Consider the following 114937-nt stretch of genomic DNA (forward strand, 5'->3'; position numbering starts at 1 on the left):
GGTGCGCTTCCAGGTGGGCGAGCCCTGGTGGTGGTGCTTCGCGGACGGCCGCATCTGTCTCTACGATGCCGAGGCTCTCGCCACCTTTGGCGGCACGCCCGCCGTCATTCCCGACATGCGCGCGCCGCTGGACGCTGCCCAGCAGGCCCTGCTCGACACGGCCGGCGCGGTGCTGGCCAGGTCCACCGCCGATCTGGTCTCCGCCGTGCGCGCCGCCGCGGCGCCCGCAGCGGCCGAAGCGCTGGCGCTGGTCTTCACGCCCACCGTGCTCGACGCCGCGATGCCCGAGATGCGGCGCGCCAACCTGCCGGTGGGCTGGGCCGCGCCCGCCTTCGACCGGCTGCAGGTGGAGGACTACGACTGGCTCACCGCCGGTGCCGACGTCTTGCGCCGCCGCGCCTATGCCACGGTGAACGAGCGCCTCGGCTACCCGCCCGAGGACCAGGACTATCTCGCCGGCTTCGTGCTGACCGCCGCGCAGAGCGACCATTGGCGGCGGATCGACGCGGGCATCGACGAGGCCCTGGCCCGGTCCCCGCACGAGGTGGTCGTCTGGGCTCTGCCGCAAGTCGCCCGCGACGGCTTTGTCCGCCTCCCCCCACCGTTCCAGCCTTCAGGAGCCGAACCCATGCAGGCCTTCGACGACGTGCCCTACCCCCTCGCGCTTGGCCGGGATGCTGCCGTCATTCCCGAATTCTCCACCGCGATTTCCGTGACCGCCTCCGGCTTCGAGCGGCGCAACAGTCTGTGGTCGAACGCCCGCCTGCGCTTCGACGTGGGGCCGGGCGTCCGATCCGAGGCCGAGTTGGGCACGCTGATCGCCTTCTTCCGCGCCCGCCGCGGCCCCGCACGCGGTTTCCGCCTGCGCGATCCCAGCGACTTCAGCTCGAACGACATGGTCGCCGCGCCGACGCCGCACGACCAGTACCTGGGCACCGGCGACGGCGCCCGCGCCGGCTTCCCGCTGGTCAAGCGCTACGGAGACGTGGAAGGACAGGAGGATCTTGGCCAGGTCCGCCGCATCACCCGGCCGCAGCCTGGCACCCTGCGCGTCTCGGTCGGCGGCACGGAGCAGGAGGGGAACTGGTCGCTGGAGCCGATGGGTATCGTGCTGTTCGACGATGCCCCACCTGCAGGCGCCGTCGTCCGCGCGGGATATCTGTTCGACGTCCCGGTGCGCTTCGCCGAGGATCGGCTCGAAATCACCGGCTCTGCTTTCGCCGCCGGTGAAGCACCCAGCGTGCCTGTCGTCGAGATCCGGGAGGCGTCATGAGCCGCATCTGGTTTTCAGGCGACCTCGAAACCGCCGCCGCCTTCTGGCGCATCGACCGCCGAGACGGCGTGACGCTGGGCTTCACCACACATGACGCCGACCTCTGGTTCGACGGGCTGCTCCACCGGGCCGCGCCCGGCATGGTGCCCTCGTCGATCCGCAAGTCCGCCGGGTTCGAGGCAGATAGCGCCGAAGTGCGCGGCACGCTCACTCACGAGGCGATCTCGGCCGAGGACCTGGCCGGGGGCCGCTTCGATGGTGCCTTCGTCCGCATCGGCATGGTCGATTGGGAAACGAGGGAGCGCACCACGCTCTACACCGGCACGATCGGCGCCGTGTCGCAGGAGGACGGCACGTTCTCGGCCGAACTGGCATCGCGCAAGGAAGAGCTTGCGCGGGATCCCGTGCCGCGCACCAGCCCCTCGTGCCGCGCATCCTTCTGCGGACCGGGCTGCAATCTCGATCCCCAGCGCTTCACCCGCGAGGTCAGCATCGCGGCCGTGGACGCGGAGGACACCTCGCTTCTGCTCGGCACCACCGTCGATCCCGCCCTGTTCGCAGGCGGCAGCCTGCGCTGGCTGGAGGGTCCTTATGCCGGCATGACGATGAAGATCGCCGGGTGGACGGGTGACCGCCTGACGCTCGGCGATCCGCTCGACCGGCAACCACCCCCCGGCACACGGGCGTTCCTGCGCGAAGGCTGCGATCATACCCTCGGCACGTGCGGAGCCCGGTTCGGCAATGCCGCAAACTTCCGCGGCGAGCCCTTCCTGCCCGGCAACGACCTGCTCACCCGCTACCCCGCGCCCGCCGCATGACCGGGGACGAGATCGCTGCCGCGGCAAAGGGCCTCGTCGGCGTGCCGTTCCGGCTCCATGGCCGCGACCGACGCATCGGGCTCGATTGCCTCGGCGTCGTCGCACTCGCCCACGGAGGCGCGATGGAGGTGCCTGCCACGTATCGGCTGCGCGCACTGGAAGGCGGGGAGCGGGACTCGCTCGTCGCCGCCGCCGCAAGGTCCATGGGACTTGCGCCTGCCAATGGGCCTGCAGTGCCGGGAGACGTGCTCATGCTGCGGCCCGGGGCATGTCAGCTCCATTTCGCCGTGGCCGTGGACCGGCGCCGGATCGTCCACGCCCATGCGGGACTGGGCCGCGTCGTGCTCGGCCCGATTTCCGAAGACTGGCCGCTTGCCGGGCTCTGGCGCCAGGCTTGCGATCCCATCACCTAGAAGGACATGACATGGCAACGCTCGTTCTCAATGCCGTCGGCACCGCGATCGGCGGGCCGGTGGGCGGCGCGATCGGCTCGATGGTCGGCAGCCAGTTCGACGCCGCGATCTTCGGGTCCCCGCACCGGCAAGGCCCTCGCCTGAAGGAACTGGAAGTCACCAGTTCCAGCTACGGCCAGCCCCTGCCTCGCCATTTCGGCCGCATGCGCGTGGCCGGGCAGGTGATCTGGGCCACCGACCTCGTGGAAAGCAGCGAAACGCTGGGCGGCGGCAAGGGCGCCGCCTCGATCACGACCTACAGCTACACCGCCAGCTTCGCCGTGGCGCTTTCCAGCCGGCCCATCGCGGCCCTCGGCCGGATCTGGGCCGACGGCCGCCTGCTGCGCGGCACAGAAGGGGACCTCAAGGCCGCCGGCACCTTGCGCCTCCATCTGGGGCACGGGGACCAGCCCTGCGACCCGCTGATCCTTTCTGCCGAGGGCGAGGCGCGCTGCCCTGCCCACCGCGACCTCGCCTATGTCGTCTTCGAGGATCTCGACCTTTCCGAATTCTACAACCGCATCCCCGCCCTGACGTTCGAAGTCCTGGCCGACGAGGACTTCGATCTGGCCGATGTCCTGGGCGATCTGGTCGCGGATGCGGACGCGGCGGTCCCTCTGGAAGGCTTTCGCGGTCTGACCTGCGACGGCCCGCTGGACGGCGTGCTCCAGACCATCGACCAGGTCCTGCCGCTCGATGTCGACGCCGGACCGGACACGCTTGTCGTGTCCCGCAGACGCAGCCAGGACCGCCCGATCGCTCTGCCCGAAGCAGCGGTTTCGGCCGGCGACGACGACTTCGGCGGTGCGGCCGGTTTCAGCCGGCGCCGCCTTGCCGCCGAAGCTCAGCCCATCTCCCTGCTGCGCTACTTCGACAGCGAGCGTGATTATCTTCCCGGCGTGCAGCATGCCCAGGGTCCTGCGGGCAACAGCAGCATCGGGGCGCCGCGCGCGATCGAACTGCCCGCCACGCTTTCCGCGGACACGGCCCGGACCATGATCGAGCAGGTACGGCAGCGGATCGACTGGTCCCGCGAGCGTATTTCCTGGCGAACGAGCGAACTCGATCCCGAAGTGGCGCCCGGCGCCCTGGTCACGTTCCCGGGCATCGCGGGGCAATGGCGCGTGCTCGAATGGGAATGGCGCGACACGGGTGTCGAACTCTCGGCCGAGCGGCTGGCGCCGGTCCGGGCCAACGATCCGGAGCAGTCGGCCGCCGATCCGGGGCGGCTCAATGCTCCGCAGGACCTGCCGGCCATGCCCACTGTCCTGGCCGCCTTCGAACTGCCCTGCGATCCGGCAACGGCAGGTACGGGCGAGGCGCGTCTCTTCGCCGCGCTTTCCTCGGCCGGCAGCAACTGGAGCGGCGCAGCCCTGTTCGCCGACCGCGGCGACGGCGCGCTTCACCCGCTGGGACCGAGCGGGCGCAAGCGGGCGACGATGGGCAGGGCGACAGACGCGCTGCCGCTGATGAGTCCGCTCCTGTTCGATCGCCGCTCGCGCCTGGAGGTCACTCTGGTGGATACCGCGATGCAGCTTGTTGCCGCCACGACCCGCCAGCTCGCAGAAGGGGCCAACCTCGCATTCCTCGGCGAGGAAATGATCCAGTTCGCCCGGGCCACGTCGCTCGGCAATGGCCGGTGGCGCCTGGAGGGCCTGCTGCGCGGGCGCGGCGGCACCGAGGGGGCGGTGTCAGGCCATGTCGCCGGCGAGAATTTCGTCCTGCTGGACGGCAGCGCCGTCGCACTCGATCCCGCGCTGGTCGGCACGGCGATGAACCGGAAGGTCGTCGCGCTGGGCCGCGGCGATGCGGGACCTGTCACGGCTCCGCTACAGGCAAGCGGCCTGACCCTGCGCCCCCTGGCGCCCGTCCATCCCCGCGCGGCCATGCTGCAGGACGGCACACTGCGCCTGGAATGGACCCGCCGCGCACGAGGGAACTGGGTGTGGCAGGACGGCATCGACGTGCCTCTCATGGAACACGCGGAAAGCTACCTGGTCACTGCCGGGCTCCTCGCAGCGCCGTTGGCGAGCTGGACCGTATCCTCGTCCCGCCTCGACATTCCGCCCGGCACGCTTGCCCATCTCGCGGCGCTTGCCCCCGGTGAGATCCTGAGGGTGCGCCAGCAGGGGACTTACGCCCTGTCCGATCCGCTCCCTCTCTTCCGCCTGCCCTGAACACCGCCCCACCAGAGTACGAGGACTCATTAGATGAGCGATTCCATTACCTTCGAAAGCACCACCCCGCGATTCGCCCTTCCGCTTCTCCAGGTGGGTCAGGCCCAGAAGGAAGCGTTCGTCAACGAAGCGCTGTCGCGCTGCGACATGATGCTGCACGGCACCGTGTCGGGCGAGCGTGCCGATCCGCCCGGCGATCCCGCCGCGGGCGAGACCTGGCTGGTTGCGGAGGGCGCAACGGGCGAGTGGTCCGGCAAGCAGGGCTGTCTGGCCGGCTTTCACGGCGGCAACTGGCTCTTCGCGCAACCCCGAGAGGGGCTCAGGATTTACGACTTATCCACCCGCCAGGAACGCCTCTTCGACATTTTTTGGAGAAAAGCTTCCCTTCCCGTGGAACCACTTGGCGGAATGACAGTTGATGTTCAGGCTCGGGCGGCGATCGCTGAAGTGATTGTCGTTCTGCAAGCCTTGGGTATCGTTCCTTCAGCATAATGAGTGGCATTGAACAGGGGTAATACGGTGCAGTCGATTTCCAATAAAGGGGTCACACGCTTCACCAACCCCCCGAAAACGCGACATTTCTGCAACAGTCGCGTTCAATGTGCGCTTGCACACGTAAAGCTGAGGGGGTAGACACTCGAGGCACTCGGTGGCTCCAAATCTCTTAGTAGGGGAAACATATGAGGAAACTCGTCCTTGGCCTGGCGCTGGCTTCTACAGCTATCGCCACGCCCGCGCTTGCGCGCGACAACTCGTGGTATCTTGAACTCGACGCCGGCGCGATGATCGTCGAAGACGCCGATCTCGACGTGAACGGCGTGAACAACGTCGCGACCGCCGAATTCGGCACCGGCTTCGACGGTGGCGTTGCTCTCGGTTACGACTTCGGTCCCTTCCGTCTGGAAACCGAAGCCAGCTACCGCCAGGCTTCGTTCATGGGCAGCAATGGCCCGGATGCCAGCAACCTGACCTTCATGGTCAACGGTCTGCTCGACTTCGGTCCCGATGATGGCCTTCAGGGCTACGTCGGTGGTGGCGCCGGCGTTGGCCGCGTTCACTACGACATCTTCGACGATTCGGACACGGGCTTCGCCTGGCAGGCAATCGCGGGTATCCGCGCGCCGATCAGCAGCCACGTGGACGTCGGCCTGAAGTACCGCTTCAGCAACGTCAACAACCTCGACTTCGTCGATGTTGCCGGCAACGAGATCAGCACCCGCTGGCGCTCGCACTCGCTGATGGCGACCCTGGGCTACAACTTCGGCGAACCGGCAGCTCCGCCGCCGCCGCCGCCGCCGCCGCCCCCGCCGCCCCCGCCGCCCCCGCCGCCCCCGCCGCCGCCGGTTGTGGAATGCAACAAGGGTCCGTACATCGTGTTCTTCGACTGGGATAAGTCGGACATCACGCCGGAAGCCGCCACCATCCTCGACAGCGCCGTCAGTGCCTATGGCAACTGCAACAGCGTTCCGATCATGCTGGCCGGTTACACCGACCGTTCGGGTAGCCCGAAGTACAACATGGGTCTGTCGTCGCGTCGTAACGACTCGGTTCGTGCATACCTGACCAGCCACGGCATTCCGGACGGCTCGATCTCGAGCCAGGCCTTCGGTGAAGCCAACCCGCGCGTTCCGACTGCTGACGGCGTGCGCGAGCTGCAGAACCGTCGCGTCGAAATCACTTACGGTCCGGGTTCGGGCATGTAAGCGAACCGGCAACGGTTACAGATTGGGGGGTCGGAGCAATCCGGCCCCCTTTTCTTTTGCCTGCTTCAGACGGCTGGTCCGGATGAGGCCCTCTGTTGAGGGCACAAAAAAACGCCCCGCTCGCGCGGGGCGTTCGTGTGTTCCGGGAAGAGAGGGATCAGACCGCGTAAGGCGTCGGATCGATGAGCCCGGCATCGGCGAAACCGGCCTTGCGCAGGCGGCAGCTGTCACACGCACCGCAGGCCAGGTCACCCGGCTGCGGATCGTAGCAGGACCAGCTCATTCCGGCATCCATGCCCAGCCGCGCCGCCTCGCGCGCGATGTCCGCCTTGCCCATGTACTGCAGCGGCGCGTGAATGCGGAAGTTCGTGCCCTGATCGCCTTCCTTGGTCGCCAGCTTCGCGATGTCCTCGAACGCAGCGATGAACTCGGGCCGGCAATCGGGATAACCCGAGTAATCCAGCGCGTTCACCCCGATGAAGATATCCGAGGCCCCGATCGCTTCCGCCCAAGCCAGGGTCAGTGAAAGGAACACCAGGTTGCGCGCCGGAACGTAAGTCACCGGCACGTCGGTGCCCACGCCGTCCTTGGGCACATCGATATCGTCCGTCAGCGCGGAGCCGCCGAACTGCCGCAAGTCGAGCGGAAGGATGACATGGCGCTCTGCCCCGACGAACGCGGCAATCGTCCGCGCGGAGTCGATCTCGCAGCGGTGGCGCTGGTTGTAGTCGATGGTCAGCGCGTTCACGGCGAAACCCGTTTCGCGGGCTATGCCGGCCGCCACCATGGAGTCGAGACCGCCGGAAAGAAGTACGACCGCCCTCCGGCCTTCGGTATTTTGAGAAAGCTGCATGGCCCTGCGCTAGGCTTTCGCCGGAGCGATGACAACCGTGTGCTTACCCTAGTTGCGGCAGGCACCCAGCCGGCGACCTTCACCCGCATAAGCGAAGGGCAGGCCATTGACGATGCCCTGGGTGTCGATCTGCACCAGGGCATCGGTCTCGCGGCGAATGCGCGTGCGGCCGTAACCCTGGCCCGCGCAGGTATATTGCACCACGACTTCGGCGGGCGAATCTTCGACGACCACGGAATTGCAGGCCAGCCCGGCATGGCGGAGCTGGATCAACTGACGCCCGCTGCGAACGCAGACATCGTTGACGGAGCCGCCCTGCCCCCGCTCGCGCAGCTCCCAGGAGCCCGACTCCAGCTGGTCCAGCATGTCCAGAGAACGCTTCTGTCCCATCACCCCCGACCCGGCGCCAAGCGCCGCGCCGACAGTCAGGACGATAAGGGCCGTCCGCATCCTCAGTTGTAAAACAGGGGAGCCCTTGCGGGCCGAACGGGAGGTATTTCGTGCCTGAGGCTTGGTCATGGGCCCCATATCGTCATTCCCCGCCGACAAGACAAGCCGGTCGGCGGGATGAAAATTACTACACGGGGACGTGCAAGATCTTGGAACAGAAAGCACAATCCACGGGAACCATACCCGTTTCGTCTCGCATGTCGGCCTTTTCGCTTTCGGGGAAGCGTTCGAGGATGTTCCGATAGTATTCCACCGAACAGCGGCAGCCGCGCTCCAGCGGCTCCAGCGGCTCGACCCGGACTTCGTCTTCCTCGTGGAAAAGCCGCCAGACGAGCTGCTCCAGATTCAGCACCGGATCCACCAGTTCGGCCGGCTGGACGCTCTGGGTCATGATCGAGACATGCTCCCAATCCGGATGCGTCTCCTTGGCATGGAGCCGCTCCTTGCCTTCCTCGCCGTCCGGCAGGTGCTGCACCAGCAGTCCGCCGGCCACGCAGCGCAGTTCATTGGAGCGAACCGAAACGCGGATGACGGTAGGCAACTGCTCGGACTGCGCGAAATAGTTCTCGCAGGCTTCCGCCAGCGAGGCGCCTTCCAGCGGCACCACGCCCTGATAGCGCTGGTTCGAGGCTTCCAGATCGAAAGTGATCGCCAGGTAACCGGCGCCGAAGATCGCCTCCAGCGAGCAATCTTCCTCAAGCCGCTCGACCAGGTCCGGATCGTGGCGCAAGTAGCCACGCAGTTCCCCGTTACGATAATCGCAGACGAGCAAATCCACCGCGCCGCCCTCGGCCTGGGCCTGGAAAGTCAGCTGCGCGCCGTCCTCCTTGAGCAGAGAGCCCATCAACGCGGTCAATACCAGCGCCTCGGCCAGGACGTGCTTTACGACCTTGGGATAGCTATGCGCGGAAAGCACCGTTTCCAGCACGGGCCCCAGCCGCACGACACGCCCGCGCGCGTGGCGCGCGGGAACCGTGAAGGCCAGGACGCGATCGAACCCGGTGTCGTCGCTGCGCAGCGTATCGTCGATCACAGCTTGCCCAGCGCCCAGAGCAAGACGGATTTCTGTGCGTGGATGCGGTTCTCGGCCTCGTCCCAGGCGCCGGACTGCGGTCCGTCGATCACATCGTCCGTCACTTCCTCTCCGCGATGCGCGGGCAGGCAGTGCAGGAACATGGCATTGTCGGCCGCAGCGCCCATGAGCGCCGGGTTGACCTGGTAGGGCTGCATCGCCGCGACATGCACCTCGCCGCCGGCCTGGCCCATCGAGACCCAGGTATCGGTGACGACCACTTGCGCGCCGCGAACGGCCTCGACCGGATCCTGCGTGAAAATCACTTCGCCGCCCGCTGCGCGGGCGCGCTCGACGAAGCCGGCATCGGGCTCATAGCCTGCCGGACCGCCGATACGGATGGTGAACTTCATCAGCCCTGCCGCCTCGATCAGCGAATTGGCCACGTTGTTGCCATCGCCCAGCCAGGCGAGCTGAAGCCCGGGCAGCGAGAAGCCGCGCTCGACGATGGTCAGCAGATCGGCCACGATCTGGCAGGGGTGCGAAAGGTCGGTAAGTCCGTTGATGACCGGCACGTCGGCATGGCGCGCCAGTTCCTCGATCTTGGCGTGATCGTCGGTGCGGATCATGATCGCGTCGACCATGCGGCTGAGCACGCGGGCGGTATCCGCCACCGTTTCGCCGCGGCCGAGCTGCGTCGAACCCGATTCGAGGATCAGTGCACTGCCGCCGAGCTGGCGCATGGCCATGTCGAAAGAGACGCGCGTGCGAGTCGAGTTCTTCTCGAAGATCATCGCCAGCACATGACCGTCCAGCGGAGCGTCGGCATCGGGCTTGCCCTTGGGCCACCCCTTGCGTGCCGCCTTGCGGTCTATGGCATCGTTGATCATCGCGGCCAGGACGGGGCCGCCGGCGTCACTCAGGTCTACGAAATCCCGGCTCATCAGGCCACCCCTTCAGGCTGGTAGCTTGCCGCAGCCGCGGAAAGCCGGTCCATGAACTCGTCGATGTGGCTGTCGTCGATCACCAGCGGCGGCAGCACGCGCACGACGTTGTCGCCCGCCGAAACGGTCAGCACCTGATGATTGTCGCGCATGTGGGCCACGAAGGCGCGCGGTTCGCTCTTCAGCTTGATGCCGATGAACAGGCCGCGCCCGTGGACCGATTCGAACAGCTCGGGGTAATTGCCGATGAACTGTTCCAGCCGGGCGCGCAGGCGTTCGCCCTTGGCGCGAACATCGGCGAGGAAGGCCTCGTCCGAAACCACGTCGAGCACCGCGCCGATCGCGGCCATCGCGAAGGGATTGCCGCCATAAGTCGAGCCATGCGCGCCGATCACCATGCCGCGCGCGGCCTTCTCGGTGGCGAGGCAGGCGCCGACGGGGAAGCCGCCGCCGATGCCCTTGGCGGTGGACATGATATCCGGCACCACGCCGAACTGCTCGTAAGCATAGAGCGTGCCGGCGCGGCCGACGCCGCTCTGCACTTCGTCGAGGACGAGCATGAGGTCATGCTCGTCGCAAAGCTGGCGCAGGCCCTGGAGGAATTCGTCGGAGGCGATGCGTACGCCGCCTTCGCCCTGGATCGGCTCGACCAGGAAACCGGCCGTGTTGGGGCCGATCGCAGCCTTGGCCGCTTCCAGGTCATTGAAGTCCAGATACTTGAAGCCAGGCAGCAGCGGCAAGAAGCCCTTGTGCATCTTTTCCTGGTTGGAGGCGCTGATCGTCGCCATGGTCCGGCCGTGGAAGGCGTTGTTGAACGTGATCAGCTCGTACTTATGGTCGTTGCCGACGTGCTGGTGATAAGCGCGCGCAGTCTTGATCGCGCACTCCACCGCTTCCGCGCCGGAATTGGTGAAGAACACGGTATCGGCAAAAGTCAGGTCGATGATGCGCTGGGCAATCGCCTCGCCCTGCGGGCTGCCGTAAAGATTGGAGACGTGCATCAGCGTCTCGGCCTGCTTCTGGATCGCGCCGATCAGGCCGGGATGCGAATGACCCAGCAGGTTGACGGCGATGCCGCTGGCGAAATCGAGGAATCGGCGACCGTCTTCACTGATGAGGTGGCAGTGTTCGCCGCGAACGGGCCGAACGCCGCACCGGGGGTACACGGGCATCAGCGGAGTGATCGACATGACGGAATTCCTCGATAACGAAACAGTGAAGTGAAAACGGGAATCGCAAACGACAAATGGCGGCCCTATCCGGACCGCCATTTGCGCGCTTTTAGGTGTTTGCAGGCTCCCGGTCAAACACCGGAAGCGTTGCAGGCTGATCAGCCCTGGAGCGGCGCCAGGTTGACCGCCGAGTACTTGCCTCGTCGATCGACCTCGATGTCGAACTCCACGCGATCGCCTTCGTTCAGAGCGCCAAGGCCCGAACGCTCGACAGCGCTGATGTGAACGAATGCGTCCGGCTGGCCGTCATCACGGGTGATGAAGCCGAAGCCCTTCATGGAATTGAAGAACTTCACGGTGCCGGTGGCCTTTTCGCCGGTCAGCTGACGCTGCGGCGCAGGCTCGCGCTTTTCGACGGGGATCACGTCGCCGACGACGACGAGTTCGCTGGCCGAAATCTTGCCGCCGCGATCGACGAGCTGGAATTCGAGCTGCTGGCCTTCAGCCAGGCCTTCGAGGCCGGCACGTTCCACTGCGCTGATGTGCACGAAGACGTCTTCGCCGCCTTCATCGCGCTGAATGAAACCGAAGCCCTTGGCGCCGTTGAAGAACTTTACGACGCCCTTGCCCTGGCCGACGACCTGGGCAGGCATTCCGCCGCCACCGCCGCCACCGCGGGGTCCGCCGAAGCCGCCACCGCCGCCGCCGCGCGGGCCGCCGAAGCCGCCGCGATCACCGCCGCCGCCGCCGAAGCGGTCACCGCCGCCGAAACCACCGCGGTCACCACCGCCACCGCCGAAGCGATCGCCGCCGCCACCGAAACGGTCACCGCCACCGAAACGATCCTGGCCGGCGAAGAACGGATCGAACTCGTTCTCACCAAAACCACCATCGCGCTTGTCGCGTCCCCTTCCGCGACGACCTCTGTCAAAACCCATGTCTACGAACGTACCTTCGCTGCGCCCCAAAAAGCATAAACCCGGTCACGTGGACGAACCGCGCCGGGCGGCAAGCAAGACAGCCGGGACAAGCCGGATCCTACCTGCGATCTCCAGTCATACACGAGGTTCTGCCACATGGCGAACACAATTACGGTCCAGAATCCCGTCCAATCGACGAAATAACGCATTTTCACGACGTTCCGGCTTGCTTTTAGCGGGAACAGGGCGCTTGACGTGGACGAATTTCAGGCCGAACCGGGGCGCAAACAGCCCGTTTCATACCGGAGACTCGCTTTCATGTTCCGCCAGATCACCGACTCCGTCTTCGCCAGCCCGCAAATCGGCACCGAAGCCATCGCCGAAGCGAAGGAAATGGGAATCGTGCGGATCGTCAACAACCGCCCCGAGGGCGAGAGCGACGATCAGACCCCGGGCGATGCGATCGAGGCGGAAGCGCGCGCCGCGGGGATCGACTATGTGGCCATTCCCGTAGGCCATGGCGGTTTCAGCCAGGCCCAGGTCGATGCCATGGCCAAGGCCCTGGATACTGCCGATGGTCCGGTTCTGGCCTATTGCCGTTCGGGTACGCGATCGACCCTGCTCTGGGCGCTGGCCCGTGCCAAGGCGGGGGACAACCCTTCCGTGATCGCATCGAAGGCCGCCGCAGCGGGCTACGACGTCTCGCCGATCCGCCAGCTTATCGATATGTTCGCCGCCGGCAATTGAGCCTGCCGGCTGCCCGGCGCTTCGGGGCTTTCGCGCGCTAGAGCGCGATTTCGCCCTGTTCGCCGGTGCGGACGCGCAGCACATCGGCCAGGTCGAAGACGAAGATCTTCCCGTCGCCGATTTCCTCGGTGCTGGCCGTGTTGCGGATGATTTCTATCACCGTGCCGGCAAAAGCATCCGAAACGGCGATTTCCAGCTTCAGCTTGGGCACCATGCTCGAGGCGTATTCCGCGCCGCGATAGATCTCGCTCTGCCCCTTCTGCCGGCCGAAGCCGCTGACTTCCGAGACTGTCAGGCCCGAAATTCCGGCGGCGGACAGCGCCTCCCTGACTTCGGCGAACTTGAACGGCTTGATGATCGCGATGATGTACTTCACGCCCGTTCTCCTGGCCGGTTCAAGCCCCGAAAGGCCGGTTCAAGTACCCGAGGGCTCCTGCGCGGAAGCTGCAGGGCGAGCATCCCACATCCGGGCGCGACCACAAAGCGATTTGGCACGAAAAATGGGCCGGAGCGGCTGGCTCCGGCCCTTGAGTTTGTGTTCGCAGGAGGAACATCTGTAGGCGGCGACGGGTGAGAGGAGAGGAGGAAGTACCCGCCGCTGCCAAACTTGAAGCTTAGTTGTAGGCGCGCTCGCCGTGCTCGCCGATGTCGAGACCTTCCAGTTCGACTTCGGGAGCGACGCGCAGGCCGGTGACTGCCTTGGCGACATAGATCGCGACGACGGTGCCGATCGTGGAGATCACGATCGTGGCGAGAACCGCTTCGAACTGGATCACGAGCTGCGAGCCGATCGAGAAGTCCGCCTTGCCCGGGCCGCCGAGCGCCGGCGAACAGACGATGCCGGTGCCGATGGCGCCGACGATGCCGCCGATGCCGTGGACGCCGAAGGCATCCAGCGCGTCGTCATAGCCGAGCATGGGCTTGAGCTTGCTGACGGCGAAGAAGCAGATGATCGAAGCGACCGCGCCGAGAACGATGGCGCCGAAGGGACCCGAATTGCCAGCAGCAGGGGTGACGGCGACGAGGCCGGCGACGACGCCCGAGCAGAAGCCCAGGGCCGAACCCTTGTGACCGGCCAGACGCTCGGCGAGCATCCAGAACAGGCCGGCAGAGGCGGTGGCGACGAAAGTGTTGATCATGGCAAGGCTGGCGGCGCCGTTGGCCGAGAGAGCCGAGCCGGCGTTGAAGCCGAACCAGCCCACCCACAGCAGGCCGGTGCCGACGAAAGTCAGCGTCAGCGAGTGCGGCGGCATCGGTTCGTTGGGGTAGCCCTTGCGCTTGCCCAGGATCAGCGCGGCCACCAGTGCCGAAACGCCGGCATTGATGTGGACCACGGTGCCGCCGGCATAGTCGAGCGCGCCGAGACCGAAGAAGTAGCCGGTCGGTGCCCAGACCATGTGCGCGATCGGGAAGTAGACGATCGTCAGCCAGATGGCCGCGAAGACCATGACTGCCGAGAACTTGATGCGTTCGACCGTCGAGCCCAGGACCAGCGCGATGGTGATCGCCGCGAAAGTCATCTGGAAGCAGACGAAGACGTATTCGGGAATGGTGCCCGAAACCGAATCGGGGGTGATGCCCTTGAGGAAGGCCTTGCCGAAGCCGGCGACGAAGGCGTTGCCGCCATCACCGAAGGCCATGGTGTAGCCGTACATGACCCAGATCAGCATGGCGAAGCTGGCTGCAGCGCCGATCTGCGTCATGGTGGAGAGCATGTTCTTCGAGCGGGTCAGGCCGCCGTAGAACAGGGCGAGGCCAGGCAGGATCATCAGGAAGACGAGCAACGTCGACGTCAGCATCCAGGCGGTATCGCCCTTGTCGATGGTCGGCGTGGCGGCGGCGTCCTGCGCCCAGGCAGGCATGGCGGCGAACAACGACGCACCCAGTGCGCCGGCGCCGCAAAGAATTTTGCGGTTCATCGTGGTTTCCCTCCTGTCGAAAGCGCCGGTCAAAGCGCGGTATCCCCGGACTCGCCGGTGCGGATGCGCACGGCTGCAGCCAGATCGAGGACGAAGATCTTGCCGTCGCCGATGGCTTCGGTGCTGGCGACCTGCTGGATCGTTTCCACGATCTTCGGCGCCAGATCGTCCGGCGCGGCCACTTCGATCTTCACTTTCGGGAGCATGTTGGTCGAATACTCGGCCCCACGATAGATTTCGGTCTGACCCTTCTGGCGCCCGAAGCCCTTCACTTCGGACACGGTCATTCCGGCGACACCGATTGCGCCCAACGCTTCCCGAACTTCGTCGAGCTTGAAGGGTTTGATGATGGCTATGATGAACTTCATGCCTATCCCCTGTTTGTTACCGGCCCCGCGCCGGCTGAAAACAGGATATGCAAAGGGCGTGCCAATTCTTCGATTGGCTCAATTCGGCCTGAATTTAATCAGCCGAACGCAAGTGCAGCATGATGCGTCGCTCGATTCGTGAGCACTTGCCTATTTTTTAGGCAACTCAAGCGAGGCGAACACGGGCAGATGATCGGATCCTATCGCCGAGAGCGCGCTGTGGTGCACATTTGTTCCCAGGACAGACCACTGCTCGGACACAATGATGCGGTCCAGCCTGGCCATCGGCCTGCGGGAGGGGAAGCTGCGGCCCGGCACCAGAACATGCCAGGGCGCGTGAAACTCCCGGAAACAGCCGCCATTGGCCGACCATTCGTTGAGATCGCCCATCATCACGGTGGGCACGGCGCTATCGCAGCGGGCGCAATGGTCGAGGACGCTTCGCACCTGCAACCGGCGGCGCAGTCCGGAAAGGTCGAGATGCATGCCCACGACCCGGAAACGATGCCCCTCCAGCGAGAGATCGGCCCGGATCGCCCCGCGCGGCTCCAGCACCGGGAGCGGGACGGGCTCCGCCGCGAGCAGTTCGATGCCCTTGCGGACCAGGATGGCGTTCCCGTGCCAGCCCAGGCTGTCCGGCTTCATCGACAGCGGCACCGGCACATAATCGGTGGTGGTATGGATCGCATCGAGGGGAAGCGCACTCATCCGGCGGCCGAAACGGCGGTCCACTTCCTGCAGGGCCACAACGTCCGCATCGATCTCGCGCAGGACGGTCAGGATGCGCTCAGGGTCTCGCCGCCGGTCGAGACCGACGGCCTTGTGAATGTTGTAGCTGGCGAACTTGATCTGCAACGAACGACTTTCCGGCCAAGGGGATAGCGTAGCAATCCGCCGGAATAGCATGAGGTTCCCGGTTCGTCGTCCCGGACCTGATCCGGGACGACGAGATCCTCAACGCTCCTTGGTGGCGCTGAAGGTCAGGTCCGGGTTGCGTTCCTGCTGATAGCTGACGTCCCAGGCCGAGCGCGCCATGAACACGGGGTCGCCGTCGCGGTCCTTGGCGAGGTTCATCTTGTTGAATTCGGCGAAGTCGCGCAGCGTCTTGTCATCGCCCTTGATCCAGCGGGCGGTGTCGAACGGCGAGCCTTCCAGCACGGCCTCGACCTTGTACTCGGCTTCGAGGCGGCTGATCAGCACGTCGAGCTGGAGCTGGCCGACCACGCCGACGATCCATTGCGAACCGATCTCCGGGTAGAACACCTGGATCACGCCCTCTTCCGACAGGTCGTCCAGCGCCTTCCTCAGCTGCTTGGTCTTGGTCGGATCCTTCAGGGCGACGCGGCGCAGGATTTCCGGCGCGAAGTTCGGCAGGCCGGTGAAGCGCACCTGGTTCTTCTCGGACAGGGTGTCGCCCACGCGCAAGGTGCCGTGGTTGGGAATGCCGATGATGTCGCCCGGCTCGGCATTGTCGGCGATCTCGCGGTCCTGCGCGAAGAACAGGATCGGGGAGTGCACCGCGATCGGCTTGCCCAGGCCCGAGGGCGTCAGCTTCATCCCGCGCTTGAAGGTGCCCGAGACCAGCCGCATGAAGGCGATACGGTCGCGGTGCATGGGGTCCATATTGGCCTGGACCTTGAAGATGAAGCCGGTGACTTCCTTGTTCTCCGGCTCGATCGTGCCTTCGTTCGAAGGCTGCGGGCGCGGCGGCGGAGCGAACTTCTCGATCGCGTCGATCAGTTCGGTGACGCCGAAGTTCTTAAGCGCCGAGCCGAAGTAGACCGGGGTGAGGTCGCCGCCGCGATAGGCGTCGACGTCGAATTCGGGATAGCCGGCCTGGGCCAGTTCCAGTTCCTCGGCCACGGCTTCGGGCAGGGTCACGTTCTCGTCGACTTTGCCGAGGAACTCCTTGCTCGGCCCTTCCGGACGGCTGACCTTGCCCGTGGCGATGTCGAGAATGCCTTCGAACAGGCCCCCCATGCCGACCGGCCAGGACATCGGGCAGACGTCCAGCGCCAGCATGTCGGCCACTTCGTCCATCAGGTCGAAGCAGGCGCGGCCTTCGCGGTCGACTTTGTTGATGAAAGTGATGATCGGGACCGAGCGCAGGCGGCAGACCTCGAAGAGCTTGCGGGTCTGCGGCTCGATGCCCTTGGCCGCGTCGATCACCATGATCGCCGAATCGACGGCGGTGAGCGTGCGGTAGGTGTCTTCCGAGAAGTCTTCGTGGCCCGGCGTGTCGAGCAGGTTGAAGGTGATTCCGTCCCGCTCGAAGGTCATGACCGAGCTGGTCACGGAAATGCCGCGCTGCTGCTCGATCTTCATCCAGTCCGACCGCGCGCGCCGCGCGGCGCCGCGTGCCTTGACCTGCCCCGCCAGATGGATCGCGCCGCCTTGCAGCAGCAGCTTCTCGGTCAGGGTGGTCTTACCGGCGTCAGGGTGCGAGATGATCGCGAAGGTGCGCCGGGACTGGTGGGGGACATTGCTCATCGGCGCGCTATTAGTGGGCGCGGGGCAAGATGGAAAGGGCGGAAAGGGGACACGGCCCACCGCCGCTACCCAGCCCACCTTCGTCATTGCGAGCGGAGCGAAGCAATCCAGGGGCCGTCTTGCGCCGCTCTGGATTGCTTCATCGACTCCGCCTCCTCGTGGATGACGAAGGTTGGGGCGTGGGAGAGAAGCCGCGCTCAGCCCTCCCGCGCGACCTGGAAGCCCGCGAAAGACTGGCTCACCGGCATCAGTTCCAGCGTGTTGATGTTAAGGTGCGCCGGCAAGGTCGCCACCCAGAGCACGGTTCCGGCGATATCCTCGGCCGTCATCGGATTGGCGCCGCCATAAAGGTTGTCCGAAGCCTGCTGGTTGCCGCCCGTGCGCACGAGGGTGAACTCGGTCTCCACCATGCCCGGCTCGATCGAGGTGACGCGCACGCCCGTACCCGCAAGGTCCGAGCGCAACCCGAGCGAGAACTGGTGCACGAAGGCCTTGGTGCCGCCGTAGACGTTGCCGCCGGTGTAGGGATAAGTCGCCGCCACCGAGGACAAGTTGACGATCGCGCCCTTGCGCTCCACCAGCGCGGGCAGCAGCTTGTGCGTAAGCGAGACCAGCGCCGTGACGTTGGTGTCGATCATGGTCTTCCAGCTTTCCAGCGAGGCGCTCTGGGCCGGCTCGGTGCCGAGGGCGAGACCGGCATTGTTCACCAGACAATCGATGCCTGCGAATTCGGCCGGGAGCGCGGCGAAGGCGGCATCGCGCGCGGCTTCGTCGCGCACGTCGAAGACGGCGGCGTGGAACGTGTCCTCGCCCAGTTCGGCCTTCAGCGCGTCCAGGCGCTCGGCCCGGCGGCCGGTGCCGATCACGCGCCAGCCGGCGTCGATGAACGCGCGGGCGCAGGCCTCGCCGATACCGGAAGTGGCGCCGGTTACGAGTGCGGTCTTCATCGGGAAAGGTCTCCTAGTCGGCGGTCAGGACGGTAACGTCCATGCGAAAGCTGCGGTTTGCACCGGGGTCGAGCGAAAGCACGCCGGGCTTGGCGCGGAATTCGCCGGTATAGCCCAGGGGATCGGCGATGCCCTGCCACGGTTCGATGCAGAGATAGTTCGCCCCCGGCTTCTGCCAGATCCCGAGCATCGGCGTGTCCGGGAAAGCAACGGCAAGCTGCCCGCCGCCGGGTGCGCCGAACGTGAGCGCCCGGCTGGCGAGCCGGTCCCAGATCAGCGCGTCGGTCTCGAACTGCGCGGGCTCGGGCGTCAGCAGATGTCCCTCGACCGGCGTCGCCACCGGTTCGGGCAGAACGAGGCCGGTCGGCATGTCGATGCGGCGAATCGGCTGGGGTTCCGGCTGCTCGAAGGCGATCGTGTGATCGGCCTTGGCCGCGCCGCCCGGCAGCGGCCAGGCGAAGGCGGGATGATAGCCGAAGCTGAACGGCATGACCTCGCCGCCCGCATTGGTCACCGTGGCCTGGGTGTGGAGGCTCATGCCTTCCAGGCGGAAGTCCAGGTCCAGCGTGAACGCGAAGGGATAGACCTTGCGCGTCTCGTCGCTGTCGCGAAGGCGGAGGCGGACGTGATCGCCCGCAATCTCCACGAGTTCGAACAGCGAATGGCGCGCGAAACCATGCTTGGGCAGTTCGTATTCGCGGTCACCCAGCCGATAGCGATTGCCGTTCAGCGCGCCGACGATGGGGAACAGGATCGGAGCATGGCCGGTCCAGAACGCCGGATCGGCATCGGTCATGTATTCGAGGCCCGCGTGGTCGGTGAGCGACCAGAGTTCGGCCCCGAACAACGCGATTCGCGCCGTGAGGTCGCCGGAAGAAATCGTCACGAAGTCCATGTCGGTCACCGGCTATCTCCGAAAGGGTTCGTCGCCCCGGACCAAGTCCGGGACGACGTATTGCATCAACCCCGCAGAACCGCGCCCAGCTTGGCGGCGGCGGCGGTCACCTTGTCGCTGATCGCCTTGAGGTCTTCTTCCTTGTAGCTCTTGTCCAGAGGCTGAAGCGTGACTTCGAGCGCCAGCGACTTCTGGCCCTCGGGCACGCCCTGCCCCCGGAAGTCGTCGAACAGGCGGACCGAGACGATGTTCGCCTTGTCCGCGCCCGCCACCATGCGGACGAGATCGCCTGCGGCCTGCTCGACCGGCACGAGGAACGCGAAGTCGCGCGTCACCGCCTGAAGCGCCGGGGGCGCATAGCGGGTGCGGGCGAAAGTGGCGGCGCCCTTCTTGCCGGGGATCGCGTCGAGATAGATCTCGGCCACGGCCACCGGGCCTTCGATGTCGAACTGCTTGGCCACGGTGGGGTGCAGCATGCCGAAGCGGGCCAGCACGTTCTTGGGGCCGAGGCGCAGCGTGGCCGACTGGCCGGGGTGGAACTGCGGGCCATGCCCGGAGTCGTCAACGCCCATCACTTGCAGCTTCTCGACGGGCGCACCGGCTTCGGCCAGCAGCGCGGTGACTTCGGCCTTGGCGTCGTAGGCGTCGAACGCGGTCGCCTTGCCCGTTGCCCAGCCGCGCGAGACCTTCTCGCCCGCGAGCACGAAGCCGAGCGCCAGACGCTCGTCGCTCGCACCGCCCGCGCCGCGCAGATAGCGACGGCCGAGTTCGAACAGGCGCAGCGACGACGCACCGCGATCGAGGTTGCGCTTGGCCGCCATCAGCAGGCCCGGCAGCAGCGAAGGCCGCATGACCTTCATGTCCTCGCTGATCGGGTTGGCCAGCGACCACAAGGCATGGCCGTCCGCAAAGGCATCGGCCTCGGCGGTGGGCAGGAACGACCAGGTAACCGCCTCGTGCAGCCCCCGCGCGGCAGCGGCGCGGCGAACGCGGCGCTCCAGCGCCTGCGTCGGCGTGGCGGTCGGGCGGGCGACGCCGTCGGCGCGCGGCAGGGCGACGCTGGTCACCTTGTCGAGCCCGTTGATGCGGACCACTTCCTCGACGATGTCGGGCGCGCCGTCCACGTCCGGACGCCAGCCGGGAACGGTGATGGCCCACGACTTGTCGAAGTTCGCCTGCTCGGCGACGACCGAGAAGCCCAGGCTCTCCAGGATGCGCTGCTGTTCGCCGGGCTCGATCGCCACGCCGCCCAGCTTCTCGGTCAGCGCCGGATCGAAGTGGACGATCTTCGGCGTCGCCGGGGCCGCGCCGCTGCGCACCGCCTGCGAGGCTTCACCGCCGCAGAGCGTCTGGATCAGCTGGGTGAGGTGGTCGAGGCCGGTGTCGAGGAAGTTGGGATCGATCCCACGCTCGAAACGGCTGCGCGCGTCCGAGGTGAGGTTGAGCTTGCGGCCCGTCTTGGCGATGCGCTCGGGATCGAAGTAGGCGATTTCGAGCAGGACGTCGGTGGTTTCGTCACCGCAGCCCGAATGCTCGCCGCCCATGATGCCGGCAATGTCGTGCACGCCCGAATCGTCGGCGATCACGGTCATCTCGGCATCGAGCGTGTAAGTCTTCTCGTTCAGCGCGACGACCGTCTCACCGTCCGTCGCACGGCGCGCCACGACCGCGCCGTTCAGCTTGGCCAGGTCATAGGCATGCGCCGGGCGGCCATAGGCCAGCATCAGGTAGTTGGTGGCATCCACCAGCGCCGAGATCGGGCGCTGGCCCGCCGCCTTCAGGCGATCCTGCAGCCACTGCGGCGAAGGACCGTTCTTCACGCCCTTGATCACGCGGCCATAGAACGCCGGGCAACCCTCTGCATCGTCGGTGCGCACTTCCACCGGGCAGGGGAAGCTGCCGGGAATGTCCAGCACTTCGATCGGCTTCAGCGTGCCGATGCCGACGGCGGCGAGGTCGCGCGCGATGCCGTAGACGCCCATACAGTCCGGACGGTTCGGGGTGATGGCCACCTCGATCACCGGATCGGCGCCGTGGTAGTCCGCGAAAGGCGTGCCGACCGGCGCGTCCTCGGGCAGTTCGATGATGCCGTCGTGGTCTTCGCCCAGCTCCAGCTCCCGCGTGGAGCACATCATGCCGTTCGATTCGACGCCGCGCACGGCCGCAACCTTCAGCACCATGCCGTTGGCGGGCACCGTGGCACCGGCAAGGCCGAGCACGCCGACAAGCCCCGCACGCGCATTGGGCGCACCGCAGACGACCTGGAGCACGCCCTCACCCGTATCGACGGTCAGGACCTGCAGCTTGTCCGCCTGCGGATGCTTGTCCGCCGTCAGCACCTTGGCCACGCGGAAGCCGGCCAGCTTGGCGGCGGGGTCTTCGATGCCTTCGACCTCAAGGCCGATGGCGTTGAGCTTCAGCGCGATATCCTCAAGCGAGGCGTCGGTCTCAAGGTACTGCTTGAGCCAGGAAAGCGAGAACTTCATTTTCTAGATCCTTCCCGCGCTCAGGCCGGAGTGCCAACGCCGCCCGAAAGGGTCGGCACGTCGAGGGCGGAGAAACCGTAGTGGGAGAGCCAGCGCACATCGCCGTCGAAGAAGGCGCGCAGATCGTCCATGCCGTACTTCAGCATGGCAAGGCGATCGATGCCGATGCCGAAGGCGAAGCCCTGCCATTCGTTCGGATCGAGCCCGGCGAATTCGATGACGCGGCGGTTGACCATGCCCGAGCCGAGCACTTCCATCCAGCCGCCCTCACCCTTCGACGGATCGCCGCCGATCACGCGCTTGCCGTCGATCAGGGTGAAGCCGATATCCGCTTCCACCGAAGGTTCGGTGAAGGGGAAGTAGCTGGGGCGCAGGCGCAGGACGATGTCCTCACGCTCGAAGAATGCCTTCAGGAAGGTTTCCAGCGTCCACTTCAGGTGGCCCAGGTGCACGTCCTTGTCGATCACCAGGCCTTCGACCTGGTGGAACATCGGCGTGTGGGTGGCGTCGCTGTCAGAGCGATAGACGCGGCCCGGCGCGATGATGCGCAGCGGCGCGCCCTGCGCCAGCATCGTGCGCATCTGCACCGGCGAAGTGTGCGTGCGCAGCAGCATCTCACGGTTCTGGGCGTCGCGGTCCGGGAAGTAGAACGTGTCGTGCATCGCGCGCGCCGGGTGGCTTTCCGGCATATTGAGCGCGGTGAAGTTGTGCCAGTCGTCCTCGATCTCCGGCCCGGTGGCGACCGAGAAGCCAAGGTCGGCGAAGATCTCGGCAATCTCGTCCATCACTTGCGAGATGGGGTGCACGGTGCCGCGCGGCGCTTCGGGTGCGGGCAGCGAGAGGTCAATGGTCTCGGCGGCGAGGCGGGCGTTCAGCGCCGCCGTCTCCAGCGCGTCCTTGCGGGCGGCGAGCGCGTCGCTCACGCTTTCACGCAAGCTGTGGATCTTGGGCCCTTCGACCTTGCGCTCTTCGGGATCGAGCTTGCCTAGCGTCTTCAGCAGGCCGGAGATCGAACCCTGCTTGCCCAGAAACTCGACACGCAGCGCCTCCAGCGTATCGAGATCGGATGCTTCCGCAATCCGCGAGAGCGCCTCCTGGCCGGTTGCTGCGTAGTCCACTGGTGGTCTGCCTGACTGTTGCTGATATCTGGAAGCGCGGTCCTTAAGGGGACGGCCGGCAAATCGCAACGGCGGCAATCGCGATGACACTCATCCGGACGGCATGTCGCCGGCCCCGACTAGCGCAAGGCGAGACGGGCGTGGCGCGCCCTTTCGCGCATGAGCGGCCCGGTCACCGGCTTGTCCAGCTTGGCATATTGCCGCGGGGTCATGCCCATGAAGGCCCGGAAATCGCGGACGAACTGGGCCTGGTCGTGATAGGCGGAATCGATCGCGCCGATCCACTTGCGCTTGGGCTCCAGCGTGAACTGCTCGATGCTGCGCAGGAACCGCTGGCGGCGCAGCAGGAGCTTGGGCGGGAAACCGAAAGCGGCGCGGCAGACGCGCTCCACCATGCGCGGATGCGCGCGGACGCGGGCGGCCAGGTCGGTGGCGGAGCGCACTTCCGGATTGGCGAGCGCTTCGCAGATGGCCAGGATAAGGTCTTCGTGGACCACGGGGCGGCGCGGCATGGCAGCGACGAAAGCGGTCAACCGGTCGAGCTGATCGCCCGGGCTATCCTCAGCCGCCAGGGCATCGTGAAGCGGCTTGAAATGGGCGAAGACCGGATCCGCGTCGCCATCGACCAGCACATTGGCATAGCGGTCGGCCGGCACGCCCAGGAACGTCGCCCAACCGAGCGGGGTCAGGCCGAAGCCCCACTCCCGCGCCGTGGCCATGGAGAAGCGCACTTCCTGCGAGCGCGGGCCGGTGACCGAGAACCGGCAGCTTTCCAGTCGAGATCCGGCGCGAATCTCGCCATCGCCTGTCGACCCGAAATGGAAGCGCAGACTGGCCCAGTCGGGAAACAGGACGTCATGGAGACGCTCGTTCTCGCCCAGTTCGATTTCACAGTAAAACAGCACCGACAGGTAGCGATCGAGGCCCGCTGGTACGGGACAATACTGTATGACGACCCGCCTAGCTGTCATTCCCTGTCTATTCTTCGTGTCACGCCTTACCCCTGTCCTTTTGGTACGAGGACTTGCAGGGGAGTGCAAACTTTTCGAAGGCGTGGATAATTTACCGCACAAACAATTCGGGGCGCGGATGCCTTAAGCACCCGCGCCCCGAATGTGTTTCGCGTGATCCGCGAAGACCGGCGCCTAGGCCCCGGCTTCGACGGTTCAGGCTGCCGGAATGGCAGCCTTCGCCTGAGCGACCACGGCCGAGAACACCGAACCTTCGTTCATGGCGAGGTCGGCCATCGACTTGCGATCGAGTTCGATGCCGGCGAGCTTAACGCCGTGCATGAACTGCGAGTAGGTCAGGCCTTCGGCGCGGACGGCAGCGTTGATGCGCTGGATCCAGAGAGCGCGGAAGGTGCGCTTCTTGATCTTGCGGTCGCGGTACGCGTACTGGCCGGCCTTTTCGACGGCCTGGCGGGCAACGCGGATCGTGTTCTTACGACGGCCGCGGTAACCCTTGGCCTGTTCCAGAAGACGCTTGTGCTTGGCGCGGGTGGTAACACCCCTCTTGATACGGCTCATAGGTCAGTACTCCTCAGTTGAGCCCGTAGGGCGCCCACTTCTTGATCGTCTTGGCATCGGCGTCGGAAATGACTTCGGTGCCGCGATTCTGGCGGATGTACTTGCCGTTATGGCTCATCAGGCGGTGGCGCTTGCCGGCTACGCCGTGCTTCACCTTGCCGGTGGCGGTGAGCTTGAAGCGCTTCTTCACACCGCTCTTGGTCTTCAGCTTGGGCATTTTCGTCTCCTTTCACAGGGACACGTCCGGTCAGCCATGGCAGCCCTTTTCGCCAGGCGGACGCGCGAATCTCTTTGGTTAAAGACTCAACCGTGTCGATTGAAGGGGGCGCCTTTAGTGAGAGAATCGGCGGAAGGCAAGGGGTGAGCGCGTTGCCAGACGCGGTGGTCTGCAAAAACGGCCGCCGGGCGTTCCGGGCGGCGCCAGCGCCAGCCCGACCCGGGCACACACGCGCCCGACCCGGCCTAGTCCCCCGCGTAGAGCATCTTGCGGGTCATGCCCCCGTCCACGACGATCTGCTGGCCGGTCACGAAACCGGCGCCTTCTCCCGCCAGCCACTCGACGGTGGCGGCGATGTCCTCCACCACCCCCACGCGTCCCACCGGGTGCTGCGCGCGGTCTTCGGCCGAGTGCCGCGGCTCTTCCCGCCTTGCCGCTTTCTGCCAGGGACCCGTCTCGATCCAGCCGGGCAGGACCGCATTCACCCGGATCTCCGGCCCCAGTCCCACGGCCATGGCGTGGGTCAGCGCGCAGAGCCCGCCCTTCGAAGCGGCATAGGCATATGTATGAGGCTCCGACTGCAAGGCCCGGGTGGAGGCGATATGCACCACGCTTGCCGGGGCGCCGCTGCGAAGCAGGCCCAGCGCCTCGCGGGTGCAGAGGAAAGCGGAAGTGAGGCTTGCATCGATCCAGCCCTGCCACGCCTCCAGCGTAAGGTCCTCCAGCGGGCCGGCATAGGGATCGGCGATTCCGGCATTGTTCACCAGCAGGTGGGCGGCCTCGGTCCACTTGCCGATCCGGGCGAAGGCGGCGCGGACCGGCTTCTCCTGTCCGACGTCGCACGTCAGCGGCAGGAAACGGTCTTCCGGCAGCAGCGCCGCCAGTTCGCCAAGCGCCTCTTCATCGCGGTCCAGCGCCGCGACCCGCCAGCCGAGGCCCGCGAAGTGCAGGACCAGCCCTCGGCCGATGCCCGCCCCGCCGCCCGTCACGATTGCCGTCCTGTCCGTCATGTCCATCTCCTCGGGCGCCCTCTCAGGCGCCATTGCGCGGAGTGGTAAAGGCCTGACGCCCCGTCAGTTCCAGCCAGGCGAGATAGTCGCCGGTCAGGATCGGCGGAGAGCCCTTGGGCAAGGCAATGCGCCAGAGATAGATTTCCGCCTGGCGCCGCCGGCCGTTGGCGCCGCGCACCGGCATGGTCCGGCGCCGGTACTCGCGGCCCTCGTAGCGGTCGAGCTTGGCAAGGTCGCCCGGATGGAGCGCCAGTTCGCAAAGCGTTCCCTGCACCCGCGCTCCGGACTTGGCCGGCACGAGCGCGGGAAACCAGCCGTCCCCGCCGCGAATCGCCCGGATCCTCCCCGGAACGCTGGCCGGCTCGGCCGAAACCATCCGCGCCGCGACCCAATGCCCCATGCGTGTTCCGGCGTGGGGCTGGAGCGTTCCATAGACGAACAGCCGGACCTTGCGCATTGCGGGCCTCTGCGCCGGGGTCAGTGGTGGCAGTCCAGCGCTTCCACGACGTCTTCCAGCCGTGCCGGGTCGCCAATGGCCAGAACATGCCCATCCGACTGCGCATGGAGCGGTTCGCCGTTCCAGTCGCACATCGTCCCGCCCGCGCCTTCGACCACGGGGACCAGGGCGGCCCAGTCGTGCAGCTTCAGCCCGGCCTCGCAAACGACGTCGAGGTGGCCGCTCGCCAGCAATCCGTAGTTGTAGCAGTCGCCCCCCATGACCATCCGCTTGTGGTCGGTCTTGGCCGCCAGGGTCATGAAGTGCTCGCCCTGGTGGTCGTCGAAATAGTGGGGGCCGGTGGTTGCCAGCATGGCGTCGGAGAGTTCGCGGCAGGGGCGGGTGCGCACTTCCTTGCCATTGAACGTGGTGGGGAAGCCGCTCGCGCCGACCCAGCGTTCGCCCAGGATCGGCTGGTCGATCACGCCCAGCACCGGCCAGCCATCGACCAGCAGCGCGATCAGCGTGCCGAAGATCGGGCGGCCGGCGATGAAGGAGACGGTGCCGTCGATCGGATCGAGCACCCAGGTCCGGCCCGAAGTGCCTTCCTCGCTGCCGAACTCCTCGCCGATGATACCGTCGCGCGGGACTTCGGCCTTGAGGATCCGGCGCATCGCTTCCTCGGCGGCGCGGTCCGCGACAGTGACCGGCGAGGCGTCGCCCTTGCGCTCCACCCCGACGCCGGAGCGGAAGTGCGGGCGAATCGCGTCCCCGGCGGCGTCGGCAAGGCGCAGGGCGAGGGCGATGTCGTTGTCGAGTTTCATGCCCCCTGCTCTGCCCGCCACGGCGATGGCAGGTCAAGGGACCATCGGAAAAACCGCCAGATTGGCCGCAATCCGGGCCTGTGGAGAAACTCTATGGGTTTTTCCCACATTGCAGCGCTCCGGACACGCACTTATTCCATGGCTGGGGCCGCAGCGAATGCAGAAGAACGGAAGCAGGGTACATGTACCATAAAGTGCGGCCGGCCATCGACAGTGCGATCGTGCCGGAACAGGGAACGACCAAGGGCGGACAACCGCTCAGCTACAACAGAGCACCTGCCCCGGACCTCGCGCCCTGGATCGGGCGGCTCTATGTCACCAAGGTGGCGGCACCGGCGGACTACACGCTGCAGTGCGGCTTGTTCAACGACACCGCCTTCCTGCGCATCCAGCTGGCCGGTCTCTGGGAGGCCGAGACCGCCGGCGGCCGGATAGAGGCAGGCAATGCCGCGATGTTCTGCGGCCCGCAATCGCATCGCATGCCGATCCGCGTCACCGGCAGCTTCATCAGCGTGGGCCTGGCCTTTCGGCCCGGCGCCTGCACCGCGCTGCGCGGGCCGCGCGTGGGCGAGCATCTCGACCGTCTGGCCTCCACCGATCTCGTCGGGATCCCCTCCGACCGGATCCTGGCCATGCTCGAACCGGACGCCGAGCCGGAGGAATGGCTCCACGCCCTGGAAGCGATGATGCGCAAGCGGATCGAACATATGGGCGCGCCCCTGCCCGACCCGATCAGCGCCCGGTTCGAGGACATCAGCTACCGCGATCCCGCCATGTCGATCGCCGATGCCGCGGCGGCCTGCGGGGTGGAGCGGCGCAAGCTGGAGCGGGTGGTCAATCGCGACTTCGGCATGGCCCCCAAGCAGGTGCTGCGCCGCGCCCGCGCTCTGGACATGGCCAGCTTCCTGCGCGGCGTGGCCGACAAGGACGAAGCCGACGAGATGGCCCTGCGCTATTATGACGAGAGCCACCTGATCCACGAGTTCACCGAACTGTTCGGCATCTCGCCCCGCCAGTTCGCACAGACTCCGCAGCCGATCCTCACCCTGTCGCTGGAATCGCGCCAGGCCCGGCGGCTGGAAGCGCTGCACCGGCTGGAGCCCGGCCAGACGCGGCCCTGGGAATAACGGTCCCGGCCCGGAAAGAACGCGGGCCGTAAAACGTTCCACATGAAACAAAAAGGCGCGCCCTCCCAGGAGGACGCGCCTTTTTGCTGGCTAGCGGCCCGGCGCTGGTCCGGGCGGCCGATCAATCGAACAGGCTGGAAACCGAGCTTTCGTCGGCAATGCGGCGGATGGCCTCGCCGATCAGCGGCGCGATCGTCAGGATGCGGATCTTGTCCGACTGCTGGGCCGCTTCGGTGGCCTGGATCGAATCGGTGATGACCAGTTCCTTCAGCGCCGAGTTGGTCACGCGCGAAACCGCCGCGCCCGACAGCACCCCGTGCGTGATGTAGGCGGTGACGCTGGTGGCGCCCTCGTCCATCAGGGCCTGCGCGGCGTTGCAGAGCGTGCCGCCCGAATCGATGATGTCGTCGATCAGGATGCAGGCGCGGCCCTTGACGTCGCCGATGATGTTCATGACTTCCGACTGACCGGGGCGGTCACGACGCTTGTCGACAATCGCCAGCGGGGCGTTGTCGAGGCGCTTGGCCAGCGCGCGGGCGCGGACCACGCCGCCGACGTCGGGCGAAACCACCATCAGCGACTGGTCGCCGTAGCGGGCCTGGATATCGGCCGCCATCACCGGCGCGGCGAAGAGGTTGTCGGTCGGGATGTCGAAGAAGCCCTGGATCTGCCCTGCGTGCAGGTCGACGCAGAGGACGCGGTCGGCGCCGGCTTCGGTGATCAGGTTGGCCACGAGCTTGGCCGAGATCGGCGTGCGCGGGCCGGGCTTGCGGTCCTGGCGGGCATAACCGAAGTAGGGCACCACGGCGGTGATGCGCTTGGCCGAGGCGCGGCGCAGGGCGTCGATGCCGATCAGCAGTTCCATCAGGTTGTCGTTCACCGGGTAGCTGGTGGGCTGCACGATGAAGACGTCCTCGCCGCGGACGTTCTCGTGGATTTCGACGAAGATTTCCTCGTCGGCAAAGCGACGCACAGCCGCATCGGTGAGCGGCAGTTCAAGATACCCCGCGATCGCGCGTGCGAGCGGAAGGTTGCTGTTGCCGGACATGATCTTCATTGCGAATCCCCGAGACGGCTTGAGGTGATGGGTGGCTGGACGCGGTCGCCTCTAGCCATGAGTCATCGGATTGCAACAGAAAGCGTCAGCCTGTCACCGTGACCCGGATGTGAAAACGCCGGCTCCGGAGGTTCCGGAACCGGCGGTTCGATGGACTAACCATCTGAGCACAAAGACGAGTCCCGCTGCGGGACGCGCGTGCGCCGCGGCACGTCACCGGTCCCGGTGCTCGCCCTTGATCCAGCGCACCGTCCCCGAACTGGCGCGCATGACGACGCTTTCGGTGGTCATCTTGCCGCCCTTGAGGCGCTTGACGCCGGAGAGCAGCGAGCCGTCGGTCACGCCGGTGGCGGCGAAGATGCAGTCACCCTTGGCCAGGTCGCTGAGGGTGTAGATCTTGTCGAGATCCTTGATGCCCCACTTGCGCGCCCGGCTGCGCTCGTCCTCGTTGCGGAACAGCAGGCGGCCCTGGATCTGGCCGCCCACGCAGCGCAGCGCCGCAGCGGCCAGCACGCCTTCCGGGGCGCCGCCCGAACCCATGTAGATATCGATCGTGGTGTTCTCGTCGGTCACCGCGATCACGCCGGCCACGTCGCCGTCGGGGATCAGGTGGATGCCGCAGCCGATCTCGCGCAGTTCCTCGATGAGATCGGCATGGCGCGGGCGATCGAGCACGCAGACGATGATCTCGTCCGGCTTCACGCCCTTGGCCGCTGCCACGGATGCGACGTTCTCGGTCGCGGTCCGGTTGAGGTCGATCACGCCCTCGGGATAGCCGGGGCCCACGGCCAGCTTCTGCATGTAGACATCGGGTGCGTTGAGCAGGCAGCCCTCTTCCGCGGCGGCCAGTACCGCCAGCGCGTTCGGCCCGGCCTTGGCGGTGATCGTGGTGCCTTCCAGCGGATCGAGTGCGATGTCGATCTTCGGCCCGCGACCGGGCGCCCCGCCCACCTTCTCGCCGATGAACAGCATCGGCGCTTCGTCGCGCTCGCCTTCACCGATAACCACGGTGCCATCCATGTAAAGTGTATCGAAGGCCTTGCGCATCGCTTCGACTGCGGCATGGTCTGCCGCCTTCTCGTCTCCGCGGCCGACTAAGCGCGATGCGGCGATGGCCGCGGCCTCGGTTACGCGAACCATTTCGAGGACGAGGACACGGTCGAGAACTTTACTTGCAGGCGTCTTGTTTTCAGGCATGTTCACTCCGGATTAATCCGAGGAGGAAAGGTTCTGGGAGCGGCTTAGACAGAGGATTTTCAATTGTCGAGAAGAGGGCGGATCCTATTCGCAATCGCATTACTAGCTCCCGCTCCGGCGATTGCCCAGCAATCGGCTGGCGCTTCTGCCGGTACGGCTGGCCAGACGAAATCCACTTCGGCAAGTAATGGAAACGGCTCGGTTTCCGCGGAAGACAGGGCCATTGCCCAGCGCATGATGTCCGGCGCCGGCAGGGTCACGCCGGAAACCGCACGGCAGAAATGCCTGAGCGACACCCGCAGCGCCCGCCCGGGCGAGATCGTCGTCTGTGCCCCGGATGAGGACAAGTTCCGCGTCCAGTCCACGTCTCAGGAAGACCCGATGTCCGACCAGGCCTTGAACGACGGCCGTCTGACGCCGCCCGACGTCGCGGGCAACGGCATCTTCAAGGGCAAGGCCACCGCCACCTTCGGCAAAGTGGAAAAGCCCTACCTGATCGACTTGTCGGCCATTCCCGAAGCGCCTGCCGGCTCGGACGCGGACAAGGTCGCCAGGGGCGAAATGCGCGCGCACTGATACGAAAAACGGGCGCATCGCTGCGCCCGTTTTCCATCTGGAACACGCCGCGCCGCCGACCAAAAGCCGCCGGCGCAGACCCCTGTCAGCCTTCGATGATCTGCATCACCAGCGGACGCGCCGCGAGGCTCTGCGATCCGTCGAGAATGCGCAGCGCCTCGGTCACCGCCGATTCCGGCCCTTCGTGCGTGACCATGGCCAGGATCACCTCGCCGGTCTGCGCATCCTCGCCCTTCTGGATCATGCTGGCGATCGAGACACCCGCATCGCGCATGGCGGCCGTGATCTCGGCCAGCACGCCCGGACGGTCCGGCACGGCGAAGCGGATATAGCTGCGGCCACGGCGATGGCCGGTTTCGGCCGGCTCCATGGCTTCCAGCTCGCCTTCCGGCATGGAGAAGGCAGCGCCTTTCTCCCCGCGTGCGATGTCGATGATGTCGGCGACCACCGCGCTGGCGGTCGGACCGTCACCGGCGCCCGCGCCCTGGAACAGCAGGCGGCCCATGAAATTGCCCTCGGCGACGACGGCATTGGTGGCACCGTCGACGTGAGCGAGCGGATGGTCGAAAGGCACGAGATGCGGATGGACCCGCTGGAACAGGCGGGCGCTGCCGCCGGTGCGGTCGATCTCGCCCATGCCCAGCAGGCGGATGACGTAACCGAGCGAGCGGGCCTGCTCGATGTCGGCCGCCTTTACCCGCGAAATGCCGGTGGTCTCCACCGCATCGAAGCGCAGGCGCGAACCGAAGGCGATGGCCGCCAGGATCGAGAGCTTGTGGCCGGCATCGATGCCTTCCACGTCGAACGTGGGGTCGGCCTCTGCGTAGCCCAGGCGCTGGGCTTCGGCCAGAACGTCGCCGAAATCGCGCCCGGTGTCCTCCATGGTGGAGAGGATATAGTTGCAGGTGCCGTTGAGGATCCCATAGACGCGGTCGATGGCATTGGCCGCCGCACCCTCGCTGAGCCCCTTGATGACCGGGATGCCGCCCGCGACGGCGGCCTCGAACTTGAGCGCCACGCCTGCCTTTTCAGCGGCCGAGGCCAGTTCCAGCCCATGGTGCGCGATCATCGCCTTGTTGGCGGTGACCAGCCCCTTGCCCTGGCCGATGGCATTGCGCGCCAGGGTCAGCGCCGGTCCGTCAGACCCGCCGACCATTTCCACCACCACGTCCACGTCGGGACGGGCCGCGAGCGCGGCGGGATCGTCTTCCCAGTCGTAATGAGACAGGTCGACACCGCGATCCTTGGTGCGATCGCGCGCGCTGACGGCGGCAATGCGGATCGGCCGGCGCGCCCGGCGGGCAATGAGTTCGGCATTGGTCTCGATAAGACGGACGACGCCCGTTCCGACAGTGCCGAGACCGGCCAGCGCAATATTCAGCGGTTCAACCATGGACAACCCTTTCGGGTCCGGGCCCTAGGGGAGCCCACGGTGAAATTCCAGTACCTTCGCCGGGGTCCGTCCCGAAACTTCGGGCGCGAGGACCCCGGCGCCGGGAATCAGCCGGAAACCTTGGTGCCCTGGTTGAGCGTCCGGCGGCATTCACCGAGCTGACCGATCACCGTGCGATAATCGGCCTCGGCCTGGCGGCGCTCGGCAATGCCCTCGGCCACATTCGTGCCCGGCGGCGGATTATTGGGCAGGAAGCAGGCCAGGCGGTACCATTCCACTGTCTCGGGCTGCGGCGGATTGCCGGTGTCGGCCACCAGCTCGGAGAACGAAACGCCCCAGGCGGGCGCCGCGCCCGGCTCGTGATGCACCGTGATCGAGGCCGCCGAATTGTCCTTGGTCTTAAGGAATATCTGCGTCTCGCCCTGCCCTGCCAGGTTGCCCGGAACATAGAGCAGTTCGCGTACGCCGGTGATCTTGACCGGGGCATTGCCGGAGAGCAGCGAGCGCAGGATGCCGCGCACGCGCGCCTCGGCCTGCTCGCTCCAGAGCTGCTGGGCCGTGGGCGTCACCAGCTGCAGCTCGCCGGGGCGGCCGGGAACGGCGCGGGCGAAGAGCAGCACGTCCTGCTTCTTCAGCTTCGGTGCCTTGCCGCGGGAATCGAGCGGAAGGTCCACCAGATAGACGAACGATTCGCCGATCGGCGCCTTGCCGGCGATCAGCGCCTGGGTCTGCGCGGTCATGTAGAAGCGCGCCATGCCCTGGGCGAGTCCGGGGGCCCGCGCATCCTCCACGCGCACCATCTTGCGAATCTGTGCCTTGACCACCAGCCCGGCCGATTCGGACAAGTCGGCGATATCGGCGAATGTCGGTCCGCCCGCGCTCGTCAAGTCACGCGCGCCGGCTTCGTTCGAATTGCCACCGGTTACCCCCTGGGCCAGGACCGGAACAGCCTGCACGGCCAGCGCAACCCCCGCCAGATTCGCGACAAGTCGGTGCAGATGGGATGACATGGGGGACACTCTCCGTGGAAAAAGGCCAGCCTATAGCGGCTTTGGGGCCCGGCCACAAAATCCCCCTTTTCCGATTGGAACTTATCCGCCCTGAATTGACCGTTAACCGTTGACGTGCCGATAAGGCGTTGCACACATGCAACTGTCGGGCTAAGGAAACTCGCAAATTGGGGCAAAAAAACGAATAAGCCCCGCGGTTCGCCTCCCGTTAAAAGTTTACGGATGGGCTGACTGTCAGCCGTCAGGGTGGGTAAGTTGGAGTTTCGTCATGGACCTTGCCTCAGGGTGAGGGCCATGGGCGCCCTTGGACACGTCCGGCACGGGCTTTCCCGGGGCTAGATAATGGAGTGATGCGTTTGAATGGCTTACGCTGACCAGCAAATGAGCGGTAACAAGATTACCGCGCTTGTCATTGTTGCGCTGATCCACGTCTTTGTAGGCTATGCGCTCGTCACGGGCCTGGCCTATCAGGCTGCGCAACAGGTCATCAAGAAGGTGACCACAGTCGACATCAAGGAAGAGAAACCGAAGGAGGAAGAGCCGCCGCCGCCGCCGCCGAAGCAGGAAGAAGCTCCGCCGCCGCCGATCGTCGCGCCTCCGCCGCCGATCAACATTGCCCCGGCCCCGCCGCCGGTGCAGACCGTGGTGACGGCTCCGCCGCCGCCGCCGGTGGTGATCACGACCGCGGCTCCGCCCGCACCCCCGGCTCCGGCTCCGGCACCTCCGGGTCCGTCCAAGGCCCGCGGCGCTTCGCCGAAGGGTCAGGGCAGCTGGGCCGCCCGCATTCAGGCGAACTATCCGACCCGCGCCGCTCGTGAAGAGCGTGAAGGCCGTGTCGGTGTGCGCGTAGGAATCGGTCCGGACGGCAAGGTCACCGCTTGCTCGGTCACCGCATCGAGCGGCAGCCCTGACCTTGACGAGGCAGCTTGCGACGGCATGACCCGCTACGCGCGGTTCAACCCGGCGCTCGACGATGCCGGCAACCCGACGAGCGGCCAGTTCTCGACGGCCATCGTCTACAAGCTGAACTAACTCCTTTTAAGACTGGTTAGGCCCACACCCCGGCCGGAATCAGTCCCTGCATTCTTCTTGAGAGGTAAATCGCATGCTTATCGTTGATATCCTTGCCGCAGCGGGCGAAGCTGCGCCCCAGAACAAGTTCGGTTTCATGGAAGCCCTTCAGGCTGGCGGCTTCATTTCGTACGCCACCGTGATCATCATGGGCATCATGTCCTTCGGCTCGTTCTACATCCTGTTCACCAAGTGGTTCGAACAGTCCAAGATCATGCGCCAGTACAACGTTGTGCGCACCACCTTCTGGAAGGCTCCGACCCTCCGTGAAGGCGCCACCAAGCTCGAGAAGAACAGCGCCTGGCGCCAGCTCGTCGACGACGGCATCGCCGCCGAAGACCAGCACGCCAAGATGACCGATTCGCTCGAAGCCCATGACTGGATGCACGCTTCGCTCGCGCGTTCGGAAGCTTCGATCAACGCTCGCCTTGCTCAGGGCCTGCCGTTCCTCGCCACCGTCGGCGCGACCGCACCGTTCATCGGTCTGTTCGGTACCGTGGTCGGCATCTACCGCGCCCTGATCGCCATCGGCATCGCCGGTTCGGCTTCGATCGACAAGGTCGCTGGTCCGGTCGGTGAATCGCTGATCATGACCGCGCTCGGCCTGATCGTCGCCGTTCCTGCAGTTCTGGCCTACAACTACCTCCAGAGCCGCAACAAGCGCATCGCCGAAAACCTGACCGGCTTCTCCAGCGACGTTCTCGCGAACATCAACTCGCGCGGCGCCGTGAAGCCGATCGTTGCTGCTGCCCCGGCGAAGCCCGCCGCTGCTCCGGCCAAGCCGGCTGCTGCTCCGGCCAAGCCGTAAGCAGCATGGGATGGGCCTGTCGCAGGACGGCAGGCCACATCCGAGGGACTCAGGCGGCGGTGCGTTGCATGCGCGTCCGTCGCCTGCCCAGGGCAACGCAAGGATTAGGATAAAACTATGGCGATATCCTCGGGCGGAGGCGGTGCCGAGACACCGATGTCCGACATCAACACGACGCCGCTCGTCGACGTCATGCTGGTGCTTCTGATCATCTTCCTGATCGCGGTTCCGGTTGCGATCCAGACGATCGAAAAGCTGAAGATCCCCGTCGTCGAGGCCGTTGAATCGAAGGACAAGGTCGAAAACCTTCTCCTCACCGTTTCGACCACCGACGATGCGGGCAAGGCAGCGGGTGAACCCGGTTACGTCGGCGCTTCGCGCAACGGCGAATGCCGCGTCTACTTCAACAACATCACGCCGGTGACCTCGCAGGAACTGCGCGACCAGGCTTTCAAGCGTCTCGATGCAATCGTGAAGCGCGAAGGCGGCCCGCAGGCCCTTCAGGCCAACCCCGATCTCGTGCCGCAGGTCCACATCCGTGGTGACGTCAACGCCCCGTGGCGCTGCGTTGCCGGTGCGATCTACAACGTTCAGATCTCGGGCTACCCCACGGTTGGCTTCATCACCAACCCGGTCGACCCGAACGGCTGACGTTCAGGCAGGAACAGGAGTAACTTTCCATGGCAATGTCAGGCGGCAAGGAAAATGGCGAGCCGATGATGGAAATGAACACGACGCCGTTGATCGACGTCATGCTCGTTCTCCTCATCATGTTCATCATTACCATCCCGGTTGCGACCCACTCGATCGACATCGATCTTCCGGTTGCGACCCCTCCGACGAACACGCCTCCTCCGGTCGATCCGATCCGCAACAAGGTGGTTCTCACCGCGGACGACAAGATCCTCTGGAACGGTACGCAGGTTGACGGCCCGGGTCTCGCGAATCTGCTCAAGCAGTCGCTGAGCTACGCGGTCGAACCCGAGCTGCAGTACCAGCCGGAAGCGAACGCCAGCTACGATCTCTCGGCCCAGGTGCTGCAGGTGATCAAGGCGGCGCAAGTCACGAAGTTCGGCTTCGTCGGCAACGAACAGTTCCGCGACTTCGGCAAGTAAGCCGAACGAACGGAACCGGTCTCTCAAGGACCAATGAAGGGGCGGAGCGATCCGCCCCTTTTTTGTTGTCCGGAGCAGCCTAAGTCTGGAGCCGCCTTAGTCCGGCCCAGTCCTATTCAGGCCAAGCCCTATTCAGTCCGAGTCTGGCTCAGTCTTCCTCAGGCTCGGCCACCGGGTCCACCCGCATGGCCATGGAGGCCAGGCTTTCCGCCTCCACCAGCAAGTCCTCGTCGGCCGATCCCGAGGGCAGCGATTCCCGCCCGATCATCGAAATCGCCGGCACCGAGAGCGGGCTGATCCGCTCCAGCCGCACATGGTCCACTTCCTTCGCCGCGCGGTCCAGCACATCGGCCACGCGCGCCACGTCGGTCATCCGCGCCCGAGCATCGGCCCAGGCCGCCTCGATCAGGAGGTGATCGGGTTCGTACTTGCGCAGGACATCGTAGATCAGGTCGGTCGAGAAGGTCACCTGCCGCCCGGTTTTGCGCTTGCCCGGCTGCTGCCGCTCGACAAGGCCGGAAATCACCGCAACCTCGCGGAAGGCCCGGCGCAGAAGATAGGACTGCTGCACCCAGTCGACGAATTCGTGCGTCAGGATGTCCGGCGAGAGCAGCGAGGCCGGATCGTCCACCGGCTTGAGGCCATAGACCACCAGCGCATAGTCCGTCGCCACGAAGCCCAGCGGCCCCAGCCCCCGGTCTTCCATCCGCCGCGTCACGAGCATCCCCAGCGACTGGTTCGCCGGCCAGCCCTCGAAGGTGTAATAGGTGGTGTAGGCGCGGCCCTGGTGCGGGAAGCTCTCCACCAGCAGACGCCCGGGCGCGGGCAAGTGCGAGCGCCAGTCCTGCACTTCGAGCCATTCACGCACGTCGTCGGGAAAACGCGACCAGCCGGCCCGGTCGAACAGCATGGCACGCACCCGGTCCGCAAGATGGGTCGAGATCGGCATGCGCTGGCCCATGTAGCTGGGGATCGTCGCCGAGCGCCGCGCCGCGCGCACGACCAGCTCCAGTTCGCGCAGCCCTTCCACTTCCAGGTCCATTCCGGCGAAGCGGAAAGTGTCCCCCGGCTTGAGGCTCGCCCCGAACCCCTCCTCGACTTTGCCGAGCGAGCGGCCGTTGCGAAAGCGCACGTCGAGCATCTCTGAATCGACGATGATCCCGGCGTTGAGACGGTGGCGTGCGGCATGCTCGGGGTGGGTCAGCCGCCAGGTCCCGTCCTTCTCGCGCACGATCCGGCGGAAACGATCGTAGGAGCGCAGCGCGTATCCCCCGGTCGCCACGAAATCGAGCACGCGCGCGAAAATGGCCTCGTCCACCCAGGCATAGGCCAGCGACGAGCGCACTTCCGATAGCAGCGCATCCTCGCGAAACGGGCCTGCACAGGCGACTGCCATGACGTGCTGGGCCAGAACGTCGAGGCCGCCGGGGCGGAACGGTTCGCCATCGCGCTGGCCCTCGTGAACGGCCTGCTGCGCGGCGAAAGCCTCGAGAAACTCGAACCGGTTGCCCGGCACCAGCAGCGCCTTGCTCGGCTGGTCGAGCCGGTGATTGGCGCGGCCGATGCGCTGGAGCAGGCGCGACGATCCTTTCGGCGCGCCCATCTGCACGACCAGGTCGATATCGCCCCAGTCCACCCCGAGATCCAGGCTGGCGGTGCAGACCAGGGCCCGCAGCCGCCCCTCCGCCATCGCCCCTTCCACCTTGCGCCGCGCCTCCTTGGAGAGCGAGCCATGGTGGATGCCGATCGGCAGGTTGTCCTCGTTGGCATTCCACAACTCCTGGAAGATATATTCCGCCAGGAAGCGCGTGTTCGTGAAGATCAGCGTGGTGCGGTGGGCCTTGACCTGCTGGATCAGCTGCGGGATCGCCCAGGTGGCGGCGTGGCCGCTCCACGGGATGCGTTCTTCCTGCGGCAGCAGGATCGACACTTCGGGCTCGGCGCCGGCCTCGCCTTCGACGAGCTGGACGGCATCGATCTCGCCCCAGGGCGCGAGCCAGCCGCGAAAGGCGTCAGGGTCCGCCAGCGTCGCCGACAGGCCCGCGCGTTGCAGTGCCGGCGAAAGCGCCTGCAGCCGGGACAAGGCCAGCGCCAGGAGATCACCGCGCTTGCCGGTGGCGAAGGCGTGAATTTCATCGATCACCACCCGCTGAAGCGCGGCAAACAGCGTGGGCGCCTCGGGATAGCTCAGCAGGAGCGAGAGCGATTCGGGCGTGGTCAGCAGCACATGCGGCGGCCGGGCGCGCTGGCGGGCCTTGCGGTCCGAGGGGGTATCGCCACTGCGGGTCTCGATACGGATCGGCAGTCCCATCTCCTCCACGGGCGTCAGGAGATTGCGCTGAACGTCGTGCGCCAGCGCCTTGAGCGGCGAGACGTAGAGCGTGTGCAGGCCCTCGGGCAGCGGCCCGCCGTCCAGCCGCGAGGGACAGAACGCCGCCAGGGTGGGCAGGAAGCCGGCCAGCGTCTTGCCGGCGCCGGTATCGGCAACCAGCAAGGCGTGAAGTCCGCGGTCGGAGGCTTCCAGCATCTCCAGCTGGTGCCGCCGCACGCGCCATCCGCGCCCGGCGAACCAGTCGCCAAGCTCGGGAGGGACGGCCGTCGCCGGCGTCATGAAGTCGATCTCGGCACGGTCATCGCTCGGGTGGTTGCAGCACGGCTCCGTTGAAGCATGGGGGCGAACAACAGGAAAGCCCGAGCATGCGGCGCGGTTGCGCCAATCTTCTTGCGTACTTGTGCCCCTTCGCGGATGGTCGGCCGGTTCCCAGCAGCGAGGGCCAGGGTGACGATGCCGACGGATCTCGATCTCAGACACCTGATCGCCCTGGCCGTCAGCCTCGCACTGGGGCTGCTGGTGGGCCTGCAACGCGGCTGGGCCGCGCGCGAACAGGCCGACGGATCGCGCTTCGCCGGCATCCGCACTTTTGCCCTGATGGGCCTTGCCGGCGGGCTTGCGGGCATTCTCTTCGCCCCCGCCCCCGGCCCGGCCACCGTCCTGCTCGGCGCTGCCGCCCTGCTGGTGATCGTGGGCTACTGGCGGGACGCGCGGCTGAACAGCAGCGTCAGCGGCACATCCGGCGTCGTCGCGCTGCTGACTCTGGCGAGCGGCCTAATGGTGGGCCTGGGCGAGCGGCTGATCGGCACCGTGATCGCGGTGGTCATGGTCCTGCTGCTCGCCATGCGCGAGCAGTTGCACGGCTGGATCGATCGCCTCAGCCAGCGCGAGGTTCTCTCGATCGCCCGGTTCGCCCTGATCGCGCTGGTGATCCTGCCGCTCCTGCCCAACCAGGATTTCGGCCCTTACGGCGCGTGGAATCCGCGGAAGCTCTGGCTGATCGTGGTGCTGGTCTCCGGCTTTTCCTTCGCGGGCTACTTCGCCACCCGCATCGTCGGCGCGGCGCGCGGGGTCATCGCCACGGCCGCGGCCGGCGCGCTGGTCTCCTCGACCGCGGTCACCGCCTCGATCGCCAACCGCATGAAGGACGGCGCCATACCGACGCCCGTGCTGGCCTCTGCGGTATCGGTATCCTCCGTCGTCATGTTCCTGCGCGTGATGGTCCTGACCGGCCTGCTCGCGCCGGCCGCCTTGCCGATGCTGGTCAGGCTCATCGCCCCGGGCCTCACGGTCAGCCTCGCGCTGGCCGCCTGGTATCTCCACCGCACACGCTTCGCCGAAGTGGGCGACACCAGCCACGAGATGACGATACGAAATCCCTTCGACGTCGCCCCCGCGCTGATGCTCGCCGGTCTGGTCATGGTGCTCACCGTCGCCTCGCTATGGTTGCTGCAGAATTTCGGGGACCGCGGCCTTGCGCTGGTCCTGGCGATCTCGGGCACGGTGGACGTCGATTCCGCCATCATCACCATGGGCGGATTGGCCGGCCAGACGCTCGATCCGCGTACCGCCGGGCTGGTCCTGGCAGTGCCGGTGGCGCTCAACACCCTATTCAAGGCCGGCGTCGTCGCCAGCGTGGCCGGATGGGAGAAAGGCCGCGACGGGGTGATCCCCCTCGTCGGCAGCGCCCTGGCCGTGGGCCTTGCCTGGCTCGTCCTGCGCTAAGGGCGGCTAGTGCCCCGCCCCGCGTTGCAGGCCCGAGGCCGCCAGTTGCCCGTCGATCTCGCCCACCAGCCGCTCCAGTCCCTCGGCCGAGTGACTTTCCGCGCGGGCGACGAGCACGTCCTGCGTATTGGAAGCCCGCAGCAGCCACCAGCCATCGGGCGTGGTGACGCGAACACCGTCCAGGTCGACGAAAACTGCCCTCGTCTCGACAAGCCGCGCGCGCACTTCCGCAACGGCCGCGAACTTGCGCGCCTCGTCCACCTGGAACCGCAGTTCCGGCGTATTGAGCATCTCCGGCATCGCGCCGCGCAGTTCGGTCACCGAGCGCCCCAGCCGGACCGTGGCCGCCATCAGCCTGACCGCCGCATAGAGACCGTCGTCGAAACCGTAGAATTCGTCCGCGAAAAAGACATGGGCGCTGGTCTCGCCCGCCAGCGCCGCGCCGGTCTCCTTCATCTTGGCCTTCATGTGCGAATGGCCGCTCTTCCACATGAGCGGGCGCCCGCCGTGGCGCGCGATCGTGTCGAACACGGCGCCGGATGCCTTGACGTCGGCGATCACCGTGGCCCCCGGCATGCGCGCCAGCACGTCTTCCGCGAAGATCCCGAGCAACTGGTCGCCCCAGATCACCCGGCCCAGGCCGTCGATGGCGCCGATCCGGTCGGCATCGCCGTCGAAAGCCACGCCGAAGTCCAGACCCTTCGCGGCGACCAGCGCCTTCAGGTCCGCAAGGTTCCGCTCTTCCGTGGGATCGGGATGGTGGTTCGGGAAAGTACCGTCCACTTGCGTGAACAGCAGATGGTGCTCGCCCGGCAGGCGCGCCGCGAGCCGCTCCAGCGCCGGTCCGGCCGCGCCGTTGCCGGCATCCCAGCCGATCCGCAGACCGGCAAGCGCCTCGTGCGAGAGCCCCGAAACGCCCTGCGCGATGCGATCGACATAAGCCTCCAGCACCTCGCGCTGCTCGACCTGCCCGGCGCCCTCGTCCCAGTCGCCCACCGCCGCCATCTCGCCCAGGCGGACGATATCGGCGCCGAAGAACGGCCGCCCGCCCAGCACCAGCTTGAAGCCGTTATGATCGGCGGGATTGTGGCTGCCGGTGATCTGGATGCCGCCCTGCACGTCGCCCGACGTCGCCTCGGCATAATAGAGCATCGGCGTCGGGCCCAGGCCGATGCGGACCACGTCCGCGCCGCTGGCGCGCAGCCCTTCGACCAGCGCCGCTTCCAGCATGGGGGAACTGAGGCGGCCGTCGTAGCCCACCGCCACCTTGCGCCCCCCGGCGCGGCGCAGCACGGTGGCAAAGCCCCGGCCGATCGCATGAGCGTCCTGCGGCCCGAGATCCCGGCCGACCACGCCGCGAATGTCGTATTCGCGCAGGATGGTGGGATCGAACCTGTGGCCCATGTTCAGGCCTGCGGGCTGCTCAGCCTGGCCAGCAGGAGATCGCGCGCCGCGTTCGCTTCGTGAACTTTCTCGTTCGTGCCGCCCCGGTCGGGATGGACTTGCGCGACGACGCGGCGGTGCGCGTCGAGGATTTCGCGGCGGTCCGCGCCTTCACTCACGCCCAGCAGCGCCCGCGCCTGCGCGCTGGCGTGAACGTCCGCGAAGGAGGGACCCGGCAGCGCCTTGCCCTGCCACGGCCAGCGCCCCTTGATCAGCCGCCAGGCAATGCAGCCGAGCGCGATGAGCCAGAGCAGTTTCATTCGTCGCCGGCGAGTTGGAGATCCGGCTCACGGTTCGTCGGCATCGGCAGGTTGAGCCCCGCCACCAGCTGGCGCAGTTCCTGGCGCGCCACGAGATGGCTGGTGCCGAGTTCGCCAAGATGCCCCTTGTCGAGCAGGGTCAGGCCCGAGGGGAACAGCTCGCGGAAGATGACGCGCTCGGAAAGCCCGTTGGAAATGCGGAAGCCCACGCGCTTGGACAGTTCGAGCAGCGCGCCTTCCAGGCGGCGCATGTTCTTCGCCTCGACGTGCTGGACGCGGTTGCGCACCACCACCCAGTCGAGTTCGCGGCGACCTTCGTTGATGGTCTTGAGGCCGCGCTTCTTGCGGGTTTCCCACATGAGTTCGGCGTAGAACGAAAGCTTCTTCACCTTGAACGATTCGCTCTCGACCTGGCCGATGAGGTCGAAGTCGATGAAGCTGTCGTTCAGCGGAGTGACCAGGGTATCGGCCGTTGCCGCGACGTGGCGGGCGAACTGGTCGTCACGGCCGGGCGTGTCGAAGATCAGGAAGTCGTAACCATCGGCGATGGCTTCGGCCAGATCGTCCAGCTCGCCGATATCCTCGCCGTCGTAGACCGAGAAGCGAGCGCCGGGCAGCGCGATTTCGCGGCGGCGCTCGGTTTCGACGCGGTTCTCCAGATAGCGGTACAAAGTGCGCTGGCGCGGATCGAGATCGATCGCGGCGACCTTGGCGCCCTGATAGGCGAGCGCGATGGCGACGTGGACGGCCGTCGTGGACTTGCCGGTGCCGCCTTTTTCATTGGCGAAGACGATGCGATGCGCTGTCACGGACCCTGTTCGCTTTCCCTGTTGCCCCCGGGCCCTAGCCCGGATTCGCTGCCCCCGGACTTTAGCCCGGGAAGCGAAATCAAATCCTTAACCGCCGAAGCGGGTCAAACCCATTGCCGCCCGGGGCGCGGTGCGGCTAAGGGCAGGCGCGACCACCGGTCAAGTGCATCCTATCGGAGCAGTGACACCCAATGCAAACCCTCCACAGCCTTGATCCACTGCGCCGTGCCGTTGCCGCCTTGCGCCAGTCGCCCGACGGGCCGAAAACCGTCGCCCTGGTGCCGACCATGGGCGCGCTCCATGAAGGCCATCTGACACTGGTGCGCGAAGCGCGGAAGCAGGCCGATCACGTCGTCGTCTCGATCTTCGTGAACCCGCTGCAATTCGGCGCGAACGAGGATCTCGACAAGTATCCCCGCCAGCTGGAGCGTGATTGTGCGCTGCTGGAAGCGGAAGGGGTGGATCTGGTCTGGGCACCCACCGTGGAGGCGATGTACCCGCAGGGCTTTGCCACCAATATCTCCGTCACCGGCGTCAGCGACGGCCTTTGCGGCGCATCGCGCCCCGGTCACTTCGACGGCGTCGCCACCGTGGTGTGCAAGCTGTTCCACCAGGTCCTGCCCGATGTGGCGCTGTTCGGCGAGAAGGACTGGCAGCAGCTCGCCGTGATCCGCCGCATGGCCCGCGATCTGGACCTGACCAGCCCCCACGCCGACGCCGTGCTGGGCGTGGCCACCGTCCGCGAGGAGGACGGCCTCGCCATGTCCTCGCGCAATGCCTACCTCACGGCCGAGCAGCGCCTGCAGGCCGTCACCCTGCCGATGGCCATGAAAGTCGCGATCGCGGGCATTCGGAACGGAGACCCCGTAGCGGCCTGCATCGGCCACCTGAAGGACGCCTTGCTGGCAGGCGGCTTCTCCTCGGTCGACTATGCCGAGCTTCGCGATGCCGACAGCCTTGCCCCGCTGGATTCGCGCGGGACCGCGCCGATGCGTCTTTTGGTGGCGGCGCGGATCGGCACGACCCGCCTGATCGACAACATGGCGGTCTTGCCGGAATAGCCGCTGCGCCATCCCGATTTTTCCTTCGGGAAATCTCACAGCAATAGTCATTTGCGTGCCGGGAATTCCGGCTTAAGGTCGAACCGGGTTGGGAAGGCCGGGTCGCCCCGCGTCCGGTGCAACAGAGGGAAGTCATCATGAAGAAATTCGCCTGCGCGCTCGCCGCACTTGCCGTCGTGGCCGGCGCGCCCTCGGCTTTCGCCGAAGACCGTTCTTCCGCGCGCAAGGTCCAGGACAAGGGCACCCAGGAGATCCCGGTGTGCCGCAAGAACCTCGGCACCGTCGCCATCGTCGAGCCCGAGAACCAGTGGTGGCGCGAACTGAGCCTGGGCAGCCCCGAGGCGATCCTGCGCGTCTTCGTGCAGAAGTCCGGCTGCTTCACCATGGTGAACCGCGGCCGTTCGCTGCAGAACAGCGCGATGGAACGCGCGCTGGCCGAACAGGGTGAGCTTCAGAAGGGCTCGAACATCGGCAAGGGCCAGATCAAGGCGGCGGACTACTTCATCCAGCCCGATATCGTCTCCACCAACAACAATTCCGGCGGCGGCGGTCTCGGCGCGGCGCTTGGCGGCGTGGGCGGCCTGTTCGGTCGCGGCTTCGGCGCGATCGCCGGCGGCCTCAACGTCAAGAAGGGCGAGGCCAACGTCACGCTCTCCATCGTCAACGCGCGCACCACGGTCGAGGAAGCGCTGACCGAGGGCTATGCCCGCAAGTCTGACGTCAGCTTCGGCGGCGGCGGTGGCGGCTTCTTCGGCGGCACGTTCGGCGCGGCCGGCGGCGGCGGCTACCAGAACACCCAGATCGGCCAGATCATCGTGCTCGCCTATCTCGACGCCTATACCAAGCTGGTCACCCAGCTCGGCGGCCTGCCCGAAAGCGCCTCGGCGGCGGCCCCGCAGGCCACCAACGCCCAGGCCCACTGATCGACACGATCTTGCGGAATGACCGGCCGGGGCCTTTTCCCGGCCGGTATGACGCAGCAGCGAACAGCGCCATGAGCGGCCCGAAAACCCTCTATATCGAAGACGACGTCCGCGCCGCAACGCAAGTGAAGGAGCTGGCCGCGCAGGCGGGCATCCCGCTCGTCTGGGCCGAAAGCGGACAGGAAGGCCTGAAGCTGGCCGGCTTCGAGCATTTCGACGTCATCATCCTCGACCGCATGCTGCCCGATCTCGACGGGCTGACGATCCTTTCGCGCCTGCGCGAAAGCGGCATCGGCACGCCCGTGCTGATGCTTTCCGCGCTGGGCCGCACCAGCGACCGGGCCGAGGGGCTGGACGCCGGGGCGGACGACTACCTGGCCAAGCCTTTCGAAGCGCCGGAACTGCTCGCCCGGCTCCGCGCGCTTCACCGCCGCGCCTCGGGGCGGGCGCATAGCGCGGTGATCCTCTACGGCGCCTTCGAGTGCCATGTGAAAGCGCGCACCGCCTTCCGCAACAATTGCCACCTCGCGCTGAGCCCCAAGGAATTCGAGCTTTTCCGCTATTTCATGGAAAACGCCGGCGAAGTGCTGACGCGCGAGATGCTGCTGCGCGATGTGTGGAAGATGAACTTCGACCCGCAGACCAACGTCGTCGACGTGAATATCGGCCGCCTCCGCCGCAAGCTGGAGGAAGGCTTCGATACGCCCGCGCTGGAGACGATCTGGGGCTCGGGCTACCGCCTGCTCGACGGGCGCTAGACGCCATGGCGCGCCTCGTGGAAATTCACAGGTCGATCTTTACCCAGATCGTCGCCTGGGCGATCCTGATCGCGGCGATGATCACGTTCGGCCTCTGGCTGCTGACCGATACCACGATCCAGCGCACCAACCGCCTGGCCCTGGAACGCGCGGTGGACGTGGACCTTGCGGGCATGGTCGACATTTTCGCCAGCGGCGGCGCGGTCGAGCTTTCCAACCGCATCAACGACCGCCTCGCGCTACAGCCGCGGGATGCCAACCCGGCGCACTATCTTCTGGCCGACGCCAGGGGCGCACCGCTCGCGGGCGACCTTCGCGCATGGCCCGGCCTCCACGCCAGCGTCTCGGAAACCGGCGACGTCACTTTGCCCGATGGCCAGCGCGCGCTGGGCCGCGCCACGCAGCTCGGGCCGGACCTGCGGCTGCTGGTTGCCCACGAGTACCGCGACCTCGGCCTGCTGCTGCGGCAAGTCGCGCTGGCCTTCCTGGCCGGCGGGCTGCTGGCGGTGGGCGCCGTGGCGCTGGCCGGCTGGTTCGCCGCGCGCCGCCTGGCCGGCCGGATCGAGCGCATCAACGCCGCCTTCCGCCACCCCGACGATGCCGCGCTGGCCCAGCTCGCCAAAGGCTCCAAGGACCGCGACGAGATCGACGAGCTGACCCGCCACTCCGGCGATGCCCTCGCCCGCCTGCGCCGACTCGCCAGCGCCCAGCGCGAAACCACGGACCAGGTCGCGCACGAGATGCGCACCCCGCTCATGCATCTGGACAACCGCCTGGTGCGGGCGCTGGCCGCGACGCCCGACGGCGAAACGTCGGCGCGGATCGTCGATGCCCGGCTGGAGATCCGCGGCATCATCCGCATGCTCGAATCGCTGCTGGACATCGCCGCCAGCCAGGCCCGCCGCGGCGACCGCCATGGCCTGGCCCCGGTGGACCTCAGCCTGCTCGCCGAGCGGCTGGGCGAACTCTATGCCGACAGTGCCGAGGAATCGGGCCACGGGTTCGAACTCGCCATCACCCCCGGCGTCGTGGTGGAAGGCGAGGAAATGCAGTTGACCCGGCTCATCACCAACCTGCTCGACAATGCCTTCAAGTTCGTCCCCCCGGGCGGAAACGTCAGGCTGGAGCTGGAGAAGGGGCCGCGGCTGACCGTGCGCGACGATGGCCCCGGCGTTCCGGCCGAAGAGCGGGAGCGCATCTTCGAGAAGTTCGGCCGCGCGGCCAACCGGGACGGCCAGAACGGCGCCGGGCTGGGTCTTGCCCTCTGCAAGGCGATTGCCGAGCGCCATCATCTTGAAATCACTCTCGCGCCCACCGAAAAAGGCGCCTGCTTCACGATTGCACCGGAGTCGAAACCATGAATGCGCCCAGGTCCGCCCTGAACGTCCTGGCCGGCGCGACACTGCTGGTCGGCACGCCGGCGCTCTGCGTGCCCGCCCCAGTCTCAGCCGCACCAGCCCTGCCCCCGTCGCGGGACGAGCGCGTGGCCCAGGCCCTGCTTGCCGCGCAGGAAGCCGCCGGTTCCGCCGACCCGGCGGCGCTGGGCGATGCGCTGCGCGTGATCGACCGTTCCGGCGCCCGGCCGATGGAAGGCTGGACCGGCGCCGATCCGGTCCCCGCCTGGCGTGCACTGGTGCCGGCGGCGGCAGGCTCGCCCTTGCGCGGCAGTCCGCTCGGGCCGGGCTACCGCTCCGGCCAGATCGGCGCGGGCAAGAGCGATTCCTTCCAGCAGGTGTTCCTCTCCGGCCGCAAGGCCAGCATCGCCCTTTCCGCCGTGGGCGGAGAGCCGCTGAGCCTGCGCGTCGTCGATGCCGACCACAAGCCGGTCTGCCTGGCGGACGCCCAGCGCCGCGCCTGCCGCTGGGTGCCGGTGTTCACCCAGCGCTACCTGATCGAAGTGCGCAACGGCGGCCAGAGCCAGGCCAACTATTTCCTGGTCGTCGACTGATCGCCGCCGCGAAAAGCCCCTCAGGGCCACCTGGGACATTTTCGCCTGATGACGCACCCGGTCTTTGCGGGTAGACGATCCGCCGTGGGCACTCTCAGGCAGTTCTTCCGGGTCCGTCCCGGCCTTGCGGCAATGCTGCTGGCCGCGGCCCTGTGCCTCAAGATCTTCGTGCCCACCGGCTACATGCCTTCGGCCCAGGGCGGCGCGCTGACGGTGGAGCTTTGCTCCGGCTCGGCACCGGCCGGCTCCAAGGTGCTGATCCACGTCGAGCGCAAGGGCGGCAGTCACGACGCGTCGAACACCGCCGATCACCCTTGCGCCTTTTCCTCGCACTCCGCGGCCGCGCTCGATGCCGTGCTTCCGGCGCTCGTCGCGGCGGCCTTGCTGTTCGTCTTCGTCGCGGCCGTCCTGCACCGTCCGCTGGCGCTTCGCCGCCTTCGCGCGCAGATCCGTCCGCCCCTGAGAGGGCCGCCCCCCCCCGCCTGATTCCGATGCGACGCTGCCGGCCCCGAGCCTGCGGCACGACATGACGCGCGCATGCCGATCCTCATGGACGGCCTGCCGATCAGGTGAATATTCCCATGCACAGATTCCTGCTCGCGCTTGGCGCGACGCCGCTTGCCCTGTTTTCCGGGGCAGCCTTTGCCGAGGATGCCGATGCGGCGCCCGGCTCGACCATCCTCGTCGTCGGCCAGCGCGACGCGCCCATCAGCCTGGAAGCCCGCGGCCTTTCCGTCAGCCTCGGCAACGAACAGTTCGCGGGCGTCAATGCCCGCAACGTCGAGGACCTGATGAAATACGCGCCCGACTTCTTCGTGCGCACCCGCTACGCCGGCGATTCCAATGGCGTCCCCGGCTTTCGCGGCACGCACTCCACCCAGAGCGCCCGGACGCTGGTCATGGTGGATGGCTTCACCGTCTCCAACTTCCTGGGCAACTCCTTTGCCTATGCGCCCAAATGGGGCGTGGTCGGCCCGGGCGAGGTTTCGCAGTTCGACGTGGTCTATGGCCCCTACTCGGCCCGCTATGCCGGCAATTCGATGGGCGGGGTGGTCAATATCACCACCCGCTCGCCCGAGAAGACCGAAGCCTTCGTGTCCGTGCAGGGCATGAACCAGCCCTATGACCAGTACGGCACCCATGACAGCTACTGGGGCTATTCGGCCGAAGCGGGCATGGGTTTCCGGCAGGAAGACGGTCCCTGGTCGATCCGCCTGTCGGGCCGCCACTTCCGCAACGAAGGCCATCCGCAGATGTTCTACGGGCTCTCTCCGAGCACGGCGAGCGTCGGCGCCTCCGCCCTTCCGGCGGTGACCGGCGCCGTGGTCGATCCCGGCCAGCACATGACCAGTGCCCCGGGCACGGCGACCAACCCGATCTTCGCAGCGCAGAGCTCGGCGATCATCACCCAGGACCAGGCCAAGCTCCGCCTCGGCTACGATGGCGCTTCCGGCGTGACCGGCGAGGCGCTGCTGGCCTATTGGCACAATCTCGACAGCCAGACCGCGCCCGACTGCTATTTGCGCGATGCCGCGGGAGGCACGCTCTGCGACGGCACCGTGACCTTCGGCGGGCAGGCCTACACTGCCAGCGGCGCCAACTGGTCCCGCACCATCCGCGACGAACTGCTGGCAGGGATCAAGCTTTCCGCGCCGGTTTCGGATGCGGTGACGGTGACGGCCAATGTCTCGACCTACCAGATCCTGCGCTCCGACGCCTTCACCTCGAAGGGCTACAATGCCGGCGCGCAGGACGGCGCGGGGACGCTCGCACGGCAGGGGCCGACGGCATGGTACACCGGAGAGCTTGCGGCCACGGCCCGGCTGGGCGGCGCCGAACTGGCCGGCGGCACCGCGGCCAACCTCTATCGCACCGACCTCATCACTTACAGCCTGGCCAACTGGCGCCGCGACACGGGCCGGACATTCGCGACCCGCAGCTTCGGCAAGACCCGCACGCTTTCCGCCTGGGCCGAACTGCGGGTGCCGGTCGAGGCCGTGACACTCACCCTCGGCGGCCGGTTCGAGGACTGGCACGCCTTCGACGGCGGGCTCGGCCGGATCGGTTCGAACGGCCTTGCCGTGGACAACCGGTATGACGGCCGCCATGCCGATGCCTTCCAGCCCAAGGCCTCGGCCGAATGGTCCATCGACGGGGATACGAGACTCCAGTTGAGCCTCGCCAAGGCCACGCGGTTTCCCACAGTGGGCGAGTTGTTTCAGGGCAGCCTGGACGGCAACGGCCTGTTCGACCCCCAGAGCTTCGATCCGAACCTGAAGCCAGAGCGATCCACCGATGCCAATCTCGTGCTGGCGCGGCAGTTCGGCAAAGTGAAGCTCACCGGCTCCGCCTTCTGGCAGCGGGTGCGCAACACGATCTTCTCGTTCACCGGATTCAACCAGAACGGGGTAACGACGTCCGCGTACAAGAACATCGACCTGACCCGGCAATATGGCTTCGAGCTGATCGCGGAAGCACGCGGCGTGCTGCTGGAGGGCCTGGATCTCGATGCCAATGCGGCCTGGATCGATTCGGCCACCTTGCGCAACGACAGCGCGCCAGCGGCGGAAGGTGTGCAGTTCCCCCGCATCCCCCGCTGGCGTCTCAACGGCAACTTGCGATATCGCGTGGCGCCGCCGGTGCTTGTCTCGATCGGGGTGCGCTATGCCAGCCGCCCGAACACCGACCTGTTCGGGCTCCAGCGCGGCGACACTTACGGCTACACGTCCGAACTTTTCGCGCTCGACGCCAAGGTGAGCTGGGATGTTACCGACCAGCTTCGCTTCAGCGCGGGCGTGGACAATCTCACCAACGACCGGGCCTGGGTCTATCACCCCTACCCGCAGCGCAGCTTCCTGGTGGAAGCGGGATGGAAACTGTGACCACGATCCAAACCGTGAACGCAGCCGCGCCGCGCACCGAACGCTGGTATCGCGCCGTCTGGCGCTGGCATTTCTATGCCGGGCTGTTCTGCCTGCCGTTCGTGCTGTGGCTGTCGGTGACGGGGGGCATCTACTTGTTCAAGCCGCAGATCGAGGGCCTGCTCTATGCACCTTTCCGCGATGTCGCGAGCGGCCCGGCCCCTGCGCTGGCGCCCGCGACGATCGCGGCGCGCGCCGTTGCCGCGGTGCCGGGGTCGGTGCTCCACAAGTACGTCCTGCCCAAGGCCAAGGGCGATGCCGTGGAAGTGCTGGTGGGCCAGGGCACGGAAGAGGTGCGGGTCTGGGTCCATCCGCAGACCGGCCGGGTCCTTCACCAGGTGGCCGAAGAGGACAGGCTGATGCGCGTCGTCTTCCGCCTTCATGGCGAACTGCTGGCAGGGAATCGCGGATCGGCCCTGGTCGAGACGGCCGCGTGCTGGACCATCGTCATGCTGCTTACCGGCCTGTTCCTCTGGTGGCCCCGGCAGACGGGAGGGAAATTGGCCGGCGTGGTCTATCCGCGCCTGCGCCGCGGCCGCGCGCTGTTCTGGCGAGACATCCATGCCGTGACCGGCCTGTGGATCTCACTCGGTGCACTGTTCCTGATCGCTTCCGGCCTGCCCTGGGCCAATGCCTGGGGGGACTACTTCCGGAACATCCGCGCGGTCACCGGCACGCTGGAGGGGGTGCAGGACTGGTCCGCCGGCTCCGCTGCCGATGCCGATCGCCGCGCCATCGCCGATGCCGGCATGCGGGCGATGATGGCGGAACACGCCGAGCATGGCGCGCAGAGTGCGATGACCATGCCCGGGGGAATGATGATGGCCGCGCCTGAGGCGATGACCGCGCCGGGAGAGAAGGCGCTCGATGCCGTCGTGGCGCAGGCGCAGGGCCTTCACTTTGCCGCGCCGGTCGAAGTGAGCCCGCCCATGGCCGAAGGCGCCTTGTGGCAAGTGCGCAGCCAGGCCGAGAACCGCCCCGCCCGCGACAGCGCCGAGATTTCCGGCGATGGCCGACTGGTCGGCGTGCAGCGCTTCGGCCAGCGCCACTGGATCGACCGCGCAGTCGGCTATGGCGTCGCCGTGCACGAGGGCGCGTGGTGGGGACTGGCCAACCAACTGGTCAACCTCGCCGTCCTGCTCGGCCTCGTCATGCTATGCCTGTCGAGCGTGGTGCTCTGGTGGCGTAGGCGGCCGGATCGGGTACTGGGCGCGCCCGCCGCTTTCGCGCCGCTGCGACATAGCTGGCTGCTGGTCGCGCTGGTCTTCGCACTGGCGCTGGCGATGCCGCTGTTCGGGTTGTCGCTCGCCCTGGCGGCCGCGCTGGAAGCGGCCGGCAAGCGGCTGGCGCCCCGGCTGGGCGCATGGATGGGCTGGCGAGCACCACGCGTTTCCAGCTGAGACTCCAGCTGACACCGGGGCGGAGCAAGGAAATGGTGGCGCTTCGCTCCGGCGAATTCTTGAACACCCGTTCAGCACACCTCTTCTGATGGCGGCCGTTTCGGTCTAGCCCGGTGGGGAAGCGCGCCGGGCCCGGCCATCGATCCAGGCCGAGACAGGCGCCGCAACGGGAGAATGCGTGTGTCCTACAAGGTTGCCATCGTCACCGGCGCCGCCGCCGGCATCGGCGCGGCCTGCTCCAGGCGGCTGGCCAGACAGGGCGTGGCCATCGCCGTGCTCGACCTCGACGCCGAGCGCTGCGCCGATACCGTCGCTGCCATCCGCGAGGCGGGCGGCACGGCCCTGGCCGTGGGGGCCGACGTGTCGAGCCGGGCTTCGGTTCAGGCCGCCGTGGAACAGGTGCGCGAGGCGCTGGGGCCGATCTCGATCCTGGTCAACAATGCAGGCGTCACCGACTTCACGCCGTTCGAGGAACTCACGGACGAGCGCTGGGACTTCATCTACGCCGTCAACGTGCGCGGTCCGTTCATCATGACGCAGGAGTGCCTGCCCGACATGAAAGCGGCTGCCTGGGGCCGGATCGTCAATATATCGTCGTCCAGCGCGCAGACCGGGGCGATAAACATGATCCCCTATTCGTCCTCGAAAGGCGCGGTGGTGACCATGACCCGCTCCATGGCGCAGGAATTCGGGCCTTACGGGATCACCGTGAACAACATCCCGCCCGGATCGGTGATGGGGACGATCATGTCGGAAGCGAACCGCGACCGCTTCCAGATCCCGACCGAGGTGCTGCTGCAGTCGGTCCCGGTACGCCGCCTTGGCGAACCGGACGACATCGCCAATGCCTGTGCCTGGCTCTGTCACGAGGATTCGGGCTACGTCACCGGCCAGACCATCGGCGTCAACGGCGGACGCGTGGTGACCTGAGAGGGTCTTCCCCCCGGTCAAGGCTCAGGCCAGGCCGGCGGGCATCAGCCTCGCCTATGGGGCCAGGCTTGCCCGGACAAATGTAAAGGGCCGGCGGTTTGCACCGCCGGCCCTTCGTTCCACATGGGGGGTGGTGGAATTACTGGAGGAAGATCAGGCCTCGGCCTTCTTGCCCTCGGTCTCGTAGCGTTCGATCGCCTCGACGACGATGCGGCGGGCTTCCTCAGCGCCGCCCCAGGTGCCGACGCGGACCCACTTTTCGGCCTCGAGATCCTTGTAGTGAGTGAAGAAGTGCTCGATCTGGCTGAACACGATCGGCGGCAGATCGCCCTTTTCCTGAACGTCGGAATAGTAAGGGAAGGTCTTGTCGTCAGGCACGCAGACCAGCTTCTCGTCGCCGCCGTGTTCGTCTTCCAGGTTCAGCACCGCGATCGGGCGAACGCGCACCACCGCGCCGGGGACGAAGGGCGAGCGCGCGACGACCAGCGCGTCGAGCGGATCACCGTCGGGCGAAAGCGTGTGCGGCACGAAACCGTAATTCGCCGGATAGCGCATCGGGGTGTGCAGGATACGATCGACGAACAGGGCGCCGGAGTCCTTGTCGAACTCGTACTTCACGGGCTCACCGCCGATGGGGACCTCGATGATGACGTTCAGGCTCTCCGGCGGGTTCTTGCCGACAGGAATCATGTCGATGCGCATGTTGGTCCTTCATTACAGGCACGGGTCAATAGTGCCGGTTAGTCTTTGACCGCGGGGCTTAGCCTTGCAACTTATGCACCGCAACTGCCTTATCGTGGTAGATGTAGCCAGTTTGCGACACATGCGCTGCTGCGATAGACGAATCCCCTCAGACACAGATGGCCCGGCACGAAAAAACCCGGAAACGGACGGGGATCCGCTTCCGGGCTATCTCGTTGCCTTAAAAGGCTAACTTGCGCGATGATCCCCGCGCGGACGGAGCGTTACTTGCTGCGCGGCGCCAGCAGGCGGTCGAGCCCGTTCACCTTGCCCGGCGTGGTGCTTTCCAGCCACGGCCAGCGCAGGCCGCCGTGATAGTCGATGGTCACGGTGCTGAAGGCATCGCCGCGCTTCACCAGCAGCGAGATCGGCTCTTTCGCGGTCTTGGCCGCGGTGATCGCGTCCTTGATGGTCTCGCCGCTATAGGCGGTGCCGTTCACCGCCATGACCTTCACCCCGCTGACGAGACCGGCATTGTAGCCCAGTCCATCGAACACGGCGCCCGTCACGGTGCCCTCGTTGTCCAGCGAGACACCCAGCGAATAGCTGAGGTCCAGCGACTTGCGCGAATCCGCGATGCCCTTCTCATAGCCGTTCTGGGTGTCCTTCCAGACCAACTTGTACCCGGCCATCTCCACGCCCTTGGTCGGCGCGGGCTGGTTGGTGTCGTAGATGCGGGTCTTGAGGAAGCTGGCCCAGTCATAGGGGTAGACGCCGTTCAGCGTCTTGACGACTTCGTCGAAGTCGTACGTCAGTTCGCCCCAATCGCCGTCGCGAACGCCGAAGAAGGCCTTGGCGAAATCGTCGAGGCCTTTCTTGCCGCCGGTGCCCTGGCGGATGATCTGGTCCGCTTCGAGCCAGGTCAGCGCGCCTTCCACATAATAGTCCTCGGTGCGGGTGACCGAGGTGTAGGGCAGCGGGCGGCGCATGTTGAGGACCGGCGCGAACGTGGTGTCCTCCACCGAACGCCAGCCGCGCCCCGGCGTGGCTTCCGCATAGCGCGCGACCGCGCCGGCCAGCGTGTCGAGGACGGTCTGCTTGGTCTGCACGCCCGAGCGCGCGGCCAGGATATAGCCCCAGAACTGGGTCTGGCCCTCATAGACCCAGAGCAGCGTGTTCTGCATCGGCTGCTGGTAGTCCGGCGTCCACAGGTCGGCCGGGCGGCGATACTTGCCGTTCCAGCTATGGACGAATTCGTGCGGGATCACGTTGCGATCGAAGTCCATCTTGTCCCACTCGGTCCAGACCTTGGGCTCCATCTGGTTTTCGCTCGAACGATGGTGCTCCAGGCCGATCCCGCCCATGCGGTCGGTCAGGGCCAGCAGGAAGTCGTAATGGTCGAAGTGGCGCGCGCCGAACGTCAGCAGCGCTTCCGAGACGAGGTTGCGGTAGGTCTTCATGTTCTCGGGCTTGATGCCGAGCAGCTTGGCCTCGTCCGCCACCACGTCCATGCTGACGTCATGGCCAAGGTCCCAGCGCTGGGCGTACTTGCCCGCGAAGATCGGCTCGTCCACCAGGCGCTCGTAGTCGGTCGGCGCCCAGGTCACGGTGTCGCCCTGCTGGCTTTTGCCGTCGAGCGCGGTGTAGACGGTCCAGCCGGCCGGGAACTTGACGGTGGGCTTCACGGTCAACCCGCGGGTGTAGTAGCCCGAGGGATAGAGGCTCATCTTTTCCCACTGCAGGTTCAGCATTTCCCGCGTCATGGTGATGCGGCCTTCCTTGGCCTGCACCGGCGAGGTGTGGATGAACCTGGCCGTGACGACCTGCGTTCCTGCCGGCAGCTCCAGATGGAAGGCGTTCACGGCCACGGTGTCGCGCTGCCACTTGATCTCCTTGCCATCGGCAAAGAAATGGACCTGCGCGAGCAGCGCCGCGGGGCCGGTGGGCGAATGATTGCCCGGCAGCCAGCTCGGCTGGACGAGGATCAGCTTGTCGGTGCCGGCCGCAACGGGGAATTGCTGCGTGACGCGGTAGACGCCGTGGACGACATCGCTGGCATCGATGTCGAGCGCGATCGTGCCGGGATAGGCCTTGTCCTGCGCGGCGGGAAGCGGTGCGGGCAGCGCGGGGGCCGCAGGACGGCTGCGCTGCGCCGTGTCCTGCGCGAGGGCCGGGGTTGATACGGAGAGAAGGGCGAGGAGCGTGACGACCGCGGAACGATATTTCATTACGTCATTCTTTGCGACAGTTGCCCGATTTGGCAACCGTCCAATCCACTAAACCGGCCGGGGCCACTTTCCCCGCCGCTGCAATCGGGCTAAGCGCGCGCGTCATGAGCACCACACCACAGGCTATTCGCGGAACCCAGGACATCTTCGGCACCGATGCCGAGGCTTTCTCCCATGTCGTCGCGACGTTCGAGCGTGTCCGCAAGCTCTACCGTTTCCGCCGGGTGGAGATGCCGGTCTTCGAGAAGACCGAAGTGTTCTCGCGCTCGATCGGCGAGACCACCGACGTGGTGTCCAAGGAAATGTACTCGTTCGAGGATCGCGGCGGCGAATCGCTGACCCTGCGCCCCGAATTCACGGCCGGGCTCGCCCGCGCCTACCTGACCGATGGCTGGAAGCAGTTCGCCCCGCTCAAGGTCGCGACTCACGGCCCGCTGTTCCGCTACGAACGCCCGCAGAAGGGCCGCTACCGCCAGTTCCACCAGATCGACGCGGAGCTGATCGGCTCGCCCGAGCCGCTGGCCGACGTGGAACTGCTGGTCATGGCCGACCACCTGCTGAAGGAACTCGGCATTTCCGACGGCGTGGCGCTCCAGCTCAACACCCTGGGCGACGTTGCCAGCCGCGATGCCTGGCGCGCGGCGCTGATCGAATATTTCCGCGCTCACAAGGCGGAATTGTCCGAGGATTCGCAGGACCGCCTCGAACGCAACCCGCTGCGCATCCTCGATTCCAAGGACCCGCGCGACAAGGTCTTCGTGGGCGATGCGCCGAAGATCGACGCCTATCTCTCGGCAGAGGCGCAGGACTTCTTCGCCGCGGTGACCGCCGGGCTCGATGCCGCCGGCGTCGCCTATGAGCGCGCGCCGTCGCTGGTGCGCGGGCTGGACTACTATCGCCACACCGCCTTCGAATTCGTCACCACCCGCCTCGGCGCGCAGGGCACCGTGCTCGGCGGCGGCCGCTATGACGGACTGATGGAAAGCCTCGGCGGCGCTGCCACCCCGGCCGTGGGCTGGGCGGCAGGGATCGAGCGGCTCGCCATGCTGGTGGCCGATGCCGGCACGCTCACCGAAGCGCCGCTGACCGTGGTGCTTGCGGTCGAGGACGATGCCGCGCTGGGTTATGCCCAGAAGGTCATCACCGCGCTGCGTTTCCAGGGCCTCGACGCGGAAATGGTCGCCACCGGCAGCCCCCGCAAGCGCTTCGACAAGGCCGTGAAGATGGGCGCCAAGGTGCTCGTCTCGTTCGGCGCCAAGGACGGCCAGCCGAGCGCCAACTTGCGCGCGGCCGAGCCGACCGCCGAATATCTCGCGGTCGAGCAGGTCCTCCAGTCGGTCCATCCGTGAGCATATCCGACACCCGTCTGGCGCAGATCGCCGCGCGTTTCTCCGAGCTTGAGGCGCGCCTCGCCTCGGGCACGCTGGAAGGCGACGCTTTCGTCACCGCCAGCCGCGACTATGCCGAGCTGGAACCGGTGGCGCGCGTCGCTGCCGAAGTCGTGTCGATGCGCGGGGAAATGGAATCGCTCCAGACGCTGGAAGACCCCGACCCCGACATGCGCGCCCTGGCCGAGGAGGAAATCCACCGGATCAAGGCCGAACTGCCCGAGGCCGAGCGGCAGCTGGCCATCGCCATGCTCCCGCGCGACGCGGCGGACGTGCGCCCGGCCATGCTGGAAATCCGCGCCGGCACCGGCGGCGACGAGGCCGCCCTCTTCGCGGCCGACCTCTATCGCATGTACGAGCGCTATGCCGCGGAACAGGGCTGGCGGGTCGAGATGATCTCCGTCAACGCCAACGATCTCGGCGGCTTCAAGGAAGTGGTCGCCAATGTCGCCGGCGCGGGCGTTTTCGCCAAGTTGAAGTTCGAGAGCGGCGTCCATCGGGTCCAGCGCGTGCCGGTCACCGAATCGGGCGGCCGTATCCATACTTCGGCGGCGACCGTCGCGGTGCTGCCCGAACCGAGCGAAGTCGACGTCCAGATCGAGGACAAGGACCTCAAGATCGACATCTTCCGCGCCTCGGGCGCGGGCGGCCAGCACGTCAACACCACCGATTCGGCCGTGCGCATCACGCACTTGCCCAGCAATCTCGTGGTGATCTGCCAGGATGAGCGCAGCCAGCACAAGAACAAGGCCAAGGCCATGCAGGTCCTGCGCGCGCGTCTCTACGAGAAGATGCGCGAAGAGGCCCACGGCGCCGAGGCCGAGGCGCGCAAGGCGATGGTCGGTTCGGGCGACCGTTCGGAGCGCATCCGCACCTACAATTTCCCGCAGGGCCGCGTGACCGATCACCGCATCAACCTGACCCTCCACCGCCTGCCCGAAATTCTCGAAGGTCCGGGCCTTGCCGAAATGGTCGACGCTCTGCTGGCCGAGGACGAGGCCAAGCGCCTCGCGGCCATGGATGCTTGAGGATCCGGCCTTGGCGCCGGGTGCCTGTCAAGCGCCCCGCGCCTGCTGACCGCGCCCAACCATGACTGACCCCGTGCTCACGGCCGGCGAGGCGATTCGCGAAGCCGCCGGACTTCTCTCCGCGACCAGCGACACCGCCCGTCTCGACGCCGAAGTGCTCATGGCCCACGCCATCGGCTGCTCGCGCTCGTCGCTGCTGCTCTCGCGCATGCGCGATCCAGCGCCCGCAGGTTTCGCCGCATTGGTCGCGCGCCGCGCGGAGCACGAACCCGTTGCCTATATCACCGGCACTCAGGAGTTCTTCGGCCTGCCGTTCACGGTCGGGCCGGACGTGCTGATCCCGCGCGGGGATTCGGAGATTCTCGTCGAGGCGGCACTGGCCGCCCGGCCCGCGGCCCGCGCCGTGCTGGACTGCGGGACCGGATCCGGCGCCCTGCTGCTGGCCGTGCTCGCCAACTTGCCCGAAGCGCGCGGCGTGGGCGTGGACAGTTCCCCCGGCGCGCTCGCGGTGGCGACCGGCAATGCAGAAGCGCTGGGCCTTGGCGCCCGCGCCCGCATGGCACTGGCCGATTGGCACGCGCCCGGCTGGGCCGATGCGCTGGGCGGGCCGTTCGACCTGATTCTCGCCAATCCTCCCTATGTCGAGACGACCGTGACGCTTGACCGCTCGGTCGCCGGATACGAGCCGGCCAGCGCGCTCTACGCAGGCGAACTGGGGCTGGACGACTATCGCGTGCTGATCCCGCAATTGCCGGGCCTGCTTGCCCCGGGCGGCGCCGCGCTGGTGGAGATTGGCCACGAACAGGCCGAGCCCGTCGCCGCGATCGGCAGCGAGTGCGGCCTCTCCAGCCGCCTCCATCGCGATCTGGGAAATCGTCCCAGGGTGCTGGAGTTTTCAACAGCTGCGTAAGTTTTCACTTGGAATTCCGGCCCGGAATGCCTAAGGATTACGGCGAACCAGCACATGGATGGAATTTCCCATGTGGGTGGTTCGCCTCCAACCTTTGCAGATCGTCGCGGCCTGAAGTGGCTACGACCCGGCAACGGTGGAGTTCACGGCACTCGGGGGCGATCCGTGATCATGTGACGTGTGGCAGATCGGCCCGACGGGAACAGGCCGATGCCCTGGGTTTTTGAGGAAATAATCCTTGAATAATAATCGTGGTAATAACCGTCGGCGTGGCCGCGGTAACAATCGCCAGCAGGGCGGTCAGCAGATCAATCGGATCGACAGCAGGGCTCGCGGCAATGCGCCGCAGTTGCTGGAGAAGTACAAGAAGCTGGCCCATGACGCGCATCTGAATGGTGACCGCGTGCAGGAGGAATATTACCTCCAGTTCGCAGACCACTACTTCCGCGTCCTTGCTGATCAAAAGCAACGCCAAGAAGATTCGCGCCAGCCGCGCCGCGACGATCGCGGTTCCGACTATGGCGACGATTACGCAGTCGACGAGTACGGCGACTACGAATCGCCCGCCCCGGAACGGCAGGAACGTTCGGAACGCCAGGAGCGTCCGGAGCGCAACTTCGATCGGCAGGAGCAGCGCCAGGAGCGCCAGCCCCGCCGCGAAGATTCGCGCCGTGACGATAACCGTCGTGACGATACCCGCCGTGAGGATGGGCGTCGTGAGGATACCCGCCGCGAAGACAACCGTCGCGACGACAGCCGCCGCGACGAGCGCGCTCCCCGCCCCGAATCGGTCGAGGAAGAGGCGGTTGCCGCACCCGGCAACGAGGCGGAAGTCACCGGCGATCCGATGGTCTACGAACCGGCGGAAAACCCGTTCGTTCGCGACAATCGCGCCTCGCGCGGCCTGAAGCAGCGCAAGCCGCGCGGTCGCCGTGACGAAGAAGCAGCGGGCGAAAATGCCGGTGAAGAGGCTCCCGCCGTGGAAGCCGAACCGACCGGCAACCTCGATCCCGCGATCCTGCCGCCCGCCATCGCCGCCGCTCCGGCCAAGCGCGCACCCCGCGCCGCCAAGGCTGCGGAAAAGCCGGTTGAAAAGCCCACCGAGGAGGCCGAGGCCGCCGAGGAAAAGCCCCGTCGCCGCCGCACCCGCAAGGCTGCGCCATCGTCGGACGAGGGCGGTGAAAACCCGCTGGAAGCCGTCAACTCGTAAGAGCCTGACCGGCCGGGCGGAAACGTCCAGCATTTCGCGACCCACGTCTCGCCGCAAGGCAGGACGTGGGTCGTCGCTTTTCCGGCCCGGCAATATGCGAAGCCAGTTCAGGGACGGAGCAGGCAAATCCGCTCTTTTCACGAACTTCGCTTGCCTCCCACGACAGGCCCCTACATAGCGGCGCCATTGGATTCCCATCGGCGCGAGGCCCGGCTCTGAAACCCGTAATGGACTTCCTCGATCGCCGCCCGCGCCTTGCGGCCGGACTTGTCGCGATTCTGGCCGGCGTCATCGCTGCCTGCGGCTTCCAACCCCTAGGCCTCTGGCCGCTGACCCTGCTCGGCGTGGCCGTGCTGGTGGAACTCATCGCGCGGGCGCCCAGCGGGAAGCGCGCGTTCTTCATCGGCTGGTTCTTCGGTCTCGGTCACTTCACGCTCGGCGACAACTGGATCGCGACGGCCTTTACCTATCAGGCCTCGATGCCTGCTTGGCTGGGCATGATCGCCGTCTGCCTGATCTCTCTCTATCTCGCGGTATATCCTGGCCTCGCCGCGCTGGGTGCCTGGCTGCTGCTGCGGCTGGACCGCGGCCGAGCCCCGGAAAGCCCGCAGAATGCCGCCGGTCCCGGCGCTTTCCTGCTTCTCGCGCTGGCCTTTGCCCCGGCCTGGATCGTGACCGAGTGGCTGCGGGCCTGGGTCTTCACCGGCTTTGCCTGGAACCCGCTTGGCGTGGCCATGCTCGGCGGTCACGATACGCGCGGACTGGCCGTGCTGGCGCCCTGGGTGGGGACCTATGGGCTGTCCGGGCTCCTCGCGCTGATCGCCTGTGTCCCCGGCCTGCTCTGGCGGCTTTCGCGCAGATCGCGCGGCGGCGCACGCTGGGCCTGGGCACTCCCTGCCCTCGCCCTGTTCGGGCCGCTCGCGGCGCTGATGACCCTGCCAGACCCCTGGGCCGCGCGCGCCGAAGGGGCCGTTCGCTACACGCTTGTCCAGCCGGACATTCGCCAGGAATTCATCGACGACCCGCGCTTCTACGAGGCCAATTTCGTCAAGCTGGCGCGCTTGTCCCTGCCGCGCGCGCCGGGTGACCGGCGCGTGGTATTCTGGCCGGAATCGGGCCTGGGTGACTATATTCGCGATGGCTATCCGCAGTTCCTCTACCGCATGTATACCTATGCGGAGGATCCCGTATTGGCGCGCGAGCGTATCGGCCGGGTCATCGGCCCTTACGCCGTGCTGATGACCGGCGCGGTCGATCTCGTCATCAAGGACGGCGAAGGCATCGCCGCACGCAATTCGGTCTCCATGATCGACGGCAACGGCAATCTGCTGGCGAGCTATTCGAAGGCCCATCTCGTCCCCTATGGCGAGTACCTCGCGCTGCGCTGGTTGCTGGAACCGCTCGGCGCGACGCGCCTCGTGCCCGGCGCGCTGGATTTCTGGCCCGGACCGGGTCCGCGCACGTTCGACCTCGGTGCCTGGGGCAAGGCGGGCGTGCAGATCTGCTACGAAATCGTTTTCAGCGGTCAGGTGGCCGACCCGCGCGTGAGGCCGGACTATATCTTCAACCCCTCCAACGACGGCTGGTTCGGACGCTGGGGCCCGCCGCAGCACCTGGCCCAGGCCCGGCTTCGCGCGATCGAGGAAGGGCTTCCGGTCATGCGCTCCACCACCACCGGGATCAGCGCGGTGATCGATGCCGATGGCCTGGTGCGCGCCTATGTGCCCTGGCACAGCGCCGGCAGGCTTGACGGACGCATCCCGCCGCCCCGCGAACCGACGCCTTTCGCAATATTCGGAAACTTGCTGCCGCTGACACTTGCCACGGCTTTCTGGACGCTTGCGCTTTCCGTTATTGCGCTCCGCCGTCGTCGTCGCTAGACCAGTGCCCACATAAAGATTTCTTTATATGTGGTGTCACGATGCGAAATGACTATGTCTTTACCTCCGAGAGCGTCTCGGAAGGCCATCCCGACAAGGTTTCGGACCAGATTTCCGACGCCATCGTCGATCTCTTCCTTTCGAAGGACCCGGAAGCCCGCGTTGCCTGCGAAACCCTGACGACCACCCAGCGTGTCGTGCTTGCCGGCGAAGTGCGCGGCAAGGGCATGATCGACAAGGACGGTCACTGGGAAGACGGCGCGCAGGAGGAAATCCAGCACATCGTCCGTGAAACCGTGAAGCGCATCGGCTACGAACAGGCCGGCTTCCACTGGCAGGACCTGCTGTTCGAGAACCACCTGCACCCGCAGAGCGCGGACATCGCGCAGGGCGTGGACTCGGCCGGCAACAAGGACGAAGGCGCCGGCGACCAGGGCATCATGTTCGGTTTCGCCTGCGACGAAACGCCGGACCTCATGCCGGCCACGCTCGACTACAGCCACAAGATCCTCGAACGCCTCGCGGCCGACCGTCACTCGGGCGCCGCGCCGTTCCTCGAACCCGACGCCAAGAGCCAGGTGACCCTGCGCTTCAAGGACGGCGTGCCCGTGGAAGCGACCGCCGTGGTCGTCTCCACCCAGCACAAGGCCGGCTACCACGAAGGCGGCAAGGACGCGGAACTCAAGGAATACGTGAAGAAGGCCGTGGGCGAGATCCTGCCGGCCGGCTTCGTCACCGAAAACACCAAGTTCCACATCAATCCCACCGGCAAGTTCGAAATCGGCGGCCCTGACGGCGATGCCGGCCTGACCGGCCGCAAGATCATCGTCGACACCTACGGCGGTGCGGCTCCGCACGGCGGCGGCGCCTTCTCGGGCAAGGACCCCACCAAGGTCGACCGTTCGGCCGCCTACGTCACGCGCTACCTCGCGAAGAACGTCGTCGCAGCCGGCCTCGCCAAGCGCTGCACGATCCAGATCGCCTATGCGATCGGCGTGTCCGAGCCACTCTCGCTCTATGTCGATACTCACGGCACCGGCTCGGCCAGCGACGCGGATCTCGAAGTGGCAATCGCCAAGGTCGCTGCGGACAAGCTCGGCGGCCTGACCCCGCGCGGCATCCGCACGGGTCTTGGCCTCAACAAGCCGATCTACGGCAAGACGGCTGCTTACGGCCACTTCGGCCGCAAGCCCGAAGGCGACCTGTTCCCTTGGGAACGCACCGACCTTGCCGACGCGCTGAAGGCCGCTCTGGCCTGAACCGCAGTCCGGTCCGGGACCTGATCCCGGAATTCGGCGGACGGCCTTGAAGCGGGCCGGGTTTCCCACGCGGAAACCCGGCCCGTTTTCGTTCCGTCCAGCCAGGTTCAACCTTTTCTCCCCACTGTCATCCCCCTGCGCCCGGTGCTGCGCTATTCGCGATGCGCGGCGTCGACAGCGCGCCCGGCTTTGGCCTAATGGCATCCGATCTCTTCTCCGAGGCATTCCCGATGGCTTACGACACGCTGATATCCGTCCCGCAGTTGCACGCGCTCTTTGCGGACGGTGCGGACGTGCTGGTGCTCGATTGCGATTTCGAACTGGGCATGCCGGACAAGGGCCGTGCCGCCTATCGCGCCGGGCACCTGCCGGGCGCGCGCTATGCCCATCTCGACGAGGATCTGGCCGGCCCGCCCGATGGCAGCAACGGCCGCCATCCGCTGCCCGCGCGCGTCGCTTTCGCGGCCTGGCTGCGGACTCAGGGACTCAAGCAGGGCCAGCAGGTGGTGGCCTGCGATTCCAGCGGCGGCGCCTGGGCGGCGCGGGCCTGGTGGTTGCTGCGCTGGATCGGCCACGCCAGGGTCGCCGTGCTCGACGGCGGCAAGCAAGCCTGGACGGCCGCCGGCCTGCCGCTGGAGACCGGCGACGCCGCACCCGCCGTGCCGGGCGACTTCGTCGCCGGCGATCCGCTCGTCCCCTCGCCGGCCACGGCGCGGGAGGTCCTGGCCAATATCGAGCAAGGCGCGGCGCAAGTGCTGGACGCGCGCGATCCGTCGCGGTTCCGGGGCGATCCCAATCCCGTCGACCCCGTAGCCGGGCATATCCCGGGCGCTCGCAACCGCTTCTTCCGCGACAACCTCGCCGCCGATGGACGTTTCCGCCCGGCCGACGAACTCGGCGCTGCCTTCACCGCCTTGCTGGGAGAGCAGCCGGCCCTGCTCTCCTGCGGCTCGGGTGTGACCGCCTGTCACAATGCCCTGGCGATGGCTGTGGCTGGCCTGCCGCAGCCAAGGCTCTATCCCGGATCATGGAGCGAATGGATCGCCGACCCGGCCCGGCCCGTCGCCACCGGAGACGCCTGAGCGCCCCGCCTGAAGCAGGGTTTGCGCTGTCAGAACAATTGGATGCTTGCCCGAAGCCCGGATTTCTGCCCTTGAAAGAGCGTTGCCGGTTTTGATGAAGGGGATTCGCCCCGTCCATCGACTTACGGCGGGGGGCAAGCATGAAGACTCGGCTTTGGGCCTGCCTGGCAGCGGGCCTTCTGGCGGAAATGACGGTGGGCGTTCCGGCGGCGCTGGCTTCGGCCCGGACTGCGCCAGGAGCCTCGGCAGCGCCCGGGCCAGTTTCCGCCGTGGCCGAACTTCGCGCCCTTGCCGACTACGACACCTCGGGCGATCCCAAGGCCGCGCTTCGCCGGATCGATGCCGCGCTTGCCGGTGCCCGCAAGGCCGGCGCCGTCGATCCCGTGGACCGCCTCATGGCCGAAGCCACCCGGGCCGAAGCGCTGTTCTGGATGGGCCGCTACAAGGAAGCGCTGGCGGGCTTTCGCGATTTCGACGCGGAGATGACCGCGCGGAATCAACCCATGACGCCGCGCCGCGCGGAAATCGTCAACAACATCGGATCCGCACTCTCCAGCATGGGCAAGCTGGACGAAGCGCGAACCTACAAGCTGCGCGCACTGGAATTGAGCGAGACCCTCGCCGGGCGCGACAGCAGCGAATATGCCGCCGCGCTCTACGGGCTGGCGCTGATCGACTACCGCCGCGGACTGCCTCTGGAAGCGATTCCCAAAGTGCAGCAGGCCGTGACCGTGGCCACCCTGGCCAGTACGCGGACGGGCCGTAACAACGAGAGTCCCGCCGTCTACGGCATAACCCTCAGCACCCTGCAGATTCAGGCCGGCGATTCGACGTCCGCGATCGCCGCCGCCCGCGCCGCCGCGATCTGGGCCGACTCGCATCTCGGCAAGGAGCACCGCCTGACGCTGGCCACGCTCAATGCGCTGGGCGCCGCGCTCAACGATGCCGGGCTTTACGCCCAGGCCACGCCGATCCTGCGGCGGGCACTGGACTTGCGCATGGCCAAGAGCGATCCCGACCCGCGCGATCTGGGCTATTCGCTCAATGCCGTGGCCTATGCGCTGGATCTGGCCGGATTTTCCGAGGACGCCTTGGGTTTCTACGAGCGCTCGGCGGAGATTTTCGAAAAGCTGCCCGCCTCGGACCAGCCGATGTCCGGCGCCAATGTCTTCGGGCAGATCGCCCGGATCGTCCGCGACGACGGCCAGATCGACCGCGCCCTCGCGCTCGACCGCAAGGCACTGGGCATGGCGCGGCGCATCGCCGCCTCGCCCGACGATCCCGAAGTGCTCCGCGCCGAACTCAGCCTGGCCAAACTGCTCCTTGCCACCGGAGACATCGATGCCGCGCAGGCGCTGCTCGACCATGTCAACGCAGCCTATGCGCGCCGGGCGCTGCCGACCAATCTCGACCGGGTGGCCGCGCTGGCCCTGCGCGCCGCCGTCGACGCCCGCCGGGGCGATCCGGCAGCGGCGCTCGCTGCGGCAAAGCCCGCACTCGAGCCTCTGCGCAGCCATCTGCTGGATCGCACCAGCGCCGCCACCGGCACGATTCGCCTTCGCGACCAGGCCGCGGGCACATTCGTCCTCGAAGCCCGGATCGCCATCGCCGCAGGGGACCGGGAAACCGCGTTCGACGCCTTGCAGATGGCGGGGATGGGCGATCTCCAGACCGCGTTCACTTCCGTCGACGCCATTGCCGATCGCTATGGTCCCGAGGCCAATGCCGCGATCCGCGCCTATCTCTCCGCCAGCGCCGAACTGCGCGAATTGCACAAGCAGCGCGACCGCGCGCTCACCCGGGACCGGACCGGCGCAAGCCCGAACGAGAGCCCCGACACGACCGCCGAGAGGATCGCCGCAGCCGAGGAAAACCTCCGCGCACTGGACAAACGGATCGGCGCACTGGTGCCCGGCTATGCCTCACTGACGGGCTTCGAACCTGCCAGCCTGGCCGCCGCCCGGTCCCGACTGGCGCCGGGCCAGGCGCTCCTGCTCTACGGGCAGGACGCGGAGGGCCTGGTGATCATGGCCGTCACCCGCAAGGCCGTAACGGCGGCGGAAACGCCGGTCCCCGGACGGCGCCTGGCCGAATTGCAGCGGCGGCTTCGCGCCTCGATCGAGGACGGCGTGCTCACCGACGGCAAATCCGCCTTCGACCGCGATTCGGCCTACCAGCTCTACCGGCTGCTGTTCCCCCAGCCGATCGCCAGGGCGCTGCAGGAAAGCCGCGATGTCGCGATCCTGGCGCCGGGCATGCTGTCCGCCCTGCCCTTCGGCGCGCTGGTGACAAAGCCCCCGACTGGCGACGATGCCGATCCGCAGGCGCTGCGCCAGACCGATTGGCTCGCCCGCCATCACGGCGTGAGCACGCTGGTGACCGCAGCGCCGCTGGCCCGCCCCGGCGAGCGTCATGCCCGCACGCGCGGATTTGCCGGGATCGGTGCGCCGCTTCTGCCCCTGGGCGGAACGGAAAGCTGGACGAACTCCCTCGAATCCACGCTCGCCAGCCTGCCCGAACTGCCGGGTGCGGCGCAGGAACTTCAGGCCATGGCCCGGTCGTTTCATGGCGAGCGCCAGGTTCTCGTGGGAGCGGGGGCGACCGAGGCGGCCGTGAAAGCAGCCCCGCTCTCGGCCGCCGGGGTGATCGCCTTCGCCACTCACGGCCTCGTCGGCGGCGCGTACCGCAACCTGGTGGAGCCTGCCCTGGTGCTCACGCCCGCTCCCGGCTCGGATGGCTCCGAAGATGGCCTGCTCACCGCTTCGGAAATCGCGCGATTGAACCTGGATGCCGACTGGGTGATTCTCTCGGCCTGCGACACCAACGCGGGCGAGAGCGAGAATGCCCCGACGTATTCGGGCCTGGCCCGCGCTTTCGTTTCGGCGGGAGCCCGCGCGCTCCTGCTGTCGCACTGGCCCGTCCGCGACGATGTCGCCAGCCGCATGACGCTGCGCACCGTGCGGGCGGCGCATGGCCGGACCAGCCGCGCCGAGGCGCTGAGGCGCGCGCAGATGACCGTGCTTGGGGACACCCATGTGGCTGGCGGGGCCCACCCCGCCACATGGGCGCCTTTCGTCCTCGTCGGCGAATGAGCAGGTGGCCGGACCGGGGAACCTCCCCGTCCGGCCCGCCCTACCCTACTTGGCCAGTTCGCCTTACTTGGCCAGTTCGCCTTCGATCGCATCCACCAGCAGCGGATCCTGCGGGGTGGTGCCCGGCGCGAAACGTCCGACCACGGCGCCCTCGCGCGAGACCAGGAACTTCTCGAAGTTCCACAGCACTTCGGGATCGTCGTTCGGGGTCATGCCATAGCCCTTGAAGCGCTCCTTCATGCCATCGACATCGCCCTGCTTGGTGGGAATGGCTGCAGTGAGCGCGGCATAGAGCGGCTGCTTGGCTTCGCCGGTAACGTCGGCCTTGGTGAAGAGCGGGAACGAGACGCCGTAGTTGAGCTGGCAGAACTCGACGATTTCCTCGTCGGTGCCCGGCTCCTGCGCGCCGAAATCATTGGCCGGGAAGCCCAGCACTTCAAAGCCCTTGCCCTTGTAGTCCTCGTAAAGCTTCTCCAGCCCTTCGTACTGCGGCGTCAGTCCGCACTTGGAAGCGACGTTGACCACCAGAAGGACTTTGCCTTCGTGATTGGCCAGGCTGTCGGCGCTGCCATCGATGCGGGTCAGCGGAATCTGGGCGATATCGGTCATTCGAGGCTCTCCAAGGGACGCGAGGGAATAGGTTCGGGGACGGAGACTGCGTCAGCTTGGTGACGCAGGCAAGGCATTGGCGGCAAGGCTGCGCGCGATCAATCCGCGTTGCGGTAGTCGGCGATCACGTCGCCGCATTCGGCCAGTTCCGCCTCGTGGCCTTCCTCACGCCAGGTCTCGGCCAGGGCTTCGGCTTCCCACTGCTTCATCGCGGGGTGATCCAGCACGGCATCGACCCAGGACTGGCAGGTGCCGACATCGAGGCCGTAAGTGCGGATGCGGAAGGCGACCGGGGCGAAGAAGGCATCCACGGCGGTGAAGCTGGCCCCGGCCAGCCAGGGGCCGCCGAAGCGCGAGAGCCCCTCGCTGAACAGCTCGCGCAGCCGGGCCACATCGCGGACCAGCCCCGGCCGCATCGGCTTTGGGCGAACGCGGACGCCGACATTCATCGTGCAGTCGTTGCGCAGGGCCGAGAAGCCGCCGTGCATTTCCGCGACCGCGCATTGCGCGAAGGCGCGTGCCGCTTCGTCGGCCGGCCAGATGCCGGGATGGCGGTCCGCCAGATAGAGCGTGATGCCCAAGGAATCCCACAAGGTACGGTCGCCGTCGATCAGCGCGGGCACTTGCCCGGTGGGCGAGAAGCTGCGGAATGCGTCGTAGTTCGCCGGAGCGGTGAAGGGCTCGATCCGATCGGCGAAATCGATGCCGAGCGCCTTCATCAACAGCCACGGCCGCAGCGACCAGCTGGAGTAGTTCCGATTGGCGGTGATCAAGGTGTAGGCCATCCGGAACTCTCCTTCGCGGGACATCAGGTCGTGTAGTGCGCCGTGGTCTTAGCCGCGACTTCGTCGGCCGTCACGCCCGGAGCCAGTTCGATCAGCTTGAACGGGCTCTGGTGGTCGGGCCGCTGGAACACGGCCAGATCGGTGACGATCATGTCGACCACGTTCTTGCCGGTGAGCGGCAGAGTGCACGCCGGGATGAACTTGGGATCGCCGTTCTTGGCATTGTGTTCCATCACGACGATGATCTTCTTCACGCCGGCCACGAGGTCCATCGCGCCGCCCATGCCCTTGATCATCTTGCCGGGGATCATCCAGTTGGCGATGTCGCCGTTCTCGGCAATCTCCATCGCGCCCAGCACGGCCAGGTCGATGTGTCCGCCGCGGATCATGCCGAAGCTGGTGGCGCTGTCGAAATAGGCCGACTGCGGCAGTTCGCTGACGGTCTGCTTGCCCGCGTTGATGAGGTCGGCGTCGACCTCATCGGCGTAAGGAAACGGCCCGATGCCGAGCATCCCGTTTTCCGACTGGAGCGTCACCGTCATGCCGCCGGGCACATGGTTCGCCACCAGGGTCGGGATGCCGATACCGAGGTTCACGTAGAACCCGTCCTGGAGTTCCTTTGCCGCGCGCGCGGCCATCTCGTTGCGGTCCCAGGACATCAGGCGGTCTCCCTCTCGCGCGTGGTCGTGAATTCGATCTTCTTGTCGTAGGGCGCGCCGAGGACCAGGCGCTGGACGAACACGCCCGGCAGGTGGATGCCGTCCGGATCGAGCGAGCCGGTGGGGACGATCTCCTCCACTTCGACCACGCAGACCTTGCCGCAAGTGGCGGCCGGCACGTTGAAGTTGCGGGCGGTCTTGCGGAACACGACGTTGCCGGTCTCGTCCGCCTTCCACGCCTTCACCAGGCTGAGGTCGGCGAAGATGCCTTCCTCCAGGATGAATTCCTCGCCGCGGAAGACTTTCACTTCCTTGCCCTCGGCGATCTGGGTGCCGACGCCGGTCTTGGTGTAGAAGCCCGGAATCCCGGCGCCGCCGGCGCGCATGCGCTCCGCCAGAGTGCCTTGCGGGCAGAATTCGACTTCGAGTTCGCCCGAGAGGAACTGGCGTTCGAATTCCTTGTTCTCGCCGACGTAGGACGAGATCATCTTGCTCACCTGCTTGGTGCGCAGCAGCTTGCCGATGCCTTCGTTGTCGATACCGGCATTGTTGGAGGCGAACGTCAGGTTCCTCACGCCCGAATCGCGCACTGCATCGAGCAGGCGCTCGGGGATGCCGCAAAGGCCGAAACCACCGGCGGCGATCAGCAGGCCATCCTTCAGCAATCCGTCCAGCGCGGCATCGGCGCTGGGATAGACCTTGTTCATGCCATTCTCCCGTTAGAGCGTCTTCCGATCGGGTGGCATCACCCTCTGGCCCGGAAAACGCGGCAAACCAAAATCTTGGAGCATCCGGGCCGTTCTGGTCGGCTCGGAAAATCGCTCCGGCAAGCGAGCCTAGACAGGCAATTCCATTACGAATAGCGATTGTTATTTATCGGAATAGATAAGACACGGTTATGAAACGTATCGCCCTTTTCCATCTCGAAACGCTGATGTGGATCGACCGGCTCGGCACGTTCGCAGGCGCGGCGCAAAGACTCAACACCACCCAACCCGCCATCTCCGCGCGGGTTCGCGAGATCGAGGAGCAACTCGGCGTATCGCTGTTCCAGCGCGACGGACGGCGCATGGTGCTGACGGCACGCGGCCGCCGCCTGGTGCAGGATTGCGAGCCGCTGCGGCAGGGTCTGGAGCGCGTGCTGCTCGACGCCAGCGACTTCGCAGGGGCCAGCGGCACCGTGCGGATCGGCTCGGGCGAGATCGCGGCCGCCACCTGCCTGCCCGGCTTCATCGGCGCGATTGCGCGCGAACGCCCCGGCGTGACACTGGAAATCGAACTCGACCTGACGGCCCGGCTGCTCCAGCAGCTTCTCTCGGGCACCCGCGACATCGTGTTCCTGGCCGGCCCCGTCGCCAGCCCCGGCCTGCGGACCACGCCGATCGGCGCGGTCGACCTGGTCTGGGCCTCCAGCCCCGCCTTGGCCGAATCCGCAGATTTGCGCCGCAACGGGACGCCGGGCGCTCCTTCCTTTCCCGTCTGGTCCCTGCCCGACCACTCCCCGCTCCACGGAGTCACGCTGGAGACCCTGGAGCAGCACCGGATCGCGCCCCGCACGCTCAACACCTGCAACAACGTGCGCATGCTGATCGAGATCGTCTCGCGCGGCCAGGGCGCGGCAGTGCTGCCCGAAACCATGGTCCGCCGCGAGCTGGAACGCGGGATCCTGGTGGAAGTGCTCCCCCGCCCGCAGCACAAGGTCCATTTCGAAGCCGCGATCCGCACGCGAGAGCGCGATCCCATGATCCTGGACCTGTTCGAGCGCGCCACCCGCCTCTCCATAGAAACGGCCGGAGAAGCGGAAGTTTGATCTTCGTCATGGCAATTCCATGACCTTACGATAGGTTACCGGGCCATAGGTTAGCTGCCATCAACGGGAGAAATACCATGCGCTCGATACTCGTGAACGCCGACCGCAAGCCCGATAGCGACAGCCGCGTCGCCACCGCGCTCGAACTCGCCCGCCACATGGACGGCCACGTAACCGTGCTCGTCGATACCCCGGTCTCGCGCTATATCGCCATGGACCCGATGGGCGGCAGCTATGTCATTTCCGAAGCGCTCGACAAGGCGCGCGGGGAGGACGACAGCGCCGCCGAGGCCATCGAGGCACGCCTGACGCGCGGCGACATTCCCTTCGAAGTGATCCGCAGCGAGGAAGACCCGGTTCCCGCCCTTGCCGGTGCCGCGCGCCTGTCCGACCTGGTGGTCGTCTCGCGCTCCAGCGGCATTGCCGGGCAACTGGCCATGGTGGCCCGCGCGCCGGTCCTGGCCCTGCCCGAAGGCCGCACGCTGGCCCTGCCGATCCGCCGCGCCGTCATCGCCTGGGACGGCGGCGAGCAAGCCGCCAGCGCCCTCAAGGCTGCCGTGCCGCTGTTGCAGAGCGCGCAGACGGTCAAGCTGGTGACCGTGATCGAGAAGTCCGGCGGCTTTCCGGTAACCGATGCCTTGCGCTATCTGTCGCGCAACGGGCTTCATGCAGAGTACGAGGAATACGAAAGGCGCGGTTCCACCGAGGAAACCTTGGCGCTGGCCGTGAACCAGAACCACGCGGACCTGCTGGTCATGGGCGCCTACGGCAAGAGCCGCCTGCGCGAATTCCTCTTCGGCGGCGTCACCGCCCACTTCCTGTCCGAAGCGAGCGCCCCCGCGGTCCTGTTCTCGCACTGACGAGTTCTCGCAAGGCGCGCAGGTAAATCGTATCGAGGGCGTCGGTGCCGGCTTCAGGCCGTGCCCCGGCGCCCTTTCGCATGATCGGGCGTCTTTTCCGCTGGATACTCAGCACGGTGAGCAAATGGCGCGACGCAACAGTCAACGTTTGCATTCTAACGGACAGGCGCATCGCCTTGACGATTGCGTCAAGACCGACATGAAAGGTGATTCATTTCATAAGTCATTGTTTTATTTAAAATGCAGGTCGTATACCCGGGGTAGTTACCGGCTGCGCAACGTTGCTTGCGCGTTTCGCAATCTCAAATCGGTGTTTTCGCACTTGCACAAAAACCCTATTCGGAGCATATAGAAGCTGCCTTTCAGGCATCCTCTCCCAAAACTTTCATGGCCCGGCCGGCAACGTCCGGGCCTTCTTTTTGCCTCTTTGAGAACGGCGTTCTCAAAGAGTTCCATCGGAAACATCCGCAGTGACCGTTGGTTGGTTTGAAATCCGGGAGACCGATACCTAGTTCCTGATCCACACCCCGGACGGCACGCACGAAGCGGTGGATGCCGGCATCGGGAGGATGAAAGGACACTCATGGCGGACGCCCAGACCAACGTCGACGATCGGACCGTGAAGCTGCAGGTCGCGGCTGCCCGACAGGAAGAAAGCGGCCAGGGAATCGCCCGCCTCTCGCGCGCGGCGCTTTCCGAGATCGGCGCGATGGAAGGCGACGTGCTGGAAATCACCGGCAAGGCCGCCACCGTCGCACGCGCCGTGCTTGCCTATGACGAGGACGAAGGCCTTCAGGTCATTCGCCTGGACGGCCTCCAGCGCGGCAATGCCGAAGTCGGATCCGGCGATCACGTCATCGTGCGCAAGGCGGAATCGCGCCCCGCGCAGCGCGTGGTCTTCGCGCCCGCGCAGAAGGATATGCGCCTCCAGGGGCCCTCGGCCGCGCTGAAGCGCAACTTCTTCGGCCGCCCGATGGTGCAGGGAGACCTTGTCGCCACCACCGGCCAGCAGCAGGTCGCGGATATTCCCCCGCAGCTTCGCCGCATGTTCGATGCACCGGCCTATGCGCTGACCCAGATCCGCCTCAACGTCGTTTCCACCACGCCGCGCGGCATCGTGCACATCGACGAGAACACGGAAGTGGAACTGCGCGAGGTCTTCGAGGAAGCCCACGACGCGCGCGGCGACGTCAACTACGACGATGTCGGCGGCATGAGCGACACCATCCGCCAACTGCGCGAAATGGTGGAACTGCCGCTGCGCTATCCCGAACTGTTCACCCGCCTCGGCGTCGCCCCGCCGAAGGGCGTGCTGCTGCACGGCCCGCCGGGCACCGGCAAGACGCGCCTCGCCCAGGCGGTCGCCAACGAGAGCGAGGCCAACTTCTTCACCATCAACGGTCCCGAGATCATGGGATCGGGCTATGGCGAAAGCGAGAAGGCCCTGCGCGAGGTGTTCGAGCAGGCCACCAAGGCCGCGCCGGCGATCATCTTCATCGACGAGATCGATTCGATCGCGCCCAAGCGCAGCCAGGTTCACGGCGAGGCGGAAAAGCGCCTCGTTGCCCAGTTGCTCACCCTGATGGACGGCATCGACAGCCGCGCTCATGTCGTGGTGATCGCCGCCACCAACCGGCCCGACGCCATCGACGAGGCCCTGCGCCGTCCCGGCCGGTTCGACCGCGAGATCGTGATCGGTGTGCCGGACGAAGCCGGACGCCGCGAGATCATCGGCATCCACACGCGCGGCATGCCGCTGGGCAGCAAGGTCGATCTGAACGAACTCGCGCGCACCACCCACGGCTTCGTCGGCGCCGACCTCGCCGCCCTCGCCCGCGAGGCGGCGATCGAGGCCGTGCGCCGGATCATGCCCCGGCTGGACCTCGAAGCCCGCACCATCCCTCCCGAAGTGCTGGAAGAACTCCAGGTCCTTCGCGAGGATTTCGTGGCCGCGCTCAAGCGCGTCCAGCCTTCGGCCATGCGCGAAGTCATGGTGCAAGTGCCCAACATCGGCTGGGCCGACATCGGCGGCCTCGACAATGCGCAGCTCAAGCTGAAGGAAGGCGTGGAACTGCCGCTGAAGAACCCGGAAGCCTTCCACAAGCTGGGTATCCGCCCGGCCAAGGGCTTCCTGCTCTACGGCCCGCCGGGCACCGGCAAGACCCTGCTCGCCAAGGCCGTCGCCAAGGAGGCGGAGGCGAACTTCATCTCGATCAAGTCGTCCGACCTGCTGTCCAAGTGGTACGGCGAGAGCGAGCAGCAGATCGCCCGCCTCTTCGCCCGCGCCCGCCAGGTCGCGCCTTGCGTGATCTTCATCGACGAGATCGACAGCCTCGTGCCCGCCCGCGGCATGGGCGGGGGTGGCGGCGAACCGCAAGTCACCTCCCGCGTGGTCAACACCATCCTTGCCGAGATGGACGGCATGGAGGAACTGCAGTCGGTCGTGCTGATCGGCGCGACCAACCGCCCGGCGCTGGTCGATCCCGCCCTGCTGCGCCCCGGCCGCTTCGACGAGCTGGTCTATGTCGGCACGCCTGACGAGGCCGGGCGCGAGCACATCCTGGGCATCCACACCGCCCGCATGCCGCTGGCCGACGATGTCTCGCTGCGCGATGTCGCCGCGCGGACCGAGCGGTTCACCGGCGCGGACCTTGAGGACGTGGTGCGCCGCGCCGGTCTGATCGCCATCCGCAAGCGCGGTGCCGAAGTGGAACAGGTTCGCCGCGAGGACTTCGACGATGCACTCGAGGACAGCCGCGCCACGGTGACCGAGGAAATGGAAGCCGAGTACGAGCGCATGAAGGGCGAACTGAAAAAGCGGGCCATGGAAGTGATCCCGATCGGTTTCATCGCCCCCGGCATGGTCGAATCCCGCCGCGAAAAGAAGCACGGCGATTGAGCGGTACGTCGTCCCGGACCCGGTCCGGGACGACGGCCCCTCCCCATCCCATCGCCTCTTGCGGAGGCCGCGCCCTTGCGGCACCTGCATCGCATGAATTCTCCCGTCCGCGCCCTGCTCGCCGCCGCACTCGCCCTCACCGCTGCCCCTGCCGCGCAGGCGAAGGATGTGCCGGTCTGCGGCTACCGCATCGACAACGCCTTCCCGCATGACACCGCCGCCTTCACCGAAGGCCTCTTCTTCGACCGGGGCCTGCTCTACGAAAGCACCGGCCAGAAGGGCGATTCCCGCATCGTCGTGCGCAAGCTGGAAACGCTGGAGCCGGTGGGGCAGATCGAGATCGATCCTGCGGTCTTCGGCGAGGGGCTGATCGACTGGAACGGCCAGCTCATCAGCCTGACCTGGCGCGACGGGATCGGCTATCGCTGGGATCGCACCACGCTGAAACCGCTGGGAACCTTCCATTACGAAGGCGAAGGCTGGGGCATGACGCGCAGCGGCAACACGATCTACCAGAGCGACGGGTCCGCCGCCCTGCGCCTCCGCGATCCGGCAACCATGCGCCAGACCGGCAGCCTCGCCGTCACGGCCGAGGGCAAGCCCGTCGAGAATCTCAACGAGCTGGAATGGATCGACGGCGAGATCTGGGCCAATGTCTGGATGACCGACCGCATCGCCCGCATCGACCCGAAGACGGGCAAAGTGAAGTCCTGGCTCGACCTTGCCGGGCTGCGCGAGCAGGCGGGCGGCGCCGGCGTCGATGCCGTGCTCAACGGTATCGCCTGGGACGCGCCAGGCCGCCGCATTTTCGTGACCGGCAAGAACTGGAACCAGATATTCCAGATCACCCCGGCCTGCACCAAAGGCGCCTGATTCGTCCATGGGCCGACTTGCCCATGGAAGCGCGTTGAGGTAAGGAACCGGTCGCAACCGAAGGAATGGATCGATGGACATCTGAGCACATAGCCCGTTTTTCCCAAACGCTATCTGCCGGTGTTCCCATGACATTTCTGACTCTCGACCGCGTTGCCTGCTCGGCGCCCGACGGTTCTCCCCTCTTCCGCGATCTCACTTTCGCGCTCGGCCGCGAAACCCTGGGGCTGGTCGGCCGCAACGGTGCGGGCAAGAGCACGCTCCTGCGCGCGATTGCCGGCGAAGTTCCGGTTTCCGAAGGCACGATCACGCGCCAGGGCCGGATCGGCCTGCTGCGCCAGCTTCCCCCCGATGAGAACGCCAGCGTCGCCGAGGCGCTGGGCCTTGCCGCCCACTTCGCCCGGCTCGACCGCATCACGCAAGGCCGGTTTGAGGACGACGATTTCGACCTCGCCGACTGGACCCTTGCCGAACGTTTCGAGAAAGCTGCCGCCCTGGCGGGCTTCGCGGAGCTTGACCCCGCGCGCCGGCTCGCCAGCTTCAGCGGCGGGCAGCGTACCCGGCTCATGCTGACGGGGCTGCTGCTGGGCGAACCCGACGTGCTCCTGCTCGACGAGCCGACCAACAATCTCGACGATGCCGGACGCCAGGCCGTGGCCGACTTGCTGGGTGCCTGGAGCGGCGGCATGCTCGTCGCCAGCCATGACCGCGACCTGCTTCGCCGCGCCGACCGCATCGTCGAACTGACGAGCGTGGGCATCCATATGGTCGGCGGCGGCTGGGACGCATTCGACGAACAGCGCAGCGCCGAACGCGCCCGCGCGGCCTCGGCGCTCGAACGCAGCGAGGACGCCCTGCGGCAGGCCCGGCGCGAGAAGCAGCAGGAAGCCGAGAAGCAGGCGCGCCGCGACAGCAAGGGCCGCAAGGACGCTGCGAAGGGCGGCGATCCAAAGATCCTGCTCGGCGCGCGCAAGCAGCGGGCCGAGGAAACGGGCGGGCGACAGCGCAAGCTGGGCGACGAACTGGTCGGCCGCGTCCAGGAGCAGTTCGACGTGGCCCGCCGCGAAGTCGAAGTGCTGGCGCCGATCCATATCGACCTGCCGCCGAGCGGACTGCCTGCCGGCCACACCCTGATCGAGGCGCAGGGCCTATGCTGCGAGCGCGGCGGGCGGCGGTTGTTCGGTCCGCTCGACCTCCTTCTGCGCGGCCCGCGCCGGATCGCCGTGACCGGGCCGAATGGCTCGGGCAAGACCAGCCTGATCCGCATCCTGGCCGGGCTCGACCGGCCCGACGCTGGCAATATCCATAGCGGCGATCTTCACTCCAGGAATGCGCGCATCGCCTTGCTGGACCAGCACGTCTCCCTGCTGGGCGAGCGCGGAAGCGTGCTGGACGCCTACTTGCGGCTCAACCCCGATGCCGACCGCCACGCCGCACACGCCGCCCTTGCCCGCTTCGGCTTCCGCAGCGCCTGGGCCGAGCGGGACATCTCCACCCTCTCCGGCGGCGAGCGGATGCGGCTGGCTTTGGCCTGCCTCTTCACGCGCCGGGACGTCCCCTGGCTGCTGATCCTCGACGAGCCCACCAATCACCTGGATCTCGCCTCGGTGGAGATGCTGGAGCAGGCCCTGCGCGGCTACGACGGCGCCATCCTCTGCGTCAGCCACGACGCGGATTTTCGCGCGGCGCTGGAATTGGGTGAAGAGATCGCGCTGGGCTAGCGCCCACGTCCGGGCCGCCCGGTCAGTTCGCCTTCCTGGCCTCGCTATTCGCTGAGGCGGCGACAAGTTCGGCCAAACCCGCGGTGGCACCCATTTCCACCGGCCCGACCGGCAGGGTCCGCCGCCGCACGAGCGCCTCGGGCTGGTTCCGGCGGATCCAGTCCATCATGCTCTCGCGGATCTCGCAGCGCAGGTCGAACAGGGTCGGGCCGTCCTTGGCGCTCATGAGCAGGCGCACTTCGATGGCCTCGTCCTTGCAATCCGTCACTTGCAGCACCTGGGCGCGCTTGTCCCACAAGCGGTGCGCCGTGATCTGGCGGCTGTATTCCTCACGGATCGGGCCGATTTCGGTGCCCTGGTCGAGATAGAGGAACACCGTACCCAAGAGCTGCGAGGTCGTCTTGGTCCAGTTCTGGAAGGTGTCCTCCAGGAAACGGTTGGACGGTACCACCAGGCGCCGGTCGTCCCACAGCCGCACGACCACGTATGTCGTGCGGATATCCTCGATGCGGCCCCATTCGCCGTCGAGGATGATGACGTCGTCGATGGAGATGGGCTCGGTCATCGCCATCTGGAAGCCGGCGATCAGCGCCTTGAGCGCGGGCTGCGCCGCCGCGCCGACCGCCAGGGCCGCCAGTCCCGCCGAAGCCATCAGCGTCACGCCGATCTCCCGCACGCCGGGCACCGAGGCCAGCATGCCGGATACGGTGAGGAACACGATGAGGAACGTGCCGATACGGCTGAAGATCGCCAGCCGGGTCCGGCGGCGGCGGGCATTGCGGTTGTTCTCCACCGAGATGTCGGCGCGCACGATCATCGCTTCGACGAAGGCGCGCAGCACGGCCACGGCGACCCAGCCGGTGAGGAGCGGCATGACGAAAGGCGCGAACCGCTCCCAGATCGATTCCAGCGCCGGGGTCTCGCGCGCGGCCAGCACGACGCCCATCGCCAGGAAAGCCCAGCGCGTCGGCCGGTTGAGCCGGTTCACCACCAGGTCGTCCGCCTCGCTCGCGCTGCGATGGGCAATGCGGTTGAGGATGCGGAACAGCAAAGTGTGCACAGCGAATGCCAGCACCAGCCCGATCAGCGCGGCCAGCACCGCCATGAGCGGCCGCTCCGCCCAATCGGGCAACCCGTCGAGGATGCGATCGATGAACTGGATCATGGTGCTGAAACAATGCTGCATCGCAGCAGTTTCATCCCGGGCTTCGATTCATCGGTGTTGCAGGGCGTTTCGCGCGAAGCGGAGGCCATCGCCCGTCATTCCGCAGGCCATTTCGAGGGCCTATGGCGCGTGATGGCGGCATACGGCCTCATGCCCGGCCGGTGAGGAACCGATGTCCCGGATAGCGGACACCGTTCTGCTGTCGACTGACGGGAAATGGCCTGGGGCGGCGGACGCTCCCCAGCAGGGCCAAAGCGGAACCTAGGCGCTGCCCGGGGATCGGCGCCGCGGCTCACCTGCCGCCGGCGCCTCCCCAACTTGGGCCGTCAGTGCGCCGCGCCCCAGCTCAGGCCCGAGCCGATCTCCACGCCCAGCGGCACGTCGAGGCTGACGGAAGGCGCCGCCGCGCCGGCCATCACGCTGCGGATCACGTCGGACGCGGCCGCGACATCGGCTTCCGGCAGTTCGAACACCAGTTCGTCGTGCACCTGAAGCAACATGCGGACATGGCCAAGCCCCGCTGCCGCGAGCGCCGGGTTCATGCGGACCATGGCGCGCTTGATGATATCGGCGCTGGTGCCCTGGATCGGCGCATTGATCGCCGCGCGCTCGCTGCCCTGGCGCTCGGCGCCGTTCTTCGAGGTGATGCGCGGGAACCAGGTCTTGCGGCCGAACAGGGTCTCCGAATAGCCGCGCTCGCGCACTTGTTCGAGGGTGTGGACGATGTAGCGCTGGATGCCCGGGAACCGCTCGAAGTAGCGGTCGATCATGGCCTGGGCCTCGTCCGCCTCGGTGCCGAGACGGCCGGCGAGGCCCCAGCGGGAAATGCCGTAGAGGATCGCGAAGTTGATGGTCTTGGCGCGCCCGCGCGTGTCGCGGTCCACGGTGCCGAACATCTCCATCGCCGTGCGCGAGTGAATGTCCTCGCCCTCGGCGAACGCTTCCTTGAGGCTGGGCACGTCGGCCATATGCGCGGCCAAGCGCAGTTCGATCTGCGAATAGTCGGCGGCCAGCAGGACATTGCCCGGCTCGGCCACGAAGCAGTCGCGGATCTGGCGGCCGATTTCGGTGCGGATCGGGATATTCTGGAGGTTTGGATCGGTGGAGGACAAACGCCCGGTCTGGGCGCCGACAAGGCTGTAGCTGGTATGGACCCGCCCGGTCCGCGGGTTGATCGCCGCCTGCAGGGCCTCGGTATAAGTCGAGCGCAGCTTGGAAAGCTGGCGCCATTCCAGCACCTTGGTGGCGACTTCGGCGCCCTGGGTGGCCAGGCCCTCCAGGACCGACTGGTCGGTGGAATACTGGCCGCTCTTGCCCTTCTTGCCGCCCTTGTAGCCAAGCTTCTCGAACAGAATATCGCCGAGCTGCTTGGGGCTGCCGATGGTGAATTCCTGGCCGACCTTGCCGTAGATCTCGCCTTCCAGCGCGCCGATCGCCTCGGCGAACTGGCTGGAGAGACCGGCCAGCTTCTCGCGGTCCACCTTGATGCCGTGGCGCTCCATCTGCGCCACGACCGGGATCAGCGGGCGGTCGACCCGCTCGTAGATGCGCGTGCCGCCTTCGTCCGCAAGGCGCGGCTTGAGCAGGGCGTGGAGGCGCCAGGTCACGTCGGCATCTTCGGCCGCATAAGGCGTGGCGCGGTCCAGCGGGACCTCGCCGAAGGGGATCGCCTTCTTGCCGGTACCGCAGACGTCCTTGAAGGCCATGGTCTTGTGCGAAAGGTGGCGTTCGGACAGTTCGTCCATGCCGTGCCCGCCGCCGATGCCCTCGATCTGGCGGCCGGCATCGAGGCAGAAGCTGACGATCATCGTATCGTCCACCGGCGCCACGTCTATGCCGTGGCGGGCCAGCACATTGAGATCATACTTGATGTTCTGCCCGACCTTGAGCACCGCATCGCTCTCCAGCAGCGGCTTCAGCAGCGCCAGGGCAGTCTGCAGCGGCACCTGCTGCGGCTTCTCGGCGAACATGTCGGTGCCGCCATGGCCGAGCGGAATATAGCACGCATCGTTCGGGCCGAGCGCAAGGCTGACGCCTGCCAGATCCGCTTTCATCGAATCGAGCATCGATGTCTCGGTGTCGATGGCCACGACATGCGCGGCCAGCCCGCGCGCCACCCAGCGCTCCAGCGCTTCCACGGTCTGCACGCATTCGTAGGCGGCATAGTCCACCGCCGGCCATTCCGGCAGCGACTGGCGCGCCGCGCCCTCGGTGGGGCCGCTGGCTGCCGTGACCGGCTTGGCCGGGTGAAGCTGGGTCGGCCGGTCCGGGCTGCCGGTGCCGCCGTCCAGACGCTTGAGCAGGCTGGTGAAGCCGTGCCTGCCAAGGAATTCCGCAAGCGGCGCGGGCGGGATCGCGTCCAGCTTGAAATCCTCCAGCGCCATCGGCAGCGTGCAGTCTTCCTTCAGAGTGACCAGCACCTTGGACAGGCGGGCCTGCTCGGCCTGTTCGATCAGGCGCTCCTGGAGCTTGGATTTCTTCATCGACGGCGCAGCGGCGAGCGCGGATTCGAGGTCGCCATAGTCCTGGATCAGCTTCGAGGCAGTCTTGGGGCCGACGCCGTAGACACCGGGCACGTTGTCCACCGAATCGCCCATCAGCGCCAGCACGTCGCCCACCTTTTCGGGCGGGACGCCGAACTTCTCGACCACTTCGGGAATGTCGATGCGCTGGTTCTTCATGGTGTCGAGCATGTCGACGCAGCCGCCACCGATCCCGCATTTGCCGACCAGCTGCATCAGGTCCTTGTCCGAGGACACGATGGTCACGTCCCATCCCTGCGCCGTGGCGGCGCGGGCGTAGGAGGCGATCAGGTCGTCCGCCTCGAAGCCTGCTTCCTCGATGCAGGGCAGCGAGAACGCGCGGGTGGCGTCGCGGATCAGCGGGAACTGGGGGACCAGATCCTCGGGCGGCGGGGGGCGGTTGGCCTTGTAGTCGTCGTAGATATCGTTGCGGAACGAATGGCTGCCGGCATCGAGGATCACCGCCAGGTGAGTCGGGCCGTCGGCCTTGTTCAGGTCGTCCGCGAGCTTCCACAGCATCGTCGTATAGCCGTAGACCGCGCCCACCGGCGTCCCTTCCGGGTTCGTCAGGGGCGGCAGACGGTGATAGGCGCGGAAGATGTAGGCCGAGCCGTCGACGAGGTAGAGATGCTGCTTGGAATCCATGGCAAGACCACTAGCAGCGCGGGCGCGGGCCGTCAGCAGGGCAGTGGAAAGAGACGGGTGAAATCACCCGGCGGAATAGATGGAACCAATTCGCTCCCCCGTCGTTTGCCCGCGACTGCTTGAATCGCGCGTCCGAGCGGCCTAGTTTCTCCTTCCACGGGGGGAAGCCGCCCGCATCCGCGCGGATGGGCTCACAGGGTTTGTCTTTTCAGCAAACGCTTTCAGCAAACGAGGGAATACCGAGAACATGCGCAAGATCGTTATCGCCGCCACTGCCGCCGTCGCGGCCCTGTCGCTCGCCGCCTGCTCCGAGAAGACGCAGGACGCCGCATCGGACACCGCCACTTCGGCTGCCAGCGACGTGTCGGACGCTGCCGATGACGTGGGCGATGCCATGACCGATCTCGGCGCCAAGGCTTCGGACGCTGCGGGCGACGCTGCCGACGGCGTGAAGGATGCCGCTGCCGACGCTGCCAAGAAGGCCGAAAAGACCACTGACGACATCGCCGCCGATGCCGAGAAGGCCGCCGCCGACGTCACCGATGCGGAAAGCACCCCGCACGACGCCGCCGACCAGCACTGATCCTCGGGGACCGGGCGCCCGCCGCCCGGTTGCGATTACGAAAAAGGCGCTTCGGACCCGGTCCGAAGCGCCTTTTTCGTGGCCTTCTGCACGGCCGGGGCCGTGCGGAAGCTCAGCGCACGGCAGTGCGGTAGGAAGAGCCTTCCGCCAGGTAGCCCTCGTAGATGGCGCGGGCGATGCTGGCGATACGCGCCTCGCGGTTCGGGCGCGTGCCCTGTCCGGTGACATAGATCGCCACGGCATAGGCCCGGCCGTCCGGCGTCTCGATGATGCCGATGTCGCTGGAAGTGTTGTTGAGCGATCCGGTCTTGTGCGAAACCGAAACTTCGGCGGGAAGCCCCGCGCGAATGCGCCGCTTGCCGGTGACGGTGCGGCTCATGGCGCCGAGCAGGACGTCGCGGCCCTGCTTGCTCATCCACTTGCCCTGGTAGATGCCCGAGAGCAGTTCGACCACCGCGATCGGCGTCGCGCTGTCGCGCTTGTCGACGACCTTGGCGGGATCGATGGCGCCATCGTCGCGGACCAGGGTGGCGATGTCGCGGTCGATATGCCACTCATCGATGCCGGTCCGGCGGACCCAGGCGTTCACGGCCGATGGCCCGCCCACCACCTTGAGCAAGGCGTCCGTGGCGTAGTTGTTCGAGCGGGTGATCATCAGCTCGATCAGCTGGCGAGCGCTCATGTAAGTGCCGGCCCGCACCGGCGCGACGGCGCTGGAGAACGGCGCGGAGGGCACTGGAACCATCAGCGGGAACTCGCTGGAAAGCGTCCATTTGCCCTTGTCCACGCCTTCCAGGAATGTCGCGGCAATGGCGATCTTGCTGGTGCTGGCCATGGGAAAGCGCTGGTTGCCCAGCACGTCGACCATGCGTCCGGTGGACAGGTCCACCGCCGCGACGCCGATGCGGCCCTGCGAGGCGTTCGCCACCGAAGCGAGCTGCTTACCGAAATCGCTGGAATACGTGCGCGGCGCCCGTTCCTCGGTGCCGAACACCGAATCGAACGAATCCTGCACATCGCCGATGGCCCCGGCCTGATAGCTGGAACCCGACGCATTGACGACACCCGAATGGGCGCGGAACTGCGTCCGGACTTGCGCCTGCGCCGGTGCCAGCGACAAGCTGCCCAGCGAAAGGCCCGCGGCGACCAAGCCCGCAATCTGAAGGAAGCGCCCCGTGCCCTTGCGGCACTGCGCAACGAGTTTCTCTGCCCCGATCATGCAGATCCCACCCTGTACTTGTACATGTTCCTACAGAGTTAACGGTAACGAGATAAAGCGCCAGCCCGGCGCGACGAACTGCATGTTCCATGCGGGCAATTGCTCGGAATCGTACAATCCTTTCGCCCAGATGAACGAATCCGTTGAGCGAAGGTAATACTGGCTGGCTGAAAACCGCTCCCATCCTTTCGTCATTGCTCGCAATGACGAACTTGGAGAGGAGTAGGCGAATGTCGTTGCCGTTTACCCGGCCAAGAAAAAGGGCCGGAAGGATTGCTCCTTCCGGCCCCAATTCGCGTCGGTGACGGGAGTGGCTTAGAAGCCGCCCATGCCGCCCATGCCGCCCATGTCGGGCATTGCCGGCATGGAGGCCTTGTCTTCCGGCTTGTCGCTGATCGCCGCTTCGGTGGTAATCAGCAGGCCGGCAACCGAAGCCGCATCCTGCAGCGCGGTGCGAACGACCTTGGTCGGGTCGATGACGCCGGCAGCCTTGAGGTTCTCGTAGACGTCGGTCGCGGCGTTGAAGCCGATGTTCTCGTCGGTCTGGTCGAGCAGCTTGCCTGCAACGACGGCGCCGTCGCTGCCGGCGTTCTCGGCGATCTGCTTCACCGGAGCCGAGATCGCCTTGCGGACGATGTCCACGCCGCGGGTCTGGTCTTCGTTCGCGCCGGCCAGGCCGTCGAGAGCGCGGATCGCGTAGAGCAGCGCGGTACCGCCGCCGGGGACGATGCCTTCTTCAACCGCAGCGCGGGTCGCGTGGAGAGCGTCGTCGACGCGGTCCTTGCGTTCCTTCACTTCGACTTCGGTGGCACCGCCGACCTTGATGACGGCAACGCCGCCGGCCAGCTTGGCCAGGCGTTCCTGCAGCTTTTCACGGTCGTAGTCCGAAGTGGTGACTTCGATCTGCGAACGGATCTGCTCGACGCGGCCCTTGATTTCGTCATGCGAACCGGCGCCGTCGACAATGACGGTGTTGTCCTTGTCGATGGTGACCTTCTTGGCTTCGCCAAGCATGCCGAGCGTGACGCTCTCAAGCTTGATGCCGAGGTCTTCCGAGATCATCTCGCCGGCGGTCAGCGTGGCGATGTCGCCCAGCATGGCCTTGCGACGATCGCCGAAGCCCGGAGCCTTGACGGCTGCGATCTTCAGGCCGCCACGCAGCTTGTTGACGACGAGCGTGGCAAGAGCCTCACCCTCGATGTCTTCGGCGATGATGAGGAGCGGACGACCCGACTGCACCACGGCTTCCAGGATCGGAAGCAGCGCCTGGAGCGACGAAAGCTTCTTTTCGTGGATGAGGATGTAGGGGTTTTCGAGCTCGACCGTCATCTTGTCGGGGTTGGTGACGAAGTAGGGCGAGAGGTAGCCGCGATCGAACTGCATGCCTTCGACGACATCGAGTTCGAATTCGAGACCCTTGGCCTCTTCAACGGTGATCACGCCTTCCTTGCCGACCTTCTCCATCGCTTCGGCGATCTTCTCGCCGACTTCGACGTCGCCGTTGGCGGAGATGATGCCGACCTGGGCGATTTCGGCCGAACCGGCGACCGGGGTCGAGCGGGTCTTGAGGTTTTCGACGACCTTGTGGACGGCGAGGTCGATACCGCGCTTCAGGTCCATCGGGTTGATGCCGGCGGCAACCGACTTCATGCCTTCGCGAACGATCGCCTGGGCGAGAACGGTCGCGGTGGTGGTGCCGTCACCGGCCTTGTCGTTGGCCTTCGAGGCCACTTCGCGCAGCATCTGCGCGCCCATGTTCTCGAACTTGTCCTTGAGTTCGATTTCCTTGGCGACCGAGACACCGTCCTTGGTGATGCGGGGAGCGCCGAAGCTCTTCTCGATCACGACGTTGCGGCCCTTGGGGCCCAGGGTCACCTTGACGGCATTGGCGAGGGTGTCGACGCCGGCGAGAATGCGTTCACGCGCGTCGCGGCCGAACTTTACGTCCTTGGCTGCCATTTTGAATTCCTTTTAGAAAATCTGGAAAATGCGGAAATCGTCGATTCTCAGCCGATAACGCCGAGGATGTCCGATTCCTTCATGATCAGCAGGTCTTCGCCGCCAACCTTGACTTCGGTGCCGGACCACTTGCCGAACAGCACGCGGTCGCCGACCTTGACGTCGAGCGGAGTGATGGTGCCGTTTTCGGCGCGGGCGCCGGTGCCGACGGCGACGATTTCGCCTTCAGCCGGCTTTTCCTTGGCGCTGTCGGGGATGATGATGCCACCGGCCGTCTTTTCTTCGGCCTCGACGCGGCGCACGAGAACACGGTCGTGCAGCGGGCGGAAAGTCATGGGGATCTCCCTAATCCTACGAACTAAAGGGCAAGAAACTGGAATTGGCACTCATGGTTGTAGAGTGCCAACGGCCGTGGATATGGTTCTGGCCCGAGGCGACGTCAAGCGCATCGCTTCCAAAAATTTCTCACCCGGTATGGGCGCGGGATGAGACGAGACGGTTACACCCGGTCGAGGTGGAACTCTTCGCGCCAGTGCCAGCGCGCCAGCAGCAGCACCGCCGCCACGGTCAGCCCCACGGCCAGGCCGATCCACACGCCCACGCCTTCCAGCGGGGTGAACAGGCCGAGCAGGGCCGAGGTGGCGAAGCCCGTGACCCAGTATCCGAACAGCGCGATGGCCATCGGCACGCGGGTGTCCTGGATGCCGCGCAGAGCGCCGGCCGCCACCGCCTGAAGCCCGTCGGTCAGCTGGAATATCGCCGCCACGAACAGGAAATGCAGCGCGAAACCCACCAGCACGGCGTTTTGCGGCGCCTCCACGTCGACATAGGCGGAAAGGATGAACCGCGGCGCCAGCAGCATGGTCGATGCCGAGAGGACCATGAAGATCATCGCCACGGTGATCGCAGCCCAGCCTGCCAGGCCCACGCCGATGCGGTTGCCCGCGCCGTAGTGATAGCCGACCCGGATCGTCGCGGCCTGACCCACGCCGAAAGGCACCTGGAAGGCAAAAGCCGCGATCTGGAGGGCGACGGTATGGGCGGCAAGCTGCGCTTCGCCGATGCGCCCCATCAGGAACGCGGCGCCGCTGAACAGCCCGCCCTCCGCAATGAGCGTCGCCGCGATCGGCAGGCCGAGCGAGAGGATCTGGCGCAGGCGCTGCCATTCGGTCCGCCAGATGCGCCCAAGCACATGATAGCGGCGCAGGCGGCGGTCGCTGCGGATGGCCACGATATAGGCCAGCACCATCACGCAGGCCGTGGTGATGCTGGCCAGCGCGGAACCCATGAGGCCGAGCGCCGGAAAGCCGAAGTGTCCGAAGACCAGCACGTAGTTGCCGGTGGCATTGACGCCGATCGCCAGCGCCGTGATCACCGTGGCGAAGAACGGCCGGCCCAGCGCGGAAACGAAGGTGCGCAGCACGTTGGCGATGGTCATTGGCAGCACGGCGATGCTCACCAGCCTGAGGAAGGCCGACGCCGTCACGGAAACCTCGGGATCCTGCCCGGTGGCTTCCATCAGCAGGTTGCCCAATTGCGACAGCGCGATGGCGCCGAGGCTGAACAGGACCGCCACCCACAGCGCCATGCGCGTCGAGCGGCGCACTTCGCGCACGGAATTGCGGCGGCGGCCGATTTCAGCAGCGATCAGCGGGGCAACCGCGCCGGTCACGCCATTGATGCCCATCATCATCAGCGCGACGATCGCGATCGCCAGGCTCGAGGCCGCCAGGGCCTGCTGCCCCAGGCGTGCCACGAAAATCACGTCGGTCGCGAAGACCGCCATCTGCAGCAGGTTGGCGAGTGCCAGCGGACCGGCAAGACGCATGGTGGCGCCCAATTCGGCGCGAAAAGTCGAAGGTAGAAGGTGCGAAGCCATTATCGGTCAGGGCGATACGGGAGCGGACCGACAAGCGAAAGGAAATTCCTGCCGATTTCCTGCGGCTTCAAAGGCCGATTTGCGCTGCATCATGGCTTTCCATCCCACGCCCGGTCGAATAGGCACCACCGCAGCGCCGGAGGAACCATGACGCCTGCACGCCTTACTACTGTTGCTTCCCTGATCGCCCCCCTGCTCGTCCTCACCGCTTGCGGCGGATCGGGTCAGGATAAGTCCGAAACCGCGCAGACTTCCGCGGATGCCGGAACGTCCGCCAGCCCTGCGCCCGGCAATGCCCAGGCTGCCGCCGATGCGCCGGCGGCCTTTGCCGTCTGCCGTTCTTGCCACGCGGTGGAACCGGGCCGCAACGGCGTCGGCCCCTCGCTGTTCGGGATTGTCGGTACCAAGGCCGGCGACGTACCCGGCTACAACTTCAGCCCCGCCCTCAAGGCTTCGGGCGTGACCTGGGACCGGCAGTCGCTCGACACCTGGCTCCAGGGTCCGATGAAGATGGTGCCCGGCACGAAGATGGTGATCGGCGTGCCCGATCCGAAGAAGCGCCAGGATGTGATCGACTACCTCGAATCCCTGAAGTGAGACCGTCGCCCGGCCCCCCGCCGGGTTACCATCGGCGACAATTTACGACCGCGATCCGCCGCTTCACGCTGCTAGGGCCTGCCATGGTGCGACATGGCTTCCAGCAGAAGAAGAACGGATGGACAGACAGGAACGGGAAGGCCTCGCGGCGGACCTGACGCGGATCGAACAGATGAATCTCGGCCGGCGGCGAATGCTTTCGCTGGGCGCGATCGGCGGACTCGCCGCGCTAGCCGGCTGCGCTGCGCCTGCGGGCCGGAGCGGGCCGCCGTCCGGCGGCTGGGCCGGCCCACCGGCTGACGGCATGCGCGGCCCACCGCCCGGCGGCAGGCGCGGTCCCCCGCCCGGCGGCTTCGGCGATCATGGCCCGGGAGGACCGCCGCCGCAGATCGACAACGGCCCGGTCGTCACCGGCACCGCACCCAACGGCACGCGCTGCGTGGCCTTCGCGCGTGAGACCGAGGGCCCCTACCCTGCGGATGGCTCCAACACGGCGCGCGGACAGGTGGCCAACGTGCTCGGCCGCTCGGGCCTGCAACGCCAGGACATTCGCAGCGACATCGGCGGCGGCAACACAGTGCCCGGCATCCCGCTCGACCTCTCGCTGCGCCTTGTCGACGTCAACACCGGCTGCATGCCACTTCCGGGCCATGCCATCTATCTCTGGCACTGCGATCCGAACGGCCAGTATTCGCTCTACGATCAGCCGGATCGCAGCTGGCTGCGCGGATTGCAGGTCACTGACGACAACGGCCTCGTCCGGTTCCGCACGATCGTGCCGGGGTGCTACATGGGCCGCTATCCCCATATCCACTTCGAAGCCTTCACCAGCCTGCCGATCGCGACGGCGGGGAAATTCGCGCGCCTGACCTCGCAGCTCGCCGTCCCCGCAGAGACCTGCGACGCGGCCTACACGTCCTCGATCTACGCGCGCTCGGCGCGAACCTGGGCGCAGTCCCGCGAGATCGCGCGCGACATGGTTTTCGGCGACAATGGCACCGAGCGAATCAAGGTGATGACACTGGAGGTCGGCGGCTCTGCGGCGGGCGGCTTCCAGGGGAGCGCCGTCATCGGCCTGGCCGGCTGACTTGGCCTGGCCGGCTGACTTGGGTTGGCCGGCTGACTTGGGTTGCGAAATGAAGGGCGCCGCGGGTACGCGCGGCGCCCTTCTTTCCACCGGTCCTTGCGGGGGGTGAGGCCGAAGGTGCGGCCAGAGCCAGGACCGGGAAAGCGAATCAGACCTTGCGGCCGGGCGGGACCTGCTGCTCGGCAGCGGGCTCGATCCGGGCGGGGAGAGCGGCCGGGATGGCACGGTTCGTGGCCCCGGCGGCATCGCAGCCGTCCGAAGCGGCTTGCGTCATCTTCGGCGCCGCGCCGGAGCCGTCGGAGCTGTAGGAGACCGAGCGTGTGCAGCCCCGCGCGTCGGTGGACGAGGAATAATACGTCACATGCGAGCCGGCCGGCATGTCTCCGGCCAGGATCACGCCGGGTGCACCCTGCGCATGGCCGCCGGCCACCGCCTGCTGCTGCATCTGCGCGGCATGGCGCTGGACGAGCGCCGCCTGCTGCATCATCGCATCCATGTGCGCATCCATCGCTGCCGAGATCCGCGCCATTGCCATGAAGGGATCGGCCATGACCCCGCCATCACCGGCATCACCGGCCTCGGCGGCGGCTTCCACGGGCACGACTTCCACTTGCGGCGCGGTATCGCCGAAGTAGCGAACCTGGATCTGCGAACCGTCCGGCGCGTCGACGTTCATCGTGTGCAGCCTGGCCGTGGCTGCTTCGGCCACGCCCGCGCCCAGCAGGGCCAGCCCGGCAGCGCCGAAAAGATAGGTCCTCGAAGGCATTCGCATGGGCAAACAACTCCTGAAAGTGGGCCGTCGGTGCAGCCCTTCCGGAGGCGAAAGCTGCGCCCGCCAAGCTGAACGCCGGATGACGGCGCCCCTTCGCTTCAGGCCCGCGCAGGCTCAGCTCATCGCCTGTGGAGCATGGCCACGTCGCATCGCTCGTAGCGCGCGCCGTACTGCGCCATGATCCCGGCATCGTGGCGGAAACCCAGCTTTTCGTAGAGGTGGATCGCCGCCTCGCAGTGCCTGTTGGTCAGGAGATAGAGCGGATCGGCGCCCATCTCCCCTGCCCGCGCAATCATGGCATCGAGCAGGAATTCCCCGGCCTTCAACCCGCGTGCAGAAGCCCGCACCCCCATTTTCGTGAGTTCGAACGACCGCTCGCCCGTCTTCTGCAACGCGCAAGTGCCGACGATCCCCAGCCCTTCCGCCTCCACGAACAGGATCGCCCCGCCCGGATCGACGATCCGCTGGCGCGGGTTTTCCAGAACCTCGCGATCGGTGGGTTCGAGGCGGAACATCGCCGCGATCCACTCCGCATTGATGTCGTGGAAATCCTGGGCAAGGCCATCCTCGAATTCGCGAATGCGCAGGACGGGCGGCTTCAGCCGATCGTAGCGCGCCACCATCGAGGATTCGTCCAGCGCGTTCTCGACCCGCTCCAGAAGCGCCAGCAAGGCCGCGGTGTCGCCGCCGCACATCTCGTCCACGGCCAGCCCGATGCCGGGCCAGACATGCATGCGCGTCCGCGCCATGGCCGTTTCGCCGGCCGGGGTGAGCGATACGTGCCGCTGACGAAGGTCGCTGCCCTGGGCTGTCTGAACCAGCCCCTGTGCGGCGAGCTGGCCGATCGCGCGCGTGACGCCGGGCTGGCTGGAGCCCACGGCCTCGGCCAGCTGGCCGATCGTCCTGGCGCCATCGTCAAGCGCGGCCAGCAGCGGCATCTGGCCCGGCTGCGCGGGAATCCCCGCCGCCTGGATGATCTGCGCGGCATCGCCCTGGAGCCGCTCGGCCAGGCGCTTGAGGCGGCTGCCGAGATAGACACCGCCGAGACGGGCGATCACATCGGTCATGCATTCAACTCCATATCACGTTATATATCGCGTTATGGAGATAAGCCCGGACCGTCAAGCGGGCAAAAAGAAAGGGCGGCTCCGGAGAGCCGCCCTTCCCTGTCTGCTCGGAAGAACCGAGAGATCGATCCCGGAGCGAATCCGGGAGAATCCTTGCGGGCCGAAACCCGCAGCGGATTACTTGAGCTCGACGGTGCCGCCGGCTTCTTCGATCTTCTTCTTGATGTCTTCGGCTTCGGTCTTGTTGACGCCTTCCTTGACAGCCTTGGGAGCGCCTTCGACGAGAGCCTTGGCTTCAGCGAGGCCCAGACCGGTGATGGCGCGGACTTCCTTGATGACCTGGATCTTCTTGCCACCGTCGCCGGTGAGGATGACGTCGAATTCGGTCTTCTCTTCGACAGCGGCGCCAGCGTCGCCGGCCGGGGCAGCAGCCACGGCAACAGCGGCAGCGGCGGAAACGCCCCATGCTTCTTCAAGGGCCTTGGCGAGGTCAGCGGCCTCGAGGACGGTCAGCTGCGACAGTTCTTCAACAAGCTTGGCGATATCGGCCATGATAATAACTCCTGATCTGTGGTCCCGGGGTGCTGGATGCGGTCCACCGGGATAAATCGAAACGAATAGAATTGCTTAGGCTTGCCCTTTGGCGATCTGCGAGAGACCGCCTCAGGCCTGAGCTCAAGCAGCCTTGTCGGCGTAGGCAGCGAAGACGCGCGCCAGCTTGGCCGCCGGAGCGGTCTGAAGCTGTGCGATCTTGGTCGCCGGAGCCTGAACGAGGCCGATGAGCTTGGCGCGCAGTTCGTCGAGCGAGGGCATCGAGGCGAGAGCCTTGACACCATCGGCGTTCAGAACCTGCGAACCCATCGCGCCGCCGACGATCTCGATCTTGTCGGTCGTCTTGGCGAAATCGACGACGGCCTTGGCTGCTGCGACGGGGTCCACCGAGGTGGCGATGGCCGTCGGGCCGCTGAGGAAGTCGCCGATACCGACATAGTCGGTGTCCGCGATGGCAAGCTTGGCAAGACTGTTCTTTGCAACCTTATAGGTAGCACCGGCATCACGAATCTTGCCGCGCAGGGCGGTGGACTGGGCCACCGACATGCCGAGGTTGCGGGTGATGACCACCACGCCGACCTCGTTGAAGACTGCGTTGAGCTGGGCGACCGAATCGGCTTTCTGCAAACGATCCATGCCTTACTCCTTCACATGTGACCGCTTGGGACTTGCATCCCGCACGGCCGGCTACGTTTGTCCGAAGCGCAAATGCACTTCGGGCGAGTCCGTTGGCGATGGGGAAGGAGTTTTTCGTGCCGAAACACGAACCTGGCACCACATTCCGCGAAGGAATGCCGGGCCGGAAATTTTCCTGTTCCCCGTCTAGGCTGGAAATTAAGCCCTCGCAAATCGAGGGCACCAACTGTCTCGGACGGATGAACCATGGGCCGGGACCCATGTGGTTCGGCCGCGCCTTTGGCTGAAAGCGCGGCCCGAGTCAAGTTTCGCGAGTCAATCGATCTCAGATGGCCTCGCCGGCGGCATCGTAGCCCAGCAGGTCTCCGGGCTGGCAATCCAGTTCCCGGCAGATCGCTTCCAGCGTGGAGAAGCGGATGGCCTTGGCCTTGCCGGTCTTGAGGATCGAGAGGTTGGCCAGGGTGATGCCGATGCGCTCGGCCAGTTCGGTCAGCGTCATGCGGCGGGCATGGAGCAGGTCGTCGAGCTTCACCACGATATTGCCTCCTTCTGTGCTGTCTTCGCCCATCAGACCGTCCCTTCCAGTTCGGCGCGCATCTCGGCGCCCTTGCGGAAGACCCGCGCCAGGATGAACAGGATCAGCATGAGCAGCAGGCCATTGCCCGAGATGCCGCCGATCGAGTCCAGATGAGTCTCGCCCTTGCCGATCTTGTTGATCAGCGCGCCCAGCGCCGAGAGCGGCAGGCCGAGAAGCTGCACGACAAGGCTGAGCCACGCCATCTGCGTCAGCCGCCGGGCGTTCTCGGGGACGAAGGGGTCGCCGTCGCCCACGGTGCCGACGATGCGCTTCAGCAGTTGGAATATTCGGAACAGCACCCCGCAGAGGACCGCCGCGAGGACCAGGATCCCGCTGACCACCCAATAGAACTGCGGCAGCAGCAGCGGCATTTCCTTGGCCATTTCCGCCGAGATCTCGTTCTGGAACGCCAGCATCGCCGGGATCGCGACGAGGCAGGCGCCGATGGCGAGGGCCATCGTGCCCATCAGGAACCAGAGCATGCCCTTGGCAATGGCGAGCAGCGGATCGCGGGTGAGCGCGTGCATGGTGGAAGTCATCGTCCTGCCCCTTTTCTGTTCGGCTTACATCAAGGCCGGCGCGACGGGCGCGGCGATGACGATGCGCGTGACGGCGCCGTCGCGGGGGGCCGTTTCATGGACCACCGTATCGGCCGCATGCGCGGGCGTGGAGATCGTCGGCAGCCAGAAGCCGGCGACGAAAGCCAGGGAAAGGACAATGGCGAAAGGTCGGCTGGCGGCCTGGGTAGTCGAGAAGATCATTGTTCGTTCTCCGATATGCCTGATATCGAAATTCAATAAACTCGATTCGGCATATCGTCAAACAATAATATTGAAAAACGATATGAGGCTCGTTGCTTTTCGAGAAGCACAATCGAAAATGCACGGAAATCCGCCACCCCGGATCCGGTCCCCGAGTGCCTCCCACGCCCTGCTCCACGGGCCGCCGCGGGAAGCGACGGCCATGCCGGGTCTGTCAGGTCAGGCCCCGCGAATCGCGCAGGCAACGAAAAGCGGGGCGGCTCCCTGAGGAACCGCCCCGCACACGCCGGCTTGCCGCGTAGGGGTTACGGCAGCGCGGCGTCAGACCTCGACCGGTTCCTTGCGCCCGGCAATTGCCGGCGCGGCGGGCGTGGTCGTTGGCTTGTACGTGCGCCAGTCGAAGGGCTTGCCCTCGGTCTGCGCATGCTCGCGGCGTTGCAGGATCAGGCGCGCGCGGCGCATGCGGCCCTTGCGCGAGGTGAAGGGATTGGCGGCGTCAGGCGGCGCATCGACCATGGCTTCGAGCAAGGCCCGGCGATCCTGCTGCAAGGGCACGGGACCTTCCGCCATCGCATCGGCCGAAGGACCTGTTGGCGGCGGGATCACGGCCGCGGTCGCAATCGGCACGGCGGCCTCGGCAGGACGCGCCTCCGCGGCGGGTTCCAGCGGCTGCACATAGGCCCTGTCGTCGACGGAGGTCGCTGCCCAGGGCTCGGAATAGGAATCAGCCTCCGGTTCGGGCTTGCGACGGCGCATCATCATCGCCGCAATACCCGCACCGGCCACACCAAGGGCCGCCAGCAGGCCGAGGACACCCTCGACCGGCAGACCCTCGTTTCGGGCCGCTCCATTTCCGGCAGGAGCGCTGGCAGCGGGCGCAGCCAGCGCGGCCGCGGATGGGCTAGCGGAAGCTGCATCACGCGGCGGCGCAGCCACGGGCGGCGGAGCATCGCCGCGGGCGAGCGCCCCGTCACGCGCGGCGCCTGCATCGGCCGCCGTAGGCGCGCGGGTCGGCTCGGGAGCCGAGCGGGCGACAGCCCGCGCCGGAGCGGTACTGCTGGCCGCCTCGGCAGGCGCTGCAGGCAGCGGCGCCGCATTGCTTGCGCCCGACGCTGGTTCAGGGGTGGCCGCTTCCGGCGCAGCCACGGCCGGTTCTGGACTGAAATCGGGCAGCACGACCTGTGGCGCGACCGGAGCGGGCGCCGGCGGCACGGCGCTGGGAAGAGCAGGCACCACGACCGTGCTGGGAACCGGCGCCGAGCCCGGCTGGGTCGGCAAGGTGGTACCGGACGTCATGTCCTGGGCCTGAGCCGGGGCCAGAGCCGAGGTTGCAGAAAGCACGAGAACGGCGGCAATCGCCGTTACCGCGCCATACGAGCGGGGGGCGGGATCTTTTTCCATGCAAGCTCAATGCATGGGAGACGATGAAGTTACGCCGAAATGACTTGCCAAGAGACGAAAGGAAATGAAAAGCCGGACGAAATGCACACATCTACGCATTTATACACATATCCGTTCGACTCTGCCGCGCTCTATTAAATTGACGCCGCCGGATGTTAATTTGACGTTCACGCGAAAATTGACGATACTATCGCCTCTGGATTGACGCGCGCCCTCCGCTTTCGCGAATCTTTCTGCGCGCCATCGCCAGACGGTTTGACACCAGGCCCCTCCACTTCTATATGACGCCCTCGCTCGATCGCTTCGAGCAAGGCTTGTCCATGCGCGGGGACAGGCCCGGGAAGGAAGCGATACGGGTTTCATCTGACGCAGAAGGCTGCTGGCCGCATCGGTAAAACTCCAGGTTTTCCGCGCGTGCCGGGCGGCCTTTTGGCGTTTCGGATGCCCTGCCCACGCAGGGATAACGTCACTCGCGACGACGAATTTTTCCGGCCCGATTCACGCGAATCGGTCCTTTGAAGCGAAGAGGCAAAGACCAGCTCATGGCCACCAAGCCCGCAAGCGTCCGCTCTGCAAAGAAGCGGATCCGCAAGATCTTCGGCGACATCCACGAAGTCGTCCAGATGCCCAACCTGATCGAAGTCCAGCGCGAGAGCTACGAGCAGTTCCTGCGCTCGAACCCTGCGACGGGCTACGTCTCGGGCCTGGAAAAGACCCTGCGTTCGGTCTTCCCGATCCGCGACTTCGCCGGCACCAGCGAACTCGACTTCGTGCACTACGAGCTGGAAGAGCCGAAGTACGACGTGACCGAGTGCCGCCAGCGCGGCATCACCTATGCGGCCCCGATGAAGGTCACGCTGCGCCTCATCGTGTTCGAAGTCGATGCCGAGACCGAGACCCGCTCGGTCCTCGATATCAAGGAGCAGGACGTCTACATGGGCGACATGCCGCTCATGACCGAGAACGGCACCTTCTTCATCAACGGCACCGAGCGCGTGATCGTCTCGCAGATGCACCGTTCGCCGGGCGTCCTGTTCGACCACGACCGCGGCAAGACCCACTCCTCGGGCAAGTTCCTCTTCGCGGCCCGCGTGATCCCCTACCGCGGTTCCTGGCTGGACTTCGAGTTCGACGCCAAGGACATCGTCAACGTCCGTATCGACCGCAAGCGCAAGCTGCCGGTGACCTCGCTGCTGTTCGGCCTCGGCCTCGATAACGAAGCGATCCTCGACTACTTCTACGAGACGGTCACCTGGAAGCGCGGTTCGGGCGGCTGGCAGCTGCCCTATCAGTCGGAAGCCTGGCGCGGCGCCAAGCCCGCCTTCGACATCGTCGACGCCAAGTCGGGCGAAGTCGTATTCCCGGCCGGCACCAAGATCAGCCCCCGTGCCGCCAACAAGGCGCAGAAGGACGGTCTTGAAGAGCTGCTGATCCCGACCGAGGAAATCTTCGGCCGCTATTCGGCCAAGGATCTCATCAACGAGTCGACCGGCCGCATCTACATCGAAGCCGGCGACGAAGTTTCGCCCGAGAACCTCGAGGCGCTCGACCAGGCCGGCATCGACCAGATCGACCTGCTCGACATCGACGACGTGAACACCGGTCCCTGGATCCGCAACACGCTCAAGGCCGACAAGGCCGAGAACCGCGACATGGGTCTGGAAGCGATCTACAAGGTCATGCGTCCGGGCGAACCGCCGACGAAGGAAACCGCCGAAGCCCTCTTCGCCGGCCTGTTCTTCGACGCCGACCGCTACGACCTCTCGGCCGTGGGCCGCGTGAAGATGAACATGCGCCTGGGCCTCGATGCCGAGGACACCGTCACCACGCTGCGCGTCGAGGACATCCTCGCCGTAGTCAAGGAACTGGTCGGCCTGAAGGACGGCAAGGGCGAGATCGACGACATCGACAACCTCGGCAACCGCCGCGTGCGTTCGGTGGGCGAGCTGCTCGAGAACCAGTACCGCGTCGGCCTGCTCCGCATGGAGCGCGCCGTGAAGGAGCGCATGTCGTCGGTGGACGTGTCGACGGTCATGCCGAACGACCTCATCAACGCCAAGCCTGCCGTGGCCGCCGTTCGCGAGTTCTTCGGTTCCTCGCAGCTCTCGCAGTTCATGGACCAGACCAACCCGCTGTCGGAAGTCACTCACAAGCGCCGCGTTTCGGCCTTGGGCCCGGGTGGTCTCACCCGTGAGCGCGCCGGCTTCGAAGTCCGCGACGTTCACCCGACGCACTATGGTCGTATCTGCCCGATTGAAACGCCGGAAGGCCCGAACATCGGCCTGATCAACTCGCTGTCGACTTTCGCGCGCGTCAACAAGTACGGCTTCATCGAAACCCCCTACCGCCGCGTCGTCGACGGTCATGTTTCGAAGGACGTCGTCTATCTTTCCGCCATGGAAGAGCAGAAGCACACCGTCGCGCAGGCGTCGGCTGAGCTGAACACCGACGGTTCGTTCGTCGAGGAACTCGTCTCGGCTCGCCAGAACGGCGAATTCGTGATGAGCCCGCGCGACCAGATCACGCTGATGGACGTTTCGCCCAAGCAGCTCGTCTCGGTGGCCGCCTCGCTCATTCCGTTCCTGGAAAACGACGACGCCAACCGCGCGCTCATGGGCTCGAACATGCAGCGTCAGGCCGTGCCGCTCGTGAAGGCGGACGCTCCGTTCGTCGGCACCGGCATGGAAGAAACCGTTGCGCGTGACTCCGGCGCCGCGATCTCGGCGCTGCGCGCCGGCATCGTCGACCAGGTCGACGCAACGCGTATCGTCATCCGCGCCTCGGGCGATATCGAACCCGGCAAGTCCGGCGTCGACATCTACCGCCTGCAGAAGTTCGAGCGTTCGAACCAGTCGACCTGCATCAACCAGCGTCCGCTGGTGAAGGTGGGCGAAGTGATCCAGGCCGGCGACACCATCGCCGACGGTCCTTCGACCGAGCTGGGCGAACTGGCCCTGGGCCGCAACGTGCTCGTCGCGTTCATGCCCTGGAACGGCTACAACTACGAAGACTCCATCCTGATCTCCGAGCGGATCGTGAAGGAAGACGTCTTCACCTCGATCCACATCGACGAGTTCGAAGTGATGGCCCGCGACACCAAGCTGGGTCCGGAAGACATCACGCGCGACATCCCGAACGTCGGCGAGGAAGCCCTGCGCAACCTCGACGAAGCGGGCATCGTCTACATCGGCGCGGAAGTGCACCCGGGTGACATCCTGGTCGGCAAGATCACGCCGAAGGGCGAAAGCCCGATGACGCCGGAAGAAAAGCTCCTCCGCGCCATCTTCGGTGAAAAGGCTTCGGACGTCCGCGATACCTCGCTGCGTCTGCCGCCGGGCGTTTCGGGCACCATCGTCGACGTGCGCGTGTTCAACCGCCACGGCATCGAGGTCGACGACCGTACCCGCGCGATCCAGAACGAGGAAATCGAACGCCTCGCCAAGGACCGCGAGGACGAACGCGCCATCCTCAACCGCGCCACCTACAACCGTCTGAAGGACATGCTTCTCGGCCAGGTCGCCGCTTCGGCGCCCAAGGGCATCAAGAAGGGCGTGGACATCACCGACGAGGTGCTGGACGAGGTCGAGCGTCACGAGTGGTGGAAGTTCGCCGTTGCGGACGACCACATGCAGTCGCAGCTCGAAGCGGTGAAGACCCAGTACGACCTCACCGTCAAGGCGATCCAGGAGAAGTTCGAGGACCGCAAGGAGAAGCTGGAACGCGGTGACGAACTCGCGCCCGGCGTGCTCAAGATGGTCAAGGTCTTCGTGGCCGTGAAGCGCAAGCTTCAGCCGGGCGACAAGATGGCCGGCCGTCACGGCAACAAGGGTATCATCAGCCGCATCCTGCCGCTGGAAGACATGCCCTTCCTCGAGGACGGTACCCCCGTCGACTTCGTGCTGAACCCGCTGGGCGTGCCTTCGCGCATGAACGTCGGCCAGATCTTCGAAACGCACCTCGGCTGGGCCGCTCGCGGCCTGGGCGCGCGTATCGGCGCAGCTCTGGACGACTGGCGCGCAGCCAACCCGGATCCCGTGGCCGGCGAACCGCCGGAAGCGGTCCGCGAGCTGCTCAAGGAGGTCTACGGCTCCAACTACACCGCCGAGATCGAGGCGCGCAGTGACGAGCAGATCGTCGAATTCGCTCAGTCCGTCCGCAAGGGCGTGCCGATGGGTTCGCCGGTCTTCGACGGCGCCGTCGAGAAGGACGTCACCGACATGCTCCGCCTCGCCGGTCTCGACGAGTCGGGCCAGGTGGACCTCTACGACGGCCGCACCGGCGATCGTTTCGACCGCAAGGTGACCGTCGGCTGCAAGTACGTGCTCAAGCTGCACCACCTTGTCGACGACAAGATCCACGCACGTTCGATCGGCCCCTACTCGCTCGTCACCCAGCAGCCGCTGGGCGGTAAGGCGCAGTTCGGTGGCCAGCGCTTCGGTGAAATGGAGGTCTGGGCTCTCCAGGCCTACGGCGCGGCTTACACGCTCCAGGAAATGCTGACGGTGAAATCGGACGACGTGGTCGGCCGCACCAAGGTCTACGAAGCGATCGTCAAGGGCGACGATACTTTCGAGGCCGGCATCCCCGAGAGCTTCAACGTGCTCGTCAAGGAAATGCGCTCGCTGGGCCTCAACGTCGAGCTTACCAGCCACGACGACAACGAGGACGACGACGGCGTGGCCCTGGCGGCGGAATAACGGGATCGGGCGGGGCCCGCACGGCCCCGCCTTCCCTTCCTTCCGCCTCGAGAATTCACCCCCAGAGGGACTGAAACATGAACGACCTGACCAAGTTCACCAACCAGATGGCGAAGCCCGAGACCTTCGATCAAATCCAGATCGGTCTGGCCTCGCCCGAGCGCATCCGCTCCTGGTCCTTCGGCGAGATCAAGAAGCCGGAAACCATCAACTACCGTACGTTCAAGCCTGAGCGTGACGGCCTTTTCTGCGCCCGCATCTTCGGTCCCGTGAAGGACTACGAATGCCTTTGCGGCAAGTACAAGCGCATGAAGTACAAGGGCGTCGTCTGCGAAAAGTGCGGCGTCGAAGTCACCGTCACCAAGGTGCGCCGCGAGCGCATGGGCCACATCGAGCTGGCCGCACCGGTCGCGCACATCTGGTTCCTGAAGTCGCTGCCTTCGCGCATCGGCCTGCTGCTCGACATGCAGCTCAAGCAGCTTGAGCGCGTTCTCTACTTCGAAAGCTACATCGTGATCGAGCCGGGCCTGACCCCGCTCGAGAAGTACCAGCTCCTCACCGAAGACGAGATGCTCGACGCCCAGGACGAGTACGGCGAGGATTCGTTCTCCGCCGGCATCGGTGCCGAGGCGGTGAAGCACATGCTCATCAACCTCGACCTCCAGCAGGAGCGTGCGGACCTTCTCCAGGAACTTGAGACGACCAAGTCGGAACTCAAGCCCAAGAAGATCATCAAGCGCCTCAAGGTCGTGGAATCGTTCATCGATTCGGGCAACCGCCCCGAGTGGATGATTCTCGACGTCGTGCCGGTCATTCCGCCCGAACTGCGCCCGCTGGTGCCGCTGGACGGTGGCCGCTTCGCGACCTCGGACCTCAACGACCTCTATCGCCGCGTCATCAACCGCAACAACCGCCTGAAGCGCCTGATCGAGCTGCGTGCGCCGGACATCATCGTCCGCAACGAAAAGCGCATGCTGCAGGAAGCGGTCGACGCCCTGTTCGACAACGGCCGCCGCGGCCGCGTCATCACCGGCGCCAACAAGCGTCCGCTGAAGTCGCTGTCCGACATGCTCAAGGGCAAGCAGGGCCGCTTCCGTCAGAACCTGCTCGGCAAGCGCGTCGACTATTCGGGCCGTTCGGTCATCGTGACCGGACCGGAACTCAAGCTGCACCAGTGCGGCCTGCCGAAGAAGATGGCGCTCGAACTGTTCAAGCCGTTCATCTACGCCCGTCTGGACGCCAAGGGTCTTTCCATGACCCTGAAGCAGGCCAAGAAGTGGGTCGAGAAGGAGCGCAAGGAAGTCTGGGACATCCTCGACGAAGTCATTCGCGAGCACCCGGTCATGCTGAACCGCGCGCCGACGCTTCACCGTCTGGGCATCCAGGCGTTCGAGCCGGTCCTGATCGAAGGCAAGGCGATCCAGCTGCACCCGCTCGTCTGCTCGGCGTTCAACGCCGACTTCGACGGTGACCAGATGGCCGTCCACGTGCCGCTCTCGCTGGAAGCCCAGCTGGAAGCGCGCGTGCTGATGATGTCGACCAACAACATCCTCTCGCCGGCAAACGGCAAGCCGATCATCGTGCCTTCGCAGGACATGGTTCTCGGCCTGTACTACCTGTCGATGGACCGCATCGGCGAGCCGGGCGAGGGCATGAAGTTCGCGGACATGGCCGAAGTGCACCAGGCGCTTCACGTCGGTGCCGTGACGCTGCACTCGAAGATCGAGGCCCGCGTGCCGCAGACCGACGAGAACGGCGAGCAGTACATGAAGCGCTTCGAGACCACTCCGGGCCGCATGCTGCTGGGCGAATGCCTGCCGAAGTCGCACACCGTGCCCTTCGACGTCGTCAACCGCCTTCTCACCAAGAAGGAAATTGGCGACGTCATCGACCAGGTCTACCGCCACACCGGCCAGAAGGACACGGTGCTGTTCGCCGACGCGATCATGTCGCTCGGCTTCCGCAACGCGTTCAAGGCGGGCATCTCCTTCGGCAAGGATGACATGATCATCCCGGACTCGAAGGAAGCCCTGGTCGGCGAAACCAAGGAACTGGTTGCCGACTACGAGCAGCAGTACCAGGACGGCCTGATCACCCAGCAGGAAAAGTACAACAAGGTGATCGACGCCTGGAGCCGTTGCGGCGACCAGGTGGCGAACGCCATGATGGAAGAGCTGAAGGCTCAGCCGGTCGATCCCGAAACGGGCCGCATGGCCCAGATCAACTCGATCTACATGATGAGCCACTCCGGTGCGCGTGGTAGCCCGGCACAGATGAAGCAGCTTGGCGGTATGCGCGGCCTCATGGCCAAGCCGTCGGGCGAGATCATCGAAACGCCGATCATCTCGAACTTCAAGGAAGGTCTGACCGTTCTTGAATACTTCAACTCGACCCACGGTGCTCGTAAGGGCCTGGCGGATACGGCGCTCAAGACGGCAAACTCGGGTTACCTGACCCGCCGTCTGGTCGACGTGTCGCAGGACTGCGTCGTCGTGATCGAGGATTGCGGTACCGAGCGCGCGCTGGAAATGCGTTCGATCGTGCAGGGCGGTTCCACCATCGCCTCGCTCGCCGAGCGTATCCTGGGTCGTACCCTGGCCGAGGACATTGCCGACAAGGAAGGCAACGTCATCGCCGCCAAGGGCCAGCTCCTGGACGAAGCCGCAGTGGCTGCGATCGAGGCGACCGGCCTGCAGGCTGCCCGCATCCGTTCGCCGCTGGTCTGCGAAGCCCAGCAGGGCGTTTGCGGCAAGTGCTACGGCCGTGACCTCGCACGCGGTACGCCGGTCAACATCGGTGAAGCTGTCGGCGTCATCGCCGCACAGTCGATCGGTGAACCGGGCACGCAGCTCACCATGCGTACCTTCCACATCGGCGGCGCCGCCCAGCTGAACGAAACCAGCCACCTGGAATCGATCTGCGAAGGCTCGGTCGAATATCGCGACATCCCGACGATCGTGGACAAGCGCGGCCGTCGCCTCTCGCTGGCCCGTAACGGCGAAATCGTCGTGATGGACACCGAAGGCCGCGAGCGCGCCATGCACCGCGTGCCTTACGGTACCGTGCTGCTCCACACCAATGGTGCGAAGGTGAAGGAAGGCGAACGCCTGGCCGAGTGGGATCCGTTCTCGCTCCCGATCATCACCGAAACCTCGGGTACGGTGAAGTATCAGGACCTGATCGACACCCGCACGCTGACCGAGCATGTCGACGATGCGACCGGCATGACCAGCCGCGTCGTGACGGAAGACCGTTCGTCGCGCACCGCGAAGAAGAAGGAGGACCTGCGTCCGCGCATCACCCTTCTCGACGACGCGTCCGGCGAATCCGCGCGCTACATGATGGCGCCGGGCACGACGCTCTCGGTGGAAGACGGCCAGACCGTCGAGGCCGGCGACATCATCGCCCGTGCCTCGCGCGAAGCCGCCAAGACCCGCGACATCACCGGCGGTCTGCCGCGCGTTGCCGAACTGTTCGAGGCCCGCAAGCCGAAGGACAACTCGATCATCGCCAAGGTCTCCGGCCGCATCGAGTTCGTGCGTGACTACAAGGCCAAGCGCAAGATCGCGATCATCCCGGAAGAGGGTGATCCGGTTGAGTACCTGATCCCGAAGAGCCGCGTGATCGACGTGCAGGAAGGCGACTTCGTCAAGAAGGGCGACAACCTGATTTCGGGCTCGCCCGATCCGCACGACATTCTGGAAGTTCTCGGCGTCGAGGCACTTGCGGAATACCTCGTGGCGGAAATCCAGGAAGTCTACCGCTTGCAGGGCGTGAAGATCAACGACAAGCACATCGAGACGATCGTTCGTCAGATGCTGCAGAAGGTCGAGATCACGGCCGGTGGCGACACCACCCTGCTGCCGGGCGAACAGGTCGACTACGAGGAAATGTTCGAGATCAACAGCAAGCTTCCCGAGGGCAAGATGCCCGCGGAAGGCAAGCCGGTGCTGCTCGGCATCACCAAGGCGTCGCTGCAGACCCGCTCGTTCATCTCGGCGGCGTCGTTCCAGGAGACCACCCGCGTGCTCACGCAGGCGGCTGTCGAGGGCAAGAAGGACTCGCTCATCGGCCTCAAGGAAAACGTCATCGTCGGCCGCCTCATCCCGGCGGGTACCGGTGCCGGCATGAACCGCGTCCGCGTGGCGGCCACCAGCCGCGATGCCGCCCTGCGCGCGTCCTACCGCCGCCTGCAGGAATCTCTGATCGCCGCCAACACGGCGGAAGAAGAGCATGCTGCCGAACTGGCCCAGGGCCCGGAAGCCGCGATCGGCAACGATCCGCTTGCAGCGGTCGAGGGTGAAACCCATGGTCTGGACGCCGATGCCGGCGATTACCTGATCAAGGGCGACGACCAGTCGGAAGGCGAACAGCCGGAAGGTGGCGACGAGGCGTAAGTCTCCCCGCTACCGCCTGACAGGCAGAATAAAGGCCCCGCCGGAGCGATCCGGCGGGGCCTTTTGCTTTGGGCATGACGGGCCTGCGTCAGGACGGTGCGGCCAAGAGGCGGCTTCGATAGGCGGCTTACCGCGCTCGACGGGCGACATGGCTCGCGGGCGCCTTTCCGGGCATAGCGACCGCACCCCCGCTCTCTCGCAAGGCTGGTTCCGGATGGGCAACCCTGAGTCCAAGATCGTACCTGCCGCGATGGCTTCGGTCATCGCCATGGCTGCGCTCGCAGTCTGGTCCAGCCTTGCGGGATTCAGCGCCTTCGCCTGACGCCCATTCCTGCAGATCGGCATTTCAAGTGACGCCGGCTTCCGATCGCGGAGAGGTAGAGCCGTTTTCGATCCGATTACGCCAGATCCACGGCGCTCGTTTCTGATCCATCGCGTTTTCCGAATCGTCAGGGGCTGTCACGGTGCGCAAGGCGCTGCAACGATCGCTGCTAACTTCCGCTTTTAGCCCGCCTTTAGCCGCGGGCTCTCAACTGCGCCCCTATGGCCTCGTGACTGACCTCATGCGGAAGCCGCCACGCGACTCATGCTGGATTGGCCAAAGCCCGGACTCGGCTTGTCAGCCCGCTCTCTGCCAGAAGGTATAGCCCCGGTGCAGGCCCGTACCGGCCACTGCCGCCATGAGTCCGACGACGAGGGCATCCCAGGCCATCAGCGCCCAGACGAGCGCCTGGGGCTGCCCCAGGACAACCATATGGTCCCAGCGGTGCAGCGGCTGCAGGATGGCCAGCGCGGGGGCGATGTAGATCAGCATCCGCAGCGCCTTGCCCCAGCCGCGCCGATAGGCATCGGCCAGCCCGGCCTCGCGGTCGCCCAGCAATCCGCCGACCATGAGGACGAGGCCCGGCATGCTGGCGATCGTCGCGAGGATCGAGATGGCGAAGGCCGCCGCTGGCATCCGGAAGTCGATCAGGCCCGGCAGCGTGAAGACAACCTGGACCAGAAATCCGGTCACGACCTGCTTCCAGCCGATCCCGGCCAGGCTCAGGCTGCGCAGGCCCGCCTCTCGGTTGGCCCAGAAGCGCGCCGCCAGCAGCATGGCGAAGACCAGTCCCGCGACTTTGACCGAACCCAGCGAGAGTCGCGCCGGGTCCGAGCCCAGGGCGGCGAAGGCATCGCGGCTGGCGAACATGCCGAGGCGGATCTCGACGACATGCTGGGCGAATTCCGGGATGGCGGCGAGCGCGGGGATTACCGGCGCCAGTTTCCACAAGACGAGGCTGTCTCGCAGCGAGGCGAAGAAGCCGCGGGCCTCCGCGCGGAGCCGCGCCATCGGCGCCCCCGCCCCCGCTTCCATCGCCGCAGGCGCTTGCGCCGCCCTCCGCGCGGACGCGCGCAGGGCTTTCGCCTTCGGCGCTCTGTCCGGATTCATTCCGCGGCTTGCGCCTGCGCCTCGTTCGCGGCTTCGATTTCGGCCGCCTTGGCTTCGACCAGCTTGACGATGTGGTCCAGCATGTCTTCGGACTGCACGACGTGGTCGGTCACGCCGGACAAGTAGACCATGTGCTTGCCATTGCCGCCGCCGGTGAGGCCGATATCGGTTTCGCGCGCTTCACCGGGGCCATTGACCACGCAGCCGAGCACCGAGAGCGAGAGCGGCGTCTTGATGTGCTGCAGCCGGTCCTCCAGCGCTTCCACCGTGCGGATTACGTCGAAGCCCTGGCGGGCGCAGGACGGGCAGGACACCACGCGAACGCCGCGCGTGCGCAGGCCGAGCGCCTTGAGCATCTCGAAGCCCACGCGCACTTCCTCTTCCGGCTCGGCCGAAAGCGAGACGCGCAAGGTGTCGCCGATGCCCGACCAGAGCAGCATGCCCATGCCGATCGAGGATTTCACGGTGCCGCCGATGAGGCCGCCCGCTTCGGTGATGCCCAGGTGCAGCGGGCAGTCCACCGCATCCGCCAGGCCCTGGTAAGCCGCGACGGCCAGGAATACGTCGCTGGCCTTCACCGCCACCTTGTATTCGTGGAAATCGTGGTCCTGGAGCAGCTTGATATGGTCGAGCGCGGATTCGACGAGCGCTTCGGGGCAAGGCTCTCCGTACTTTTCCAATAAGTCCTTTTCGAGGCTGCCCGCGTTCACGCCGATGCGGATCGCACAGCCGTTGGCCTTTGCCGCGCGCACGACTTCGGCCACGCGGTCGTCAGAGCCGATATTGCCGGGATTGATGCGCAGGCAGGCAGCGCCGGCGTCGGCGGCCTCAAGCGCACGCTTGTAGTGGAAATGGATGTCCGCGATCAGCGGGACGTTCGCGGCGCGCACGATTTCCTTCATTGCCGCCGTGCTCTCCACGTCGGGACAGGAAACGCGGATGAGGTCCGCCCCGGCTTCCTCGCAGCGACGGATCTGGTCGATCGTCGCCTTGGCGTCGGAAGTCAGAGTGTTGGTCATGGTCTGCACCGTGATCGGGGCATCGCCGCCGACGGGAACATTACCGACCATGATCTGGCGGCTCTTGCGGCGCTCGATATCGCGCCAGGGACGTACGGAAGACATGCGCCCCCCTATAGGCCTTTGCAGTGACGGTTTGAAGCACCATTGCGCAGGGGTCCGCAATCCCCTTTCGGGTGGCCGATCGAGCGGTACCGGAGAGGCGCGTTCACGGCGCCCTTCCGGCGCCGCCGGTCACAGCATTCGGGCGTAGAGGAATTCCTCGTCGCGCTGTTCGCCGACCATGAAATGGATGTCGGCCACTTTGCCGAAGCCGTAGCGGGCATAGAACTTCTGCGCGCCGTCATTGCCGCTCCATACCGAAAGCTGCATTTCCCCGGCGCCATGCTCGCGCCCGATCTCCAGCGCGCGGTCCATCAGCGCAGCACCGATGCCGCGCCCGGTCGTTTCCGGATCGGTGTAGAGTTGCTTGAGTTCCACCACCCGCTCGTGCCGCGCATGTTCGGGCCAGCCGCAGGCCATGACGAGCTTGCAAAAGCCCAGCAGCGCGCCGTCCTCTTCGGCCAGCAGCACGCGCATGGCCGGTTCCGCGATCTCCTTGGCCACTTTCGCCTCGCTGTGCGAATCGGCCAGGAAATCCTCCAGATCCTGGGGCGTGTACATATGGCCGAACTTCGCGACGAAACTGCGGGCGCCGAGTTCGGCCAGGGCCGCGGCATCGGCGGGGTTGGCGGGGCGAAGATTCATGTCAGTTCCCGAGTCATGCACATGGAGAAGGGATCGTGCTCATAGCTGCCGAAAGGCGGGCATTCCGTGAAACCGTGCGCGCGATAGAGCGCATGGGCGGCGTGGAACGGCTCCGGCCGCCCGGTTTCCAGGCTGACGCGGTGATAACCCCGCGTGCGCGCTTCCTCGATCAGGCGCAGGAGAATGGCCTTGCCCACGCCCCGCCCCCGATAGTCCGGCGCCGCGCGCATCGATTTCAGTTCGCCGTGGCCCTCGTCCAGACGCTTGATCGCCCCGCACCCGGCCAGGCGCTCGCCATCCCAGGCCGAAAAGAAAGTGACATCGGGCTGGCGCAGGCGGGCGGCCGGCATGGCGTGGACACTCTCCGGCGGCGACCACTGGTGCATTTCGTCGAGATGGAACTGCAGGAGATCGAGTACGTCACGGCCCGTCAGGTCATCTTCCACGATCGTCAGATGAAGCGTCATTCCTGGCTCCCGGAAAACTTGTCTGCCTTGCGGCGGCCCATGCGCATGCCTGCTTCCAGGCGGGCACGCAACTGGGTGTAGTAGTCTTCCAGGAAGGCCCGCTCGTCGTTCCAGCCGTCGTTGCGGTCGATCTTGCGGGCGATGGTTTCGTAGACGCTTTCGAGCGATTGCGCGCGGTCGTCGCGCAGGACGCGTTCCAGCGCCTGCAGCTCGTATTCGCCGTAGACCGCCAGTTCGGCTTCCTCGAAGCGATAGGTGCGCCGCGCCGGCGCCGCGCCGGCATCGAGGGCCACCTCGTCCTCATGCCTGGCCGCCGGCGTGCGCGCGAGGGACATCGCCGCCTCCAGCTTCTGGCGTGGCCGCTCCAGCACCCAGGTGCCCGCGATCATGTCGCCGGCCCGCAGGGCGTCGCGGTTGAACAAGGGCATGAGCAGGAAGATCGCCAGCCAGCCGGTGGCCGTCAGCCAACCCATGCCGCTTTGCGCCCCCGCCTGCAGGATGAAGACGATCGGCAGGAACAGCTCGATGTCGCGCAGGAGGTTGCGGGCGATCACCATGTCCGCCGTCAGCCGCCCGCCGTCGCGGGCGGCGATGCGGATGCCGGCGATACGCTTGCCCGGCGTGGCGCCGCGCGGTCCCAGTTCGAAGAACAGGAAATAGGCGTTGCGGAACAGGAACATCGCCACCAGCCAGACGATGACGAGGAACTGCAGGGCATGGCCCAGCGCATTCTTCTGTTCGAGATTGCGATCGATCCCGGTCAACCCGCCGGCGATTTCGATGAGCCCCCAGGTCGTGAGGCCCATGAGCACCAGGATCACCAGGAAATCGAGCATCAGCGCGCCCACGCGCGATCCCCGGCTGGCCACCGTCACCGGGACCGAGATGCCTTCCGGCGTCACCAACACGCGGTCGCGCGAGGTGCGCCGGTAGCGGGTCGGCACCACGCTCATGCCGCGCGCACTTTGCCGCGGTTGCCCCGGAAGGCGAAGAAATAGGCGCACCAGGCCGCCAGCATGAAGCCGCCGATAGCGAATCGTCCGAAAGTCTGGTCGACGAGCTGGCGCGCAAAGCCTTCGAGCAGCGCGGCGACAATCAGCATGAGCACGACCCCGGTCATGACCAGCGCCGCGCGCCGCCCGGCTTCCGCCGTCGCCTGAAGCAGCGGCCGGTTGCCGGGAAAGGCGAGCGAGCGGCCGATGTGCAGCCCGGCCGCGCCCGCCAGCATGATGGCGAAGAGTTCCGTCGTACCGTGGACGGCGAGCCATCCGGCGAAATCGGTCAGCAGCCCGGCCCCATGGTAGAGCCAGAGCATCGCCCCCAGCATGGCCATGTTGTGCACCAGCAGCAGGAGCGAGGGGATGCCGAACGCGAAGCCCAGCGCGAAGGCCAGGATCGAGACCTGCGAATTGTTGCTGAACAGCTGGGTGGCGAACAGGCTCATGCCGTTGCGGCCGCTATCGCCGAACAGCGTGTGGCGCAGGGCTTCGCGGGTCGCCCCGGGTACGCGGCCGCCCGCCATGTCGCCGCCGACAAGGGCATGGTACCAGTCCACGTCGTGCGCCACGAGCAGCCAGCCCACCGCGGTTCCGGCCACCATCACCGCCAGCGCCACCAGGATGTCCAGCCAGATCGCCCGCACCGCCGCGCTCCAACCGCCGCCCAGGAAGCCGCGCAGCCAGTCCCACAGCGAACTGCGCGGGCCGTAGACGACGAACCAGGCGCGCTGCACCAGCGCTTCGAGATAAGCCAGCGTCGCGGCATCGAGCGAGGTTTCCCGCGCGATCGACAAGCTGGAGGCCACGGTGCGGTAGAGCCCCGGAAGGGCCAGCAGGTCTTCATCCGACAGGCGGCGGAGGCGGCCCTTCTCCATGCTGGTGACGATCGCTTCCAGCCGCTGCCAGTCGGCCTCGCGCTCGAGGCGGAAGCGGTCGGAGCGCAGCGCCGCGCTCTCGATGGCGGAGACGGAATCGGGAAGCCCGGCATCGGAGCGCCCCGTACCTGAAAGCAGAGTGGCGGCGTTCATCCGATCGCTCCCGATCGCTTGATTTCGAGATAGGCATCGATCAGCCGGGTGCCGATCGTGTGATAAGGCGCTTCCACCACGTCCACGCCCAGCTGCTGCAGCCGCCGGGTGACCAGCGCGCGCTGGCGCAGCAGAGTATCCGCGGAAACCGCCATGGACAGCGTTTCGAGGTCGTCCGGCGCCGCGCCCGAGATCGCCTCCAGCTCGTCGTCGGCCATGGTGACGAACAGCACGACATGGCGCGAGACGAGCCGACCGATCGATTCGATCATGAGCTGGGCGCTGGTGGGGTCGGTGAAGTCGGAGAACACCACGATCAGCGAACGGCGCTGCAGGCGCGCGGCCAGGGTGGCCAGCGCCAGCGTGAAATTCGGCTCTTCGGAGCGATATTCCAGCCCCGCCGCCGCGCGTTGCAGCCGGTGAAAGTCGCGCGATGCGGTGACGAAAGGCGTCGCCACTTCGGGCCGCGCGGCGAAGCCGAACAGCGAGACGCGGTCGCCGCCCTTGAGCGCCACGTAGCTGGTGGCGAGCGCGGCGGAAACCGCGCGGTCGAGCCGGGGCATGCCCTGGATCGGCTCGCACATCGTCTGTCCGCAATCGAAGGCGAAGACGATCTGGTTGTTCCGCTCGGTCTCGTATTCCTTGGCGTAGAGGTGGACGTGCCGCGCCGAGCTTTTCCAGTCGATCCGGCGGCGGTCCATGCCCGGCTCGTATTCGGCCAGCGATTCGAACTGGGTGCCCTCGCCCCGGATGCGGCGGGCGATCAGGCCATATTGCGCATCCTTGAGGAAGGTCTGCAGCGCCGGGGAGCGCACGGCGGCAATGTTCGGCCAGACGCGCACTTCCCGGCCGAGTTCACCGCGGAACTGCCGTGCGCCCAGCCCCATAGGCCCGGTCCAGCGCAGCCAGGTCCGCGCGATCCGGCCGGTGCCGCGGCGCGAGGGGCGGAAGGCGAGCGTGCCGCGCCAGCCTTCCTCGCCCCGGTTCGCCAGAGTGAGGCAGGCCCGTCCCCCGGGGACGAGGCGTGGATCGCATTCCAGGGCGAGTTCGACCCGCGAGGCCCGCGCAGCGGAAAGATCCAGCGCGGCGGTCAGTTCGGCCGGCTCTCCCACTTCGACATCGGCCGGTACCGCGATCCGCAAGTCACCCAGGCGCCCCGCCAGAAGCGCGTCGATCGCGATCAACGCCAGCACCGCCAGCCCGAACACCGGCGCCACGACCCAGGCTTCGGGCCGCGTCGCGCCGATCACCAACGCCACCGGCGCGGCCAGCGCCAGTAGCCCGGCCGCACGCGCGGTGGGCACCATGGGAGCGGAGCGCAGGCTCATCGGATCAGAACCGCAGGATCACCGGGGCGCCTCGGTCTGCTCGACCAGCTGGGCGACCAGCGCCTCCACCTGCTTGCCCTCGATCTCGGCGGCGGGGCTGAGCAGCAGGCGGTGGCGCAGGACCGAGCCGGCGAGCGCCTTGACATCGTCGGGCACCACGTAGTCGCGCCCGTCCAGCGCGGCGCGGGCGCGCGCGGCGCCGGCCAGCAGCACGGCCGCGCGCGGGCTGGCGCCGCTCGCAAGGTCCGGGCTCTCCCGCGTGGCGCGCACCAGGCGGACGATATAGTCGGTCACGCTCTCGGCCAGGGTCACTTGCGAAACCGTGCGGGACGCCGCCTCGATCACCGCGTGATTGGCAATGGCTTCCACCCCGCAGGCGGCCGGGCTGGGCGCGCCGCGATTCTCGCCGAAGCGGGCTACGATGCGCAGCTCTTCCTCGAAGCTGGGGTAATCGACGCTCACCTTGAACAGGAACCGGTCGAGCTGCGCCTCGGGCAGCGGATAGACGCCCTGGCTCTCGATCGGGTTCTGCGTGGCCACCACCATGAACTGCTCCGGCAGGGCGTGGGCGGTGCCATCCAGCGTGACGCGGCGCTCCTGCATGGCTTCCAGCAGCGCGGCCTGGGTCTTGGGCGGCGTGCGGTTGATCTCGTCCGCCAGCAGCAGGTCGCAGAAGATCGGACCATGAGTCAGCGTGAACTGGCTGGTCTGGAAGTTGAACAGGTTCGAGCCCAGGATATCGCCCGGCATAAGGTCCGGCGTGAACTGGATGCGGCCGAAATCCAGGCCCAGGGTCGCGGCGAAGCACTGCGCCAGGAAAGTCTTGGCCGTGCCCGGAGGCCCTTCCAGCAGGACATGGCCGCGCGCCAGCAGGGCGATCAGCAGATGCTCCACCGTCGCGCTCTGGCCGACCACCGCCTTGCCGATCTGCTCGCGAATGCTTCCCGCAAGCGCGGCGACCCCGGCGAGATCGACCGCGAAATCGCCCCGAGCGAAATCGCCTTCGGCATTCGGGGAGTGGGCATCGGTCATCGAGTCAACATCCTTTCGAGCGCGTGAAGATCGCGCGCAGCCTTGACGAGATCGTGCGATTTGCGCGCATGGCGAAGGCGCGCGGAAATCGCGGAAAAGGGTTCGGCATCGGCCCTGCGCGAGGCAAGGGCGCGGTCGATCGCGGCGTCGGCCTGCTCCGGCGGGAGCGTGCGCGGCAGGGCGAGAGCACGGATCAACCGGTCGCGGGCATGGTCGGCGTAAGGTCCGCCGATCAGGTGCAGTCTATGCGAGCGGCGCACCAGTCCCGCAGAATTGGCCACCAGCGCGCGCTTGCCGAAAGCGATGGCCCGCTCTCCCGCCAGCGGCGGCCCGAAGCGCAGGAAAGCGCGCCATCCCAGCACCAGGGCGGCCAGCAGCAGGCAGAGCGTGGCGGCCAGGAATGGCGGGGTGAAAGCCAGGGTCAGCAGATTCTGCGCCCGCCCGAAACCGTTCATGGTGAGGTCGAACGTCACCGTGCCACGAGGCTCGACTTCGCTGGCCGCGACCAGCGCGTCCACCAACTGCGCGGCGCGGCGGTCGGCCATGCCCCAATTGTCGACGAGGTCGGGTTCGAACACCAGGACCAGGGGGTAGAGGTCCTCGTCCTCCGGGTCGCTGCTCATGCCTGTCAGCGCCGCGTCCTCGAGCGCGGGATAGCTGCCGCCGTCATCGATGAAGGCGGCGAGAACGCGCCCGTCCTGCTCCTCCACGACCGGCACCAGCGTATCGCCCTTGCCCGATTGCAGGGCCTTGCGGCTGGGCAGCGCGCCCTCCAGGCCGAAGCCGTGCCAGCGGGCCTTCGCGCCGTTGGCGTCGACCTCGCCCTGCACGACCGTCACGTCATCGAGGAAACCGCGCCATTCGAGCGGCCGCATGCCCTGGAGATTGACCCAGCCGGTCTTGGCCTTTTCCTGCTCGCGCCCAGGCTGCAAGGCCATCCACTTGGGCAGGATCACCAGCGTCGGCCCAATGTAGCGCCGCTTCGAGACGATCTTCTCGATGTCCTCGCCATCGGCCCCGGCAGGTGGAGTGAGCACCAGCAGGCCCGGCTTGTCGAGCGCGCCCACGTTGCGCGCGCGAACCACCGGGTGCCCGCGCTTTTCGATATAGCGCGCCATGGCGGCATAGCCGTTGAGGCCGCGCCCATCCGCGTGAGACTGGCCGTCGTTGGTGGAGCCGAAGCCGGTGCCGGTCCCGATCATCCACAGGAGCGAAAGGAACAGCGCCGATCCGATCAGCACCAGCGCCAGCACCGCCCAGCGTGAGAACGGGTTGGCGCCGACAGGAATACCGGCTTCCGCAGCAGGTCTCGGATCGGCGGGCGCTGTTGCTGCCATCTCGCTCATGCGCGCAGTTCCAGCCGGGCGAAGCGGGCATAAGCCTCCCGCGCGGCGGCCCAGTCGTCGGCGCCCAGTTCGCGCAGCGCGAAGCGGCTGCGCTCCACGCGGGCGGCGATCGTGGCGAACGCCTCGCGGCCACTGTCCGGGAGCGAGGACAATACCGAAATTTCCCGCGCAGTGCTGGCCGGATGCAGCCAGTCCGGCCGCGCCTGCCGGATCTGCCCCACGCTGCGGCGCAGGAGCAAGTGAGTGGCCTCGTCGAACCGGCCTTCCCCGGCAAGACGGTCCGCGTCCTCCAGCAGGGCCAGCGCCTCGGCCTCGGCCGGTACCCAGGCCTCGGGCGCTTCCTCGCGGCTGCGGGCGCGCCAGGCCTCGATGGCCGGGCCTGCCAGGCGCCAGAGGATGAACAGCGCCAGAAGCACCGCCAGCGCGATCAATATGTTGGAGAACACCGGCCAGGACATGCCCAGCAACCTTCCAAGCGGCGCGAAGATCGCCTCCAGCATGCGGCCGAGCGCCTGGAGCCATTCCGGGACCTGCCCCGGAGGATCGGGCTTGAAGGGCGGCAACGGCGCGTACTGGATATCGGCCGCGCCACGCACGGCTTCCCAGTCGCTCGCGGCGTCCCGGGCCGCACCCGCCATCTGACCCCTAGCAGCCATTACCCGCCGATGATTGGCATGGGCCGGGAGCAGGCGCAAGCCGTTGCGATGAAAGGATTGGATAGCGATCGAGGAGGGGTTGCGGCCGCCTGCCCGTCATGGACGGCACGGCGCGCGCCCGGCCAGGACGCGCGCCGTGCCGGACCGAACCAGGATCGCCTATCCGCGCGAGCGTGCCTGCTTGTAGGTGCCGAGCGGACGCACGTACTTGCAATGGAATGCAAGTTCCTGAAGCGCCATGTCGATGCGCGGCTCGCCGGGGGCGCCTTCGATGTCGGCGTAGAAGGTGGTGGCCGCGAAGCTGGCACCGATCTGGTAGCTCTCCAGCTTGGTCATGTTGACGCCATTGGTGGCAAAGCCGCCCAGCGCCTTGTAGAGCGCGGCGGGGATGTTCTTCACCTCGAAGATGAAAGTCGTCACCGCCTTCTCGCCCTTGAGCGCGAAGGGATCGAGCGGCTCACGCGAGAGGACGACGAAGCGCGTGGTGTTGTCCGCCGCGTCCTCGACATTCTCCTCGACGATCTTGAGGCCGTAGAGTTCCGCAGCCAGGTTCGGGGCGATGGCGCAAGCAGCGGTATCGCCCTGCTCGCGCACGAAGGCGGCGGCGCCGGCGGTATCGGCATAGGCCATCGGCACGATGCCCCGCTCGCGCAAGTAGTGGCGCGACTGGCCCAGCGCCTGCGGGTGGCTGTAGGCCCCCGAGAACGGCCCCATGGTGCCGTCCGCATTGGGCAGCGCCATCAGCGCATGCTCGATGCCCATGAAGTGCT

Annotated in this window: 103 protein-coding genes (2 of these 103 cut by a window edge); 43 read left to right on the plus strand and 60 right to left on the minus strand. The window is 66.6% G+C overall.

Annotation, left to right across the window (positions count from 1 at the left end; all coding sequences use genetic code 11):
• The 6 genes from EDF57_RS13750 to EDF57_RS13775 all read left to right on the plus strand — a co-directional run.
• On the plus strand, positions 1 to 1273 hold the 3' portion of the coding sequence (locus EDF57_RS13750) for a DUF2460 domain-containing protein (protein ID WP_134094712.1). 1079 nt of this gene lie to the left of the window's left edge; only the last 1273 of its 2352 coding nucleotides appear in the window; its start codon lies beyond the left edge, outside the window; the stop codon is at positions 1271 to 1273.
• Positions 1270 to 2091 (plus strand): DUF2163 domain-containing protein, encoded by an 822-nt coding sequence (locus EDF57_RS13755; protein WP_134094713.1) that lies wholly within the window; start codon positions 1270 to 1272, stop codon positions 2089 to 2091. The genes EDF57_RS13750 and EDF57_RS13755 overlap by 4 nt, the downstream gene beginning before the upstream one ends.
• Entirely contained in the window at positions 2088 to 2504 is a 417-nt protein-coding gene (locus EDF57_RS13760) for a hypothetical protein (protein WP_134094714.1), read from the plus strand. The genes EDF57_RS13755 and EDF57_RS13760 overlap by 4 nt, the downstream gene beginning before the upstream one ends.
• 11 nt (positions 2505 to 2515) lie before the next feature.
• On the plus strand, positions 2516 to 4720 hold the full coding sequence (locus EDF57_RS13765; protein WP_134094715.1) for a phage tail protein: 2205 nt from the start codon (positions 2516 to 2518) through the stop codon (positions 4718 to 4720).
• Between the two features lie 33 nt (positions 4721 to 4753).
• On the plus strand, positions 4754 to 5212 hold the full coding sequence (locus EDF57_RS13770) for a DUF2793 domain-containing protein (RefSeq protein WP_134094716.1): 459 nt from the start codon (positions 4754 to 4756) through the stop codon (positions 5210 to 5212).
• A gap of 188 nt (positions 5213 to 5400) precedes the next feature.
• A complete protein-coding gene (locus EDF57_RS13775; protein ID WP_134094717.1) occupies positions 5401 to 6423 on the plus strand; it encodes an OmpA family protein in 1023 nt (340 codons plus the stop codon).
• Between the two features lie 157 nt (positions 6424 to 6580).
• Here EDF57_RS13775 and queC read toward each other — a convergent pair whose 3' ends face one another.
• The 6 genes from queC to EDF57_RS26225 form a co-directional block, all read right to left on the minus strand.
• Positions 6581 to 7276, minus strand: coding sequence for a 7-cyano-7-deazaguanine synthase QueC (gene queC / locus EDF57_RS13780; RefSeq protein ID WP_134094718.1), 696 nt, complete (start codon positions 7274 to 7276; stop codon positions 6581 to 6583).
• Between the two features lie 48 nt (positions 7277 to 7324).
• Complete coding sequence (locus EDF57_RS13785; RefSeq protein ID WP_243841062.1) at positions 7325 to 7666, minus strand: hypothetical protein; 342 nt, start codon at positions 7664 to 7666, stop codon at positions 7325 to 7327.
• Between the two features lie 187 nt (positions 7667 to 7853).
• The gene (locus EDF57_RS13790; protein ID WP_132264640.1) at positions 7854 to 8759 is read right to left on the minus strand and encodes an Hsp33 family molecular chaperone HslO; all 906 of its coding nucleotides are present in this window, start codon (positions 8757 to 8759) and stop codon (positions 7854 to 7856) included.
• Entirely contained in the window at positions 8756 to 9682 is a 927-nt protein-coding gene (gene argF, locus EDF57_RS13795; RefSeq protein WP_132264638.1) for an ornithine carbamoyltransferase, read from the minus strand. Before argF ends, EDF57_RS13790 begins: the two co-directional genes overlap by 4 nt.
• A complete protein-coding gene (locus EDF57_RS13800; protein WP_134094719.1) occupies positions 9682 to 10872 on the minus strand; it encodes an aspartate aminotransferase family protein in 1191 nt (396 codons plus the stop codon). Before EDF57_RS13800 ends, argF begins: the two co-directional genes overlap by 1 nt.
• A gap of 140 nt (positions 10873 to 11012) precedes the next feature.
• Complete coding sequence (locus tag EDF57_RS26225) at positions 11013 to 11792, minus strand: cold-shock protein (RefSeq protein ID WP_132265300.1); 780 nt, start codon at positions 11790 to 11792, stop codon at positions 11013 to 11015.
• Between the two features lie 300 nt (positions 11793 to 12092).
• Between EDF57_RS26225 and EDF57_RS13810 the strand changes: the two genes are divergently transcribed.
• The gene (locus EDF57_RS13810) at positions 12093 to 12521 is read left to right on the plus strand and encodes a TIGR01244 family sulfur transferase (protein ID WP_132264635.1); all 429 of its coding nucleotides are present in this window, start codon (positions 12093 to 12095) and stop codon (positions 12519 to 12521) included.
• Positions 12522 to 12558: 37 nt separating this feature from the next.
• Here EDF57_RS13810 and EDF57_RS13815 read toward each other — a convergent pair whose 3' ends face one another.
• The 15 genes from EDF57_RS13815 to hisN form a co-directional block, all read right to left on the minus strand.
• On the minus strand, positions 12559 to 12897 hold the full coding sequence (locus EDF57_RS13815) for a P-II family nitrogen regulator (RefSeq protein ID WP_132264634.1): 339 nt from the start codon (positions 12895 to 12897) through the stop codon (positions 12559 to 12561).
• 238 nt (positions 12898 to 13135) lie between these two features.
• Positions 13136 to 14440, minus strand: coding sequence for an ammonium transporter (locus EDF57_RS13820; protein WP_132264632.1), 1305 nt, complete (start codon positions 14438 to 14440; stop codon positions 13136 to 13138).
• A 29-nt stretch (positions 14441 to 14469) separates the two neighbouring features.
• Positions 14470 to 14808: a P-II family nitrogen regulator gene (locus tag EDF57_RS13825; protein ID WP_132264630.1), complete on the minus strand. Its 339-nt coding sequence runs from the start codon at positions 14806 to 14808 to the stop codon at positions 14470 to 14472.
• Between the two features lie 150 nt (positions 14809 to 14958).
• Positions 14959 to 15663: an endonuclease/exonuclease/phosphatase family protein gene (locus tag EDF57_RS13830; RefSeq protein WP_132264629.1), complete on the minus strand. Its 705-nt coding sequence runs from the start codon at positions 15661 to 15663 to the stop codon at positions 14959 to 14961.
• Positions 15664 to 15762: 99 nt separating this feature from the next.
• Positions 15763 to 17298 carry a peptide chain release factor 3 gene (locus EDF57_RS13835; protein WP_132264627.1) on the minus strand — a complete coding sequence of 512 codons (1536 nt, stop codon included), beginning with the start codon at positions 17296 to 17298 and terminating at the stop codon, positions 15763 to 15765.
• A gap of 197 nt (positions 17299 to 17495) precedes the next feature.
• On the minus strand, positions 17496 to 18245 hold the full coding sequence (locus tag EDF57_RS13840) for an SDR family NAD(P)-dependent oxidoreductase (RefSeq protein ID WP_134094720.1): 750 nt from the start codon (positions 18243 to 18245) through the stop codon (positions 17496 to 17498).
• A 13-nt stretch (positions 18246 to 18258) separates the two neighbouring features.
• A complete protein-coding gene (locus EDF57_RS13845; protein ID WP_243841063.1) occupies positions 18259 to 19149 on the minus strand; it encodes an aldose 1-epimerase family protein in 891 nt (296 codons plus the stop codon).
• A 56-nt stretch (positions 19150 to 19205) separates the two neighbouring features.
• Positions 19206 to 21626 carry a phenylalanine--tRNA ligase subunit beta gene (gene pheT / locus EDF57_RS13850; RefSeq protein ID WP_134094721.1) on the minus strand — a complete coding sequence of 807 codons (2421 nt, stop codon included), beginning with the start codon at positions 21624 to 21626 and terminating at the stop codon, positions 19206 to 19208.
• Between the two features lie 20 nt (positions 21627 to 21646).
• Positions 21647 to 22744, minus strand: a complete 1098-nt coding sequence (pheS, locus tag EDF57_RS13855; RefSeq protein WP_134094722.1) for a phenylalanine--tRNA ligase subunit alpha — start codon at positions 22742 to 22744, stop codon at positions 21647 to 21649.
• 119 nt (positions 22745 to 22863) lie between these two features.
• The gene (locus tag EDF57_RS13860) at positions 22864 to 23649 is read right to left on the minus strand and encodes a helix-turn-helix domain-containing protein (protein ID WP_166675276.1); all 786 of its coding nucleotides are present in this window, start codon (positions 23647 to 23649) and stop codon (positions 22864 to 22866) included.
• A gap of 261 nt (positions 23650 to 23910) precedes the next feature.
• Entirely contained in the window at positions 23911 to 24273 is a 363-nt protein-coding gene (gene rplT / locus EDF57_RS13865; RefSeq protein ID WP_132264618.1) for a 50S ribosomal protein L20, read from the minus strand.
• Between the two features lie 13 nt (positions 24274 to 24286).
• Positions 24287 to 24490 (minus strand): 50S ribosomal protein L35, encoded by a 204-nt coding sequence (gene rpmI / locus EDF57_RS13870; protein WP_021232722.1) that lies wholly within the window; start codon positions 24488 to 24490, stop codon positions 24287 to 24289.
• 245 nt (positions 24491 to 24735) lie between these two features.
• A complete protein-coding gene (locus EDF57_RS13875) occupies positions 24736 to 25500 on the minus strand; it encodes an SDR family oxidoreductase (RefSeq protein WP_134094723.1) in 765 nt (254 codons plus the stop codon).
• A 22-nt stretch (positions 25501 to 25522) separates the two neighbouring features.
• On the minus strand, positions 25523 to 25957 hold the full coding sequence (locus EDF57_RS13880; RefSeq protein WP_134094724.1) for a gamma-glutamylcyclotransferase family protein: 435 nt from the start codon (positions 25955 to 25957) through the stop codon (positions 25523 to 25525).
• Between the two features lie 20 nt (positions 25958 to 25977).
• Positions 25978 to 26760, minus strand: a complete 783-nt coding sequence (gene hisN / locus EDF57_RS13885; protein WP_134094725.1) for a histidinol-phosphatase — start codon at positions 26758 to 26760, stop codon at positions 25978 to 25980.
• A gap of 182 nt (positions 26761 to 26942) precedes the next feature.
• On the opposite strand from hisN, the gene EDF57_RS13890 reads away from it, so the two are divergent.
• On the plus strand, positions 26943 to 27887 hold the full coding sequence (locus EDF57_RS13890; RefSeq protein WP_134094726.1) for a helix-turn-helix domain-containing protein: 945 nt from the start codon (positions 26943 to 26945) through the stop codon (positions 27885 to 27887).
• A 121-nt stretch (positions 27888 to 28008) separates the two neighbouring features.
• On the opposite strand, the gene EDF57_RS13895 is transcribed toward EDF57_RS13890, so the two are convergent.
• Together EDF57_RS13895 and glpX are read right to left on the minus strand one after the other, a co-directional pair.
• Positions 28009 to 28944, minus strand: a complete 936-nt coding sequence (locus EDF57_RS13895) for a ribose-phosphate pyrophosphokinase (RefSeq protein ID WP_132264610.1) — start codon at positions 28942 to 28944, stop codon at positions 28009 to 28011.
• Positions 28945 to 29157: 213 nt separating this feature from the next.
• Positions 29158 to 30141, minus strand: coding sequence for a class II fructose-bisphosphatase (gene glpX / locus EDF57_RS13900; RefSeq protein ID WP_132264608.1), 984 nt, complete (start codon positions 30139 to 30141; stop codon positions 29158 to 29160).
• A gap of 234 nt (positions 30142 to 30375) precedes the next feature.
• Here glpX and EDF57_RS13905 point away from each other — a divergent pair, with 234 nt between their 5' ends.
• Positions 30376 to 30717, plus strand: a complete 342-nt coding sequence (locus EDF57_RS13905; RefSeq protein WP_132264606.1) for a hypothetical protein — start codon at positions 30376 to 30378, stop codon at positions 30715 to 30717.
• 85 nt (positions 30718 to 30802) lie between these two features.
• Here EDF57_RS13905 and EDF57_RS13910 read toward each other — a convergent pair whose 3' ends face one another.
• On the minus strand, positions 30803 to 32110 hold the full coding sequence (locus EDF57_RS13910; RefSeq protein ID WP_132264604.1) for a homoserine dehydrogenase: 1308 nt from the start codon (positions 32108 to 32110) through the stop codon (positions 30803 to 30805).
• Between the two features lie 107 nt (positions 32111 to 32217).
• A complete protein-coding gene (locus EDF57_RS13915) occupies positions 32218 to 33120 on the minus strand; it encodes a hypothetical protein (protein ID WP_132264603.1) in 903 nt (300 codons plus the stop codon).
• Positions 33121 to 33480: 360 nt separating this feature from the next.
• Between EDF57_RS13915 and EDF57_RS13920 the strand changes: the two genes are divergently transcribed.
• The 4 genes from EDF57_RS13920 (at position 33481) to EDF57_RS13935 (ending at position 36114) form a co-directional block, all read left to right on the plus strand.
• Positions 33481 to 34152, plus strand: a complete 672-nt coding sequence (locus EDF57_RS13920; protein WP_132264601.1) for an energy transducer TonB — start codon at positions 33481 to 33483, stop codon at positions 34150 to 34152.
• 73 nt (positions 34153 to 34225) lie between these two features.
• The gene (locus EDF57_RS13925) at positions 34226 to 34999 is read left to right on the plus strand and encodes a MotA/TolQ/ExbB proton channel family protein (RefSeq protein WP_132264599.1); all 774 of its coding nucleotides are present in this window, start codon (positions 34226 to 34228) and stop codon (positions 34997 to 34999) included.
• Between the two features lie 117 nt (positions 35000 to 35116).
• Positions 35117 to 35650 carry a biopolymer transporter ExbD gene (locus EDF57_RS13930; protein ID WP_207912874.1) on the plus strand — a complete coding sequence of 178 codons (534 nt, stop codon included), beginning with the start codon at positions 35117 to 35119 and terminating at the stop codon, positions 35648 to 35650.
• Between the two features lie 29 nt (positions 35651 to 35679).
• The gene (locus tag EDF57_RS13935) at positions 35680 to 36114 is read left to right on the plus strand and encodes a biopolymer transporter ExbD (protein ID WP_134094727.1); all 435 of its coding nucleotides are present in this window, start codon (positions 35680 to 35682) and stop codon (positions 36112 to 36114) included.
• A gap of 148 nt (positions 36115 to 36262) precedes the next feature.
• Here the strand turns inward: EDF57_RS13935 and EDF57_RS13940 are convergent, their stop codons facing one another.
• Positions 36263 to 38725 (minus strand): ligase-associated DNA damage response DEXH box helicase, encoded by a 2463-nt coding sequence (locus EDF57_RS13940; RefSeq protein ID WP_134094728.1) that lies wholly within the window; start codon positions 38723 to 38725, stop codon positions 36263 to 36265.
• Positions 38726 to 38899: 174 nt separating this feature from the next.
• On the opposite strand from EDF57_RS13940, the gene EDF57_RS13945 reads away from it, so the two are divergent.
• Entirely contained in the window at positions 38900 to 40171 is a 1272-nt protein-coding gene (locus tag EDF57_RS13945; protein ID WP_134094892.1) for a DUF4010 domain-containing protein, read from the plus strand.
• A gap of 6 nt (positions 40172 to 40177) precedes the next feature.
• Here EDF57_RS13945 and EDF57_RS13950 read toward each other — a convergent pair whose 3' ends face one another.
• Genes EDF57_RS13950 through EDF57_RS13960 form a run of 3 tightly spaced genes read right to left on the minus strand, consistent with a single transcriptional unit; the run spans position 40178 to position 42683 of the window.
• Positions 40178 to 41575: a phosphomannomutase/phosphoglucomutase gene (locus EDF57_RS13950; protein WP_134094729.1), complete on the minus strand. Its 1398-nt coding sequence runs from the start codon at positions 41573 to 41575 to the stop codon at positions 40178 to 40180.
• A gap of 2 nt (positions 41576 to 41577) precedes the next feature.
• Positions 41578 to 41874, minus strand: a complete 297-nt coding sequence (locus EDF57_RS13955; RefSeq protein ID WP_132264592.1) for a J domain-containing protein — start codon at positions 41872 to 41874, stop codon at positions 41578 to 41580.
• Entirely contained in the window at positions 41871 to 42683 is an 813-nt protein-coding gene (locus EDF57_RS13960; RefSeq protein ID WP_132264590.1) for a division plane positioning ATPase MipZ, read from the minus strand. The genes EDF57_RS13955 and EDF57_RS13960 overlap by 4 nt, the downstream gene beginning before the upstream one ends.
• Positions 42684 to 42874: 191 nt before the next feature.
• On the opposite strand from EDF57_RS13960, the gene panC reads away from it, so the two are divergent.
• From panC to EDF57_RS14005, 9 genes are all read left to right on the plus strand, one after another.
• Positions 42875 to 43744, plus strand: coding sequence for a pantoate--beta-alanine ligase (gene panC / locus EDF57_RS13965; protein ID WP_134094730.1), 870 nt, complete (start codon positions 42875 to 42877; stop codon positions 43742 to 43744).
• Positions 43745 to 43881: 137 nt separating this feature from the next.
• Positions 43882 to 44667 carry a CsgG/HfaB family protein gene (locus EDF57_RS13970; protein WP_132264587.1) on the plus strand — a complete coding sequence of 262 codons (786 nt, stop codon included), beginning with the start codon at positions 43882 to 43884 and terminating at the stop codon, positions 44665 to 44667.
• 71 nt (positions 44668 to 44738) lie between these two features.
• Positions 44739 to 45425 carry a response regulator transcription factor gene (locus tag EDF57_RS13975; RefSeq protein ID WP_132264585.1) on the plus strand — a complete coding sequence of 229 codons (687 nt, stop codon included), beginning with the start codon at positions 44739 to 44741 and terminating at the stop codon, positions 45423 to 45425.
• 5 nt (positions 45426 to 45430) lie between these two features.
• Complete coding sequence (locus EDF57_RS13980) at positions 45431 to 46786, plus strand: HAMP domain-containing sensor histidine kinase (RefSeq protein ID WP_134094731.1); 1356 nt, start codon at positions 45431 to 45433, stop codon at positions 46784 to 46786.
• Positions 46783 to 47373: a hypothetical protein gene (locus EDF57_RS13985; RefSeq protein WP_134094732.1), complete on the plus strand. Its 591-nt coding sequence runs from the start codon at positions 46783 to 46785 to the stop codon at positions 47371 to 47373. The genes EDF57_RS13980 and EDF57_RS13985 overlap by 4 nt, the downstream gene beginning before the upstream one ends.
• A gap of 84 nt (positions 47374 to 47457) precedes the next feature.
• Positions 47458 to 47859: a hypothetical protein gene (locus EDF57_RS13990; protein WP_134094733.1), complete on the plus strand. Its 402-nt coding sequence runs from the start codon at positions 47458 to 47460 to the stop codon at positions 47857 to 47859.
• A 95-nt stretch (positions 47860 to 47954) separates the two neighbouring features.
• Positions 47955 to 50255 (plus strand): TonB-dependent receptor, encoded by a 2301-nt coding sequence (locus EDF57_RS13995; RefSeq protein ID WP_134094734.1) that lies wholly within the window; start codon positions 47955 to 47957, stop codon positions 50253 to 50255.
• A 5-nt stretch (positions 50256 to 50260) separates the two neighbouring features.
• Positions 50261 to 51694: a PepSY domain-containing protein gene (locus EDF57_RS14000; RefSeq protein ID WP_243841085.1), complete on the plus strand. Its 1434-nt coding sequence runs from the start codon at positions 50261 to 50263 to the stop codon at positions 51692 to 51694.
• A 174-nt stretch (positions 51695 to 51868) separates the two neighbouring features.
• Positions 51869 to 52624 carry a glucose 1-dehydrogenase gene (locus EDF57_RS14005; protein WP_166675277.1) on the plus strand — a complete coding sequence of 252 codons (756 nt, stop codon included), beginning with the start codon at positions 51869 to 51871 and terminating at the stop codon, positions 52622 to 52624.
• Positions 52625 to 52777: 153 nt separating this feature from the next.
• Here EDF57_RS14005 and ppa read toward each other — a convergent pair whose 3' ends face one another.
• Together ppa and EDF57_RS14015 are read right to left on the minus strand one after the other, a co-directional pair.
• Positions 52778 to 53326 carry an inorganic diphosphatase gene (gene ppa, locus EDF57_RS14010; RefSeq protein ID WP_132264572.1) on the minus strand — a complete coding sequence of 183 codons (549 nt, stop codon included), beginning with the start codon at positions 53324 to 53326 and terminating at the stop codon, positions 52778 to 52780.
• Positions 53327 to 53589: 263 nt separating this feature from the next.
• Entirely contained in the window at positions 53590 to 55533 is a 1944-nt protein-coding gene (locus EDF57_RS14015; protein ID WP_134094737.1) for a M61 family metallopeptidase, read from the minus strand.
• A gap of 104 nt (positions 55534 to 55637) precedes the next feature.
• Here EDF57_RS14015 and hisS point away from each other — a divergent pair, with 104 nt between their 5' ends.
• From hisS to EDF57_RS14055, 8 genes are all read left to right on the plus strand, one after another.
• Complete coding sequence (hisS, locus tag EDF57_RS14020; RefSeq protein ID WP_134094738.1) at positions 55638 to 56882, plus strand: histidine--tRNA ligase; 1245 nt, start codon at positions 55638 to 55640, stop codon at positions 56880 to 56882.
• A complete protein-coding gene (gene prfA, locus EDF57_RS14025; protein ID WP_132264567.1) occupies positions 56879 to 57949 on the plus strand; it encodes a peptide chain release factor 1 in 1071 nt (356 codons plus the stop codon). Before hisS ends, prfA begins: the two co-directional genes overlap by 4 nt.
• A gap of 61 nt (positions 57950 to 58010) precedes the next feature.
• A complete protein-coding gene (gene prmC, locus EDF57_RS14030; protein ID WP_134094739.1) occupies positions 58011 to 58859 on the plus strand; it encodes a peptide chain release factor N(5)-glutamine methyltransferase in 849 nt (282 codons plus the stop codon).
• 238 nt (positions 58860 to 59097) lie between these two features.
• Positions 59098 to 60069: a DUF4167 domain-containing protein gene (locus tag EDF57_RS14035; RefSeq protein ID WP_134094740.1), complete on the plus strand. Its 972-nt coding sequence runs from the start codon at positions 59098 to 59100 to the stop codon at positions 60067 to 60069.
• Between the two features lie 227 nt (positions 60070 to 60296).
• A complete protein-coding gene (gene lnt, locus EDF57_RS14040; RefSeq protein WP_134094741.1) occupies positions 60297 to 61949 on the plus strand; it encodes an apolipoprotein N-acyltransferase in 1653 nt (550 codons plus the stop codon).
• A gap of 41 nt (positions 61950 to 61990) precedes the next feature.
• Positions 61991 to 63208 carry a methionine adenosyltransferase gene (gene metK / locus EDF57_RS14045; RefSeq protein ID WP_132264560.1) on the plus strand — a complete coding sequence of 406 codons (1218 nt, stop codon included), beginning with the start codon at positions 61991 to 61993 and terminating at the stop codon, positions 63206 to 63208.
• A gap of 197 nt (positions 63209 to 63405) precedes the next feature.
• The gene (locus EDF57_RS14050) at positions 63406 to 64290 is read left to right on the plus strand and encodes a sulfurtransferase (RefSeq protein ID WP_243841064.1); all 885 of its coding nucleotides are present in this window, start codon (positions 63406 to 63408) and stop codon (positions 64288 to 64290) included.
• A gap of 140 nt (positions 64291 to 64430) precedes the next feature.
• Positions 64431 to 67382: a CHAT domain-containing protein gene (locus EDF57_RS14055; protein ID WP_243841065.1), complete on the plus strand. Its 2952-nt coding sequence runs from the start codon at positions 64431 to 64433 to the stop codon at positions 67380 to 67382.
• Between the two features lie 63 nt (positions 67383 to 67445).
• Here EDF57_RS14055 and EDF57_RS14060 read toward each other — a convergent pair whose 3' ends face one another.
• The 4 genes from EDF57_RS14060 to EDF57_RS14075 form a co-directional block, all read right to left on the minus strand.
• A complete protein-coding gene (locus tag EDF57_RS14060) occupies positions 67446 to 67991 on the minus strand; it encodes a glutathione peroxidase (RefSeq protein ID WP_134094742.1) in 546 nt (181 codons plus the stop codon).
• A gap of 98 nt (positions 67992 to 68089) precedes the next feature.
• Entirely contained in the window at positions 68090 to 68776 is a 687-nt protein-coding gene (locus tag EDF57_RS14065; protein ID WP_132264554.1) for a glutathione S-transferase family protein, read from the minus strand.
• Positions 68777 to 68799: 23 nt separating this feature from the next.
• Positions 68800 to 69435: a 3-oxoacid CoA-transferase subunit B gene (locus EDF57_RS14070; RefSeq protein WP_132264552.1), complete on the minus strand. Its 636-nt coding sequence runs from the start codon at positions 69433 to 69435 to the stop codon at positions 68800 to 68802.
• A complete protein-coding gene (locus EDF57_RS14075) occupies positions 69435 to 70142 on the minus strand; it encodes a CoA transferase subunit A (protein ID WP_134094743.1) in 708 nt (235 codons plus the stop codon). The genes EDF57_RS14070 and EDF57_RS14075 overlap by 1 nt, the downstream gene beginning before the upstream one ends.
• Before the next feature lie 191 nt (positions 70143 to 70333).
• On the opposite strand from EDF57_RS14075, the gene EDF57_RS14080 reads away from it, so the two are divergent.
• The 5 genes from EDF57_RS14080 to EDF57_RS14100 all read left to right on the plus strand — a co-directional run bounded on the left by EDF57_RS14080 (position 70334) and on the right by EDF57_RS14100 (position 77598).
• Positions 70334 to 71245 carry a LysR family transcriptional regulator gene (locus EDF57_RS14080; protein WP_134094744.1) on the plus strand — a complete coding sequence of 304 codons (912 nt, stop codon included), beginning with the start codon at positions 70334 to 70336 and terminating at the stop codon, positions 71243 to 71245.
• Between the two features lie 77 nt (positions 71246 to 71322).
• Entirely contained in the window at positions 71323 to 72105 is a 783-nt protein-coding gene (locus tag EDF57_RS14085) for a universal stress protein (protein WP_132264547.1), read from the plus strand.
• A 583-nt stretch (positions 72106 to 72688) separates the two neighbouring features.
• Positions 72689 to 75004 (plus strand): CDC48 family AAA ATPase, encoded by a 2316-nt coding sequence (locus EDF57_RS14090; RefSeq protein WP_132264546.1) that lies wholly within the window; start codon positions 72689 to 72691, stop codon positions 75002 to 75004.
• Positions 75005 to 75097: 93 nt separating this feature from the next.
• Positions 75098 to 75877 (plus strand): glutaminyl-peptide cyclotransferase, encoded by a 780-nt coding sequence (locus EDF57_RS14095; protein WP_132264544.1) that lies wholly within the window; start codon positions 75098 to 75100, stop codon positions 75875 to 75877.
• Between the two features lie 128 nt (positions 75878 to 76005).
• On the plus strand, positions 76006 to 77598 hold the full coding sequence (locus EDF57_RS14100; RefSeq protein ID WP_208324871.1) for an ABC-F family ATP-binding cassette domain-containing protein: 1593 nt from the start codon (positions 76006 to 76008) through the stop codon (positions 77596 to 77598).
• A 22-nt stretch (positions 77599 to 77620) separates the two neighbouring features.
• Here the strand turns inward: EDF57_RS14100 and EDF57_RS14105 are convergent, their stop codons facing one another.
• Positions 77621 to 78763, minus strand: coding sequence for a mechanosensitive ion channel domain-containing protein (locus tag EDF57_RS14105; protein WP_134094746.1), 1143 nt, complete (start codon positions 78761 to 78763; stop codon positions 77621 to 77623).
• A gap of 12 nt (positions 78764 to 78775) precedes the next feature.
• On the opposite strand from EDF57_RS14105, the gene EDF57_RS25505 reads away from it, so the two are divergent.
• Positions 78776 to 78928 carry a hypothetical protein gene (locus EDF57_RS25505; RefSeq protein WP_166675278.1) on the plus strand — a complete coding sequence of 51 codons (153 nt, stop codon included), beginning with the start codon at positions 78776 to 78778 and terminating at the stop codon, positions 78926 to 78928.
• A 161-nt stretch (positions 78929 to 79089) separates the two neighbouring features.
• Here EDF57_RS25505 and polA read toward each other — a convergent pair whose 3' ends face one another.
• On the minus strand, positions 79090 to 81930 hold the full coding sequence (gene polA / locus EDF57_RS14110) for a DNA polymerase I (RefSeq protein ID WP_134094747.1): 2841 nt from the start codon (positions 81928 to 81930) through the stop codon (positions 79090 to 79092).
• A gap of 247 nt (positions 81931 to 82177) precedes the next feature.
• Between polA and EDF57_RS14115 the strand changes: the two genes are divergently transcribed.
• Positions 82178 to 82513: a hypothetical protein gene (locus EDF57_RS14115; RefSeq protein ID WP_134094748.1), complete on the plus strand. Its 336-nt coding sequence runs from the start codon at positions 82178 to 82180 to the stop codon at positions 82511 to 82513.
• A 112-nt stretch (positions 82514 to 82625) separates the two neighbouring features.
• Here the strand turns inward: EDF57_RS14115 and EDF57_RS14120 are convergent, their stop codons facing one another.
• The 4 genes from EDF57_RS14120 to EDF57_RS14135 form a co-directional block, all read right to left on the minus strand.
• On the minus strand, positions 82626 to 83732 hold the full coding sequence (locus tag EDF57_RS14120) for a serine hydrolase (RefSeq protein ID WP_134094749.1): 1107 nt from the start codon (positions 83730 to 83732) through the stop codon (positions 82626 to 82628).
• 315 nt (positions 83733 to 84047) lie between these two features.
• A complete protein-coding gene (gene groL, locus EDF57_RS14125; protein WP_132264534.1) occupies positions 84048 to 85691 on the minus strand; it encodes a chaperonin GroEL in 1644 nt (547 codons plus the stop codon).
• A gap of 47 nt (positions 85692 to 85738) precedes the next feature.
• Positions 85739 to 86026 carry a co-chaperone GroES gene (gene groES, locus EDF57_RS14130; RefSeq protein WP_086492655.1) on the minus strand — a complete coding sequence of 96 codons (288 nt, stop codon included), beginning with the start codon at positions 86024 to 86026 and terminating at the stop codon, positions 85739 to 85741.
• A gap of 164 nt (positions 86027 to 86190) precedes the next feature.
• Positions 86191 to 87519 carry an MATE family efflux transporter gene (locus EDF57_RS14135; protein WP_243654139.1) on the minus strand — a complete coding sequence of 443 codons (1329 nt, stop codon included), beginning with the start codon at positions 87517 to 87519 and terminating at the stop codon, positions 86191 to 86193.
• 198 nt (positions 87520 to 87717) lie between these two features.
• Between EDF57_RS14135 and EDF57_RS14140 the strand changes: the two genes are divergently transcribed.
• Entirely contained in the window at positions 87718 to 88167 is a 450-nt protein-coding gene (locus tag EDF57_RS14140; protein WP_134094750.1) for a c-type cytochrome, read from the plus strand.
• A gap of 118 nt (positions 88168 to 88285) precedes the next feature.
• Positions 88286 to 89254: an intradiol ring-cleavage dioxygenase gene (locus EDF57_RS26015; RefSeq protein ID WP_134094751.1), complete on the plus strand. Its 969-nt coding sequence runs from the start codon at positions 88286 to 88288 to the stop codon at positions 89252 to 89254.
• 148 nt (positions 89255 to 89402) lie between these two features.
• Here EDF57_RS26015 and EDF57_RS14150 read toward each other — a convergent pair whose 3' ends face one another.
• The 8 genes from EDF57_RS14150 to EDF57_RS14185 all read right to left on the minus strand — a co-directional run bounded on the left by EDF57_RS14150 (position 89403) and on the right by EDF57_RS14185 (position 95020).
• Positions 89403 to 90026, minus strand: coding sequence for a hypothetical protein (locus EDF57_RS14150; RefSeq protein ID WP_134094752.1), 624 nt, complete (start codon positions 90024 to 90026; stop codon positions 89403 to 89405).
• A gap of 119 nt (positions 90027 to 90145) precedes the next feature.
• Positions 90146 to 91093, minus strand: a complete 948-nt coding sequence (locus tag EDF57_RS14155) for a bifunctional helix-turn-helix transcriptional regulator/GNAT family N-acetyltransferase (RefSeq protein ID WP_134094753.1) — start codon at positions 91091 to 91093, stop codon at positions 90146 to 90148.
• Between the two features lie 177 nt (positions 91094 to 91270).
• Complete coding sequence (gene rplL, locus EDF57_RS14160; RefSeq protein ID WP_132264523.1) at positions 91271 to 91645, minus strand: 50S ribosomal protein L7/L12; 375 nt, start codon at positions 91643 to 91645, stop codon at positions 91271 to 91273.
• 123 nt (positions 91646 to 91768) lie between these two features.
• Complete coding sequence (gene rplJ / locus EDF57_RS14165) at positions 91769 to 92281, minus strand: 50S ribosomal protein L10 (protein WP_132264521.1); 513 nt, start codon at positions 92279 to 92281, stop codon at positions 91769 to 91771.
• A 325-nt stretch (positions 92282 to 92606) separates the two neighbouring features.
• Positions 92607 to 92849 (minus strand): helix-turn-helix transcriptional regulator, encoded by a 243-nt coding sequence (locus tag EDF57_RS14170; protein WP_134094754.1) that lies wholly within the window; start codon positions 92847 to 92849, stop codon positions 92607 to 92609.
• Positions 92849 to 93397 carry a DUF2975 domain-containing protein gene (locus EDF57_RS14175; protein WP_243841066.1) on the minus strand — a complete coding sequence of 183 codons (549 nt, stop codon included), beginning with the start codon at positions 93395 to 93397 and terminating at the stop codon, positions 92849 to 92851. Before EDF57_RS14175 ends, EDF57_RS14170 begins: the two co-directional genes overlap by 1 nt.
• 24 nt (positions 93398 to 93421) lie before the next feature.
• The gene (locus EDF57_RS14180) at positions 93422 to 93619 is read right to left on the minus strand and encodes a hypothetical protein (RefSeq protein WP_134094755.1); all 198 of its coding nucleotides are present in this window, start codon (positions 93617 to 93619) and stop codon (positions 93422 to 93424) included.
• A 321-nt stretch (positions 93620 to 93940) separates the two neighbouring features.
• Entirely contained in the window at positions 93941 to 95020 is a 1080-nt protein-coding gene (locus EDF57_RS14185; protein WP_134094756.1) for a hypothetical protein, read from the minus strand.
• Between the two features lie 542 nt (positions 95021 to 95562).
• Between EDF57_RS14185 and rpoB the strand changes: the two genes are divergently transcribed.
• The 3 genes from rpoB (at position 95563) to EDF57_RS25510 (ending at position 104436) form a co-directional block, all read left to right on the plus strand.
• Positions 95563 to 99717, plus strand: a complete 4155-nt coding sequence (rpoB, locus tag EDF57_RS14190) for a DNA-directed RNA polymerase subunit beta (RefSeq protein ID WP_132264514.1) — start codon at positions 95563 to 95565, stop codon at positions 99715 to 99717.
• Between the two features lie 77 nt (positions 99718 to 99794).
• Positions 99795 to 104114 (plus strand): DNA-directed RNA polymerase subunit beta', encoded by a 4320-nt coding sequence (gene rpoC, locus EDF57_RS14195; protein WP_132264512.1) that lies wholly within the window; start codon positions 99795 to 99797, stop codon positions 104112 to 104114.
• Positions 104115 to 104262: 148 nt separating this feature from the next.
• Positions 104263 to 104436, plus strand: a complete 174-nt coding sequence (locus tag EDF57_RS25510) for a hypothetical protein (RefSeq protein ID WP_166675279.1) — start codon at positions 104263 to 104265, stop codon at positions 104434 to 104436.
• A gap of 297 nt (positions 104437 to 104733) precedes the next feature.
• Here the strand turns inward: EDF57_RS25510 and EDF57_RS25515 are convergent, their stop codons facing one another.
• The 11 genes from EDF57_RS25515 to EDF57_RS14250 form a co-directional block, all read right to left on the minus strand.
• Entirely contained in the window at positions 104734 to 105546 is an 813-nt protein-coding gene (locus tag EDF57_RS25515; RefSeq protein ID WP_208324872.1) for a hypothetical protein, read from the minus strand.
• Complete coding sequence (ispG, locus tag EDF57_RS14205; RefSeq protein ID WP_132264510.1) at positions 105543 to 106670, minus strand: flavodoxin-dependent (E)-4-hydroxy-3-methylbut-2-enyl-diphosphate synthase; 1128 nt, start codon at positions 106668 to 106670, stop codon at positions 105543 to 105545. Before ispG ends, EDF57_RS25515 begins: the two co-directional genes overlap by 4 nt.
• Before the next feature lie 129 nt (positions 106671 to 106799).
• Positions 106800 to 107312 (minus strand): GNAT family N-acetyltransferase, encoded by a 513-nt coding sequence (locus tag EDF57_RS14210; protein WP_134094757.1) that lies wholly within the window; start codon positions 107310 to 107312, stop codon positions 106800 to 106802.
• A complete protein-coding gene (locus tag EDF57_RS14215; protein WP_132264507.1) occupies positions 107309 to 107779 on the minus strand; it encodes a GNAT family N-acetyltransferase in 471 nt (156 codons plus the stop codon). Before EDF57_RS14215 ends, EDF57_RS14210 begins: the two co-directional genes overlap by 4 nt.
• Positions 107776 to 108732 carry an RDD family protein gene (locus EDF57_RS14220; protein WP_134094758.1) on the minus strand — a complete coding sequence of 319 codons (957 nt, stop codon included), beginning with the start codon at positions 108730 to 108732 and terminating at the stop codon, positions 107776 to 107778. Before EDF57_RS14220 ends, EDF57_RS14215 begins: the two co-directional genes overlap by 4 nt.
• Positions 108729 to 109805: a stage II sporulation protein M gene (locus EDF57_RS14225; RefSeq protein WP_134094759.1), complete on the minus strand. Its 1077-nt coding sequence runs from the start codon at positions 109803 to 109805 to the stop codon at positions 108729 to 108731. Before EDF57_RS14225 ends, EDF57_RS14220 begins: the two co-directional genes overlap by 4 nt.
• On the minus strand, positions 109802 to 111133 hold the full coding sequence (locus EDF57_RS14230) for a DUF58 domain-containing protein (protein ID WP_134094760.1): 1332 nt from the start codon (positions 111131 to 111133) through the stop codon (positions 109802 to 109804). The genes EDF57_RS14225 and EDF57_RS14230 overlap by 4 nt, the downstream gene beginning before the upstream one ends.
• An 18-nt stretch (positions 111134 to 111151) precedes the next feature.
• Entirely contained in the window at positions 111152 to 112165 is a 1014-nt protein-coding gene (locus EDF57_RS14235) for a MoxR family ATPase (RefSeq protein WP_134094761.1), read from the minus strand.
• Positions 112162 to 113511, minus strand: a complete 1350-nt coding sequence (locus EDF57_RS14240; RefSeq protein ID WP_243841067.1) for a DUF4350 domain-containing protein — start codon at positions 113509 to 113511, stop codon at positions 112162 to 112164. Before EDF57_RS14240 ends, EDF57_RS14235 begins: the two co-directional genes overlap by 4 nt.
• Positions 113508 to 114167 carry a hypothetical protein gene (locus EDF57_RS14245; RefSeq protein WP_243841068.1) on the minus strand — a complete coding sequence of 220 codons (660 nt, stop codon included), beginning with the start codon at positions 114165 to 114167 and terminating at the stop codon, positions 113508 to 113510. The genes EDF57_RS14240 and EDF57_RS14245 overlap by 4 nt, the downstream gene beginning before the upstream one ends.
• Positions 114168 to 114326: 159 nt before the next feature.
• Positions 114327 to 114937 carry the 3' portion of a prephenate dehydratase gene (locus tag EDF57_RS14250; protein WP_132264498.1) on the minus strand. The gene runs 298 nt beyond the window's last position, so only the last 611 of its 909 coding nucleotides appear in the window; its start codon lies beyond the right edge, outside the window; its stop codon occupies positions 114327 to 114329.

It is taken from the genome of Novosphingobium sp. PhB55 (assembly GCF_004368805.1).
Taxonomy (GTDB): Bacteria; Pseudomonadota; Alphaproteobacteria; order Sphingomonadales; family Sphingomonadaceae; genus Novosphingobium.

Coding starts and splice junctions, on each gene's coding strand:
- panC (WP_134094730.1), top strand. CDS start 42,875: ATGCAAACCCTCCACAGCCTTGATCCACTGCGCCGTGCCGTTGCCGCC.
- rpoC (WP_132264512.1), top strand. CDS start 99,795: ATGAACGACCTGACCAAGTTCACCAACCAGATGGCGAAGCCCGAGACC.
- groL (WP_132264534.1), bottom strand. CDS start 85,691: ATGGCAGCCAAGGACGTAAAGTTCGGCCGCGACGCGCGTGAACGCATT.
- EDF57_RS14095 (WP_132264544.1), top strand. CDS start 75,098: ATGAATTCTCCCGTCCGCGCCCTGCTCGCCGCCGCACTCGCCCTCACC.
- EDF57_RS13910 (WP_132264604.1), bottom strand. CDS start 32,110: ATGGTTGAACCGCTGAATATTGCGCTGGCCGGTCTCGGCACTGTCGGA.
- EDF57_RS14090 (WP_132264546.1), top strand. CDS start 72,689: ATGGCGGACGCCCAGACCAACGTCGACGATCGGACCGTGAAGCTGCAG.
- EDF57_RS14215 (WP_132264507.1), bottom strand. CDS start 107,779: ATGACGCTTCATCTGACGATCGTGGAAGATGACCTGACGGGCCGTGAC.
- EDF57_RS14075 (WP_134094743.1), bottom strand. CDS start 70,142: ATGAACAAGGTCTATCCCAGCGCCGATGCCGCGCTGGACGGATTGCTG.
- EDF57_RS14105 (WP_134094746.1), bottom strand. CDS start 78,763: ATGATCCAGTTCATCGATCGCATCCTCGACGGGTTGCCCGATTGGGCG.
- EDF57_RS14140 (WP_134094750.1), top strand. CDS start 87,718: ATGACGCCTGCACGCCTTACTACTGTTGCTTCCCTGATCGCCCCCCTG.
- EDF57_RS13835 (WP_132264627.1), bottom strand. CDS start 17,298: ATGAGCAATGTCCCCCACCAGTCCCGGCGCACCTTCGCGATCATCTCG.
- EDF57_RS13985 (WP_134094732.1), top strand. CDS start 46,783: ATGAATGCGCCCAGGTCCGCCCTGAACGTCCTGGCCGGCGCGACACTG.
- EDF57_RS13875 (WP_134094723.1), bottom strand. CDS start 25,500: ATGACGGACAGGACGGCAATCGTGACGGGCGGCGGGGCGGGCATCGGC.
- EDF57_RS13935 (WP_134094727.1), top strand. CDS start 35,680: ATGGCAATGTCAGGCGGCAAGGAAAATGGCGAGCCGATGATGGAAATG.
- EDF57_RS14050 (WP_243841064.1), top strand. CDS start 63,406: ATGGCATCCGATCTCTTCTCCGAGGCATTCCCGATGGCTTACGACACG.
- EDF57_RS14060 (WP_134094742.1), bottom strand. CDS start 67,991: ATGACCGATATCGCCCAGATTCCGCTGACCCGCATCGATGGCAGCGCC.
- EDF57_RS13755 (WP_134094713.1), top strand. CDS start 1,270: ATGAGCCGCATCTGGTTTTCAGGCGACCTCGAAACCGCCGCCGCCTTC.
- EDF57_RS14135 (WP_243654139.1), bottom strand. CDS start 87,519: ATGCGTCTTGCCGGTCCGCTGGCACTCGCCAACCTGCTGCAGATGGCG.
- EDF57_RS13800 (WP_134094719.1), bottom strand. CDS start 10,872: ATGTCGATCACTCCGCTGATGCCCGTGTACCCCCGGTGCGGCGTTCGG.
- EDF57_RS13770 (WP_134094716.1), top strand. CDS start 4,754: ATGAGCGATTCCATTACCTTCGAAAGCACCACCCCGCGATTCGCCCTT.
- EDF57_RS14225 (WP_134094759.1), bottom strand. CDS start 109,805: ATGAACGCCGCCACTCTGCTTTCAGGTACGGGGCGCTCCGATGCCGGG.
- EDF57_RS14120 (WP_134094749.1), bottom strand. CDS start 83,732: ATGATCGGGGCAGAGAAACTCGTTGCGCAGTGCCGCAAGGGCACGGGG.
- hisN (WP_134094725.1), bottom strand. CDS start 26,760: ATGAAACTCGACAACGACATCGCCCTCGCCCTGCGCCTTGCCGACGCC.
- EDF57_RS13980 (WP_134094731.1), top strand. CDS start 45,431: ATGGCGCGCCTCGTGGAAATTCACAGGTCGATCTTTACCCAGATCGTC.
- rpmI (WP_021232722.1), bottom strand. CDS start 24,490: ATGCCCAAGCTGAAGACCAAGAGCGGTGTGAAGAAGCGCTTCAAGCTC.
- EDF57_RS14070 (WP_132264552.1), bottom strand. CDS start 69,435: ATGTCCTGGGACCGCAACGAGATGGCCGCGCGCGCGGCAAAGGAACTC.
- EDF57_RS13775 (WP_134094717.1), top strand. CDS start 5,401: ATGAGGAAACTCGTCCTTGGCCTGGCGCTGGCTTCTACAGCTATCGCC.
- EDF57_RS14235 (WP_134094761.1), bottom strand. CDS start 112,165: ATGACCGATGCCCACTCCCCGAATGCCGAAGGCGATTTCGCTCGGGGC.
- EDF57_RS13895 (WP_132264610.1), bottom strand. CDS start 28,944: ATGAAGATCATGTCCGGCAACAGCAACCTTCCGCTCGCACGCGCGATC.
- EDF57_RS14100 (WP_208324871.1), top strand. CDS start 76,006: ATGACATTTCTGACTCTCGACCGCGTTGCCTGCTCGGCGCCCGACGGT.
- EDF57_RS25515 (WP_208324872.1), bottom strand. CDS start 105,546: ATGAATCCGGACAGAGCGCCGAAGGCGAAAGCCCTGCGCGCGTCCGCG.
- rplL (WP_132264523.1), bottom strand. CDS start 91,645: ATGGCCGATATCGCCAAGCTTGTTGAAGAACTGTCGCAGCTGACCGTC.
- EDF57_RS14005 (WP_166675277.1), top strand. CDS start 51,869: ATGCGTGTGTCCTACAAGGTTGCCATCGTCACCGGCGCCGCCGCCGGC.
- EDF57_RS25510 (WP_166675279.1), top strand. CDS start 104,263: ATGGCTCGCGGGCGCCTTTCCGGGCATAGCGACCGCACCCCCGCTCTC.
- groES (WP_086492655.1), bottom strand. CDS start 86,026: ATGACTTTCCGCCCGCTGCACGACCGTGTTCTCGTGCGCCGCGTCGAG.
- lnt (WP_134094741.1), top strand. CDS start 60,297: ATGGACTTCCTCGATCGCCGCCCGCGCCTTGCGGCCGGACTTGTCGCG.
- EDF57_RS13930 (WP_207912874.1), top strand. CDS start 35,117: ATGGCGATATCCTCGGGCGGAGGCGGTGCCGAGACACCGATGTCCGAC.
- EDF57_RS13915 (WP_132264603.1), bottom strand. CDS start 33,120: ATGTCATCCCATCTGCACCGACTTGTCGCGAATCTGGCGGGGGTTGCG.
- EDF57_RS14180 (WP_134094755.1), bottom strand. CDS start 93,619: ATGATCTTCTCGACTACCCAGGCCGCCAGCCGACCTTTCGCCATTGTC.
- EDF57_RS13995 (WP_134094734.1), top strand. CDS start 47,955: ATGCACAGATTCCTGCTCGCGCTTGGCGCGACGCCGCTTGCCCTGTTT.
- EDF57_RS14210 (WP_134094757.1), bottom strand. CDS start 107,312: ATGAATCTTCGCCCCGCCAACCCCGCCGATGCCGCGGCCCTGGCCGAA.
- pheT (WP_134094721.1), bottom strand. CDS start 21,626: ATGAAGTTCTCGCTTTCCTGGCTCAAGCAGTACCTTGAGACCGACGCC.
- EDF57_RS14065 (WP_132264554.1), bottom strand. CDS start 68,776: ATGGCCTACACCTTGATCACCGCCAATCGGAACTACTCCAGCTGGTCG.
- EDF57_RS14150 (WP_134094752.1), bottom strand. CDS start 90,026: ATGCGAATGCCTTCGAGGACCTATCTTTTCGGCGCTGCCGGGCTGGCC.
- EDF57_RS13925 (WP_132264599.1), top strand. CDS start 34,226: ATGCTTATCGTTGATATCCTTGCCGCAGCGGGCGAAGCTGCGCCCCAG.
- EDF57_RS13880 (WP_134094724.1), bottom strand. CDS start 25,957: ATGCGCAAGGTCCGGCTGTTCGTCTATGGAACGCTCCAGCCCCACGCC.
- EDF57_RS13825 (WP_132264630.1), bottom strand. CDS start 14,808: ATGAAGTTCATCATAGCCATCATCAAACCCTTCAAGCTCGACGAAGTT.
- EDF57_RS13970 (WP_132264587.1), top strand. CDS start 43,882: ATGAAGAAATTCGCCTGCGCGCTCGCCGCACTTGCCGTCGTGGCCGGC.
- EDF57_RS13945 (WP_134094892.1), top strand. CDS start 38,900: ATGCCGACGGATCTCGATCTCAGACACCTGATCGCCCTGGCCGTCAGC.
- EDF57_RS14055 (WP_243841065.1), top strand. CDS start 64,431: ATGAAGACTCGGCTTTGGGCCTGCCTGGCAGCGGGCCTTCTGGCGGAA.
- EDF57_RS13975 (WP_132264585.1), top strand. CDS start 44,739: ATGAGCGGCCCGAAAACCCTCTATATCGAAGACGACGTCCGCGCCGCA.
- EDF57_RS13940 (WP_134094728.1), bottom strand. CDS start 38,725: ATGACGCCGGCGACGGCCGTCCCTCCCGAGCTTGGCGACTGGTTCGCC.
- polA (WP_134094747.1), bottom strand. CDS start 81,930: ATGGATTCCAAGCAGCATCTCTACCTCGTCGACGGCTCGGCCTACATC.
- hisS (WP_134094738.1), top strand. CDS start 55,638: ATGAGCACCACACCACAGGCTATTCGCGGAACCCAGGACATCTTCGGC.
- EDF57_RS13785 (WP_243841062.1), bottom strand. CDS start 7,666: ATGGGACAGAAGCGTTCTCTGGACATGCTGGACCAGCTGGAGTCGGGC.
- EDF57_RS14240 (WP_243841067.1), bottom strand. CDS start 113,511: ATGAGCGAGATGGCAGCAACAGCGCCCGCCGATCCGAGACCTGCTGCG.
- EDF57_RS13765 (WP_134094715.1), top strand. CDS start 2,516: ATGGCAACGCTCGTTCTCAATGCCGTCGGCACCGCGATCGGCGGGCCG.
- rpoB (WP_132264514.1), top strand. CDS start 95,563: ATGGCCACCAAGCCCGCAAGCGTCCGCTCTGCAAAGAAGCGGATCCGC.
- EDF57_RS14170 (WP_134094754.1), bottom strand. CDS start 92,849: ATGGGCGAAGACAGCACAGAAGGAGGCAATATCGTGGTGAAGCTCGAC.
- EDF57_RS14220 (WP_134094758.1), bottom strand. CDS start 108,732: ATGAGCGTGGTGCCGACCCGCTACCGGCGCACCTCGCGCGACCGCGTG.
- rplJ (WP_132264521.1), bottom strand. CDS start 92,281: ATGGATCGTTTGCAGAAAGCCGATTCGGTCGCCCAGCTCAACGCAGTC.
- EDF57_RS26015 (WP_134094751.1), top strand. CDS start 88,286: ATGGACAGACAGGAACGGGAAGGCCTCGCGGCGGACCTGACGCGGATC.
- queC (WP_134094718.1), bottom strand. CDS start 7,276: ATGCAGCTTTCTCAAAATACCGAAGGCCGGAGGGCGGTCGTACTTCTT.
- rplT (WP_132264618.1), bottom strand. CDS start 24,273: ATGAGCCGTATCAAGAGGGGTGTTACCACCCGCGCCAAGCACAAGCGT.
- EDF57_RS14085 (WP_132264547.1), top strand. CDS start 71,323: ATGCGCTCGATACTCGTGAACGCCGACCGCAAGCCCGATAGCGACAGC.
- EDF57_RS14015 (WP_134094737.1), bottom strand. CDS start 55,533: ATGAAATATCGTTCCGCGGTCGTCACGCTCCTCGCCCTTCTCTCCGTA.
- EDF57_RS14080 (WP_134094744.1), top strand. CDS start 70,334: ATGAAACGTATCGCCCTTTTCCATCTCGAAACGCTGATGTGGATCGAC.
- EDF57_RS14230 (WP_134094760.1), bottom strand. CDS start 111,133: ATGAGCCTGCGCTCCGCTCCCATGGTGCCCACCGCGCGTGCGGCCGGG.
- EDF57_RS25505 (WP_166675278.1), top strand. CDS start 78,776: ATGCTGCATCGCAGCAGTTTCATCCCGGGCTTCGATTCATCGGTGTTG.
- glpX (WP_132264608.1), bottom strand. CDS start 30,141: ATGCCTGAAAACAAGACGCCTGCAAGTAAAGTTCTCGACCGTGTCCTC.
- metK (WP_132264560.1), top strand. CDS start 61,991: ATGCGAAATGACTATGTCTTTACCTCCGAGAGCGTCTCGGAAGGCCAT.
- ppa (WP_132264572.1), bottom strand. CDS start 53,326: ATGCGCATCGACATGATTCCTGTCGGCAAGAACCCGCCGGAGAGCCTG.
- argF (WP_132264638.1), bottom strand. CDS start 9,682: ATGAGCCGGGATTTCGTAGACCTGAGTGACGCCGGCGGCCCCGTCCTG.
- EDF57_RS13820 (WP_132264632.1), bottom strand. CDS start 14,440: ATGAACCGCAAAATTCTTTGCGGCGCCGGCGCACTGGGTGCGTCGTTG.
- EDF57_RS13840 (WP_134094720.1), bottom strand. CDS start 18,245: ATGAAGACCGCACTCGTAACCGGCGCCACTTCCGGTATCGGCGAGGCC.
- EDF57_RS14115 (WP_134094748.1), top strand. CDS start 82,178: ATGCGCAAGATCGTTATCGCCGCCACTGCCGCCGTCGCGGCCCTGTCG.
- EDF57_RS13760 (WP_134094714.1), top strand. CDS start 2,088: ATGACCGGGGACGAGATCGCTGCCGCGGCAAAGGGCCTCGTCGGCGTG.
- EDF57_RS13890 (WP_134094726.1), top strand. CDS start 26,943: ATGTACCATAAAGTGCGGCCGGCCATCGACAGTGCGATCGTGCCGGAA.
- EDF57_RS14245 (WP_243841068.1), bottom strand. CDS start 114,167: ATGGCTGCTAGGGGTCAGATGGCGGGTGCGGCCCGGGACGCCGCGAGC.
- EDF57_RS13955 (WP_132264592.1), bottom strand. CDS start 41,874: ATGAAACTGCTCTGGCTCATCGCGCTCGGCTGCATTGCCTGGCGGCTG.
- EDF57_RS14175 (WP_243841066.1), bottom strand. CDS start 93,397: ATGACTTCCACCATGCACGCGCTCACCCGCGATCCGCTGCTCGCCATT.
- EDF57_RS13920 (WP_132264601.1), top strand. CDS start 33,481: ATGGCTTACGCTGACCAGCAAATGAGCGGTAACAAGATTACCGCGCTT.
- EDF57_RS14185 (WP_134094756.1), bottom strand. CDS start 95,020: ATGGAAAAAGATCCCGCCCCCCGCTCGTATGGCGCGGTAACGGCGATT.
- EDF57_RS13905 (WP_132264606.1), top strand. CDS start 30,376: ATGATGTCCGGCGCCGGCAGGGTCACGCCGGAAACCGCACGGCAGAAA.
- EDF57_RS26225 (WP_132265300.1), bottom strand. CDS start 11,792: ATGGGTTTTGACAGAGGTCGTCGCGGAAGGGGACGCGACAAGCGCGAT.
- EDF57_RS13810 (WP_132264635.1), top strand. CDS start 12,093: ATGTTCCGCCAGATCACCGACTCCGTCTTCGCCAGCCCGCAAATCGGC.
- prmC (WP_134094739.1), top strand. CDS start 58,011: ATGACTGACCCCGTGCTCACGGCCGGCGAGGCGATTCGCGAAGCCGCC.
- EDF57_RS13950 (WP_134094729.1), bottom strand. CDS start 41,575: ATGGGCCACAGGTTCGATCCCACCATCCTGCGCGAATACGACATTCGC.
- EDF57_RS14155 (WP_134094753.1), bottom strand. CDS start 91,093: ATGACCGATGTGATCGCCCGTCTCGGCGGTGTCTATCTCGGCAGCCGC.
- ispG (WP_132264510.1), bottom strand. CDS start 106,670: ATGTCTTCCGTACGTCCCTGGCGCGATATCGAGCGCCGCAAGAGCCGC.